The 112,634-nt window shown below is 73.9% G+C and carries 114 protein-coding genes (2 of these 114 cut by a window edge); 53 read left to right on the plus strand and 61 right to left on the minus strand.

Annotation, left to right across the window (positions count from 1 at the left end):
• From ASG36_RS17960 to ASG36_RS18000, 9 genes are all read left to right on the plus strand, one after another.
• On the plus strand, positions 1-500 hold the 3' portion of the coding sequence (locus ASG36_RS17960; protein WP_235495218.1) for an IclR family transcriptional regulator. Its footprint begins 181 nt before the window's first position; the window shows 500 of its 681 coding nt (coding positions 182-681); its start codon lies beyond the left edge, outside the window; the stop codon is at positions 498-500.
• Entirely contained in the window at positions 497-1,726 is a 1,230-nt protein-coding gene (locus tag ASG36_RS17965) for an MFS transporter (protein ID WP_055767110.1), read from the plus strand. Before ASG36_RS17960 ends, ASG36_RS17965 begins: the two co-directional genes overlap by 4 nt.
• 42 nt (positions 1,727-1,768) lie before the next feature.
• The gene (locus ASG36_RS17970; RefSeq protein WP_157498923.1) at positions 1,769-3,169 is read left to right on the plus strand and encodes a glutamine synthetase family protein; all 1,401 of its coding nucleotides are present in this window, start codon (positions 1,769-1,771) and stop codon (positions 3,167-3,169) included.
• A gap of 214 nt (positions 3,170-3,383) precedes the next feature.
• Entirely contained in the window at positions 3,384-4,253 is an 870-nt protein-coding gene (locus ASG36_RS17975; protein WP_235495220.1) for a hypothetical protein, read from the plus strand.
• Between the two features lie 195 nt (positions 4,254-4,448).
• Entirely contained in the window at positions 4,449-4,928 is a 480-nt protein-coding gene (locus ASG36_RS17980; RefSeq protein ID WP_055767115.1) for an Hsp20/alpha crystallin family protein, read from the plus strand.
• 67 nt (positions 4,929-4,995) lie between these two features.
• Positions 4,996-5,301 carry a MerR family transcriptional regulator gene (locus ASG36_RS17985; RefSeq protein WP_055767118.1) on the plus strand — a complete coding sequence of 102 codons (306 nt, stop codon included), beginning with the start codon at positions 4,996-4,998 and terminating at the stop codon, positions 5,299-5,301.
• 90 nt (positions 5,302-5,391) lie between these two features.
• Entirely contained in the window at positions 5,392-6,690 is a 1,299-nt protein-coding gene (locus ASG36_RS17990) for a sugar ABC transporter substrate-binding protein (protein WP_157498925.1), read from the plus strand.
• On the plus strand, positions 6,687-7,616 hold the full coding sequence (locus tag ASG36_RS17995; RefSeq protein ID WP_200944549.1) for a carbohydrate ABC transporter permease: 930 nt from the start codon (positions 6,687-6,689) through the stop codon (positions 7,614-7,616). Before ASG36_RS17990 ends, ASG36_RS17995 begins: the two co-directional genes overlap by 4 nt.
• The gene (locus ASG36_RS18000) at positions 7,613-8,473 is read left to right on the plus strand and encodes a carbohydrate ABC transporter permease (RefSeq protein WP_200944550.1); all 861 of its coding nucleotides are present in this window, start codon (positions 7,613-7,615) and stop codon (positions 8,471-8,473) included. The genes ASG36_RS17995 and ASG36_RS18000 overlap by 4 nt, the downstream gene beginning before the upstream one ends.
• Here ASG36_RS18000 and ASG36_RS18005 read toward each other — a convergent pair.
• Together ASG36_RS18005 and ASG36_RS18010 are read right to left on the minus strand one after the other, a co-directional pair.
• Positions 8,466-9,392 carry a M56 family metallopeptidase gene (locus ASG36_RS18005; RefSeq protein ID WP_055767121.1) on the minus strand — a complete coding sequence of 309 codons (927 nt, stop codon included), beginning with the start codon at positions 9,390-9,392 and terminating at the stop codon, positions 8,466-8,468. The two genes, ASG36_RS18000 and ASG36_RS18005, sit on opposite strands and share 8 nt — an antisense overlap.
• 8 nt (positions 9,393-9,400) lie before the next feature.
• Positions 9,401-9,757, minus strand: a complete 357-nt coding sequence (locus tag ASG36_RS18010) for a BlaI/MecI/CopY family transcriptional regulator (protein WP_055767124.1) — start codon at positions 9,755-9,757, stop codon at positions 9,401-9,403.
• Between the two features lie 119 nt (positions 9,758-9,876).
• Between ASG36_RS18010 and ASG36_RS18015 the strand changes: the two genes are divergently transcribed.
• Genes ASG36_RS18015 through cydC form a run of 3 tightly spaced genes read left to right on the plus strand, consistent with a single transcriptional unit; the run spans position 9,877 to position 15,766 of the window.
• The gene (locus ASG36_RS18015; RefSeq protein ID WP_235495222.1) at positions 9,877-11,427 is read left to right on the plus strand and encodes a cytochrome ubiquinol oxidase subunit I; all 1,551 of its coding nucleotides are present in this window, start codon (positions 9,877-9,879) and stop codon (positions 11,425-11,427) included.
• Positions 11,428-11,441: 14 nt separating this feature from the next.
• Entirely contained in the window at positions 11,442-12,449 is a 1,008-nt protein-coding gene (cydB, locus tag ASG36_RS18020; protein ID WP_055767131.1) for a cytochrome d ubiquinol oxidase subunit II, read from the plus strand.
• The gene (cydC, locus tag ASG36_RS18025) at positions 12,446-15,766 is read left to right on the plus strand and encodes a thiol reductant ABC exporter subunit CydC (protein WP_082523261.1); all 3,321 of its coding nucleotides are present in this window, start codon (positions 12,446-12,448) and stop codon (positions 15,764-15,766) included. The genes cydB and cydC overlap by 4 nt, the downstream gene beginning before the upstream one ends.
• A 16-nt stretch (positions 15,767-15,782) precedes the next feature.
• Here the strand turns inward: cydC and ASG36_RS18030 are convergent, their stop codons facing one another.
• Positions 15,783-17,606 (minus strand): HNH endonuclease signature motif containing protein, encoded by a 1,824-nt coding sequence (locus tag ASG36_RS18030; protein ID WP_082523305.1) that lies wholly within the window; start codon positions 17,604-17,606, stop codon positions 15,783-15,785.
• Positions 17,607-17,726: 120 nt separating this feature from the next.
• Between ASG36_RS18030 and ASG36_RS18035 the strand changes: the two genes are divergently transcribed.
• Positions 17,727-18,275 (plus strand): dihydrofolate reductase family protein, encoded by a 549-nt coding sequence (locus tag ASG36_RS18035; protein WP_055767137.1) that lies wholly within the window; start codon positions 17,727-17,729, stop codon positions 18,273-18,275.
• Between the two features lie 7 nt (positions 18,276-18,282).
• The gene (locus tag ASG36_RS18040) at positions 18,283-19,140 is read left to right on the plus strand and encodes an NAD-dependent epimerase/dehydratase family protein (RefSeq protein ID WP_055767140.1); all 858 of its coding nucleotides are present in this window, start codon (positions 18,283-18,285) and stop codon (positions 19,138-19,140) included.
• 15 nt (positions 19,141-19,155) lie between these two features.
• Here the strand turns inward: ASG36_RS18040 and ASG36_RS18045 are convergent, their stop codons facing one another.
• Positions 19,156-19,812 (minus strand): hypothetical protein, encoded by a 657-nt coding sequence (locus ASG36_RS18045; RefSeq protein WP_235495224.1) that lies wholly within the window; start codon positions 19,810-19,812, stop codon positions 19,156-19,158.
• A 36-nt stretch (positions 19,813-19,848) separates the two neighbouring features.
• On the opposite strand from ASG36_RS18045, the gene ASG36_RS18050 reads away from it, so the two are divergent.
• Entirely contained in the window at positions 19,849-20,082 is a 234-nt protein-coding gene (locus ASG36_RS18050) for a hypothetical protein (RefSeq protein ID WP_055767876.1), read from the plus strand.
• On the opposite strand, the gene ASG36_RS18055 is transcribed toward ASG36_RS18050, so the two are convergent.
• From ASG36_RS18055 to eat, 4 genes are read right to left on the minus strand one after another with little or no spacing between them, the layout of a single operon-like run.
• On the minus strand, positions 20,083-20,625 hold the full coding sequence (locus tag ASG36_RS18055; protein WP_055767143.1) for a dihydrofolate reductase family protein: 543 nt from the start codon (positions 20,623-20,625) through the stop codon (positions 20,083-20,085).
• Positions 20,625-21,356: an ethanolamine ammonia-lyase subunit EutC gene (gene eutC, locus ASG36_RS18060; protein ID WP_055767146.1), complete on the minus strand. Its 732-nt coding sequence runs from the start codon at positions 21,354-21,356 to the stop codon at positions 20,625-20,627. Before eutC ends, ASG36_RS18055 begins: the two co-directional genes overlap by 1 nt.
• Positions 21,353-22,765 carry an ethanolamine ammonia-lyase subunit EutB gene (locus tag ASG36_RS18065; RefSeq protein ID WP_055767149.1) on the minus strand — a complete coding sequence of 471 codons (1,413 nt, stop codon included), beginning with the start codon at positions 22,763-22,765 and terminating at the stop codon, positions 21,353-21,355. The genes eutC and ASG36_RS18065 overlap by 4 nt, the downstream gene beginning before the upstream one ends.
• Positions 22,762-24,186, minus strand: coding sequence for an ethanolamine permease (gene eat, locus ASG36_RS18070; RefSeq protein WP_055767152.1), 1,425 nt, complete (start codon positions 24,184-24,186; stop codon positions 22,762-22,764). The genes ASG36_RS18065 and eat overlap by 4 nt, the downstream gene beginning before the upstream one ends.
• Before the next feature lie 148 nt (positions 24,187-24,334).
• Between eat and ASG36_RS18075 the strand changes: the two genes are divergently transcribed.
• The 4 genes from ASG36_RS18075 to ASG36_RS18090 are packed head-to-tail and all read left to right on the plus strand — an operon-like array spanning position 24,335 to position 28,120.
• Positions 24,335-25,366 (plus strand): siderophore ABC transporter substrate-binding protein, encoded by a 1,032-nt coding sequence (locus tag ASG36_RS18075; protein WP_055767156.1) that lies wholly within the window; start codon positions 24,335-24,337, stop codon positions 25,364-25,366.
• A 54-nt stretch (positions 25,367-25,420) separates the two neighbouring features.
• The gene (locus tag ASG36_RS18080) at positions 25,421-26,413 is read left to right on the plus strand and encodes an iron chelate uptake ABC transporter family permease subunit (protein WP_200944551.1); all 993 of its coding nucleotides are present in this window, start codon (positions 25,421-25,423) and stop codon (positions 26,411-26,413) included.
• Positions 26,410-27,369 (plus strand): iron chelate uptake ABC transporter family permease subunit, encoded by a 960-nt coding sequence (locus tag ASG36_RS18085; RefSeq protein ID WP_055767162.1) that lies wholly within the window; start codon positions 26,410-26,412, stop codon positions 27,367-27,369. Before ASG36_RS18080 ends, ASG36_RS18085 begins: the two co-directional genes overlap by 4 nt.
• Position 27,370: 1 nt before the next feature.
• Positions 27,371-28,120, plus strand: a complete 750-nt coding sequence (locus ASG36_RS18090; protein ID WP_055767165.1) for an ABC transporter ATP-binding protein — start codon at positions 27,371-27,373, stop codon at positions 28,118-28,120.
• Between the two features lie 15 nt (positions 28,121-28,135).
• On the opposite strand, the gene ASG36_RS18095 is transcribed toward ASG36_RS18090, so the two are convergent.
• Entirely contained in the window at positions 28,136-29,239 is a 1,104-nt protein-coding gene (locus ASG36_RS18095) for a glutamate--cysteine ligase (protein ID WP_082523263.1), read from the minus strand.
• A gap of 65 nt (positions 29,240-29,304) precedes the next feature.
• Between ASG36_RS18095 and ASG36_RS18100 the strand changes: the two genes are divergently transcribed.
• Positions 29,305-30,567: a M18 family aminopeptidase gene (locus ASG36_RS18100; RefSeq protein WP_055767168.1), complete on the plus strand. Its 1,263-nt coding sequence runs from the start codon at positions 29,305-29,307 to the stop codon at positions 30,565-30,567.
• A 164-nt stretch (positions 30,568-30,731) separates the two neighbouring features.
• On the opposite strand, the gene ASG36_RS22760 is transcribed toward ASG36_RS18100, so the two are convergent.
• From ASG36_RS22760 to ASG36_RS18125, 5 genes are all read right to left on the minus strand, one after another.
• Complete coding sequence (locus ASG36_RS22760) at positions 30,732-31,886, minus strand: ImmA/IrrE family metallo-endopeptidase (RefSeq protein ID WP_055767173.1); 1,155 nt, start codon at positions 31,884-31,886, stop codon at positions 30,732-30,734.
• Positions 31,883-32,683: a hypothetical protein gene (locus ASG36_RS18110; RefSeq protein WP_055767177.1), complete on the minus strand. Its 801-nt coding sequence runs from the start codon at positions 32,681-32,683 to the stop codon at positions 31,883-31,885. Before ASG36_RS18110 ends, ASG36_RS22760 begins: the two co-directional genes overlap by 4 nt.
• A 353-nt stretch (positions 32,684-33,036) precedes the next feature.
• Positions 33,037-34,062, minus strand: coding sequence for an AAA family ATPase (locus ASG36_RS18115; RefSeq protein WP_055767180.1), 1,026 nt, complete (start codon positions 34,060-34,062; stop codon positions 33,037-33,039).
• On the minus strand, positions 34,062-36,431 hold the full coding sequence (gene uvrA, locus ASG36_RS18120) for an excinuclease ABC subunit UvrA (RefSeq protein WP_055767183.1): 2,370 nt from the start codon (positions 36,429-36,431) through the stop codon (positions 34,062-34,064). The genes ASG36_RS18115 and uvrA overlap by 1 nt, the downstream gene beginning before the upstream one ends.
• 43 nt (positions 36,432-36,474) lie before the next feature.
• Positions 36,475-37,815 (minus strand): MFS transporter, encoded by a 1,341-nt coding sequence (locus tag ASG36_RS18125; protein WP_082523265.1) that lies wholly within the window; start codon positions 37,813-37,815, stop codon positions 36,475-36,477.
• 188 nt (positions 37,816-38,003) lie between these two features.
• Between ASG36_RS18125 and ASG36_RS18130 the strand changes: the two genes are divergently transcribed.
• Positions 38,004-38,954, plus strand: a complete 951-nt coding sequence (locus ASG36_RS18130; RefSeq protein WP_055767186.1) for a hypothetical protein — start codon at positions 38,004-38,006, stop codon at positions 38,952-38,954.
• Here ASG36_RS18130 and ASG36_RS22765 read toward each other — a convergent pair.
• Together ASG36_RS22765 and ASG36_RS18140 are read right to left on the minus strand one after the other, a co-directional pair.
• Positions 38,951-39,163 (minus strand): hypothetical protein, encoded by a 213-nt coding sequence (locus tag ASG36_RS22765; protein WP_235495228.1) that lies wholly within the window; start codon positions 39,161-39,163, stop codon positions 38,951-38,953. The genes ASG36_RS18130 and ASG36_RS22765 overlap by 4 nt on opposite strands.
• 125 nt (positions 39,164-39,288) lie before the next feature.
• A complete protein-coding gene (locus ASG36_RS18140; RefSeq protein ID WP_055767193.1) occupies positions 39,289-40,227 on the minus strand; it encodes a siderophore-interacting protein in 939 nt (312 codons plus the stop codon).
• Positions 40,228-40,324: 97 nt separating this feature from the next.
• On the opposite strand from ASG36_RS18140, the gene ASG36_RS18145 reads away from it, so the two are divergent.
• Positions 40,325-41,323, plus strand: coding sequence for an ABC transporter substrate-binding protein (locus tag ASG36_RS18145; protein WP_055767196.1), 999 nt, complete (start codon positions 40,325-40,327; stop codon positions 41,321-41,323).
• Positions 41,324-41,370: 47 nt separating this feature from the next.
• A complete protein-coding gene (locus ASG36_RS18150) occupies positions 41,371-42,204 on the plus strand; it encodes a phytanoyl-CoA dioxygenase family protein (RefSeq protein WP_055767199.1) in 834 nt (277 codons plus the stop codon).
• A gap of 137 nt (positions 42,205-42,341) precedes the next feature.
• Here the strand turns inward: ASG36_RS18150 and ASG36_RS18155 are convergent, their stop codons facing one another.
• Together ASG36_RS18155 and ASG36_RS18160 are read right to left on the minus strand one after the other, a co-directional pair.
• Positions 42,342-42,533: a hypothetical protein gene (locus ASG36_RS18155; RefSeq protein WP_157498927.1), complete on the minus strand. Its 192-nt coding sequence runs from the start codon at positions 42,531-42,533 to the stop codon at positions 42,342-42,344.
• Positions 42,534-42,579: 46 nt separating this feature from the next.
• Positions 42,580-42,975 carry a very short patch repair endonuclease gene (locus ASG36_RS18160; protein WP_235495230.1) on the minus strand — a complete coding sequence of 132 codons (396 nt, stop codon included), beginning with the start codon at positions 42,973-42,975 and terminating at the stop codon, positions 42,580-42,582.
• Between the two features lie 100 nt (positions 42,976-43,075).
• Here ASG36_RS18160 and ASG36_RS18165 point away from each other — a divergent pair, with 100 nt between their 5' ends.
• Positions 43,076-44,083 (plus strand): LacI family DNA-binding transcriptional regulator, encoded by a 1,008-nt coding sequence (locus ASG36_RS18165; RefSeq protein WP_055767205.1) that lies wholly within the window; start codon positions 43,076-43,078, stop codon positions 44,081-44,083.
• Positions 44,084-44,086: 3 nt separating this feature from the next.
• Here the strand turns inward: ASG36_RS18165 and ASG36_RS18170 are convergent, their stop codons facing one another.
• A complete protein-coding gene (locus ASG36_RS18170) occupies positions 44,087-44,569 on the minus strand; it encodes a hypothetical protein (RefSeq protein ID WP_055767208.1) in 483 nt (160 codons plus the stop codon).
• Positions 44,570-44,756: 187 nt separating this feature from the next.
• On the opposite strand from ASG36_RS18170, the gene ASG36_RS18175 reads away from it, so the two are divergent.
• Genes ASG36_RS18175 through ASG36_RS18190 form a run of 4 tightly spaced genes read left to right on the plus strand, consistent with a single transcriptional unit; the run spans position 44,757 to position 50,173 of the window.
• A complete protein-coding gene (locus tag ASG36_RS18175) occupies positions 44,757-45,650 on the plus strand; it encodes an SDR family oxidoreductase (protein ID WP_055767211.1) in 894 nt (297 codons plus the stop codon).
• Positions 45,647-47,491: a glycoside hydrolase family 15 protein gene (locus tag ASG36_RS18180; RefSeq protein WP_082523268.1), complete on the plus strand. Its 1,845-nt coding sequence runs from the start codon at positions 45,647-45,649 to the stop codon at positions 47,489-47,491. The genes ASG36_RS18175 and ASG36_RS18180 overlap by 4 nt, the downstream gene beginning before the upstream one ends.
• 46 nt (positions 47,492-47,537) lie before the next feature.
• Positions 47,538-48,926, plus strand: coding sequence for an FAD-binding oxidoreductase (locus ASG36_RS18185; protein ID WP_055767214.1), 1,389 nt, complete (start codon positions 47,538-47,540; stop codon positions 48,924-48,926).
• 26 nt (positions 48,927-48,952) lie between these two features.
• On the plus strand, positions 48,953-50,173 hold the full coding sequence (locus ASG36_RS18190) for an NAD(P)/FAD-dependent oxidoreductase (protein ID WP_082523309.1): 1,221 nt from the start codon (positions 48,953-48,955) through the stop codon (positions 50,171-50,173).
• An 89-nt stretch (positions 50,174-50,262) separates the two neighbouring features.
• On the opposite strand, the gene ASG36_RS18195 is transcribed toward ASG36_RS18190, so the two are convergent.
• The gene (locus ASG36_RS18195) at positions 50,263-50,925 is read right to left on the minus strand and encodes a hypothetical protein (protein WP_055767216.1); all 663 of its coding nucleotides are present in this window, start codon (positions 50,923-50,925) and stop codon (positions 50,263-50,265) included.
• A 134-nt stretch (positions 50,926-51,059) separates the two neighbouring features.
• On the opposite strand from ASG36_RS18195, the gene ASG36_RS18200 reads away from it, so the two are divergent.
• Positions 51,060-51,491, plus strand: a complete 432-nt coding sequence (locus tag ASG36_RS18200) for a YccF domain-containing protein (protein WP_157498929.1) — start codon at positions 51,060-51,062, stop codon at positions 51,489-51,491.
• Here ASG36_RS18200 and map read toward each other — a convergent pair.
• Positions 51,488-52,258, minus strand: a complete 771-nt coding sequence (gene map, locus ASG36_RS18205) for a type I methionyl aminopeptidase (RefSeq protein WP_055767218.1) — start codon at positions 52,256-52,258, stop codon at positions 51,488-51,490. The two genes, ASG36_RS18200 and map, sit on opposite strands and share 4 nt — an antisense overlap.
• A 48-nt stretch (positions 52,259-52,306) precedes the next feature.
• Here map and ASG36_RS18210 point away from each other — a divergent pair, with 48 nt between their 5' ends.
• Genes ASG36_RS18210 through ASG36_RS18220 form a run of 3 tightly spaced genes read left to right on the plus strand, consistent with a single transcriptional unit; the run spans position 52,307 to position 53,096 of the window.
• The gene (locus ASG36_RS18210; protein ID WP_055767222.1) at positions 52,307-52,573 is read left to right on the plus strand and encodes a helix-turn-helix domain-containing protein; all 267 of its coding nucleotides are present in this window, start codon (positions 52,307-52,309) and stop codon (positions 52,571-52,573) included.
• Complete coding sequence (locus tag ASG36_RS18215; RefSeq protein ID WP_055767225.1) at positions 52,570-52,821, plus strand: hypothetical protein; 252 nt, start codon at positions 52,570-52,572, stop codon at positions 52,819-52,821. Before ASG36_RS18210 ends, ASG36_RS18215 begins: the two co-directional genes overlap by 4 nt.
• On the plus strand, positions 52,818-53,096 hold the full coding sequence (locus ASG36_RS18220; protein ID WP_055767228.1) for a hypothetical protein: 279 nt from the start codon (positions 52,818-52,820) through the stop codon (positions 53,094-53,096). Before ASG36_RS18215 ends, ASG36_RS18220 begins: the two co-directional genes overlap by 4 nt.
• A gap of 3 nt (positions 53,097-53,099) precedes the next feature.
• On the opposite strand, the gene ASG36_RS18225 is transcribed toward ASG36_RS18220, so the two are convergent.
• On the minus strand, positions 53,100-53,852 hold the full coding sequence (locus ASG36_RS18225) for a hypothetical protein (protein ID WP_157498931.1): 753 nt from the start codon (positions 53,850-53,852) through the stop codon (positions 53,100-53,102).
• 171 nt (positions 53,853-54,023) lie between these two features.
• Between ASG36_RS18225 and ASG36_RS18230 the strand changes: the two genes are divergently transcribed.
• A complete protein-coding gene (locus ASG36_RS18230) occupies positions 54,024-54,410 on the plus strand; it encodes a hypothetical protein (RefSeq protein ID WP_055767235.1) in 387 nt (128 codons plus the stop codon).
• 152 nt (positions 54,411-54,562) lie between these two features.
• Complete coding sequence (locus tag ASG36_RS18235) at positions 54,563-55,726, plus strand: RtcB family protein (RefSeq protein ID WP_055767238.1); 1,164 nt, start codon at positions 54,563-54,565, stop codon at positions 55,724-55,726.
• 60 nt (positions 55,727-55,786) lie between these two features.
• On the opposite strand, the gene ASG36_RS18240 is transcribed toward ASG36_RS18235, so the two are convergent.
• Entirely contained in the window at positions 55,787-56,755 is a 969-nt protein-coding gene (locus ASG36_RS18240; RefSeq protein WP_055767241.1) for a hypothetical protein, read from the minus strand.
• Between the two features lie 195 nt (positions 56,756-56,950).
• On the opposite strand from ASG36_RS18240, the gene ASG36_RS18245 reads away from it, so the two are divergent.
• Entirely contained in the window at positions 56,951-57,187 is a 237-nt protein-coding gene (locus tag ASG36_RS18245) for a hypothetical protein (protein WP_055767244.1), read from the plus strand.
• 6 nt (positions 57,188-57,193) lie between these two features.
• Here ASG36_RS18245 and ASG36_RS18250 read toward each other — a convergent pair whose 3' ends face one another.
• The 4 genes from ASG36_RS18250 to ASG36_RS22930 all read right to left on the minus strand — a co-directional run bounded on the left by ASG36_RS18250 (position 57,194) and on the right by ASG36_RS22930 (position 59,619).
• A complete protein-coding gene (locus ASG36_RS18250; RefSeq protein WP_055767247.1) occupies positions 57,194-58,183 on the minus strand; it encodes an LLM class flavin-dependent oxidoreductase in 990 nt (329 codons plus the stop codon).
• A 92-nt stretch (positions 58,184-58,275) separates the two neighbouring features.
• A complete protein-coding gene (locus tag ASG36_RS18255) occupies positions 58,276-58,977 on the minus strand; it encodes a maleylpyruvate isomerase family mycothiol-dependent enzyme (protein ID WP_055767250.1) in 702 nt (233 codons plus the stop codon).
• Positions 58,974-59,408: a hypothetical protein gene (locus ASG36_RS18260; protein WP_055767253.1), complete on the minus strand. Its 435-nt coding sequence runs from the start codon at positions 59,406-59,408 to the stop codon at positions 58,974-58,976. The genes ASG36_RS18255 and ASG36_RS18260 overlap by 4 nt, the downstream gene beginning before the upstream one ends.
• A 76-nt stretch (positions 59,409-59,484) precedes the next feature.
• Positions 59,485-59,619: a citrate/2-methylcitrate synthase gene (locus ASG36_RS22930; protein ID WP_162245209.1), complete on the minus strand. Its 135-nt coding sequence runs from the start codon at positions 59,617-59,619 to the stop codon at positions 59,485-59,487.
• Positions 59,620-59,714: 95 nt separating this feature from the next.
• Between ASG36_RS22930 and ASG36_RS18265 the strand changes: the two genes are divergently transcribed.
• Positions 59,715-60,152 (plus strand): SRPBCC family protein, encoded by a 438-nt coding sequence (locus ASG36_RS18265; protein WP_055767255.1) that lies wholly within the window; start codon positions 59,715-59,717, stop codon positions 60,150-60,152.
• Here the strand turns inward: ASG36_RS18265 and larA are convergent.
• Positions 60,142-61,416 carry a nickel-dependent lactate racemase gene (gene larA, locus ASG36_RS18270; RefSeq protein ID WP_055767257.1) on the minus strand — a complete coding sequence of 425 codons (1,275 nt, stop codon included), beginning with the start codon at positions 61,414-61,416 and terminating at the stop codon, positions 60,142-60,144. The genes ASG36_RS18265 and larA overlap by 11 nt on opposite strands.
• Positions 61,417-61,433: 17 nt before the next feature.
• On the opposite strand from larA, the gene ASG36_RS18275 reads away from it, so the two are divergent.
• A complete protein-coding gene (locus tag ASG36_RS18275) occupies positions 61,434-62,618 on the plus strand; it encodes a hypothetical protein (RefSeq protein WP_055767260.1) in 1,185 nt (394 codons plus the stop codon).
• Here the strand turns inward: ASG36_RS18275 and ASG36_RS18280 are convergent.
• On the minus strand, positions 62,605-63,534 hold the full coding sequence (locus ASG36_RS18280) for an alpha/beta hydrolase (protein WP_157498935.1): 930 nt from the start codon (positions 63,532-63,534) through the stop codon (positions 62,605-62,607). The genes ASG36_RS18275 and ASG36_RS18280 overlap by 14 nt on opposite strands.
• A gap of 27 nt (positions 63,535-63,561) precedes the next feature.
• Between ASG36_RS18280 and ASG36_RS18285 the strand changes: the two genes are divergently transcribed.
• From ASG36_RS18285 to ASG36_RS18295, 3 genes are all read left to right on the plus strand, one after another.
• Complete coding sequence (locus ASG36_RS18285) at positions 63,562-64,452, plus strand: SMP-30/gluconolactonase/LRE family protein (RefSeq protein ID WP_055767266.1); 891 nt, start codon at positions 63,562-63,564, stop codon at positions 64,450-64,452.
• Positions 64,453-64,597: 145 nt separating this feature from the next.
• Positions 64,598-64,954 carry a YciI family protein gene (locus ASG36_RS22770; protein WP_055767269.1) on the plus strand — a complete coding sequence of 119 codons (357 nt, stop codon included), beginning with the start codon at positions 64,598-64,600 and terminating at the stop codon, positions 64,952-64,954.
• Entirely contained in the window at positions 64,951-66,144 is a 1,194-nt protein-coding gene (locus ASG36_RS18295; protein ID WP_055767272.1) for an RNA polymerase sigma factor, read from the plus strand. Before ASG36_RS22770 ends, ASG36_RS18295 begins: the two co-directional genes overlap by 4 nt.
• On the opposite strand, the gene ASG36_RS18300 is transcribed toward ASG36_RS18295, so the two are convergent.
• Together ASG36_RS18300 and ASG36_RS18305 are read right to left on the minus strand one after the other, a co-directional pair.
• A complete protein-coding gene (locus ASG36_RS18300) occupies positions 66,134-67,255 on the minus strand; it encodes a serine hydrolase (protein WP_055767275.1) in 1,122 nt (373 codons plus the stop codon). The two genes, ASG36_RS18295 and ASG36_RS18300, sit on opposite strands and share 11 nt — an antisense overlap.
• A 29-nt stretch (positions 67,256-67,284) precedes the next feature.
• On the minus strand, positions 67,285-67,734 hold the full coding sequence (locus tag ASG36_RS18305) for an NUDIX domain-containing protein (protein ID WP_235495233.1): 450 nt from the start codon (positions 67,732-67,734) through the stop codon (positions 67,285-67,287).
• A gap of 1,589 nt (positions 67,735-69,323) precedes the next feature.
• On the opposite strand from ASG36_RS18305, the gene ASG36_RS18310 reads away from it, so the two are divergent.
• On the plus strand, positions 69,324-70,121 hold the full coding sequence (locus tag ASG36_RS18310; protein WP_055767281.1) for an alpha/beta fold hydrolase: 798 nt from the start codon (positions 69,324-69,326) through the stop codon (positions 70,119-70,121).
• Between the two features lie 3 nt (positions 70,122-70,124).
• Here the strand turns inward: ASG36_RS18310 and ASG36_RS18315 are convergent, their stop codons facing one another.
• The 18 genes from ASG36_RS18315 to ASG36_RS18400 form a co-directional block, all read right to left on the minus strand.
• Complete coding sequence (locus tag ASG36_RS18315) at positions 70,125-71,132, minus strand: LLM class flavin-dependent oxidoreductase (RefSeq protein WP_055767284.1); 1,008 nt, start codon at positions 71,130-71,132, stop codon at positions 70,125-70,127.
• Positions 71,133-71,188: 56 nt separating this feature from the next.
• Positions 71,189-72,370, minus strand: coding sequence for a dipeptidase (locus ASG36_RS18320; protein ID WP_055767287.1), 1,182 nt, complete (start codon positions 72,368-72,370; stop codon positions 71,189-71,191).
• Positions 72,367-73,704, minus strand: a complete 1,338-nt coding sequence (locus tag ASG36_RS18325; RefSeq protein WP_055767290.1) for a M20/M25/M40 family metallo-hydrolase — start codon at positions 73,702-73,704, stop codon at positions 72,367-72,369. The genes ASG36_RS18320 and ASG36_RS18325 overlap by 4 nt, the downstream gene beginning before the upstream one ends.
• Positions 73,701-74,915, minus strand: a complete 1,215-nt coding sequence (locus ASG36_RS18330; protein WP_055767293.1) for a methylaspartate ammonia-lyase — start codon at positions 74,913-74,915, stop codon at positions 73,701-73,703. Before ASG36_RS18330 ends, ASG36_RS18325 begins: the two co-directional genes overlap by 4 nt.
• Positions 74,912-75,955, minus strand: a complete 1,044-nt coding sequence (locus ASG36_RS18335) for an alcohol dehydrogenase catalytic domain-containing protein (protein WP_055767296.1) — start codon at positions 75,953-75,955, stop codon at positions 74,912-74,914. The genes ASG36_RS18330 and ASG36_RS18335 overlap by 4 nt, the downstream gene beginning before the upstream one ends.
• Positions 75,952-76,911: a ketopantoate reductase family protein gene (locus ASG36_RS18340; RefSeq protein ID WP_055767298.1), complete on the minus strand. Its 960-nt coding sequence runs from the start codon at positions 76,909-76,911 to the stop codon at positions 75,952-75,954. Before ASG36_RS18340 ends, ASG36_RS18335 begins: the two co-directional genes overlap by 4 nt.
• Complete coding sequence (locus tag ASG36_RS18345) at positions 76,908-77,747, minus strand: alpha/beta fold hydrolase (RefSeq protein WP_055767305.1); 840 nt, start codon at positions 77,745-77,747, stop codon at positions 76,908-76,910. Before ASG36_RS18345 ends, ASG36_RS18340 begins: the two co-directional genes overlap by 4 nt.
• A complete protein-coding gene (locus ASG36_RS18350; protein ID WP_055767308.1) occupies positions 77,738-79,423 on the minus strand; it encodes a DUF885 family protein in 1,686 nt (561 codons plus the stop codon). Before ASG36_RS18350 ends, ASG36_RS18345 begins: the two co-directional genes overlap by 10 nt.
• 8 nt (positions 79,424-79,431) lie before the next feature.
• Complete coding sequence (locus ASG36_RS18355; RefSeq protein WP_235495235.1) at positions 79,432-80,130, minus strand: SDR family NAD(P)-dependent oxidoreductase; 699 nt, start codon at positions 80,128-80,130, stop codon at positions 79,432-79,434.
• Complete coding sequence (locus ASG36_RS18360) at positions 80,127-81,002, minus strand: MurR/RpiR family transcriptional regulator (RefSeq protein WP_055767311.1); 876 nt, start codon at positions 81,000-81,002, stop codon at positions 80,127-80,129. The genes ASG36_RS18355 and ASG36_RS18360 overlap by 4 nt, the downstream gene beginning before the upstream one ends.
• Complete coding sequence (locus tag ASG36_RS18365; RefSeq protein WP_235495237.1) at positions 80,999-81,919, minus strand: isoaspartyl peptidase/L-asparaginase family protein; 921 nt, start codon at positions 81,917-81,919, stop codon at positions 80,999-81,001. Before ASG36_RS18365 ends, ASG36_RS18360 begins: the two co-directional genes overlap by 4 nt.
• Entirely contained in the window at positions 81,916-82,752 is an 837-nt protein-coding gene (locus ASG36_RS18370) for a M55 family metallopeptidase (protein ID WP_055767314.1), read from the minus strand. The genes ASG36_RS18365 and ASG36_RS18370 overlap by 4 nt, the downstream gene beginning before the upstream one ends.
• Positions 82,749-83,780 (minus strand): ABC transporter ATP-binding protein, encoded by a 1,032-nt coding sequence (locus tag ASG36_RS18375; protein WP_055767317.1) that lies wholly within the window; start codon positions 83,778-83,780, stop codon positions 82,749-82,751. Before ASG36_RS18375 ends, ASG36_RS18370 begins: the two co-directional genes overlap by 4 nt.
• Entirely contained in the window at positions 83,777-84,790 is a 1,014-nt protein-coding gene (locus tag ASG36_RS18380; protein WP_200944553.1) for an ABC transporter ATP-binding protein, read from the minus strand. The genes ASG36_RS18375 and ASG36_RS18380 overlap by 4 nt, the downstream gene beginning before the upstream one ends.
• Positions 84,787-85,707, minus strand: a complete 921-nt coding sequence (locus ASG36_RS18385; protein WP_082523270.1) for an ABC transporter permease — start codon at positions 85,705-85,707, stop codon at positions 84,787-84,789. The genes ASG36_RS18380 and ASG36_RS18385 overlap by 4 nt, the downstream gene beginning before the upstream one ends.
• A complete protein-coding gene (locus tag ASG36_RS18390; RefSeq protein ID WP_055767321.1) occupies positions 85,704-86,663 on the minus strand; it encodes an ABC transporter permease in 960 nt (319 codons plus the stop codon). The genes ASG36_RS18385 and ASG36_RS18390 overlap by 4 nt, the downstream gene beginning before the upstream one ends.
• Before the next feature lie 70 nt (positions 86,664-86,733).
• Positions 86,734-88,302: an ABC transporter substrate-binding protein gene (locus ASG36_RS18395; protein ID WP_055767324.1), complete on the minus strand. Its 1,569-nt coding sequence runs from the start codon at positions 88,300-88,302 to the stop codon at positions 86,734-86,736.
• Between the two features lie 353 nt (positions 88,303-88,655).
• The gene (locus ASG36_RS18400) at positions 88,656-89,219 is read right to left on the minus strand and encodes a TetR/AcrR family transcriptional regulator (RefSeq protein WP_055767327.1); all 564 of its coding nucleotides are present in this window, start codon (positions 89,217-89,219) and stop codon (positions 88,656-88,658) included.
• Positions 89,220-89,306: 87 nt separating this feature from the next.
• Between ASG36_RS18400 and ASG36_RS18405 the strand changes: the two genes are divergently transcribed.
• On the plus strand, positions 89,307-90,218 hold the full coding sequence (locus ASG36_RS18405; protein ID WP_055767330.1) for an SDR family oxidoreductase: 912 nt from the start codon (positions 89,307-89,309) through the stop codon (positions 90,216-90,218).
• 90 nt (positions 90,219-90,308) lie between these two features.
• Here ASG36_RS18405 and ASG36_RS18410 read toward each other — a convergent pair whose 3' ends face one another.
• Positions 90,309-90,617 carry a nuclear transport factor 2 family protein gene (locus tag ASG36_RS18410; protein ID WP_055767333.1) on the minus strand — a complete coding sequence of 103 codons (309 nt, stop codon included), beginning with the start codon at positions 90,615-90,617 and terminating at the stop codon, positions 90,309-90,311.
• An 83-nt stretch (positions 90,618-90,700) separates the two neighbouring features.
• Here ASG36_RS18410 and ASG36_RS18415 point away from each other — a divergent pair, with 83 nt between their 5' ends.
• Both ASG36_RS18415 and ASG36_RS18420 read left to right on the plus strand, forming a co-directional pair.
• Complete coding sequence (locus tag ASG36_RS18415) at positions 90,701-91,489, plus strand: MerR family transcriptional regulator (RefSeq protein WP_255354654.1); 789 nt, start codon at positions 90,701-90,703, stop codon at positions 91,487-91,489.
• Positions 91,490-91,505: 16 nt separating this feature from the next.
• Complete coding sequence (locus ASG36_RS18420) at positions 91,506-92,420, plus strand: DUF5996 family protein (RefSeq protein ID WP_055767338.1); 915 nt, start codon at positions 91,506-91,508, stop codon at positions 92,418-92,420.
• A 73-nt stretch (positions 92,421-92,493) separates the two neighbouring features.
• Here the strand turns inward: ASG36_RS18420 and ASG36_RS18425 are convergent, their stop codons facing one another.
• The 3 genes from ASG36_RS18425 to ASG36_RS18435 form a co-directional block, all read right to left on the minus strand.
• Positions 92,494-92,934 carry a GNAT family N-acetyltransferase gene (locus ASG36_RS18425; protein ID WP_157498938.1) on the minus strand — a complete coding sequence of 147 codons (441 nt, stop codon included), beginning with the start codon at positions 92,932-92,934 and terminating at the stop codon, positions 92,494-92,496.
• Between the two features lie 163 nt (positions 92,935-93,097).
• Entirely contained in the window at positions 93,098-94,522 is a 1,425-nt protein-coding gene (locus ASG36_RS22400) for a hypothetical protein (RefSeq protein WP_055767344.1), read from the minus strand.
• Positions 94,523-94,819: 297 nt separating this feature from the next.
• Positions 94,820-95,566, minus strand: coding sequence for a GntR family transcriptional regulator (locus ASG36_RS18435; protein WP_082523271.1), 747 nt, complete (start codon positions 95,564-95,566; stop codon positions 94,820-94,822).
• A gap of 60 nt (positions 95,567-95,626) precedes the next feature.
• Here ASG36_RS18435 and ASG36_RS18440 point away from each other — a divergent pair, with 60 nt between their 5' ends.
• From ASG36_RS18440 to ASG36_RS18460, 5 genes are read left to right on the plus strand one after another with little or no spacing between them, the layout of a single operon-like run.
• On the plus strand, positions 95,627-96,961 hold the full coding sequence (locus tag ASG36_RS18440; RefSeq protein WP_082523272.1) for a D-tagatose-bisphosphate aldolase, class II, non-catalytic subunit: 1,335 nt from the start codon (positions 95,627-95,629) through the stop codon (positions 96,959-96,961).
• Positions 96,958-98,121, plus strand: a complete 1,164-nt coding sequence (locus tag ASG36_RS18445) for an SIS domain-containing protein (RefSeq protein WP_055767347.1) — start codon at positions 96,958-96,960, stop codon at positions 98,119-98,121. Before ASG36_RS18440 ends, ASG36_RS18445 begins: the two co-directional genes overlap by 4 nt.
• Positions 98,122-98,177: 56 nt before the next feature.
• A complete protein-coding gene (locus tag ASG36_RS18450; protein ID WP_055767350.1) occupies positions 98,178-99,155 on the plus strand; it encodes an N-acetylglucosamine kinase in 978 nt (325 codons plus the stop codon).
• 10 nt (positions 99,156-99,165) lie between these two features.
• Complete coding sequence (locus tag ASG36_RS18455; RefSeq protein WP_055767353.1) at positions 99,166-100,113, plus strand: DMT family transporter; 948 nt, start codon at positions 99,166-99,168, stop codon at positions 100,111-100,113.
• A 5-nt stretch (positions 100,114-100,118) separates the two neighbouring features.
• Complete coding sequence (locus tag ASG36_RS18460) at positions 100,119-100,955, plus strand: class II fructose-bisphosphate aldolase (protein ID WP_055767356.1); 837 nt, start codon at positions 100,119-100,121, stop codon at positions 100,953-100,955.
• 10 nt (positions 100,956-100,965) lie between these two features.
• Here ASG36_RS18460 and ASG36_RS18465 read toward each other — a convergent pair whose 3' ends face one another.
• Positions 100,966-103,698, minus strand: a complete 2,733-nt coding sequence (locus ASG36_RS18465; protein WP_200944554.1) for a glucosidase — start codon at positions 103,696-103,698, stop codon at positions 100,966-100,968.
• A gap of 81 nt (positions 103,699-103,779) precedes the next feature.
• On the opposite strand from ASG36_RS18465, the gene ASG36_RS18470 reads away from it, so the two are divergent.
• Positions 103,780-104,307, plus strand: coding sequence for a hypothetical protein (locus tag ASG36_RS18470; protein ID WP_055767361.1), 528 nt, complete (start codon positions 103,780-103,782; stop codon positions 104,305-104,307).
• Between the two features lie 40 nt (positions 104,308-104,347).
• Here the strand turns inward: ASG36_RS18470 and ASG36_RS22060 are convergent, their stop codons facing one another.
• The 3 genes from ASG36_RS22060 to ASG36_RS18480 all read right to left on the minus strand — a co-directional run bounded on the left by ASG36_RS22060 (position 104,348) and on the right by ASG36_RS18480 (position 106,603).
• Positions 104,348-104,497, minus strand: coding sequence for a hypothetical protein (locus ASG36_RS22060; protein WP_157498940.1), 150 nt, complete (start codon positions 104,495-104,497; stop codon positions 104,348-104,350).
• Positions 104,498-104,688: 191 nt separating this feature from the next.
• A complete protein-coding gene (locus tag ASG36_RS18475) occupies positions 104,689-105,654 on the minus strand; it encodes a matrixin family metalloprotease (protein WP_055767364.1) in 966 nt (321 codons plus the stop codon).
• 58 nt (positions 105,655-105,712) lie between these two features.
• Positions 105,713-106,603: a DUF1524 domain-containing protein gene (locus ASG36_RS18480; protein WP_055767367.1), complete on the minus strand. Its 891-nt coding sequence runs from the start codon at positions 106,601-106,603 to the stop codon at positions 105,713-105,715.
• 113 nt (positions 106,604-106,716) lie between these two features.
• Here ASG36_RS18480 and ASG36_RS18485 point away from each other — a divergent pair, with 113 nt between their 5' ends.
• From ASG36_RS18485 to ASG36_RS18495, 3 genes are read left to right on the plus strand one after another with little or no spacing between them, the layout of a single operon-like run.
• Entirely contained in the window at positions 106,717-107,049 is a 333-nt protein-coding gene (locus tag ASG36_RS18485; RefSeq protein ID WP_055767370.1) for a VOC family protein, read from the plus strand.
• A gap of 25 nt (positions 107,050-107,074) precedes the next feature.
• Complete coding sequence (locus ASG36_RS18490) at positions 107,075-108,808, plus strand: DUF429 domain-containing protein (RefSeq protein WP_055767373.1); 1,734 nt, start codon at positions 107,075-107,077, stop codon at positions 108,806-108,808.
• A gap of 29 nt (positions 108,809-108,837) precedes the next feature.
• On the plus strand, positions 108,838-109,437 hold the full coding sequence (locus ASG36_RS18495; RefSeq protein WP_055767376.1) for a dihydrofolate reductase family protein: 600 nt from the start codon (positions 108,838-108,840) through the stop codon (positions 109,435-109,437).
• On the opposite strand, the gene ASG36_RS18500 is transcribed toward ASG36_RS18495, so the two are convergent.
• The 4 genes from ASG36_RS18500 to ASG36_RS18515 all read right to left on the minus strand — a co-directional run.
• Complete coding sequence (locus tag ASG36_RS18500) at positions 109,418-111,175, minus strand: bifunctional diguanylate cyclase/phosphodiesterase (protein WP_055767378.1); 1,758 nt, start codon at positions 111,173-111,175, stop codon at positions 109,418-109,420. The genes ASG36_RS18495 and ASG36_RS18500 overlap by 20 nt on opposite strands.
• Before the next feature lie 75 nt (positions 111,176-111,250).
• Positions 111,251-112,198, minus strand: coding sequence for a D-2-hydroxyacid dehydrogenase family protein (locus ASG36_RS18505; protein WP_055767383.1), 948 nt, complete (start codon positions 112,196-112,198; stop codon positions 111,251-111,253).
• Between the two features lie 20 nt (positions 112,199-112,218).
• Positions 112,219-112,515: a hypothetical protein gene (locus tag ASG36_RS18510; RefSeq protein ID WP_055767386.1), complete on the minus strand. Its 297-nt coding sequence runs from the start codon at positions 112,513-112,515 to the stop codon at positions 112,219-112,221.
• A gap of 66 nt (positions 112,516-112,581) precedes the next feature.
• A protein-coding gene (locus ASG36_RS18515; RefSeq protein WP_157498942.1) for a hypothetical protein crosses the window boundary here: on the minus strand, positions 112,582-112,634 show its 3' portion. 349 nt of this gene lie beyond the right edge of the window; only the last 53 of its 402 coding nucleotides appear in the window; the start codon falls outside the window, past its right edge — the gene reads right to left on this strand; its stop codon occupies positions 112,582-112,584.

The following is a 112,634-nucleotide window of genomic DNA, read 5'->3' on the forward strand; positions in this document are numbered from 1 at the left end:
CGGCCGGCCGGTTCGGGCTCGGGCTCACCGTGTCGGTGCTGGCCCGCGGGGTGCGGACCAGCCTGCAGTCCGCGGCCACCACGCGGCTGACCCCGCTGGTCGAGCGGCTGGGCTGCACCGGGTTCCTCGTCGTCCGGGCCGGCGCCGACGCGGTCACCCTCACCAGCGTCGAACCGCGCGACGTGCCCAGCCACGTCACCCGCCGCCCGGGCACGCGGCACCCGGTCGGGCTCGGCGCGCCGGGGCTCGCGCTCCTCATGGCCGACCCGCCCGCGGCCGACGACCGGCCCGAGCTCGTCACCGCGCGGGCCACCGGCTGGGCGGTCAGCGAGGGCGAGGTCATCCCCGGGGTGCGGTCGGTGTCCGCCCCCGTGCTGGCCCCCGACGGCACCGCCCGGGCGGCGGCCGCGGTGGTCTACACCGGCAATCGGGACGACGTGGCCGACATCGGCCGGGCCGTCGTCGCCACCGCGTCGGCGATCGCAGCCGACCTGCCGTGACCCGCGAGCCCCGCACCCCGGGGTTCGCGCTGTTCTGGACCGCCTCGACGGTCTCCACGTTCGGCTCCTACGTCACCACCGTCGCCGTCGGCGTGCTGGTCTCGGTGACCCTGGGCGGCTCGTCGCTGGACCAGGGGTGGGTCAACGCCGCCCGGTGGGCGCCGTACCTGCTGGTCGGGCTGCTGGCCGGGGTGGTCGCCGACCGGGTGCGCCGTCGGCCGCTGCTGGTGGGCACCGGGCTGGGCCGCGGCGTGGTCCTCGCGCTGGTCCCGGTGCTGTGGGCGACCGGCGAGTTGACCGTCGCCTCGGTGGCCGCGGTGCTGTTCGGGTTCGGGCTGCTCTCGGTGTTCGGGGACGCCGCCCAGCAGTCGCTGCTCCCCCGGCTGGTGCCCACCGCCGGCCTCGCGCGGGCGAACACCGCGCTGCACCAGTCCGAGGCGGTGGCCCAGGGCGGGGGCCCGTTGCTCGGGGGCGCGCTCGCCGGGGTGATCGGGGCGCCGCTGACGCTGGCGGTGGACGCGGTCGGTCAGGTGGTGGCCGCCGTGCTGGTCTGGCGCACGCCGCTGGCCGACCCCCGCCCACCCCGGGCGCCCCGCCGGGCGGTGCTCGGTGAGCTGCGGGAGGGCCTGGTCTGGTTGTACCGGCACCCAACTCTGCGCCCGCTGGCGCTGGCCACCCACGTCTGGTTCGTCGGCAACGCCGCGGTCGGCACCGTGGCGGTGGCCTACAGCCTGGACGTGCTCGACCTGGGCGCCTTCGGCTTCGGGGTGACGACGGCGGGGGCCGGTGTCGGGGCGCTGCTCGGCACCACCGTGGCCGGCGCGGTCGGCCGCCGCACCGGCGGACCGGGCACCGTCGTCCTGGGGCGGGCACTGGAGACCGCCGGCGTGCTCACGCTGGCCGGGCTGCCCCTGCTGGTCGGCCCCGCGCTGCCCGCCGCCGTCCTCGGGCAGGTGCTGTTCGGGTTCGGGATGGGCCTGGAGGGCCCGTTCGAGATGACCCACCGGCAGACCGTCACCCCCGACCACCTGCAGGGCCGGACCAACGCCACGATGCGCTCGCTGAACCGGGCCGCCGTCGTGCTCGGCGCGCCGCTGGGCGGGGCGCTCGCCGTCGCCACCTCCCCCCGGGTCGCGCTGACCGCCGGGGCGCTGCTGATCGCGGCCACCGCCGTCGGACTGGCGGTCTCCGGGTTCCGGCGGGCGGACGAGGTGCCGGCGGCCTGAGCCGGTGTGGTGGGCCGGCCCGGGCGGCGGCAGACTCCGCGCATGGACCAGCTGGATCAGCACACCCGGGACGAGCGCCGCGCCACCGCCGAGGGCCTGCTCCCCGACCTCGAGGACGCCGGCGTGGTCGGCGTCGCCCTGCCCTGGGTGGACACCTCGGGCATCACCCGGGTGAAGACGGTGCCCCTGGCGAAGCTGCCCTCGGCGGCCGCCTGGGGTGTGGGCATGAGCCCGGTCTTCGACGGCTTCCTGCTCGACGACTCGATCGTGGCCGGCCGGTTTGCCGGCTCCGCCATCGGTGACCTGCGGCTGCACCCCGACCTGTCCCGGCTGACCCTGCTCGCCGGTCAGCCGGGGTGGGCGTGGGCGCCGGTGGACCGCTACACCCAGGCCGGGACGCCGCACGTGCAGTGCTCACGCTCGCTGCTGCGGCGGCTGGTCGCCGAGCTCGCCGACGACGGCCTGACCGTGCGCGGCGCGTTCGAGATCGAGTGGGTCGTCGCCGACCCCGACGGCCTGCCGGAGGACCCCGACGCGTTCGTGCCCGCGCTGTCCGGGCCGGCCTACGGGATGACCCGGCTGGCCGAGGTCAGCGACTACGCCCGCGACCTGCTGGAGGCGCTGGCCGCCGAGGGTGTCCGGGTCGACCAGTTCCACCCCGAGTACGCCGGTGGTCAGCTCGAGGTCTCCGTCGGCCCCGAGGACCCGGTGGGCGCCGCCGACACCGCGCTGCTGGTCCGGAACACGATCACCGCCGTCTCGGCCCAGCACGGGCTGCGGGTCTCCTTCTCCCCCAAGGTCACCGCGGACGGGGTGGGCAACGGCGGGCACGTGCACCTGTCGCTGTGGCGCGACGGCGAGAACCTCATGTCCGGCGGCGACGGCACCTTCGGGCTCACCGCCGAGGGCGAGGCGTTCACCGCCGGGTTGCTCGGCCACCTGCCCGGGCTGCTCGCCGTCGGGGCGCCCTCGGTGGCCTCCTACCTGCGGCTGGTGCCCTCGCACTGGGCCGGCGCGTTCGCCGCCTGGGGGCTGGAGAACCGGGAGGCCGCCGTCCGCTTCGTCACCGGCCCGGACGGCAACCGGCAGTCCTCGGCCAACGTCGAGGTCAAGAGCTTCGACCTGGCCGCCAACCCCTACCTGCTGATGGCGGCCTGCCTGGCCGCCGGGCGCGCGGGCCTGCGGGCCGGCGGCACGCTGCCCGACCCGATCGGGGTCGACCCCGCGTCGCTGTCCGAGGAGGGCCGCCGCGAGGCCGGCATCCACCCGCTCCCGGCCACCCTGGAGGAGGCCGTCCGCGCCTTCGAGGCCGACACCGCCCTGGCCGAGGCCTTCGGCGAGGAGCTGCACGCGACGGTGGTCGACGTCCGCCGCGGGGAGATCGCCCTCTTCGAGAACACCTCCCCCGAGGGCGTCTGCCGAGCCACCCGCTGGAAGCACTGACCCCTTCCCTTCCCTCCCCCCTCCTCCTCCCCCCTCCGCGGTGATCATGGGGTTGTTGCCGGGGACTCGCCGGAGACCAGCGTGTCCCCTGGCAAGAAGGCCATGATCACCGTCGAGGGGGCGGGGTGCAGGTGGGTGTCCACAGGGTGGGGGGCTGTCCACAGACGTGCTCGTGGGAGCCCCATCGGCCGCCTTCCGCGGCACGGTGCCGGGCGTGGAGTTCGAGAGCACCTACACCTGGGCGGGGGCCCGCGCGGCGGGGATGACGCGGCGCCAGATCGGGGCGGACGGCGTCCGGCTGGGGCGTGGGGTCTACCTCTCCCGGGCGTCGGACGACGACCTGCTCACCCGCTGCCGGGCCTGGGCGCCCACCCTCCCGGCGGGCGCCGCGTTCGGGCTGCACACCGCCGCGGCCCTGATGGGGGCGTTCGTCGACCCGCCCGACGTGCTGCAGGCGGTGGTGACGCCCGACCGGCTGGTCCCGCACCGCAGCGGGCTGACCGTCGTGCACCGGCACCTGGAGCCGGCCGACGTGGTCCTGGTCGACGGCGTCCCGGTGACCTCGGGGGCCCAGACCTTCCTCGACCTGGCCCGCACCACCCGGCCCGACGAGCTGGTCGCGGTCGGTGACGCGCTCTTCCGCCTGGGCCACCTCGACGCGGCGTCGGTGGCGGAGCGACTCGTGCGGGCCGAGGGTCTGCGGGGCGTCGTCCGGGCCCGGCACTGTGCGCCGCGGCTGACCCCGCTCGCGCAGTCCCGACCGGAGAGCCTGGTCCGCTGCTGGATGCTGGACAGCCACCTGCCCGACCCCGAGCCCCAGGGCCCCCTCGAGAACCGGTGGGGCGTCGTCGTCACCCACGGGGACCTGGTCTGGACGAGGTACCGCCTGGTCCTGGAGTACGAGGGGGTCGGGCACGCCTCGGTGGAGAAGCTGCACACCGACGTCGACCGGCACTCCCTCGCCGCCGCCGACGGCTGGCTGGTCCAGCGCTTCACCAGCCGCCATCTGGCCCGACCTCACCTCCTCCTCGACCGCACGGAACGGGCCCTGATCAGCCGGGGTTGGCGCCCCACCCCGCGGTGATCACGGGGTTGTTGCCGGCGGACACGCGTTCCACCGGCGGGTCACCGGCAACAACCCCATGATCATCGGAAGAAGGGGGTGGACAGAGGGGGGGTTTGACTCATGGGATGCTCTAGGTAATCTGCAGGTGCCGCTGGAGATAGGGACCAGTGGACGCATGACGATCGACCAGCACTCACGGAGGTGTCTTCCCCGATGCTCACCGCGTACGACCCGTTCGGCTCCACCACCCCGCTGTCCTCCGCCTTCCGCGCGCTGGACCAGCTCACCGGCCGGTCGGGCACCACGACCGCCCGCGCCCTGGCCGGGATGCCGATGGACGCCTACCGGGTGGGCGACCAGTTCGTCGCCCACTTCGACCTGCCCGGCGTCGACCCCGGCTCCATCGACCTGTCCATCGAGGGCACCACGCTGACGATCAGCGCGGAGCGTTCGGTGCCCCAGCTCGAGGGGGCGGAGTGGGCGGTCGCCGAGCGGCCGTTCGGCAGCTACACCCGCCAGCTGGTGCTGGGCCGCAGCCTGGACACCGACCGGCTCGAGGCCGGCTACCACGACGGGGTGCTCACGGTGAGCATCCCGGTGGCCGAGAAGGCCAAGGCCCGCAAGATCACCGTCAGCCGCAGCGACACCCCGGCCACCATCGAGGCCGTGGAGCAGCAGGCAGTGCAGAGCTGACCCGTCATCCCGAGGGGCGGGGCCGGCCGACCGGCCCCGCCCCTCGTCGTCCAGGACCGGAGAGACCGTGACCGACCCCCTGCAGCGCCTGGACGACCCCGACCGCCCGACCTACACCATCGGTCAGGCCGCCGAGCTCCTCGGCGTCCAGGTCGCGTTCCTGCGCAGTCTGGACACCGCCGGGGTCGTGGAGCCGGCGCGGTCCAGCGGGGGGCACCGGCGGTGGTCGCGCACCCAGCTGCAGCTCGCGGTGCGGGTCCGCACGCTGCTCGACGACGGTCATCCACTGGCGTCGGCCGAGGTGATCATCGGCCTGCAGGACGACGTGACCGAGCTGCACGCCCGGCTGGACCGCGCCGCGCCGGGTCGGTAACCCCGGCTTCCTCGGGTCAAGGCCGGAGCTAGGGTGTTCCGGATCCGGCCGGGCTCCCTCCGGCGAGCACCCTCACCCCAGGAGTCCACCGTGGAGTTCTCCCGCCGTGCCTTCCTCGCCGGGACCAGCGCCCTGGCCGCCCCGCTGCTGCTCGCCAAGTGCGGGTTCGTCGGCGGCGGGGGCGGGTCGTCCTCCGACGACGCGGACACCCTGACCTTCACCACCTGGGGCACCGACGCCGAGCTGGCCGGCTTCCGGGCCGCGATCGCCGCGTTCGGCGAGGCCAACCCGGGGCAGACCGTCGAGCTCAACGCGGTGCCCTACGAGCAGATGTTCACCAACATCGACGCCCAGCTGCAGGCCGGGAACCCGCCGGACCTCTTTCGGGTGCCGTACTACACGTTCGGCGCCTACGCGGGCCAGGGCCAGCTCCTCGACCTGGGGCCGTACCTGTCCGCCGACACCCAGGACCGGTTCACCCCGGCCGCCTGGGCCGCGGTGCAGAACGAGGGCAGCCCGTTCGGGCTGCCGCACCACACCGACACCTCGGCGGTCCTCTACAACCGCGACCTGCTCACCTCCGCCGGCATCACCACCGTGCCGGAGACCGCGGAGGAGGCCTGGACCTGGGAGGAGCTCACCGGCGTCGCCCAACAGCTCCGCTCGGCACTGCCCGCCGACCGGTACCCCTTCGCCTACAACTGGCAGGGCAACGGCGTCACCCGCTGGCTCAGCCTGCTCTTCCAGGCCGACGGCGCGTTCCTGGACACCGACCAGCGCACCCCGCTGATCGACTCCGACGCCGGCCGGGCCGCGGTGGAGTTCAGCTCCAGCTTCTTCAGCAACGGCTTCGTGCCGGCCAACAACACGACCACCTCGGCCAGCTACGCAAGCGAGGCCTGGTTCGGCGGCACGGCAGCGATGGTGTGGTCGGGTGCCTTCCAGATCCCGGACGCCGAGACCACCGCCGACTTCGAGTGGGGCGCCACGTTCGCCCCGCGCAACGTGCGCGGTGGGAGCGACTTCGGCGGCAACGCCCTGGTGGCCACCGCGCAGACGGCCAAGCCCGAGCTGGCTGCGGCGTTCCTGGAGTTCGTCACCGAGCGCGACCTGATGGCCGACTTCTGCCGCTCCGCGTCGCTGCTGCCCACCCGCGCCGACCTGCAGGGCGACGCGCTGACCTTCGACGTCCGCCCCGAGCTGGCCCCGGTGTTCGCCGGGCAGGCCGCCACCGTGGAGCCCGAGGACGCCGCCCAGGTGGCCTCGCCGTTCATGTCCGGGATCATCCCGGTGCTGCAGGACCAGCTGGACCAGGCGTTCCTGGGCAGCCAGGACGCCGCGGCCGCGGTCACCGCGATGGCCGCGGGCATCGCGGACGCCACCCGGTGACCGACCTGCTCGAGGCACCGCCTCCCGTCGAGGCGGCCCCACCCCGGGCACCCCGCCGGTTCGGCCGGGAGACCTGGGCGGCTTACGGGTTCCTCTCCCCCACCGTCGTCCTGCTCGGGCTGTTCGTGATCGTCCCGCTCGTCGGGGCGCTGCTGCTGAGCTTCCAGCGCACCAACGGCTTCGGGGACGGCGAGTTCGTCGGCCTGGACAACTACGCCCGGATGGTCACCGACCCGGTCTTCTGGCGGTCGCTGGCCAACACCGTCGTCTTCACCGTCGTGGTCACCGTGGCCTCGATGGTGCTGGGCCTGGCGATGGCGGTGCTGCTGAACTCGGTGCTGCCCGCACGGGGGCTGTTCCGGTCGATCCTGATCATCCCGATGGCGGTCTCCGGGGTGGCCACGGCGCTGATCGGGGTGCTGGTCTTCGACCAGAACACCGGCATCCTGGACAAGCTGCTCGCCGCGTTCGGGCTGCCCACGCTCAACTGGCAGTCCGACGGCATCCCGGCGTTCGTGACGATCGTGCTGGTCACCATCTGGTGGCGCACCGGGTTCAACATGCTCATCTACCTGGCCGGCCTGCAGGGCATCGGCCCCGACCTCTACGAGGCGGCCCGGCTCGACGGCGCCGGCGCGTGGGCGCGGTTCCGCAACGTGACCCTGCCGCTGCTGGGGCCCTCGACGTTCTTCCTCGTCGTCCTCAACGTCATCTACTCGTTCCAGGTGTTCGACATCGTCTTCGTGCTCACCGGCGGAGGGCCGCAGAACGCCACCTCGGTGCTGGTCACCTACGCCTACGACACCGGCTTCGTCACCCGCGACCAGGGCTACGCCGCGGCGATCGGGATGGTGCTGATGCTCTTCGCGCTGGTCTTCGCCCTGCTGCAGTGGCGCAGCAGCCGGACCCGGGACCTGGTCGAGTGACCGCCCTCCCGACCCGGGTGCTGTCCCCGGCGGTCCGGCGCACCCGGCGCGTCTCCCTGGCCGTCCGGCTGACGCTGGCCACCGTCGCCGCGCTGGTGATCCTGGCGCCGCTGTACTGGATGCTCGTGGTGGCGTTCTCCAGCCGCGCCGAGCTGCTGGGCGGGCAGCTGCGGCTGTGGCCGCGGTCGTTCACGCTGGCCAACGTCGAGCGGGTGTTCGGCTCGTTCCCGGTGTTCACCTGGCTGGGCAACTCGGTGGCCATCTCGCTGGTCGTGGCCGTGCTGTCGGTGACGCTGAGCCTGATGGGCGGCTACGCGTTCGCGCACCTGCGCTTCCCCGGCTCCACCGCGCTGTTCTTCACCGCGATCGCCACGCTGGTGCTGCCCATCCAGGTGATCATGGTGTCGCTGTTCCGGATCGTCACCGGCCTGGGCCTCTACGGCACCTACTGGGCGGTCATCCTGCCCACCGCGGCCTCGGCCTTCGGGCTGTTCCTGGCCCGCCAGTCGATGCTCTCGGTGCCGCGCGAACTCATCGAGGCGGCCCGGATCGACGGCGCCGGGCACTGGCGGGTGTTCCGCAGCATCGTGCTGCCGCTGTCCAAGCCGCTGATCGCGGTGCTGTTCTTCATGAGCCTGCTGCAGACCTGGAACGACTTCGCCTGGCCGCTGATCGCGCTGCGGGAGAACCGGCTGTTCACCCTGCCGATCGGGCTGCTGTTCCTGCAGGGGCAGTTCAACTCCGACTACGGCGCCACGATGGCGTTCGCGCTGGTGAACGTCGTCCCGATCGTGGCGGTGTTCCTGGCGTTCCAGCGCTACTTCGTGGCCGGGTTCGTGCGCTCGGGCATCAAGTAGGCAGCAGCGCCGGCAGCACCAGCAGGACCGTGGGGACGGCGAGGAGCGCCAGCGCCGCGGCCAGCGCGACCGGTCGCCCCCAGGCCGGCAGCGGGTCGGCGGGCTCCACCAGCCGGGTGACCCGCGCCGCCAGCGGGCCCCCGTTCACCGCCAGCGCACCCTGCGGTGCCCCACCCGCGGCGGCGGCCACGATCGCCTGGGCCAGGGTGCGGCGCGGCGCGGGCCCGCTGAGCTCGGCCAGTGCCACGTCGTCCGCGCGCATCTCGACCAGGTCGCGGACGGCGTCGTGCGCCCGGTCGGCGGCCGGGAGCACCGGCAGCGCGGCCCGCCAGGCGACGAAGGGCAGCAGGAGCAGGTGGTGCCGCTCGCGCAGGTGGGCCCGCTCGTGCGCGACGACGGCGGCCAGCTGACCGGCGTCCAGTTCCTCGATCATCCCGGAGGACAGCACCAGCATCGGCCGGGCGCCGGGGATGCAGAAGGCCGCGGGCACCGGCGACTCCAGCACCCGGGCGTCCACGTCGGGGGCCGGGCTGACCAGCAGCTCGAGCAGGTCGCGGTGCCGGGCCCGGGTACGGGCGGTGCGCACCAGGCTCAGGGCCAGCACGCCCAGCAGCTCCAGGGCGAGGACGGCGGCGAGGGTCTGGGCCACCCAGTGGTCCCCGCGCACCGGCTCCTCGGCCGGGGTGCCGGTGACCCAGTGCCACCAGGCCTCGGGCAGCGAGTGGCCCCACGGGGACAACCCGTGCACCAGCAGCGCCCCGATGATGGACAGGCCCCCGGCCAGCCCCACGGCCTGCCAGCAGACCAGCGCGGCCAACGGGTCGCGCCGGGTCCAGCCGGCCCGGGCCAGCGCCGCCGGCACCGGCCACGCCAGGAGCGCGGCGAGCACCCCGAGCAGGACGGCGGACAGCGGGAGCACGGGGTCGGTCAGTCGGTGCCGGCGAGCAGGGCCCGGAGCATCTCGGCCTCGCCGGGGCTGGCCGAGCCGATGAAGCGGGCCAGCACGGCCTGCCGGTCACCGGCCTGACCGAGCACCTTGTGCATGAGGTCTGCCGCGTGGTCCTCGCGGGTGGAGCGGGCGGCGAACCGGCGTGGGCGGGCGTCGTCGTGCACCACGAAGCCCTTGGACTCCAGCCGGGTCAGCACCGTGTGCACGGTGGTCAGCGCGATGGAGCGCTCCCCCGAGGCGGCCAGCTCCTCCCGCAGCACGGTGGCGGCCACCGGCCCCTCGGCGGCCCACAACCGCTCCATCACGGCCCGCTCGAGCTCCCCCAGCGATGCCATCGGTCCTCCTGTCACACGGCTCACACAGCGGTTCTCTACGCGCCGTAGAAATACAGTTCTACTCGGCGTAGAAAGAAGTGGACCGATCGTACGACAGGCGAAGGGGCCACCCGGTGGACGTGCTCGAGATCGCACGCTGGCAGTTCGGCATCACGACCGTCTACCACTTCCTGATGGTCCCGCTGACCATCGGCCTGGGGCTCCTGGTCGCCGTCATGCACACCATGTGGGTGCGCACCGGCCGGGCCGAGTGGCTGCGGATGACCCGGTTCTGGGGCCGCATCTACCTGATCAACTTCGTGCTCGGCGTGGCCACCGGACTGGTCCAGGAGTTCCAGTTCGGACTCGCCTGGAGCGCCTACTCCCGCTTCGTCGGCGACGTGTTCGGCTCGGTGCTGGCCCTGGAGGCGCTGCTGGCGTTCTTCCTGGAGTCGACGTTCCTGGGGCTGTGGATCTTCGGCTGGGGCCGGATCCCCAAGAAGCTGCACCTGGCCACGCTGTGGGCCGCCGTCATCGGCTCGATCATCAGCGCGTACTTCATCATCGCGGCCAACTCCTGGATGCAGCACCCGGTGGGCGTCGTGCTGGACACCTCCAGCGGCGAGCCCCGGGCCCGCCAGGTCGACTTCTTCGCGGTGATGACCAACAACACCGCTCTCGCCGCCTTCAGCCACGCGATCGTCGCCTCGCTGATGGTCGCCGGCGGCCTGCTGGTCGGCGTCGGCCTGTGGCACCTGCGCAAGCGGGCGCTGGCCGACCGGCCGCGCGACGAGGTCGACCACCAGGTGTGGCGCCGGTCGGTGCGGGTCGGCGGCTACGTCTCGCTGGCCGCGTTCGCGCTCGTCGCCCTCACCGGTGACTGGCAGGGCAAGCTCATGTACCAGCAGCAGCCGCTGAAGATGAGCTCGGCCGAGGCGCTCTGCGAGACCGAGGCGCCGGCGTCGTTCTCGCTGTTCGCCTTCTCCAAGCTGGGCAGCAACGAGTGCGACGACGTGCACTCGATCACGATCCCGTACATCCTCTCGTTCCTGGCCCACAGCGACTTCTCCTCGCCGGTGCCCGGGGTCAACGAGCTGCAGGAGCAGTACGCCGACACCTACGGCGCGACCTACCCCGACGACCCGAGTTACGGCGACAAGGCCGGCGAGCCGATCGACTACACGCCGGTCCTGGCCGTCACCTACTGGGGCTTCCGGCTGATGATCGGGATGGGCGCGGTGTCCGCCGGTGTCGCTGCCTACGCGCTGTGGGCGACCCGGCGCGGCCGGGTGCCGACGTCCCGGATCGGGGTCTACGGCTCCCTCGCCGCGGTCGGCGCCCCGTTCGTGGGCAACGCCGCGGGCTGGATCTTCACCGAGATGGGCCGCCAGCCCTTCGTCGTCTACCCGAACCCCGACGTCCCGGTGTCCGAGCAGGTCTACTTCTTCACCGCCCAGGCGGTCTCCCCCGGCATCTCCGCGGCCGAGGTCTGGACGTCGCTCATCACCCTCGGCGTGCTCTACGGGGCGCTCGCGGTGATCGAGCTGGGGCTGATCACCAGGTTCGTCCGCAAGGGCGTGACGGACGGCGACACCACCCCCACTCCCGGCGTCGGCACCGGTGCCGCGCCGGACGACGCACCCCGCGCTGACGACGACGCCAGCGACGACGTCCTCCAGTTCGCCCACTGATCGGGAGTCCCGTCATGGACCTGCAGACCCTCTGGTTCGTCGCCGTCGCGGTGCTCTGGACCGGCTTCCTCCTCCTGGAGGGCTTCGACTTCGGCGTCGCGGCCCTGCTCCCGGTGCTCGGCCGCAAGCCCGCCGACCGGAACCTCATGCTGCGCACCATCGGCCCGCTCTGGGACGGCAACGAGGTGTGGCTGGTGACCGCGGTCGGGGCCGTGTTCGCCGCCTTCCCCGGCTGGTACGCCACCTGGCTGCCGGCGATGTACCTGCCGTTCGTCCTGGTGCTGGTCGGGCTGATCGTGCGGGCGGTGGCCTTCGAGTGGCGGCACTCCTCGCACGACCCGCGCTGGGACGCCGCCTGGACCCGGGTGATCGTCGGCGGCTCGCTCGTCGCAGCCGGCGGGATCGGCGCCGCGCTGGGCGCGACCACGCTGGGGCTGCCGATCGGTGAGGGCGGGATCCGGGTGGGCGGGCCGTTCGCCGGCTGGTCGTGGCCGGCGCTGCTGGGCGCGGTCGCGGTGCTGTCGTTCTCCCTCGTGCACGGGGCGCTGTTCCTGTCGCTGAAGACCGACGGCGAGCTGCGGGTGCGGGCCCGTTCCCTCGCACTCCGGCTGGCCCCGGTGGGTGCACTGCCCCTGCTGGCCTGGGCCGGGCTGGTGCAGCTGCGCTCGGGCTCGTTCGTCACCGGCCTGCTGTGGGTGGTCGCGGCGCTGGCCGTCGTCGTCACCTGGGCGCGGCTGAAGGTGGGCCGGGAGGGCCAGGCGTTCGCCGGCTGGGCGGTGCTGCTGCTGGCCTCCTCGGCCACGGTGTTCGCCGGGATGTTCCCGGTGGTGCTGCCCTCGACCATCGACCCGGCCTTCGACGTGCTGGTCTCCGATGCCTCGGTCAGCGACTACACGCTGACGGTGATGACCTGGGTCGCCGGGTTCGGGCTGCCGGTGGTGCTGGGCTACCAGGCCTGGACCTACTGGGTGTTCCGCAAGCGGCTGACGGCCGAGCCCGAGCACGAGACGGCCGCCGCGTGAGCCGGGGCCCGCTCGGCCCGCTGGAGGGCGTGCCGGGGGTGCGCGCGGCGCTGGTCCGGGCCGCGGTGGTGGCGGTGCTGCAGACCGGCGGGCTGGTGCTGCTCGCCGCGGGCCTGGCGCACGCGCTGGGCCGCATCGTCGCCGGGGGCTCCCCGCTGTCCATGCTCGCGCTGGCCGCCGTCGGTGCGCTGGTGCGGGCCGCGGCGGGTGCGCTGGGCGAGGTGCTGGCCGCCCGGGACGCCCGGCGCAGCGAGGACGCGCTCCGCTCCGCGTTGCTGGAGCGGTTGGCTTCCTCCCCGGCGGCGGTCGAGGCCGCCGGGGGGACCGGGCCGGCTGCGGTGCTGGCCACCACCCGGCTGCACGACCTGGGCCCGGCGCTGGCGACGTACCTGCCCGCGCTCGCGCAGACCCTCGTCGTGCCGCCCGTGCTGCTGCTCGTGCTGGCCGGCACCGACCTGCTCTCTGCGGTGCTGGTGGCGGTGACGCTGCCGCTGGTGCCGGTGTTCATGGTGCTGGTCGGGAAGTACACCGCCGACCAGACCTCGGCAGCCGCGCGGGCACTGGACCGGATCGCCGGGCACGTCGCCGAGCTGGTCCGCGGTCTGCCGGTGCTCACCGGTCTCGGCCGGGCCGCCGACCAGGCTGCCGCGCTGGAGGAGCTGGGTGCCCGGCACCGGACGACGACGACGGCGACGCTGCGGCTGGCGTTCCTGTCGGCGCTCGTGCTTGAGCTGATCGCCACCCTGTCCGTCGCGCTGGTCGCGGTGACCGTGGGCATCCGGCTGGTCGAGGGCGACGTCGGGCTGGCCGTCGGGCTCACCGCGCTGCTGCTGGCCCCGGAGGCGTTCGCCCCGCTGCGGGCGCTGGGCCAGGCCTTCCACGCCAACGCCGACGCGGGGCAGGCCGCCGGGGAGGCCCGCGCGGTACTCGCCGCTCCGGCCGCGGCCCCCCGGCCGGCCGTCGAGGCGGACGACCCCCGCGGTGCTGCCGTGACCGTCACCGACCTCGCGGTGACGCACCCCGGCCGCGCAGTGCCCGCCCTGCCGCCGACGTCGCTGACCGTCTCGCCGGGCGAGCTGGTCGCGCTGGCCGGGCCGTCGGGATCGGGCAAGTCGACCCTGCTGGCCGCGCTGGCGGGGTCGCTCGCCCCGTCGGCAGCGGTCGCCGGCTCGCTGGCCGGGGTGCCGGCATCGGTGGCGGTGGTCCCGCAGCACCCACGGACCGTGGGCGAGACGGTGGCCGACGAGCTGCGGCTGCACGCGCTGGTGTCCCGGGACGACCCGCTGGACGCCGTGGTCGCCGAGGCCTTCGTGGTCGAGGCGCTGGCCCGGGTCGGCGGCACCGAGCTGGCCGGCCGCCGCTGCACGACGCTGTCGCCCGGAGAGCTGCAGCGGGTGGCGGTCGCCCGCGCGCTGGTGCGGGTGCGCCGGGGGGCGTCGCTGCTGCTGCTCGACGAGCCGACCGCGCACCTGGACGGGGTGGCCACCGCCCTGGTCGCCGGGGTGCTCGCCGGACTGCGCGGCACGGTGACCACGGTGCTGGTCACCCACGACCCGGTGCTGGCGTCGCTGGCCGACCGGACGGTGCGGCTGGCCGGGACCGGAACCGCCGCCCGTCCCACCACTGCCCCTGCACCGTCCCCGGCGCCCGTCATGGCCGTACAGCAGGCCTCCCCCACGACGGCCGCCCCCGTCACCTCGGCCGGCTCGCTGTCCTGGCCCCGGGCCGCGCTGACCCGGGCTGTCGCGGCCGGCACCCTGACCGCACTGGCCGGGGTCGCCCTGACCGGGTTGTCGGGCTGGTTGATCCTCCGGGCGGCCGAGATGCCGCCGATCCTGACGCTGCTGGTCGCGACCGCCGGGGTGCGCGGCTTCGGGCTGGCCCGGGCGCTGCTGCGCTGGTGGGAGCGGCTGACCGCGCACGACGCCGCGCTCCGGCTGGCCGAGACCACCCGGGTGCGGGTCTGGGCCGCGCTGGCCCGGCAGGGCATCGCCGCCGAACGGACCCCCGGCAGCGCGCTGGGCCGGGTGGTCGGCGACGTCGGTCTGCTGCAGGACCTGTCGGTGCGGGTGCTGACCCCGCCGGCGGTGGCCGGCGCCGCCGTGCTGGTGACCACCGGGGCGCTCGCCCTGGTCGAGCCGACCGCCGCGGCCGGGGTATTGGCGGTCCTGGCCGTCGGGGTCGCTGTGGTGTGGGCGCTGCACCGCCGGGTCGATGCCGGCATCGCGCGGACCGAGGCCGAGCTGCGGGTGACCGCGTTGCGGGAGACCGCGACCCTGCTCGACGGTGCCGCCGATCTGCGGGTGCACGGCGCGCAGGGGGTCGTGGTGGCCGAGGTCGAGGCGCTGGCGGGCCGGCAGGCCGCGGCCGCCCGGGTCGGGGTGCGGGCCGGTGCGCTGTCGGGCGGGGTGGTGTCCCTGGCGAGCGGCCTGGCCGCCGTCGTGGGAGCCGGTCTGGGCTGGGCAGCGGGGATGACCGGCCCCGTGGTGGCGGTGCTCGCCCTGGCGCCACTGGCACTGGCCGAGCCGCTGGCCGGGCTGGTCGGTGCGCTCCAGCGCCGGGGCGCCTGGGCCGACGCCCGCGCCCGCGTCGAGTCGGTGCTGACCGCACCGGTCGCCGCCGACCAGGTGCACCCCGCCCCTGCGCCGACCCCGGTGACGGAGCTGGGCACCTCCGACCTGACCGCCGGTTGGCCCGGTGGACCCGACGTGCTGCGGGAGGTGTCGCTGGTGGCCGACCGGGAGGGCTGGCTGGTGGTGCGGGGTCCGTCGGGTGCCGGCAAGTCGACGCTGCTGGCCACGCTGCTGGCGGCGCTGCGTCCCCGGTCGGGCCGGTACGACCTGGCCGGGGTGGACACCGCGACGCTGACCGGCGACGACATCCGTGCCGCGATGGCGTGGCTGCCCCAGGAGGCGCACGTCTTCGCCTCCTCGATCCGGGCGAACCTGGCGGTGGCCGGCCCGCGCGGCACGGTGACCGAGCCGCAGATGCGGGGCGCCCTGGCCGCAGCCGGTCTCGGCCCGCTGGTCGACGGCCTCCCCGCCGGCCTGGACACCCCCGTCGGTGCCGGTGGGACGGCACTGTCCGGAGGAGAGCGCCGGCGCCTGGCCGCGGCCCGGGTGCTGCTGGCCGACCGGGACGTGGTGCTCCTCGACGAGCCGACGGCACACCTGGACCCGCCGACCGCCGCAGCCCTGGTCCGTGACCTGCGCACCGCGCTGGCCGGCCGGGTGGTCGTCTGCGTGACCCATGACGACTCGATCGCCGCCCCGGGCGACCGCGAGCTGCGGCTGGACCGGCAGCTGGCCCCAGTCTGAGGCGCGCGCCACCGGGTCAGAACGGTGGCCGGTCATGGTCACCTCCCGTCGGTGGGGCGGTGTGCGGCCAGGGCGGTGGTCCCGTCGTGGTCGTCAGCCCCGTCGGGGTGGTGACGGTGAGCCGCCCGTCCGGGTGCAGCTGGTGGTGCCACCCCGGCGCCTGGTGCTTGCCGCGGTGGTGACCGGTGCAGTAGCCGGTGAGGTTGTCCTGCGCCGTCGGCCCCTCCGGCCAGCGGCGGTCGTGGTCGAGCTCCCCGCCGCGGGGCACCCGGCGACGGCACCCCGGGAACCGGCATCGGCGGTCGCGGGCCCGGACGAACCGGTCGAGCGCCCGTCCCGGCCGGTACCCGTCAGTGGCGCCCGGTGGCGTGAGGCCGGGCCGGTCGACCAGGTCATGCGGGCAAAGCTCCGGGCGACGGACACAGCGCGGGCGGCCGCACGAGGACACCCGACGCAGCTCGGGGGCGCCGGTCAGCGCGAGCAGGGTCCCGTTCAGCGCGTCCACCACGGCAACCCGCGGCCGGTCGGCGAGCCCACCCCCTCCGGTCCGGCGGAGCAGGTCGCCGATCTCGTCCTGGAGCGCGGCCCGCGCTCCGGTCATCGCCTGCACGCTGGTCCGGGCCCGGCCCACCACACCTGCGGGCGACGACCGGTGCTGCTCCTCGGTCCGACGGGCAGCGCGTTCGGCCGCCACCACCGCGGCTCGGGCTCGGGACACCTGCCCCCGGGCGCGCTCGACCGCCTCCCCCGCCCGCTGTACCGCAGCATCAGCCGCTGCCCAGCCCGGAGGCCCCTCGCCCTCGGAGGCGGCGCTCGTCCTGAGCGGCGCCTGGTCCGGCGGCGACTCCGTGCCTGCGACCACGCCGGCACACTGCTCGTCGTCGACCGCGCGCTCCGCGGCCACGGGAGGCACCTCTTCGAGCAACCCCAGGGCGCGGGCCAGGTGCCGCACCATCTCGGCCGGCACCACCTGCCCGTCGACCTCGCCTGGCTCGTCGCCGCCGGCCAGGGTCTCTACCGGCGCCACGATCGTGAGCTGCGCGGTCACCACCGGGAGGCCGGTCTCGCCGGGCCGCAGGATCAGGTCGACCAGGCAGTCGGCCATCTTCTGAGACCGGGTGCGCGACTCTGGGTCGTCGTCGATCGAGTCGGCGTACCGCCCCAGCGCATCCAGGCAGGCCCGTGCCTCTGGGGTGGTCAGCACGGCGTTCAGCTGTTCCAGACCGTCCTCCCGGCCGGCCGAGCAGAACACACCCCGCCGACGGACCGCCGCCGCCAACCGCTGCGCCGCCCCCACGGCGTCGTGCCGCAGCACGAGCACCCGAGCCCGCTCGGTCAGCTGCGACGGTGTGGTCACCCGACCCGTCATCCAGGTGAGCAGCTCGCGCTCGACCCGGGCGCGCACACCGGGGTCCTCGATCGCCCCGACCCGCTCGGTGAACGCCCACAGGTGGCCCGGGTGGATGACCCCGCCCTCCAGGGCCTCCAGCGTGGCGGGCAGCCGGTGCACGAGGGTCAACGACCGGACCAGCAGGGCCTGCGCAGCGTGCTGGGTGATCTGCAGGGCGACCACCAGCTCCTGCGCCGCCCACTCACTGACCTCCGCGAGCACCCGCGGTCGAGCCGCCCGCGTCTCCGCCGAGGCACAGCCCGGCTCTCCCGGCTGGCGGTCGGCGGAGGCCGACCGCAGCGCTGCGAACTCGGCCACTGCCCGTGCCTGTGCTGCGGTCGCCCGACCGATGGCCGTGGCCTCCCGCTGCACCTCGCCCAGCGGCCCGCCCGAGGTGACGACAGGCGGGAACCAGGCCAGCTCCCGCACCGGGCTCTCCATCGTCGACATGTGTTCGATCATATGTTCGAGCACCGACAGTTCCTGCTGGTCAGCGCCCACCTGTGGACAGCGGACCGTTGTCCACAGGCGGCGCCCGGAACTGTCGGAGGCCCCTGCCAGAGTGCGGTCATGACCTTCACCGGACACGTCTTCCTCGGCATGAGCGTCGACGGCTTCATCGCCCGCGACGACGACTCGCTCGACTTCCTCTCCGGCAGCGGGGAGGACGCCGGCGACGCGGGGTTCACCCCCTTCGTCGACAGCATCGACGCCCTGCTGATGGGCCGCGGCACCTACGACGTCATCGCCGGCGAGCAGGAGTGGCCCTACCAGGGCAAGCCCCTGCACCTGCTGAGCACGACCGTGGCCGACGACGCCGATCCGCGACTGGCCGCCGTGCACCGCACCGTCGACGACGCGATCGACGCCCTGGACGCGGCGGGCGTCGGCCGGGTCTACGTCGACGGCGGGCGCACCGTGCGCGAGCTGCTGGCCCGGGGCCGGATCCAGACCCTGACGCTGTCCCGGGTACCGGTGCTGATCGGGTCCGGTGCCTCGCTGTTCGGTCCACTGCCCCGCGACGTGGAGCTCGAGCACGTCTCGACCGAGGTGCTGGGCGGCGGGATGGTGCAGACGACCTACCGCGTCCGGGAATCGTTGCAGGCCGAGAGCGATTGACCCGGCCATGGACGTCTTCCTCACCGGTGGAACCGGTCTCGTCGGATCCCACGTGCTCACCGCCCTCCTCGCGGACGGGCACACCGTCCGGGCGCTGGCCCGCAGTGACGCCTCCGCCGCCGCGGTCGAGGCCGCCGGCGCCACCGCCGTGCGCGGGGAGCTCACCGACACCGACCTCGTCGCCCGCGAGGCCGTCGACGCCGACGGCGTCATCCACACCGCCTCCCCCGGCGACGAGAGCAGCGCCGACGTGGACCAGGCGTTCCTGGACGCGGTGCTCGGCGCGATCGCCAACAGCGGCAAGCCCTACCTGCACACCGGCGGCTGCTGGGTGCACGGCTCGGGCCAGATCGACGAGGACACCCCGCGGGCCGCACCGCAGCTCACCGCCTGGCGGCAGCCGCTGGACGAGCGGGTCACCTCCGCCCGCGACGGCTTGCGCTCCGTGCTGATCGAGCCCGGCATCGTCTACGCCACCCAGGACGGGCAGGTCACCGGGATCACCGGCGTGGTGCTCGGCGGTCCGACCGATGACGACGGGGCCACCCAGCTGCCCGGCAGTGGAGACCAGCACTGGACCACCGTGCACGCCGCCGACCTGGGCCGGCTCTACTCCCTCGCGCTCACCCACGCCCCGGCCGGCAGCACCTACCTCGGGGTGAGCGGCCAGAACCCGACCGTCCGCGAGATCGGCGAGGCCGCCGGCCTGCGCGTGGTCGGCACCTCCGACGAGGCCACCAACGAGCGGCTGGGCCTGTTCGGCGAGGCGCTCCTGCTCGACCAGCAGGCCACCGGCGGGAAGGCCCGCACCGAGCTGGGCTGGACCCCCACCGAGGCCTCACTGCTGGAGACCGTCGCACGCTGACCGCGAGCCCGGGGGTCAGCCGGTCGGTACGTCGACCGTGACCTCCGGGCCCAGCGTCGCGTCGACCAGCTCGAGCCGGTCGCCGGACCAGAAGCTGCCCGGGTCGTAGGAGTTCAGCGGCTGGTCGCCGGGGAGCAGGCCCATCGCGGTGTAGGTGGCGGCGACCAGCTCGGCGCAGAACACCGTCTCGGCCGAGGTGTGCTTCTGCACCAGTCCCGACGCCCAGCCCCGGGCCAGCCGGAACGTGGTCGGGAACGGTCGGCCGTCGAGCCGGGCGATGGTCTGCAGCACCGCGTCCTCCATGGCCGGGGTGACCCCGCCGTCGTCGGCCGGGCCGACCAGCTGCCGCAGCCATGCCCGCTGGCCGTACTCCTGCCGCCACACGGTCACCGCGTCCCGCAGGTCGTGCAGCTGCACCCCCCGCTGGTGGGTGCCGGTCCACACGTCGGGCAGCGACTTGCCCAGCTCGGCGTGCCACAGCAGCGGCGGCAGGTCGTCGAGCACCACGGCCATGCCGACGTGGTTGACCGGCGCGTTGGTCAGCGTCTGGATCGCCCGATCGGCGACCGAGACCCCGCGGAACAGCCACACGTCGCCGGTGCGGGTCAGGTCGACCGCCGCGTCCAGCGTCAGCGGGGTGGGTCGGTTCGGGCGGCTCACCAGCGGGGACACGCGGCCACGCTAGGGGGCGCCGCTACCGTGCCGGGCATGCGCCGCGACACCCTGGGAAAGCTCATCGGACTGGCCGGCATCGCCGGGGTCGCCGCCACCGGGGTCGTGATCGCCCGCGACGAGCGGGAACGCCGCGCCTACTCCGCCGACGACGTCCGCTCCCGGCTGCACGAGCGCGCCGCGGCCGCGGCGGAGACCCCGGTGCCCGTGCCGGGACCCGAGCCGCGGGAGAACCCGATCCAGGCCCTGCGCCGACGCCTCCGCCGCTGATCAATCGGGGACCACGGCCCGGTAGTCCACGAGCAGGTGGCCGGTCGGGCTGGTGACGCTCCGGACGGTCTCCCACCGCAGGGCCGGGACGCCGTCGAACAGCCTTCGTCCGCGGCCGGCGACGGTCGGGGCGATCACGAGGGACAGCGTGTCCACCAGCCCGGCAGCGAGCAGCGTCTGCAGCACCGAGAGGCTGGCGTGCACGCCGATGTCGCCCCCGGGATGCTCACGCAGCTCCCGCACCGCCGCGACCAGATCGCCCTCGATCACCCAGCTGCCGGACCACTCCCGGTCCAGCGGGGTGCTCGTGGCGACATATTTGGGCACCCCGTTGACGAAGGACGCGAACGGCTCGATGTCGCTGTCGGGCCAGTAGGGCGCCCACTCGTCCCAGCTGCGCCGGCCGAGCAGCACGGCGTCCTGGGTGTCGATGACCCGGGCGAGGTTGGCGTCCATGACGTCGTCCCAGGTCGAGATGAACTCGTCCGGCGCCTCGGCGACGCCGTCCAGGGACACCAGCTCGTAGGCGACGACTCTGCGCATCAGCCCGCACCCACGGGCAGCGCGACCCCCTCGTCCTTGAGCACGACCCCCGAGGCACCGAGCTCCCGGGATGCCTGCAGCAGTGCGACCAAGGTGTCCGCCGCCTGCGCGTAGCCGAGCCCGTGCGGCGGCCGGACGTTGGAGATGCAGTTCCGCTCGCTGTCCGCCCGGCCGGTGCGAGGTCCGAAGGTCAGGTAGAGGCCGAGACTGTCGGCCGAGGAGAGTCCAGGCCGCTCCCCCACCAGGACGACGACGATCCGGGCTCCCAGCGCCTCGCCGATCGGGTCACCGAGGGCCACCCGGGCCTGGGTGGCGACCACCAGCGGGGCGATCGACCAGCCCGGGAGTCGTTCGAGCACCGCGGCGACGGTCCCCGCCGCGTGCTCGGAGACCGCCAGCGGGGACAGACCGTCGGCGATCACCAGCGCCAGGTCGTACTCCCCCGTGGGCAACGACGCCGAGGAGGAGAGCTGGCGGCCGAGATCGGGTCGCTGTAGGTAGGTCGCCCGGTCCGGTGCGGCCGACTCGACCTGGAGCACCTCGAGACCGGTGTCCGCCAGCGATGCGACCAGGGCCGGCACGTCCAGCGGGGAGTGCACGGCGTCCCGGGCAGCGGCGTGCGCGGCCCGGAACTCCAGCAGCCGCGCCGTCGGCAGCCCGTCGCCGGCCCGACCGAGAGCGACCCGGGCGCGGGTCGCCGAGCGCAGCAGGTCGAAGGCGTCCGAGCTCATCGTGCCGCCGCCAGCAGCGCCCGGGCGGCCGGTGCGTCCGCGGTCAGCTCGCGCACCCGACCGTCCGGGCCGAGCAGGTCCATCCGGCCCAGCCAGGCCTCGAACTCCGGCGCGGGCCGCAGGTCCAGCACCTGGCGGGCGGTGAGAACGTCCTGGAACGACAGCGACTGGTAGTGCAGCATCACGTCGTCCGAGCCCGGGACGGCGATGACGAACGAGCAGCCCGCCGCCCCCAGCAGCACGGTGAGGGTGTCGGTGTCGTCGGGGTCGACGTCGGTGTGGTTCGTGTAGCAGACGTCCACGCCCATCGGCAGGCCCAGCAGCTTGCCGCAGAAGTGGTCCTCCAGCCCGGCCCGGATCACCTGCTTGGCGTCGTAGAGGTACTCCGGGCCGATGAAGCCGACGACGGTGTTGACCAACAGCGGGTCGTAGTGCCGGGCCACCCCGTAGGCCCGGCACTCCAGGGTCTGCTGGTCGACCGGCGCCCCGCCGACGCCGAGGTGCGCGCCGGCCGACAGCGCCGACCCCTGCCCGGTCTCGAAGTACGTCACGTTCGTGCCCACGGTCCCCCGCTTGAGCTCGAGCGCCGCGGCATGGGCCTCCGACAGCAGGTCCAGCGTCACCCCGAACCCGTCGTTCCCGCCCTGCGTCCCGGCCACCGACTGGAAGACCAGGTCGACCGGGGCGCCCTTCTCCAGCGCCCGCAGCGTCGTCGTCACGTGGGCGAGCACGCAGGACTGCGTGGGGATCTCGTACCGGGTGATGACGGCGTCGATGAGCTCCAGCAGCGCGATGGTCTGGGCCGGGGAGTCCGTGGCCGGGTTGATGCCGATGACCGCGTCGCCCGAGCCGTGCAGCAGCCCGTCCAGCAGGGACGCCGTGACGCCCACGGCGTCGTCGGTGGGGTGGTTGGGCTGCAGCCGGGACGCCAGCCGGCCCGGCAGCCCGATGGTCGACCGCAGCCCGGTGACCACCCGGGCCCGCCGGCCGACGGCGATCAGGTCGGCGTTGCGCATCAGCTTGGACACCGCCGCGACCATCTCCGGGGTCAGCCCGCGGGCCAGCCCGGAGATCGCGGCCTCGTCCGCGGCAGCGGCCCGGGCCAGCAGCCACTCCCGGAACCCGCCGACGGTCAGCGACCGGACCGGGTCCAGGGCGCCGGCGTCCAGGGTGTCGAGCACCAGCCGGGTGACGTCGTCGTCCTCGTAGGACACCACCTGCTCGTCCAGGAACGTGGTGAGCGGCAGGTCGGCGAGCACCGTCTGGGCGGCGACCCGCTCGGCCTCCGACCCCGCCGCGCAGCCGGCCAGCACGTCCCCCGACCGGTGCGGCGTGGCCTTGGCCATCACCTCGACCAGCGAGGGGAACTCGTAGGTGTGCCCGCCCAGCGTGGCCCGCCGGGCCGTCATCGGACGTCGTCCGCAGCGGCGGCCAGGGCCGCGAACTCCTCCTCCGGGGCCGAGGCGACCAGGTGGTGCCGGCTGTAGAAGGCGAAGTAGGCGATGAAGAGGGCGAAGGCGACCAGGGTGAGCCCGGCGGCGAGCGGGTCGACCAGGAACGTGGCCAGCACCGCGAGGACGGCGAGGACCAGGGCGATCGAGGTCGTCGTCGTCCCGCCCGGGGTGCGGTAGGGCCGCTCGAGGTCGGGCTCGCGGCGGCGCAGCACGATGTGGCTGACCATCATCAGCACGTAGGAGACGGCCGCGCCGAACACCGCCATGTTGAGCAGCGTCGCGCCCTGGCCGGTGAGGGTGAGCAGGAAGCCGACGACGCCGGGCACGATCAGCGCGAGCACCGGGGCCTTGCGGCTGTTGGTCACCGACAGCGCGCGGGGCAGGTAGCCGGCCCGGGAGAGGGCGAAGGTCTGCCGGCTGTAGGCGTAGACGATGGAGAAGAAGCTGGCGACCAGGCCGACGAGGCCCATGTAGTTCACGACGGTCTGCAGGGTGCCCGGCTGGAGGGCGTCGACCGGCGGGTTCGCCGACTCGGAGATGACCTGCGCGCCGCCGGCGCCGGTGGTGAACACCAGCATCAGGATCGCCAGCGTGGCCAGCACCGCCATCGCGGCGAGGATGCCCTTGGGCATCGCGCGGGCCGGGTCCTTGGCCTCCTCCGAGGCCAGCGGCACGCACTCGACGGCGAGGAAGAACCAGATGCCGAACGGGAACGCGGCCCAGATGCCGAGCAGGCCGAAGGGCAACCAGTCCGAGGCGCCGGCGGCGTCGGTGGGCACGATGTCGGTGAGGTTGGCGGCGTCGAAGTCCGGGATGGCGCCGATGAGGAACAGCACCAGGCCGACGACGGCGACCGCTGCGATCGCGAGCATGACCTTGAGCGCCTCGCCGACGCCCATCAGGTGCACGCCGATGAACAGGGCGTAGACGGCGAGGTAGACCCACCAGCCGTCGGTGATGCCGAACAGCCCGAGCGACTCGACGTAGCCGCCGATGAAGGTGGCGATGGCGGCCGGCGCGATCGCGTACTCCAGCAGGACGGCGACGCCGGTGGCGTAGCCGCCCCAGGGGCCCAGCGCCCGGCGGGCGAAGGTGTAGCCACCGCCGGCGGTCGGCAGCGCCGAGCCCAGCTCGGCCAGGCCGAACACCATCGCCGTGTACATGATCCCCATCAGCACGGTGGCGATCAGCAGACCGCCGAACCCGCCCTCGGCCAGGCCGAAGTTCCAACCGGCGTAGTCCCCGGAGATGACGGCGGCGACACCGAGCCCGGCGAGCAGGGTCCACCCGGCGGTGCCGGTGCGCAGCTGTCGTTTCGCGAGGTACTCGCTGGTCCCTGGGGCGGTGCTGGGCGGGGCGGTGGGTTCAGCGGTCACGGCGGGCCTCCGGCTCTGCCGGCCCCACGGGCCGGATGCCGCTCACCTTGGCCCGGCTGCGTTCCGGGGGCAATGCCCGTGCGTTACGCCCCTGCGGCATCGCAGGCCCCACGACTTAGGTGGTCCTCACTGAGGTTAGCCTCACCTCATGACCACGCCTCGCCGATCCCTGACCGCCCTGGCTGCCTGCACCGGCGCCGCCGTGCTGCTCTCCGCCTGCGGGTCCTCCGTAGAGGAGGACACCGCCGGGGCGAGCCCCGCCGACACCGTGACCGTCGCGAACGCCCTGCCGACGCTGACCCTGGTGGAGGAGGACGGCGAGTCCAGCCTCCAGGAGGACCTGGACACCGAGCGGGGCTCGGTGGAGGTGCCGCTGGCCCCCGAGGCCGTGGTGACCTTCGACATCGCCACCCTGGACACCCTGGACAGCATCGGCGCCGGCGACTCCGTGGTGGGGATCCCCGACGTGACCCTGCCGGACTACCTCGCCGAGTACGCCTCGCTGCCCACCGTCGGCACCCTGTTCGAGCCGGACTTCGAGGCCGTCGCCGAACTGGACCCCGACCTGATCGTCACCGCCGGTCGCAGCACCGGTCAGTACGACGAGCTGGCCGAGATCGCCACCACGATCGACCTCACGGGCGGGTACGGCGGCACGTTCGACCCCGAGGCCGCGATGGCCCGCGCCGAGCAGCTGGGCGAGGTCTTCGGACGCGAGGACGAGGTCGCCGAGCAGGTGGCCGACCTCGAGGGGCAGGTCGAGGAGATCGCCGACAGCGTGTCCGGGACGGCGCTGGTTCTCTCGGTGTCCGGCGGGGAGTACAGCGCGTTCGGCGAGGGGTCCCGGTTCGGCTGGTTCTACGACACCCTCGGCTTCACCCCGGCCGTCGTCGCCGCCCAGCTGCCCGGCGAGCCCGGCTCGCCGCACGGCGAGAGCGTCAGCAACGAGTTCATCCTGAGCGCCGCCCCCGAGTGGATCATCGCCTTCGACCGCGGCGCGGCCACCGGGGACTCGGCGACGCTCGAGGCCACGCTGGACAACGAGCTGGTGGGCCAGACCGTGGCCGCCGAGCAGGACCAGGTGGTCTACCTGCCGGCCAGCGAGCTGTACATCGTGACCAACGGCCTCACCGCGATCGGCAACGTCCTCGACGTGGTCCAGGACGCGGTCCAGGCCTGACGTGCGGCCGCACCCGAGGAGCACGCGCTGAGGGGGCACACCGGGCGCTGGCTGGTGGCGGGGGTCGTCGTGGTGGTGGCCCTCGCCGCCGCCTCGCTGGCCATCGGCGTGGCCGAGACCGACTCGTTCGTCCTGCTGGCCAGCCGGGTGCCGCGGACGGCGGCCCTCGTGCTCGCCGGCGTCGCGCTGGCCGTCACCGGCCTGATCATGCAGCTGCTCACCCGCAACCGGCTCGTGGAGCCCTCCACCACCGGGGCGACCGAGGCGGCCGGGCTGGCGCTGGTGGCCGTGCTGGTGCTCACCCCCGCGCTCGGCCTGCAGCTGATGGCCCTGGTCGCCACCGGCGGTGCGCTCGTCGGGGTGCTGGGGTTCCTGGCCCTGGTCCGCCGGCTGCCCACCCGGTCGACCGTGCTGGTGCCGGTCGTCGGCATCCTCTACAGCGGTGTCATCGGGGCGGTGGCCACGTTCGTCGCCTACCGCCTGGACCTGTTGCAGCAGCTGCTGAGCTACGGCGTCGGGGACTTCTCCGGCATCCTGCGCGGGCGCTACGAAGTGCTCTGGCTGGCCGCTGCGGCCGCCGTGGTCGCGTGGGTCGCCGCCGACCGGTTCACCGTCGTCGGCCTGGGTGAGGACGCCGCCCGCGGGCTGGGGTCCGACACCCGGGTCACCTTCGCCCTGGGCGTCGGGATCGTCGCCGTCGTCACCGGGGTCATGACGGTGATCACCGGGACGATCCCCTTCCTGGGGCTCATCGCCCCCAACGTCGTCAGCCGCCTCATCGGGGACAACATGCGTCGCGCCGTCCCCCTCGTCGCGCTCCTGGGGGCTGCCCTGGTGCTGCTCAGCGACGTGGTCGGCCGGCTCGTGCGCTACCCCTTCGAGCTGCCCATCTCGGTGGTCATGGGCGTGCTCGGCGGGGTCGTCTTCCTCTGGCTGCTGCTGAGCACCTCGCGCAGCACCGACGCCCCGCCCACGGTGTCCCGCGCCCGCATCCGGGCCGCCGAACGCGCCCGACGCGCCTCGGACCTCGACCGGACGCCGTCGTGACCACGGCCCTGCGCAGCCCCCGGGTGCGCATCCCGCTGCTGGTGGCCCTGGCGGCGCTGGCCGTCGTCGGCTACCTGGCCACCGACCTGCCCCGGGCGTGGGAGTACGCGCTGGGCCTGCGGTGGCGCACGGTGGCCGGGATGGCGCTGGCCGCGACCGCGGTCGGGGTGTCCACCGTGCTGTTCCAGACGATCACGGCCAACCGCATCCTCACCCCCGGGATCATGGGGTTCGACGCGGTGTTCCTCGCCGTCCAGGTGGCTGTCGCCTTCCTGCTGGGACCGGCACTGCTGGTGGGTGCCCCGCCGCTGGCCTCCTGGGCGGTCGAGCTGGTGGTCGTGAGCGGCTCGGTGGTGCTGCTGTACTGGTGGCTGTTCCAGCGTCGGCGGCTGGACCTGCACGTCATCGTGCTGGCCGGCCTGGTGCTGGGGGTCCTGCTGCGGGCGGTGACCTCGTTCCTGCAGCGCCTGCTCGACCCCGACACCTTCGCGATCGTCGCCGACCTGACCTTCGCCAGCTTCACCTCGATCGACCGGGAGCTGCTGCTCCCCAGCGCGGTCGTGCTGGCCCTGGCGCTGGCCTCGCTCTGGCCGGTCCGCCGGGCGCTGGACGTGCTGGCCCTGGGCGAGGCCGCGTCGATCTCCCTGGGCGTGGACCACCGCCGGGTGGTGATGCACACCGTCCTGGTGATCGCCGTCCTCGTCGGGGTCTCCACCGCACTGGTCGGGCCGGTCACGTTCTTCGGCCTGCTGGTGGCCAACGTCGCCTACGCGGCCGTGGGGCACCGGCACTCCCGCAGCATCCCCGCCGCCGTCGCCATCGGCGTCACCACCCTCGTCGGCGGACAACTCGTCCTGGACCGGCTGCTGGGCTTCAGCACCGAGCTGCCGGTGGTCGTGGAGTTCGCCGGCGGGTTGTTCTTCGTCGTCCTCGTGCTGACCGGAAGGGCCCGCTGACATGATCACCACCACCGGGGTGAGCAAGCGCCACGGCCAGCTGCTCGCCGTCGACGACGTCACCGTCGACATCTCCCCGGGCCTGACCGCCATCATCGGGCCCAACGGCGCGGGCAAGTCGACGCTGCTGGCCGCGATCGGGCGGCTGGCCAGGATCGAGGGCGCGATCACCGTCGGCGGGTTGGACATCGCGGCCACCCGCTCGAAGGAGCTGGCGCGCCGCCTGGCGATCCTGCGGCAGGACAACAGCACCGTGATCCGGCTCAGCGTCGCCGAGCTCGTCGCCTTCGGCCGGTTCCCGCACGGGGGTGGCGGCCGCTCCCCCGAGGACGCCGACCACGTGGCCCGGGCGCTGGACCTGCTGGGGCTCACCGACGTCGCCGACCGGTTCCTCGACGAGCTCTCCGGCGGTCAGCGCCAGCGCGCGCACGTGGCGATGGCCCTGGCGCAGGACACCGACCACCTGCTGCTCGACGAGCCGCTGAACAACCTGGACCCGCGGCACGCGGTGGGCCTGATGAAGCTGCTGACCCGGCTGGTGGCCGACCGCAGGCTCACCGTCGTCGTCGTGCTGCACGACCTGAACGTCGCCGCCCGCTTCGCCGACTCCGTGATCGCGATGCGCGAGGGCCGCGTCGTCCACCACGGCCCTGCGGCCGAGGTGCTGACCGGCCCGCACCTGAGCGAGCTGTACGAGACACCCGCGCGGATCGAGTCCGTGGCCGGGCAGCCGGTGGTGGTCTGGGAGTGACGGACGCCGGACGGGTCACCCCGCTGCGGTGCCCCCGACGGCCAGCAGGTCGCGGACGACGGCGCCGGGGTCGCCGGTGCGGGCCAGCACGTCGCGCTGCCGGACGGCGGAGGTGCCCCGCGCCAGCAGCTGCTCGGCCAGCCCGGTGACCTCGGCCAGCTCCCCGCGGGAGTCCAGGTCCGAGCCGAGCTCACGGAGCAGCCCGGTCACCGCGGCGGCGGCGTCCCCCAGCTCACCGGTCACCGGGTCGAGCAGCTGCCCGGAGAGTCCGCTGCGGGCGGCCCGCCAGCGCGAGGCCCGCAGCACCTCGGGCCGGACGACGGGTGCCGGGTCGCCGTCCCCGGCGCGGGCGGCGAGCACCGTGACCAGCGAGCGGCAGAGCGCGGCGTGCAGGACGACGTCGTCCAGGTCGGTGCACACGTCGCCCATCCGGAACTCGACGGTGGGCACGTGGGTGGAGGGCCGCAGGTCCCAGTAGAGCTGGGAGCCGTCGGGCACCATCCCGCTGCCCACCAGGGCGGCGACGACGGCGCGGTAGCCGGCGGCGTCCCCCAGTGCCTCGGGCGGGCCTGAGACCGGCCAGCGCGACCACCAGACGGTGCGCCAGGAGTCGTAGCCGGTGGTGACGCCGTCGTGGAACGGGGAGCTGCCGGTCATCGCCAGCAACAGCGGGAGGTACGGGCGGGCGCGGTCCATCACGGCGACGGCGGTGTCGAGGTCGGGGACGCCGACGTGCACGTGGGTGCCGCAGATGTCCTGGCCGGTGGCCAGGCCCGCCCAGCGCTCGACCATCGACCGGTAGCGCGGGGCGTCGGTGAGCACCAGGTCATGCGGGGACGCGGTGGGGTGGGTGGAGGCGGCGAGGACGGTGAGCCCGTCGGTCTGCGCGGCGGCGACGGCCTCGGCGCGGGTCTGTACGAGCTCGGCGCGGACCTGGTCCAGGGTGGTGCAGACGCCGGTCGCCGTCTCCAGCTGGGTCGTGGAGATCTCGGGCTGCACGTGCGGCCCGGCCTCACCGCGGACGGCGGCGTCGGCGACGAGGGAGCTGGCGGCCAGCGCGCCGGTGGCGGGGTCGACGAGGTGGAACTCCTCCTCGACGCCCAAGGTCGAACCGGTCATGCCGTACTCCAGGTGATCACGCAGGGTGCGGCGGCGAACGGTACGGGGTGCGCGAGGATGGAGACGTGGACCTCACCCTCGGCGACGACCTCCGTTCCTTCGTCGACGCCTCCCCCTCCCCCGGGCACGCTGCCGCCGAGATCGCCCGCCGCCTGATCGAGGGCGGGTTCCGGGAGCTGACCGAGACCGACCTGTGGGAGCTGTCCCCCGGCGACGCGGTGTTCACCGTGCGCGGGGCCAGCGTGGTCGCGGTGCGGGTGGGCACGGAGCCCGCCCACGAGGCGGGGCTGCGGATCATCGGCGCGCACACCGACTCCCCCACCTTCCGGGTGCGCCCGCGGCACGACGTGCGGCAGGCCGGGTACCGGCTGGTCGGGGTGGAGCCCTACGGCGGCGGCCTGTGGCACACCTGGCTCGACCGCGAGCTCACCGTGGCCGGGCGCCTGGCGCTCCGCGGGGGGACGACGACGCTGGTCACGCTCCCCGGTGCGCCGCTACGGCTCCCCTCGCTGGCGATCCACCTGGACCGCTCGGTGCGCGAGGGCCTGACCCTGGACCCGCAGCGCCACCTGCAGCCGGTGTGGGGCTCGGACCTGGACACCGAGCCCGGCCTGCTGGAGGCCCTGGCCGCCGCCGCGGGCGTCGCGGCCGGCGACATCGTGGGCCACGACCTGGTGCTCGCCGACACCCAGCCGGCCGCCCGCGCAGGTGCCGACGGCAGCTGGATCGCCGCGCCCCGGCTGGACGACCTGGCCTGCTGCCACTCGGGGCTGCTGGCGCTGCTCGGTGTTTCCGCGGAAACACGGCACACCCAGGTGCTGGTGTGCAACGACCACGAGGAGGTGGGCTCGGGGTCGGCCTCCGGCGCCCGCGGCTCGTTCCTGGAGGACGTGATCAGCCGGCTGGCGGGCTCGCAGCCCCAGGCGTTCGCCCGCACCATCGCCGCCTCAAAGCTGGTCAGCGCCGACATGGCCCACGCGGTGCACCCCACCCGCTCCGAGCGGCACGAGCCTTCCCACCAGCCGGTGCTCGGTGGTGGACCGGTGTTGAAGCTGAACGCGAACCAGGCCTACGCCACAGATGCGGTGTCGGGTGGCTGGTTCACGGAGCGTTGCGAGGCGGCTGGGGTGCCGGTGCAGCACTTCGTGTCCCGGGCGGACCTGCCGTGTGGGTCGACCATCGGGCCGCTCACGGCCACTCGCCTCGGCTTGTCCACAGTCGACGTCGGGGCGCCGCAGCTGGCGATGCACTCGGTGCGGGAGCTGGCATCGGCTGCGGACGTACCTCTGATGGTGGCTGCGTTCCGTAACTGCCTGCAGATTTCCTGAGCTCCCAGCAAACCGTCTACATAAAGGATCCGACGCTCGCCTAGGGCATCCACCATTTTCGCGGTTCAGGTGAATGGGCTGAAACTCAAGTCTTGGTCGTGGAGCGAAACCGTCCGGTGGTCCAGCCGCTTGTACGGTGACCACCGGACGGCTAGTCGACCGCCCTACTTACCGCCTTCAGCGCGCAGCAAGCTCAGTGGCCGCCGCTCCCCCGACTCCGATTCCACAGCGGCCTGCGCCTGCGGAGTTCGAGAGGTGATGCAGTTGAACAGGACCATTGGCGCCCGAGCCTCGGCAGCCAAGGCGCTGGCCTCGACCCCGTGGGCGCCAAGCAGCTCGACCGTCGCTGGTAAGAGCGACGGCTGCTCGACCGCGACACGTGGGCCCGGCTCCCGGCGACGCCAACCGCGTGCGGAGACTGAGGTCATCGCGTTCTTGTAAGTCGCTTCCGACATGACGCCCAGGCGTCGAGACCGGAACAGGAGCGACTGCATGCTCACACCCCACTGCTCCTTGAGCAGTGCGAACTTCGTCCAGTCAGCTCGGGCGGGAAGCAGGCCCGCGATCTCGCCAGCAGGCATAAGCAGCTCGGCCGCGAAGCGGTGAGCTTGCTCCTCGACAATTCTGCTCCCCGGTTCGGCTTCTGCGTGCATCACGAGGTGACCGAGCTCGTGAGCAACATCGAAGCGTTGCCGAAAGTAGTCGTCCTTGAGTGGGTTCAGGACAATAAGCGGCCTAGCAGAGCTCTCGAAGGAGTAGGCGTCAACCGACGAGGACTCCTGCGTCCCGAATACCACGATGATGCCGTGATTCTCGGTCGCTCGAACCGCATGCCCGAATGGGCCCGCCGGAACGGACCACTCGCGCCGCAGACACCGCGCGGCCTCCTCGGGCTGGGTCCCACAGTCGCCGTCCTCAGCGACCGGCCACCGCGGAAGCTCGAGCGGAGGGAACTCCACGTGCCGCTGCAGCGCCGTAGCGACTCCAGCAGCAAGACGCCCATAGGCCCCAGCCTGGTCTCGAACCACCTGGGATGTAGATCGCAGGGACCGGAAGTGGGGAGTCGTCGGCGGTGCCTCAAGACCGGGTAGGAAGAACTCCGCTGGGACGCCCAGCGCCAGTGCCAACTGCGCGACCGTCGCCGGGGCGGGCCTCTTCGCCCCTGTCTCGTAGGCGGCGACCGAGGTTGGCGTCTTCCCGATCGCTTCAGCCAACCCGTTCTTGCGGTAGCCGGCCAAGTGCCGGGCGAGCGTCAGACGTCTCCCGTCAAACAGCTGAGCTACGTCACTAAAGCGCTCGCCGGAATGGGTGCCACTCACGCCTGCGGTCCACCGTGCGCACTGGCTCCGTCACCGCCATCGGACTGCTTTTTCCGCCGCAGAGTCACGGGAGCATCTTCCACCTGAACAACAGGGTCAGGCCCAGGGCCAGCCGCGCCGGAGTCAGCACCACGGGCACCAGCAGACCCCGGAGTCAGAGCAACCAGGTCGGTCGTCCACCACCACGACTCACCCGAGTCGTCGTCCAGGCGGGGATGGCCGATCACCAGCTCCCCTTCGCCAGTCTCGGAGCTCAAGGCATGGGCCAGGACGAGAGTCGGGGTCCGCACCACCTGGCTCCTCAGCAAGTCCGAGACCCCGGCCAGAGGCAGCATCAGCTGGCCGGGCCCGGGCTGACGTGCCACCTGACGCTTTGTCGGGCTCTTCTGGTTCCACACGATCTTCTGGACCTCGCCTTGCTGCGCCGCTGCGAGGAGGAAGCGCCACTGGCCCGCACGCCAACCCGGCGACCCGTTGAGGTCATCGCGGCGCACCAGCCCCGCCTGGATCGAGGGCATCGACTGCAGTTCCCCCGACATCAGCCCGGCTTGGAGAACGTCTAGATCGCTCCCGACAGTGGCGTGCTCTCCCAGGCTGTGTCTTCCAGTCGAGAAGCACCGGTCCAGGCGGTCCACCATCAGCTTGTACCGGGTCATCCCGAACCAGGCCTGGTCGTATCCAGTCTCGAAGTCGAAGTCCTGCATCGAACGTCGCCGGGCGGACCCGAATGACCACGTCATGGCGGCGAAGACCCCGTTGGTGCCGAGCTCCTCCTGGACATCTCCCTGCTCGCTCATGCTACAACTCTAACCCCTAGTCCAAGATTGTGTCCAGAACTGAACCGCACGGCGGTTCACCGGTCGTAGCCTGAACCGTCTCGTCTTTCAGCGGAGTGCTCTACGTCGTTCAGCATTCGGCACACCGATTGTGAGTACGCCGCGCGGTTGTGAGTACGTCGCGCAGTGTCCTCACCGCCCGCCACACAGGGGATGACAAGACCTGACAAGGATGGTCAACATGGCCTCGGACACGACTCTGATGCCAAGCCCCGGCAAGGTCCTTCTTACGTACTCCGCTCATCTGCTGAGCACTCCCGGCACCGGCGCAATGCCGGCCCACACCGCCACTGTCCACCTCTTGAAGGACTGAGCTACCCGAGCCAGCGCTGCCAGCGCGAGAGCTCGGTGGCCGACCCCGGATCCCCACCCAACGCCCGAGCAGCCTCAGCAACATCGTCCGCCGTCAACGTCGTCACATCGGCCCGGTCCAGCGACTCCATGTCCCGGCTCTCGTCCCGCGTCAGCCGCAACGCCTGCCGGTTCAGGGCCTGTTCGAACAATGTCCGAGCGAACCGCGCATTGCCCGTGTCCTCACCAGCACGCAAGCCAGCAAGGGTCCGGCGGAGGGTCTCCAGGGCACCCGGCTCCAGCACGTACTCGTGCTGGGCCACGATGCTGACGAAGATCGCCTCCAGCTCGGCCGTCGAGTAGTCGGGGAACCGGACCTCACGCGCGAAGCGGGAGCGCAGGCCGGGGTTCGAGAGGAGGAACGACTCCATGAGCCGCGGGTAGCCGGCGACGATGACCACCAGGCGGTGGCGGTGGTCCTCCATCCGCTTGAGCAGCACCTCGATCGCCTCGGGCCCGAAGTCCTGTCGGCCGTCGCCCTCGGGGGCCAGCGAGTAGGCCTCGTCGATGAACAGCACGCCGTCGAGGGCCGACTTGACCACCCGGTCTGTCTTGATCGCCGTCGAGCCGACGTGCTGACCGACCAGCGCGGCACGGTCGACCTCGACCAGGTGGCCCTTCTGCAGCAGGCCGACCGCCCGGTACATCTCGGCCAACAGGCGGGCCACCGTGGTCTTGCCGGTGCCCGGGTTGCCCATGAACACCAGGTGCTGGGACGTCGCCGCCTCCGGCAGACCGTGCGCCTTCCGGCGCGCCTGCACCTGCAGGAACGCCACCAGCGCCTGCACCTGCTCCTTCACCTCGGCCAGGCCGACGAGCGCGTCGAGGTCGGCCTGGATCACCGCGAGGGGACGGGCCGGCGCCGGCTTGGCACCGAACAGGTCGCTCACCAGGTCGTCGACACCACGCCCGCCGGGCCGCGGGAGCTGCTCGCCCAGGCGGACCACGGTCTCGCGGAGTTCATCGAGTGGCTTACGGCCGGAGGGCATCAGCCGAATGTAGGCGCGCGGGGCGCGAGGAACCGGGCGGTGACGCTGCCCGAGGCGGCCACCTGCTCTGGCGTCCCGGCAGCAACGATCTGGCCGCCGGCGTCGCCTCCACCAGGCCCCAGGTCGAGCACCCAGTCGGCGTCGGCGACGACGTCCATGTCGTGCTCGACCAGCACCACCGTGTTGCCCGCGTCCACCAGCGACTGCAGCTGGCGCATCAGCACCTCGACGTCCGCCGGGTGCAGCCCGCTGGTCGGCTCGTCCAGCAGGTAGACCGTGTGCCCGCGACGGGCCCGCTGCAGCTCGCTGGCCAGCTTCACCCGCTGGGCCTCACCACCCGACAGCTCCGTCGCCGGCTGCCCCAGGCGCAGGTAGCCCAGGCCGACCTCCTGCAGCGCACGCAGGCTGCGGGCGGCGGCGGGCACGCCGGCGAAGAACTCCTGCGCCGCCTCGACGGTCAGGTCGAGGACCTCGGCGATGGTCTTGCCGTCGACGGTCACCTCGAGGGTCTCGGCGTTGTACCGGGCCCCGTGGCAGGTCGGGCAGGGCGCGTAGGTGCCGGGCAGGAACAGCAGCTCGACGGTCACCGCGCCCTCCCCCTGGCACGTCGGGCAGCGGCCCTCGGCGACGTTGAAGGAAAACCGGCCCGCGGTCCAGCCGCGGGCCCGCGCCTCGTCGGTGCCGGCGAACAGCGTCCGGACGGCGTCGAACAGGCCCGTGTAGGTGGCCAGGTTCGACCGCGGCGTCCGGCCGATCGGCTTCTGGTCCACCCGCACCAGGCGGTCGACGGCGTCGACGCCCTCGGCCCGGACGTCGGACTCCCCCGACAGGACCTCGGCCAGCACCTGGCTCACCAGCGTCGACTTCCCCGACCCGGACACCCCGGTGACCGCCGTCAGCACCCCCAGCGGGAACCGCACCTCGACGTCCCGCAGGTTGTGCCGGCTGACGCCGGACAGGGTCAGCCACCGGACCGGCTCGCGCCGCGGCCGAGCGACGGGCGCGCGGGGAGCCAGGAAGAGACGCGTCACCGACTCCTCGACGTCCGACAGCCCGGCGACCGGACCGCTGTACAGCACCCGGCCGCCGTGCACGCCGGCGTGCGGGCCGACGTCGACGATCCAGTCGGCCCTCCTCGCCAGCGCCATGTCGTGCTCGATCACGAACAGCGAGTTGCCCGCGGCGGTGAGCTGGTCGAGCACGGTGAGCAGCTGCTCGGTGTCCGCCGGGTGCAGCCCGGCCGAGGGCTCGTCGAGCACGTAGACGACGCCGAACAACCCCGAGCGCAGCTGCGTGGCGATCCGCAGCCGCTGCAGCTCCCCCGGCGACAGCGTCGGCGTCGTCCGGTTCAGCCCCAGGTAGCCCAGGCCGAGGTCGACGAGCACCTGGATGCGGCCGACCAGGTCGGCGACGATGCCCGCGCCCACCTCAGGGAGGGAGACCGACAGCAGCACCGGGACCAGGTCGGTCATCGGCAGCGCGGTCAACTCGGCGATGCTCCGCCCGGCCACCGTGACGGCCAGGGACTCCGGGCGCAGCCGGCTGCCACCGCACACCGGGCACGGATTGGTCTGCACGTACTGCAGCACCCGGCGGCGCAGCGTCGGGCTCTTGGTGTTCGCCAGCGTGTGCATCACGTAGGCCCGGGCGCCCTGGAAGCGGCCGGTGTAGTCGCGCTGGATCTGCCCGGGCCCGCGCACCGGGTGCACGGTCACCTCGGGCGTCTCGTCGGTGAACAGGATCCAGTCCCGCTCGTCGGCCGGCAGCTCCCGCCAGGGCCGGTCGATGTCGTGGCCGAGCTCGGTGAGGATGTCGCGCAGGTTCTTGCCGTGCCAGGCACCGGGCCACGCAGCGACCGCGCCGTCCCGGATGCTCAGCGACGGGTCGGGCACCAGGGTCTGCTCGGTGACCTCGTAGACCGTGCCCAGCCCCGAGCACTCCGGGCAGGCGCCCGCGGCGGTGTTCGGCGAGAACGCGTCGGAGTCCAGCCGCCCCGCACCCGTTGGGTACTCACCGGCGCGGGAGAACAGCATCCGCAACGAGTTCGACAGCGTCGTCACCGTGCCGACGGTCGACCGGCTGCTCGGGGTCCCCCGGCTCTGCTGCAGCGCCACCGCCGGCGGCAGCCCGGTGATCTCCTCGACCGTCGGAGCACCCACCTGCTGGATCAGCCGGCGGGCGTACGGGGCCACCGACTCGAAGTACCGGCGCTGCGCCTCGGCGTAGATCGTGCCGAACGCCAGCGACGACTTCCCCGACCCCGACACCCCGGTGAACACCACCAGGGAGTCCCGGGGGACGGCGACGTCCACGTTCTGCAGGTTGTGCTCCCGGGCTCCCCGGACGCGCACGTACGGGTCGTCGGTCACCCGGCCAGCCTCCCCTGCGCGGCGGTCCGACGCCGACCGGGGCTCAGCTGACCGCGAGCAGCCGCAGGTCGCGGGCGTACACGCCGGCGCCGCGGCGCACCGGGACGACGACCGGCAGGACGTCGGTCCACGCCGGACGACGCAGCGCCGGCATCCGCACCGTCGCGCCGTCCAGCGTCAGGGTCAGCACGGCGGCCACCACCGCGAGCAGTGCCACCGTGCCCAGCGCGACGGGCAGCCCGGCGGTCGAGGCCAGGAAGCCGATCGCCGGCGGCCCGCCCAGCAGGCCGGTGTAGCCCACCGTCGTGGCCAGCGCGATGCCCGAGGCGCCACCGAGCGCACCGGCCCGGGCGATGGCCAGCGGGAACACGTTGGCCAGGCCCAGCCCGACCAGGCCGAAGCCGGCCAGGGCCACCGGCAGCGACGACGGCACGACCACCAGCAGCGCACCCACCGCGGCCAGCAGCGAGCCACCGACCAGCAGCCGGCGCTCCCCGAACCGGGTCACCAGCTGCCCGCCGGCCAGCCGCCCGCAGGCCATGGTCAGCGCGAAGCCGGCGTACCCGGCGGCGCCCAGCAGGGAGGAGGCGCCGAGGTCCTCGCGCAGGTGCAGCGCACCCCAGTCGGTCAGTGCGCCCTCGCCGTAGGCGGTCGCCCCGGCGATGGCGCCCAGGACGACGAGCGCTGCGGTGGGGCGGTCCATCGGCGCACGGTCGGCCCGGGGCAGCACGGGCTCCCGGGCGACGGCCGGGTCGCCGTCCGCACCGACCAGCACCGGCACCACCCAGGCGGTGACCAGCAGACCCAGCCCGGCGACGACGACGAAGTGCGGCAGCACGTCCAGGTGGGCCGCGGCGAGGCCGCCGACCAGGGCGCCGCCGAGGCCGCCGAAGCTGAACGCGGCGTGCATCCCGGACAGCAGCGGGCGCCGGGCCCGGCCCTCGACCTGCACGCCGACGGAGTTGGCGGCCACGTTGACCATGCCGGTCACCGCGCCGAACGCCAGCAGCGCCGCGCACAGCTGGGGCACCGAGGTGGCCAGGCCGGGCAGCACCGCACCGACGCAGAGCGCGACGGCGGCCAGTGAGGCGACGAGGCCGGCGCCCAGCCGGGCGGCCAGTGCGCCGGTCACCGCCATCACGGCCAGCGCACCGAGGGACAGGCACAACAGGGCCAGGCCCAGCGTGCTGTGGTCGGCGCCGACCTGCGCGCTGACCCCGGGCACCCGGGCGGCCCAGGAGCCGAAGACGAATCCGTCGAGGGCGAACAGCGCGCAGACGGCGGTGCGCAGCCGGCCCAGGGAGGGCAACGGCGCGCGGCTGGCAGCGGTGCGGACGAGACCGGCGACCGGCTCGCGGGCACGCAGGAAGAAGGGTGCAGACATGGGGGGACCTCGCTGGAGAGTGGGGGCGCGGGTGGCGGAAGGTGGGCACACGACCTCGGGCGCAGATCCCCACGGTGCCAGCCGAGACCGGCGAAAGCTCCTGAAACGCCCAGGTGGGAGCCGTGATGGTCCGCACGTGAGCCGGGCCACCGGTTGCCGCCCCCACCCGGGGGCCGCAGGGTCGGGCCATGACCGGGTCCTTCTCACGGGGGTTGGCTGCTGGCGCGGCCGGCACCACCGTCCTCAATGCCGTCACCTACCTCGACATGGCCGTCCGCGGCCGCGATGCCAGCTCCACGCCCGACAAGACCGTCGACGCGATCGCCGACGCCGCCGGGACGAAGGTCCCCGGCAGGCGGGGCGAGCGGGACAACCGCCGCACCGCCCTCGGCGCCCTCAGCGGCATCGGCAACGGCGTCGCCGTGGGCGTGCTCGCCAGCCTGGCCCGCGCCGCGGGCGTCCGGCTGCCCAGCGCCGTCGGCGCCGTGGCCACCGGGGCCGCCGCGATGGCGCTCACCGACGGCGCCACCGCCGCCCTCGGCGTCGACGACCCCCGCCAGTGGTCCTCCCGCGACTGGGTCTCCGACGCCCTCCCCCACCTGGCCTACGGCGCTGCCGTGCAGGCCGTGGTCGAGGCGATCCCGACCCCGAAGGAGTTCCCGAAGAAGGCGGCCGGTGCCGGGCTCACCGTCCGGTCGGCGCTGCTCGGCGTCGCCACCGGCTGCCGCAGCTCGCTCGGGCTGTCAGCCCCCGCGCTGACCAACCCCGAGGGTGGCGCACTGCGCAAGGTCGGCGCGCTGGGCGCGATCGGCGCCGAGGTCTACGCCGACAAGCTCGAGGGCACCCCGGCGCGCACCAGCGCCCAGGGCCTGCCGCTGCGCTTCGCCTCGGCCGCCGGTGGCGCCGGTGCGCTGGCAGCCCGCGAGGACGCCAACGCCGCGCTGCCGATCCTGGCCGGCATGGCCGGGGCGGCCGCCGGTTCCTGGGGCGGGCTGGGCTGGCGCACCTGGGCCTCGAAGCGGGTGCCGGACTGGCAGGCCGCGGTGATCGAGGACGGCGTCGCCCTCGTCCTCGCCCTCGTCGCGACCCTGCCCAACCGGAAGCCCGCCCCGCAGCGGATCACGCTCACCGCGGTCTAGTCCGGCAGCTCCCCGAGCAGCCAGCCGGGCCCGGCCACCCGCACCCCCGCGGGCAGCCGGGCCCGGAGACCGCGATCGGCGGTCACCACCAGCACGTCGTCACCCAGCCCACCGCACGCGGCCACCAGGGCGTCGTCCCCACTGCCGGGTGCGCGCACCAGCCGCACCCCGTCGACGTCGGGCACGTCCCGCGCAGCCCCCTCGACCACCGCCACGACCGTGCACGGCAGGGCGGCCAGCCGGGTCAGCAGCCGCGACGTCGCACCGGCGCGGTCCCGCCACCAGCCGTCCGGCCGGGAGCCGACGACGTTGGCGACGTCGACCAGCAGGACGGTCAGCCGCGGGACCCCTCGCGCCAGTAGCCCATGAACGCCACCGCCTCGCGGGGGACGTTGAGGTCGCGGACCAGGTGCCGGCGCAGCTTCTTGACCACCCCGGCCTCACCGGCCAGCCACGCGTAGCAGCGGGTGTGGGCGCCGGCCTCGGGCACCTCCCAGAGGATGCCGTCGGTCAGGTCGACGTCGTCGGGGTCGACCCCGGGCGTCGAGCGGGCGATGCCCAGCTCGCAGAGCGCGGTGTGCACCGCGATGCCGAGCTGCTCGCCGCGCGGGCGAGAACCCCGGGCCAGCCAGCGCACGTCGGCCCCCGCCGGCAGGTGCAGCGGCAGGAAGTCCCCCGCCTCGGGCACCTCGAGCACGGCGACGACCCGCGGCCCGGGCTCCAGCGACTCCAGGATGCCGGCGATGGCAGGCACCGCGGTCTCGTCGCCGGCCAGGAAGAGGGTGTCGGCCTCGATCGGCGGGGTCCACTCCACACCCCAGCCGCGGCCGGTGCCCGGGCGGTCGGGGCCCAACAGCACGATCTCCGAGCCGGGGACGGCGCTCGCGGCCCAGGTGGCGGCCGGGCCGGCGTGCGCGTCGGGGGTGCCGTCCTCGGCGATGCCGTGCAGGACGACGTCGACGTCGAGCTCGGCGACGTCGGGCCGGAACGCCCGCGCGGTGTAGGTGCGCAGGTGCGGCCGGGTGTCCTCGGGCATCGCGCAGTACCGGACGTACCAGTCGGGCCCGGCGGCAGCGAGCAGGTCGCCGACCGACTCCCCGCCGTTGGGCAGGATCAGCTTGAAGCGCTGGTCGTCGCCGGCGAAGCCGAAGTCGGCCATCTCCGGACCGGTCAGGGTCACCCGCAGGAAGCTCGGGGACAGCCGTTCGGTGCGCGCCACGGAGGCGGTGAAGAACCGGTAGACCGGCTGCAGGGTCTCGACGGTGCTGGTCACGCGGGCTCCCCGGGTCGGTGGTGTGATCGGCGTACGAGGTGAGGCTAGCCTAACCAGCCATCGCGGGGAACCACCCCGTTCCACCTCGGGAGCTCCTGTGCACAGCACCCCCCGCCGCCTGCTCGGCGGCATCCTGGCCACCGGCCTCGCCCTCACCGCCGCCGGTTGCGGCAGCAACGACGACAGCTCGCCGGCAGCAGCAGCCGACGCGGGCTGGGAGTTCACCGACGACCGCGGCGTCACCGTCACCCTCGACGAGGCCCCCGACCGGGTCGCCGGCATCAACGACGTCGTCAGCTCGCTGTGGAACTACGGCATCGCGCCGGTCGCCACCTTCGGCCAGACCTCGGCCGCCGACGACGTCTCCTTCGCCGACCGCGACCTGTCCGACGTGGAGATCGCCGGCACCACCTACGGCGAGATCGACCTCGAGGCCCTGGCCGCCGCCGACCCCGACGTCATCGTCACCTCGGTCTACCCGACCGACACCGAGGGCACCCTGGACCTCGAGCAGCCGCTGTACGGCATCGCCTCGATGGAGCAGCAGGAGCAGCTCGAGGCCATCGCCCCGATCGTGGCCATCGCCTGGTCCGGCTCGGCCGCCGACGTCATCGAGCGCACCGCCGACCTGGCTGTCTCCCTGGGCGCCGACGAGGGCGAGATCGCCGACCTGCGCGCCGACTACGACGACGCCGCCGCGGCCCTGACCGAGGCCGCGGCCGGCGGGGTCACCGTGCTGCCGGTCGCCGCCTACGCCGGGGAGGGCTTCTACATGGCCAAGGCCGCCGACGACCCCTCGCTGCGGCTCTACTCCGACCTGGGCGTGCAGTTCGTCGACCCGGGCGGCTCGGACTACTACTGGCAGACCGCCGGCTGGGAGTCCATCACCGACTACCCGAGTGACGTGCTGCTCTACAGCCTGCGCGGCGCGATGACCCCGGAGGAGATGTCCACCCAGCCCACCTACGGGCTGCTGCCCGCGGTGCAGGCCGACCAGGTGCACCCGTGGGAGTACCAGGGCATGGACTACCCGGCCCAGGCCGGCTACATGGAGCGCCTCGCCGGCTGGCTGACCGACAGCCAGAAGGTCACCTGACCCGCGGGGGTGAGGCACGCCGGTCGAGCACGCGGGACCATCGCGGCATGGACGACGGCCTCACCCCCGACCAGGTCGCCACCTTCGAACGCGACGGCGCCGTGCTGGTGAAGGGCGCCTTCCCGGCCGTCCTCGCCGAGCGCGGACGACGGCTGCTGTGGCGCGACCTGCAGGCCCGCCACCCCGGCCTGGACCCCGCCGACCGCAGCACCTGGACCGACCCGGTGCTGCGGCTGGACTGGTCCGCCGAGCCCCCCTTCGTCGCCGCGGGCAACACCACCCGGCTGCACACCGCCTACGACCAGCTCGCCGGCGAGGGCCGCTGGAGCGCGCCGTTCGGCCTGGGCTCCTGGCCGGTGCGCTTCCCGCAGCCCGACCGCGACCGCGATCCCGGCGACGCCGGCTGGCACATCGAGGGCGGCTTCGCCCCGGACGACCCGGCCCGGGCCGCCGAGGGCTGGTGGACCAACCTGGCCTGCCGCGGCCGGGCGCTGCTGATGCTCTTCCTGTTCTCCGACGTCGGGCCGGACGACGCCCCCACCCGGGTGCGGTTGGGCTCGCACCGCGACGTGCCGCCCCTGCTGGTCGACGCCGGGGACGACGGCCGCTCGGTGATGGACGTGTCGCCGGACGCCGAGGCCGCCAGCCGACACCGGGAGGTGGCCCTGGCGACCGGTCGCGCCGGCGACGTCTGGCTCGTCCACCCGTTCCTGGTGCACGCCGCCCAGCCGCACCGCGGCGGGCCCGACGCCCCGGCCCGGTTCATGGCCCAGCCGCCACTGTCGGCCACCGGGCTGCTCGACCTCTCCCCCGCTGCCGGCCGAGCCACCCCGCCCACGCCGGTCGAGCGACCGGTGCTGGAGGCCCTCGGCCGCGGGTGAACCGATCCGGCGCCCGGGCCCGAACCCCGGGCAGCCGTGGGCCTGGCTCACGGTGGGACCTCTGTGGGGGGTCCGACGTCGACGGCCGGGAGGTCTCTCCCCCGGCCGTCGACGTCCCACCGCTCAGGTGCGGTGGATCAGCCGTTCCCGTGCCGGGCCAGTGCCGCCCGGCGACCGGCCGTCTCGGCCCGGCCGCGCGCCGACTGCGGGCGACGGTCGGAGCGGTCGCGCTCGGACCGGGAGTGCCGGCCCTCGTACGCCTCGGCGGCGAGCTGGCGCGCGGCGACGACCGAGGCCGGCTCGTCCCGGCCCACCATCCGTCCGCTCACGTGCCACCCCCACCCGTCCGGTTCCACCCGCTGCAGTTCCGTGACGTCACGGTATCGCCTGATCACCTCTGGTCACCAGTCCCCGTCCGAGTGCACGACACACGGCGTCGGCCACCTCGTCGGGGTCCTGGTGCTCCCAGAACCGCAGCACCCGCCAGCCGGCGTTCTGCTTGGGCAGGTGCCCGCAGGTCGGACAGCCGTGCCAGAAGCAGCCGTCGACGAACACCACCAGCCGCCGCCCCTTCCACACCAGGTCGCCGCGGGCCCGGGTGCCCCGGCCCGGCCGGACGTCGACCCGGAACCGCACGCCGCGGGCGTGCAGCCGGCGCCGCAGCGCGAGCTCGGGGGCGGTGTCCCGCCGTCCCTGCCGGCGGAAACGGTCGCGCACGGCGGCCGAGCTGGCCGCCGGGGCGCGGGCCAGGTCGACCGGTGCGGGTTCCACGGGCGGACCGTAGGACGGGGGTCCGACAGTCCCGACCGCCTTACGGCGTACGGCCGGGAGTTTGGGAGTCCACCGGGGCCGGTAAGCACCGGGAGTGCCCGTGACCCTCGCTGCCGTGGCTGCCCGGGCCGGGGTCAGCACCAGCACCGCCAGCCGCGCCCTGTCCGGGCACCCCTCGGTGCTGCCGGTCACCCGGGAGCGGGTCGCCGCCGCTGCCTCGGACCTGCGCTACCAGCCCGACCGGATGGCCAGTGCGCTGCGCACCCGGCGCACCCGGCTGATCGGGCTGGTGGTCAACAACCTCCGCAACGCCACCTTCCACGTCATCGCCGAGACGCTGCAGGCCTGGGGTGCCGAGCACGACCACCAGGTGCTCATCTGCACGACGGGGGGCGACGCCGCCCGGGAGGCGGCCTTCCTGGAGACCGTGCGGGCGCACCGGCTCGACGGCGTCGTCGTCGCCGGCTCCGGGGCCAACGGCGACCTGGTGAACGCCCTGGTCGACGAGGGCCGCGCGGTCGTGACGATGAACCGGCAGGTGCCCGGTGCCCGGGCACCCTCGGTCATGAGCGACTACGAGACCGCCGCCCGGATGGCCACCGAGCACCTGCTGTCCCTGGGCCACACCCGGATCGCCGCGATCGAGGGCCCGCCGGACGTCACCTCCGGCCGTCTGCACCACGCGGGGTTCGTCTCGGCGATGGCCGCCGCGGGCGTGCCGGTCGACGAGGAGCTGGTCCACCGCGGGGCCTTCGACGCCCGCTTCGGCATCGACGCCACCGGCGTCCTGCTGGCCCGGGACGAGCCCCCGACGGCGCTGCTGGTCACCAACCACGAGGCGTCCTTCGGCGTGCTGCCGGTGCTCGGCCGCAGCGCTGTCGACGTCCCCGGCGACCTGTCGGTCATCTGCACCGAGGACGAGCCGTTCTGGGACTTCTGGTCCCCGCCGCTGACCATCGTGGACAACCAGGCCGAGCTGCTGGCCACCCGGGCCGCCGAGCTGCTGCTCGCCCAGCTCACCGGGGACGACGGCCCGCCCGAGCCCACGGAGGAGCGCACCGCGCCCCGGCTGGTGGAACGCGGGTCGACCGCTCCCCCGCGGGCCTGAGGCTCAGACCCCGGTGAGGCAGAGGACGGTGCCGCGCTCGCCGGTGCTGCCCTCGAAGTAGGAGGCGGTGCTCTCCGGCACGGCGCGCAGGCAGGCGTCCTGGGCCTCGGTGGAGAGGTAGCCCTCGAGCACGCTGGCGACCCGGTAGTCGGCGTCCGCGGAGTCGCAGGAGACCGTCTCGATGCCGTCGTCGGCGCCGCGGGCCACGCAGTCCCCGACCTCGGTCGAGGAGCCCTGGCTGATCAGGAACAGCCCGACGACGCTCAGCGCCGCCACGACCAGCGCGATCGGGATCAGCAGCTTGGCGAACCCGGACTGCGGGGGCCGCGGAGCGCCCTGCGGACCGACCGGCCCCTGACCGCGGGCGACCTGCCCGGCCCACGGCGGCGGGCCCTGCGGCGGTCCCTGCTGTGGGTTCTGAGGGCCCTGCGGGTCCCGGGGATCCCACGGTCCCTGCGGCGGCTGGCCTCCGGTCGGCGTGCTCACGTGTGTCCTCCGTCGTCCCCCGGTGCCCGGACGGGCCCTGCTGGGGACGGCGACGAGGGTAGTGGCCCCGTGTGGGGGACCACGTGGGTCCGTCGGTGTGAGCCCACCCCCCGGGGGGAAGGGAGGAAGGACCGTTCAGCCACCAGCGGCCAGCCCCAGTCAGACCACCGCTCCGGAGGCTCGCCCCGTGTCCGACCAGTACACCTTCACCAACCCCGTCGACCAGTACCGCACCGACGGGTACCCCGAGAAGGGCATCGACGCCCCCGGTCTGGAGACCGAGCTCGACGTCCGCGCCGACCACGGCGACAGCAGCTACCGCGGGTCCGGCCGGCTCGAGGGCCGCAAGGCGCTCATCACCGGCGCCGACTCCGGCATCGGCCGGGCCGCCGCGATCGCCTACGCCCGCGAGGGTGCCGACGTCGTCCTGAACTACCTGCCCACCGAGCAGTCCGACGCCGAGGACGTGGCGAAGCTCGTCGAGGAGGCCGGCCGGAAGGCCGTGCTCGCCCCCGCCGACCTGTCGGTCGAGTCCGAGGCCCGCCAGCTCGTGGCCACCGCCGTCGAGGCGCTCGGCGGGCTGGACGCCCTCGTGCTCGTCGCCGGCAAGCAGACCTGGGTCGACGACCTGGCCGACCTGACCAGCGAGCAGTTCGACCAGACCTTCAAGACCAACGTCTACTCGGTCTTCTGGGTCGTGCAGGAGGCCGTGCCGCACCTGCCGGCCGGCTCCACGATCATCACCACCAGCTCGATCCAGGCCTACTCCCCCGCCCCCGGCCTGGTCGACTACGCCACCACCAAGGCCGCGATCAACACGATCAGCAAGGCGCTGGCCCAGCAGCTGGCCCCGAAGGGGATCCGGGTCAACATCGTGGCGCCCGGCCCGTTCTGGACCCCGCTGCAGGCCTCCGGCGGCCAGCCCCCGGAGAACCTGCCGGAGTTCGGCAAGGAGACCCCGATCGGGCGCGCCGGGCAGCCGGCCGAGCTCGCCGGTGCCTACGTGTACCTGGCCTCGGCCGAGTCCGGCTACGTCATCGGGGAGACCCTGAACGTCAACGGCGGGATGCCCACTCCGTGACACCTGCTCCCTCCGCTGCCCCCACCGCCCTGCGGTGGGGGCACGCGGGCCCCGCCCCGGTCACCGAGCGCGACACCCAGGGCTACGCCGACCTGCGCACGTACGGCGCCATCGGTGACGGCCGCACCATCGCGCTGGTCGCCCGGGACGGCTCGATCGACTGGCTGCCGCTGCCCTCCTTCGACTCCCCGCCGGTCTTCGCCGCGGTCCTGGACGCCGAGCACGGCGGGTGCATCGAGCTGCGCCCCACCACCGAGTTCACCGTCGAGCGCAGCTACGTCCCGCGCACCAACGTGCTGACCACGACGTTCCACACCGCCACCGGCAGCGCCCGGGTCACCGACGCGATGAACACCGGGGTCGCCGGCCGGCTGCCCTGGGCCGAGCTCGCCCGCCGCGTGGAGGGCCTGACCGGTGAGGTCACGCTGCACGCCGCCGTCCGGCCCGGCACCGCGCTGAACACCGTCTCCCCCTGGGTGCACGACACCCAGCACGGCGCCGTCCTGCGCGTCGACGGCCTGACCATGGCCGTGCGCACCGCCGGCTCCACCCTCGTCGAGGTCGGCGAGCAGCGGATCGACGTGGACTACACGACCTCCCCGGGGTCGCGGCACCTGCTCGGCCTCGTGGCCACCGAACGCGAACCGCTGTTCCTGGCCCGCCCCGAGGACGTCGACGCCGGCATCGACCGCACGATCGCCAACTGGGAGGCCTGGAGCGAGGCGTTCCGCTGGGAGGGCCGCTACGACCAGGAGGTCCGGCGCGGCGCGCTGGCGCTCAAGCTGCTCATCCACTCCCCCAGCGGCTCCATGGTCGCGGCCGGGACGACGTCCCTGCCCGAGGACCTGACCGGCGGGAAGAACTGGGACTACCGCTTCGCCTGGGTGCGCGACTCCGCCTACGCCCTCACCGCGCTGTTCCGGTTCGGGCTGCGCGAGGAGACCCACGGCGCGATGAGCTGGCTGCTGGACACCATCCGCCGGCACGGTCCCGAGCCCCGGGTCTGCTACACCCTCGACGGCGAGCTGCCCACCGGCGTCACCGAGCCCGACGTGCCCGGCTGGCGCGGCGTCACCCCGGTCCAGGTCGGCAACGCCGCAGCCGACCAGCTGCAGCTCGGGGTCTACGGCGACCTGTTCTCCATCGTCGGGCTGTACGTGGAGAACGGGAACGTGCTCGACGCCGAGACCGGCCGGATGCTCGCCGAGGTCGCCGACACCGCCTGCGACCGGTGGCAGCAGAAGGACGCCGGCATGTGGGAGCTGCACGACCCGCAGCACTACACGACGTCCAAGCTGGGCTGCTGGCAGGCGCTGACCAAGGCCGTCGAGCTCGCCGAGGCCGGGCAGATCCCCGGCGACCCGGCGCGCTGGAAGGCCGAGGCCCGGCGCATCCGCGACTGGGTCGACGAGCACGCCTGGGACGACGACCGGCGGGCCTACCGGATGCACCCGGAGACCGACGCGCTGGACTGCTCGATCCTGCTGCACGCGATCAGCGGCTTCGACCGCGGCGAGCGGATGAGCAACACCCTTGACGCGCTCCGGGCCGAGCTCGGCGCCGGCCCGCACCTGTACCGGTACACCGGGATGGCCGCGGAGGAGGGCGTGTTCCTGGCCTGCTCCTACTGGATGGTCTCCGCGCTGCAGCTGTGCGGTCGCGGCGACGAGGCGCACGCCCTCATGGCGGACCTCGCCGACACCGCCAACGACGTCGGCGTGCTGGCCGAGATGCTCGACCCGGCCGACGGCGCCTTCCTGGGGAACCTCCCGCAGGCGCTGAGCCACCTGGCGCTGGTCAACGCGGCGATCACCCTGGAGGAGCACACGCCCGACGCGTGAGACGTACGGTCGGGGCTGCTGGCGCGGCCGACCCACGGAGGACCACATGGCAGTCGACACCGACCTCGGGACGGTGGTGGAGGCGCTCCGTGCTGCCCTCCCCGCCGAGCGGTTGATCACCGACCCCGACGTGCTCGTCACCTACGCCTCCGACGAGGCGGAGTGGGCGCCCTGGGAGCTGCCGCTGGCCGCCGTCCGGCCGCGCACGGCAGAGGAGGTGCAGGCCGTCGTCCGGGCCTGCATCGCCCACCGGGTGCCGGTCGTCCCCCGGGGCGCGGGCACCGGGCTGTCCGGGGGCGCGAACGCGACGGCCGGCTCGGTCGTCGTCTCGCTCGAGGCGATGGACGCCGTCCTGGAGGTCGACGCGCTGGAGCGGTTCGCCGTCGTCCAGCCCGGCGTGGTGAACGACGACCTGCGCGCCCACGTCGCCGGGCACGGCCTCTGGTACCCGCCGGACCCGGCCAGCTCCCCCTGGTCGACGATCGGCGGCAACGTCGCCACCAACGCCGGCGGGCTGTGCTGCGTGAAGTACGGCGTCACTCGGGACTACGTGATCGGCCTGCAGGTCGTCACCGGCACCGGTGACCTCGTCCGGCTGGGCCGGCGCACCGCGAAGGGGGTGGCCGGGTACGACCTGACCGGGCTGATGGTCGGCAGCGAGGGCACCCTCGGGATCGTCACCGAGGTCACCGTCAAGCTGCGGCCGCTGCGCGACCCCGAGCGCACCGTGGCCGGCTACTTCGACTCCGTGGTCGCCGCCGGCGAGGCGGTCACCGCCGTCGCCGCCGCCGGGCTCACCCCGTCGGCGCTCGAGCTGGTCGACCGGCACTGCCTGGCCGCCGTGGACGCCTGGAAGAACATGGGCCTCACCGCCGACGCCGAGGTCGTGCTGCTGGGCCGGGTGGACACCCCCGGTGCCGCCGGCGACGTCGAGGCCGAGCAGATGCTGGCCGCCTTCTCCTCCGCCGGTGCGTCCTGGGCCGCGGTGTCCACCGACGCCGAGGAGGCCGACGCCCTGTTCAGCGCCCGCCGGCTGGCCTACCCCGCGCTGGAGCGGCTGGGCCCGCTGCTCACCGAGGACGTCTGCGTGCCCAAGGCCGCCGTCCCGGCGATGCTCGGCCGGATCGAGGCCATCGGGAAGGCCCACGACGTGCTCATCGCCAACATCGCGCACGCCGGAGACGGCAACCTGCACCCGCTGCTGAGCACCCCGCCCGGCGACGACGCCGCCCGCGACCGCGCCCAGCTGGCCTTCCACGAGATCATCGCCGCCGCGCTGGAGATGGGCGGCACCGTCACCGGGGAGCACGGCGTCGGCCTGCTCAAGCGCGACGGGCTCGCCGCCGAGGTGTCCCCCGCCGTGCTGGACATGCACCGCGCGGTGAAGGCCGCGCTCGACCCGCACGGGATCCTCAACCCGGGCAAGGTGTTCTGAGCCCTCCGGCGGGGCACGACCGGGTGGTGCAACGTGACTACGACTACCTGGTGATCGGCGCCGGCATGGCCGCCGACAGCGCCGCCCGCGGCATCCGCGAGCTCGACCCCGACGGCAGCATCGGCATCGTCGGCGAGGAGGTCGACCCCCCGGTCGCCCGCCCGTCGCTGTCCAAGAAGCTGTGGACCGACCCCGAGTTCACCCTCGAGCAGTCCTGGCTGGGCACCGAGGAGACCGGGGCGGCCCTCCACACGGCCACCCGGATCCGCTCGGTCGACCGCGCCGCCCGCACCGCCACCACCGAGGACGGCGACGTCTTCGGCTACCGGCGGCTGCTGCTGGCCACCGGCGGACACCCCAAGCAGCTCGACCTGCCTGACGACAGCCGGATCGTGCACTTCCGCACGATGGAGGACTTCCGCCGGCTGCAGGGCCTGGCCGGGGAGCAGCGGCACGTCGCCGTCGTCGGCGGTGGCTACATCGGCACCGAGCTGGCCGCGGCCCTGGTGCAGAACGACACCCGGGTCACCTTCGTCTTCCCGCAGGAGTTCGTCGGCGGCGCGTCCTACCCGCACGCGCTGGCCGAGCAGCTCAGCGAGACCTACGCCGCCCGCGGCGTGCAGCTGCGCCCGGGCACCCGGGTCACCGGCGGCACCGCGGACGCGCACGGCGTGCACCTGACCCTGGACGACGGCAGCACCCTGGACGTCGACGGCGTCGCGGTGGGCCTGGGCATCTCCCCGGCCACCACCCTGGCCGAGGACGCCGGGCTGACCGTGACCGACGGGGTCGAGGTCGACGCGTTCGGCCGCACCGAGGACCCCGACGTCTACGCCGCCGGCGACGTGGCCAACTGGCCGGACCCGATCCTGGGCCGCACCCGGGTGGAGCACGTGGAGAACGCCACCGACATGGGCACCGCGGTCGGGAAGGTGATGGCCGCGGACACCCTGGGCCGCGACGCCGAGCCCTACACGCACACGCCGTCTTTCTACTCCGACCTGTTCGACGCCGGGTACGAGGCGGTGGGCACGCTGGACGCCTCGCTGGACCTGGTGACCGACTGGGCCACCCCGCCCGGCACCGGCGAGGAGGCGGCCGGCGTCGTCTACTACCTCGAGGGCGACCGGCTGCGCGGCGTGCTCCTGTGGAACGTGTGGGACAGCACCGACGCCGCCCGCGAGCTGCTGGCCGCCGAGCGCGGGTACACCGCCGACGACCTGGTCGGGGCCATCCCCACCTCCTGACCCCAGGACGACGACAGCCCCCGCGGACCGTGGTCTGCGGGGGCTGTCGTCATGTCGCCGAGTCGACTCGGCGACACGGGGGTGCCGGGTCAGATGGCCTCGGCGCAGTAGACGCTGCCGTCCTCGTCGGGGTCGCTGCCCGACCACAGCGCGACACCGGAGGCGGCGTCGGACTCCGCGGCCACCGCGGCACAGGTGTCCGGGTCGTCGTAGAACTCGGCCTGGGTCATGTCCTCGTCGGTGCCGATCACCCGGTACTGGGCCTCGGCGTCGTCACAGTCCACGGTCTCGTAGCTGGAGCCGTCCTGGGTGATGCAGTCACCGATCTCGGGCTCGCCGCCGCCACCGAGGGCGTTGCGGCCGAACGCGACGGCCAGGGCGACGACCACGGCGCCGATGACCAGCGGCAGGCGCTTCTTCCAGCTCGGCTTCTCCGGCTGCACCGGGCCCTGGCCGGAGGCACCGGCGCCGGCCCAGGGCTGACCCTGCTGGTCCTGGCCGAAGCCACCCTGCTGGCCCGGCTGACCGAACTGGCCGGGCTGACCCTGCTGGGGCCCCTGCTGGCCGAACTGGCCGGGCTGGCCCTGCTGACCGAACTGCGGCGGGCCCTGCTGGCCGATCTGCTGGGGGGCCTGGCCGGGCTGCGGCGGGCCGGACGGCGGGGGCTGCTGACCCCAGCCCTGGCCGGACTGGCCGGCGTTCGGGTCCTGGGGACCGGAGCCGGTCGGGTCGTTCGGGCCGGGCGTCGTCATCAGGTGGAGCCTTCCAGTCGGACCGGTGAGTCCGGGACATCATGCCGGTCACCTGACACAGCGACGACACGACGTGCGCACAGAGTCACCCTCCCGGGGCGGAACTCCCGCGCCACGCCGGACGTGAGCCCTGCATGGACGGTCTGCGGCTCGTGCTCAACCTGGTGTGGCTGGTCCTCCAGGGGTGGGTGCTCGCGCTCGCCTACCTGCTGGCCGGGGTCATCGCGTGCCTGTTCATCGTGACCATCCCGTTCGGCATCGCCTCGTTCCGGCTGGCCTTCTTCGTGGTCTTCCCCTTCGGGCGCACCACGGTGCGCGACCAGCGCGCCGGGCTGGCCTCCGCGGTGGGCAACGTGGTCTGGTTCGTCGTCGCCGGCTGGTGGCTCGCGCTCATCCACGTCATCTCGGGCATCGGCTTCTGTCTGACGGTCATCGGCATCCCGTTCGGCATCGCCTCGTTCAAGCTCGCCGCGGTGGGCCTGGCCCCGCTCGGCAAGCGGGTCGTCGAGACCGCTCCCCCGCAGAGCTGGTTCGGCGCCGGCCAGGCCGTCACCGCCGCCCGTTAGGGCAGCGTCAGGATCCGGGGCCCGTCCTCGGTGATCGCCACGGTGTGCTCGGCGTGCGCCCCGGAGCTGCCGTCCACGCTGCGCAGCGTCCAGCCGTCGTCGTCCACGGTGTAGCCGTCGACCCCGCCGGCGGTGAACCACGGCTCGATGGCGATCACCAGCCCGGCCCGCAGCCGCAGGCCGCGGCCGCCCCGCCCCTCGTTGGGCACCGAGGGCGCCTCGTGCATGGTGCGGCCCACCCCGTGCCCACCGAAGTCGGTGTCGATGCCCACGCCGGCCGCCCGGCCCACCGCACCGATCGCGGCCGACACGTCGCCGAGCCGCCCGCCGGGCACCGCGGCGGCGATGCCCGCGGCCAGTGCCCGCTCGGTGGTCGCGATCAGCGCCAGGTCGGCCGGGTCGGCGGTCGGCCCGACCACGAAGGAGACGGCGGCGTCGCCGGTCCACCCGTCCAGCGTCGCCCCGCAGTCCACCGACAGCAGGTCGCCGTCGGCCAGCCGCTGGTCGGTCGGGATGCCGTGCAGCACCGCGTCCCCGACCGACAGGCAGAGCACGCCGGGGAACGGCGGGGTCTCCGGGAAGGGCGCGTAGCCCAGGAACGGCGAGGTGGCCCCGGCCTCGGCCAGCACCGTGCGGGCCAGCTCGTCCAGGTCGCGCAGCGTGCTGCCGACCGCGGCGTGCTCCCGGACGGCGGCCAGCGCGCGGCCGACCACCCGACCGGCCTCCCGCATCGCGTCGACCTCTCCGGGGGTGCGCAGCTCGATCATCGGGTCTCCTCCGTGCGGGACAACTATCCCGGTATTACTATCACGGCCATGGTCCGTCCCCCGCTCACCCCCGACGAACGAGCCCGCGGCCACCGCCTCGGTGCCCACCTGCGGGCCGCCCGCGGCGAGCGCTCGCTGCCCGAGGTCGCCGCGGCCTCCGGCATCGGCGTGGAGACCCTGCGCAAGATCGAGAGCGGCCGGGTGCCGACCCCGGCGTTCTTCACCGTCGCCGCCCTCGCCCGGGCCCTCGACCTGGACCTCGACCAGCTCGCGGCCGCACTCGACCCAGCCCCCGTCGGGGCGCTCTCCGCGTGAGCCGGACCGTGGACGACAGCGTGCTGTGCTCGGCCAAGGGGTGCCGCGCACCCGCCGTCTGGTCGCTGGTCTGGAACAACCCGAAGGTGCACACCCCCGACCGGGAGAAGGTCTGGACCGCCTGCGACGAGCACCGCGAGTCGTTGTCCCACCACCTCGCGATCCGCTCGTTCCTGCGCCGCATCGACCCGCTCGACGGCGCCCCCGCGGGTCACGATCCGACCCCGGGGACTGCCCCGGACGCGTGAAGACGGCTAGCGTCGACCCCGACACCTGGAGGTTCACCATCGCCGTACGTCTCGGACGCTGCGCTGACGACCACCTCGGCTGCCCCTGCAAGGGCGACGAGACCATCCACCGAGCACGCACCGCCGAGGTGCGCCACGCCCAGGAGACCAACTCCGAGGCGGCCGCCTGCCCCGAGTGCGGGGTGCAGACCTCCCCCGTTGCGTTGGTGACCTGGGGGCACTGCCGAGCCTGCCGGACGGCGGACTCCCGGGCGATGCGCCCGCTGCGCTGGTAGCTCTCAGCCCGACGCGCGGCGCGACGTCACCAGCAACGGGCCGTCGGGCGTGAGCCCGGCGAGCTCGGCGTCGGTGGGCACGTCGTCGACGTCGGAGACGGGGCCCTCCCACGGGGAGGGCTGATCGAGCAGCACCTGCGCGTGCTGGGCCGGTGCCAGGCTGGGGGCGGCGTCGGCGAGCAGGGCCAGGTCGGTCTGCAACCGGCGGTGCACGGCGCCGATCCGGCGCAGGGCGGCCCGGCAGGACGCCCGGTCACCGGTGGTGTCGAAGACCAGCTGGTCGACCAGCGACCGCTGCTCGGCGGCCGCAGCGGTCGGGTCGGCGCCGGCGGCGATCCGCTGGAGCAGGTCGAGGTGGGCGTGGTGCCGGAAGGCCGGGGGCTCCCGGCCCGGGTCGCGCGTGGTGCCCACCCAGGCCCGGTGCGCGAGCAGGCCGTGCTGGGCGAACCGGCGCTCGGCCCGGCCGGCGAAGCGGTGGTCGCGCAGCTCCCAGGTGGCGTGGCTGTCGTCGATCCGGAAGAACAGCAGCGCCAGACCGCGCTGGGAGAGCTCGCGCATCCGGGCGAAGGGCAGCGGGACGACGTCGGCGTCCCCGATGCTGCAGTACAGCGACCGGTCGGTGAGCACGGCGGTCCGGACGGTCGCCTCGACCGGCTCCTCGGCCAGGTCGCCCAGCGGCACGCAGTCGGAGACGGCGACGACGGTCTCCCCGTCGGCCAGCACGGCAGCCAGCCGCCCCGGCGCTCGTCTCGTCACCCAGCTCACGTTCCCGTCATCGACCGGGCAGCACGATCCTGAACCCGGGGTCCTCCGCACGGGTGACGTGGCGCGCACCCAGAGCCACCTCGACCGGGGTGTCGCGCCCCCGAACGGTTGAACTCTGGAGCACGACGAGCGACGTCCGGCGTGTCTGGGGACTCTGGGCAGGTGACCATCACCCCCGACGTGCTCGACGGCGAGCTCTCCCTGAGCGCCGCGGCCAACCGGTTGTCCTACCTCACGCGCAAGGACAGCGAGAACTCCGCCCGGGCGACCGCCCCGGCGCCGGCGAACACCGCCTCCGAGGTCTGGCAGGAGTTCCACGCCACCTCCACCGCGCTGGACACCGAGGAGGCCCTGGAGCTCCTCGCCCTCGGTGAGGTCATCTCCCGCAAGGCCCACGAGAGCGACACCGCAGCCGTCACCGCCGCCCGCCTCGCCGGCGCCGACTGGGCCGACATCGGCGCCGCCGTCGGCCTCAGCGGCCCCCAGGCCTGGGACGCCCACCGTGGCGACCTCGCCCCCGACCTCCTCGGCGAGCGCCCCACCTCCTGACCCCGGAGCACCACGAGCGCCCTTTTCGTCATCGACGAGAAGGGCGCTTCTCGTCGTCGGGGGCGGAAAAGCAGGGGCGCCGAGGGCGGACGACGGGTTCACTCACTCCTCGGCCGGCCGGCTGCCCATCTGCTCGACGACGAGGAAGGACCATGGAGACGATCAACGGACGCCTGCTGAACTGGGCGTCGATCCTGGAGGAGAACACCCGGGAGCAGGCCGAGCGCACCGCGTCCATGCCGTTCGTGTTCCCGCACGTGGCACTGATGCCCGACGCCCACCTGGGCCGGGGCGCGACCGTGGGCTCGGTGCTGCCCACCGACGGCGCGATCATCCCGGCAGCGGTCGGGGTGGACATCGGCTGCGGGATGGCCGCCGTCCGGACGCAGCTCACCGCTGCCGACCTGATCGGGCAGGACCTCGCTGTCCTGCACGAGCAGATCAGCCGCTCGGTGCCGCTGTCGGCCGGTCGGCAGAACAAGACCGTGCGGGAGACCGCGGCGCCGCGGGTCGCCGAGCTGCGCGCGATGGCCGGGGTCGACCAGGCCGACGCGGTGGCCCGGCACTGGCCGCTGCAGTTGGGCTCGCTCGGCTCGGGGAACCACTTCATCGAGGTGTCCCTGGACGAGCAGAACCGGGTGTGGGCGTTCCTGCACTCGGGCTCCCGCGGGGTGGGCAACAAGCTGGCCGCCCGGCACATCGCGGTCGCCCAGGAGCAGTGCCGCCGGCGGTTCATCGACCTGCCCGACCGTGACCTCGCCTACCTGGTGGAGGGCGAGCCGGAGTTCGACGCCTACCTGGAGGCGCTGTTCTGGGCGCAGCGGTTCGCGTTCCTCAACCGGGACGAGATGATGGACCGGGTGCTCGACCAGCTGGGTCGCTTCCTGGGTGTCGACGTCGTCCGGGAGGAGTCGGTCGGCTGCCACCACAACTACACCGCCCCCGAACGGCACTTCGGCCGGGAGGTGTGGCTGTCCCGCAAGGGCGCCATCTCCGCGCGGGAGGGTGAGCTCGGGCTCATCCCCGGGTCGATGGGGGCGGCGTCCTACGTCGTCACCGGCCTGGGGAACGTGCGGGCGCTGCACTCCTCGCCGCACGGCGCGGGCCGCAGCCACTCGCGGTCGGCGGCCCGGAAGCTGTTCGACCGGGCCGACCTGGACCAGCGGATGGCCGGGGTGGCGTGGGGGCACTCGGACGCGTTCCTCGACGAGCACCCCGACGCCTACAAGCCGATCGACCAGGTGATGGCCGACGCGGCGGACCTGGTCGAGGTGCGCCACACCCTGCGCCAGGTGGTGAACGTCAAGGGCGACTGACGCAGGAGCGCCCTCCTCGTCGATGACGAGGAGGGCGCTCCGTGTCGGCGCTGGGTGGGGTCAGCTGATGCCGACGGCCTGCTTCGCGAGGGCGGCGAGGGTCGTCTGCGCGGCGCTGACGACCGAGGCGCGGTCCTTGTGGGTCTCCTCGTAGCGGATGACGGCCTCGAGGTCACCGGCGTCGGTCAGGCCCTTCACGGCCTCGACGGTCTTGCTGACGCTGAGGGTGTCGTAGTCCTTCACCGGCAGCTCGGCCGCGTCGAGGGCACCGAGCTCGGTGCGCACCTCGTGGATCGCCTCGGCGGTCTCGGGGGCGTCCTCGCGGACGGCCTGGCCCTCGGCCTCCTTGAGGGAGGCGTTGCGGCCCACAGCCAGGGACTCGCGGACGGCGCCGGCGAACGTGGTCGCGCGGGCGGCGGCGGCGTTGACCTTCTCCTGCGCGGCGTCGGAGGCCTGGGTGGTGGTGTCGATGACCTTGTTGACCGAGTCGGCCACGTAGCGGGCCGGGAAGGCGGCCAGGCGGGTGGCACCACCGGCGACGCGCTGCAGCGGGGTGGCCTTCAGCGCAGCCGGGCCACCGAGGGCGGTCTCGGCGACGACGACGGTCAGCCACTCCACGGTGGCGGTGTGGGCGGTGATCAGCCGCTCGGCAAGCCGGACGACCTTGGGCAGCTCGGCGGTCTGGGCGAGCACCTTGAGGTAGGTGGCGCGGTCCAGCAGCTGGTGCTCCAGGGAGAGGTCGGACAGCAGGGCCTCGTCGAGCGGGCCGGCCTGCTCGACGGTGGCCTTGAGCACGGCGCCGAGGCGGCCGAGGGCGGGGGTGACGACGTCCGGCACGCCACCGAGGGAGCGCAGCTGGGCGGCGATGGCCTCGGTGCGCTGGGCGGCGTTGTCGGCGTTCTGGAGGAGCTCGCGGCGGACGGCCTCGGTACGGGCCTGGGCGACGCGGGTGCGGGCGACCTGCTCCTCGGTCTGCGTGAGCAGCAGGAGGGCGCGCAGCTGGGCGGTCAGGATCGTGGTGTCGGCCATGGGGACTCCAAGGGGTCTGTGGGTGGGACGGTCCTGCTGTCCCCACTGTGCACCAGTGCTAACCACAGCAAGCACCCTGCTAGCGGTGTGATGGCTCACGTGACCCGGCCCACCTCTGAGGCGGGTGGGGCTGCTGGGGCGGGACACGCCCCGACCTCCGCCGTCGACCGCGTCCTGCGGGTCAGGCTGCCGGACATGGGTTTCCGCTACCGGACGGCGCGCGCCGAGATGATGGTCGGCTCGCTCGTCGGCGGCGGCACCCGGCCCACGCTGATCGGCCCGGCGCACGCCACGATCGGCAGCGCGGCCGGGGGACGACGCAACGCCCTGTGCGGCGCCTACGTCACCCACGACGACGACGCCGCGTGGCCGCCGGACCCGGCGCAGATCGGACACCTCTGCCCGACCTGCGCCGAACTGGCGACCTGGTGAGACCGCTCAGGCGCTGACGGTCTCCATCGCCTCGGCCAGCAGGGTGGTCGAGCGCAGCCGGCCCTCCAGCGTGGAGGAGGCGTGCCCGACGATGACCTCGTCGGCGTCGGCGAAGCGACGGAACTCGGTGAGCTGCTCGCGCACCTCCGACGGCGTGCCGACCGCGGAGTGGGTGAGCATCGAGTCGATCTGCCGGCCGGCACCGGAGTCCAGCAGCAGCTGCGCCTCCTCGTCGGTGAAGGTCTTGCCCCGGCCGAACAGCGAGGTGGCCCGGATCCGGCGCATGCCCTCGAACTCGGCGCGGGCGGCCTCGGTGGTGTCGGCGGCGACCACGTTGGCCCCGGCGATCACGTGCGGGGCCTGCAGCTGCAGCGAGGGCTGGAAGTCCCGGCGGTAGATCTCCACGGCCGCGCGCAGCGCCTGCGGGGCGAAGTGCGAGGCGTGCGCGTAGGGCAGGCCCAGGGCCGCGGCGAGCTGGGCGCCGAAGGTCGAGGAGCCCAGGATGTACAGCGGGACGTGCGAGCCGCGCCCGGGGATGGCGTCGACCCCGGGCACCCGGGTGTCACCGGCGAAGTAGGCCTGCAGCTCCAGCACGTCCTGCGGGAAGCGGTCCGAGGAGCGCGGGTCGGTGCGCATCGCGTACATCGTGTTCTGGTCCGAGCCGGGCGCGCGGCCCAGGCCCAGGTCGATGCGGCCGGGGTACATCGCGTCGAGGGTGCCGAACTGCTCGGCGATCACCAGCGGCGAGTGGTTGGGCAGCATGACCCCGCCCGCGCCCAGGCGGATCGTCTTGGTGTGCGCCCCGACGTGGGAGATCACCACGCTGGTGGCCGAGGAGGCGATGCTCGGCATGTTGTGGTGCTCGGCGTACCAGACCCGGGTGTAGCCCTGCTCCTCCGCGCGCTGGGCGAGAGCGACGCTGGCGGCGATGCTGTCGGTGACCGTCTGGCCGGGGGCGACGGGCGCCAGGTCGAGGACGGAGAGCGGGAACGACATGGGGGTGGGGCCTTCCTGGTCGGAGCGGAGGACCTCGCGGCCCTCCTCCGGTCGAACACCTCTCCCCCGGTGGCATTCCCGGGCGGCGCGGCCTAGAGCCAGGCGGGCAGGACCGGGAGGGGCCCGTCGGCGGTGAGGTCGGCGCCGTCGGAGCGGCCGGTCGCCCAGGCCAGGACGGCGGGCAGCTCGCCGGAGACGGCCAGCGCTCCGGTGCCCCAGGTGCGGTCCCCGGCGAACAGGACGACGTCGGGCACCTCGTCGCGGCGGTCCCACATCCGGAACACGTCGTCCACCAGTGCGGCGGCGAGCTCGTCGGGCACCTCGTCGAAGCCGACGCCGGCGTCGAGGTCGACCGCGTGCACCCACACCTCGCGGCAGCGCATCCACGGCACCTCCGTCGCCGGCACGGCTCGGCCCTGGGCGGTGCGCACCTGCGCGGACCAGGCGTCGTCCGGGAGGGCGTCGACGGCGGCGGCCAGCCGGACCACCGAACCGAGCACCTCGCTGCGGAGGTCGGCCGGGGACAGGGCGGCGGCGCTGTCGATGCCGGCCGCCCGGGCGTCGGCGGAGGCGTACATCGGGGTCTCCACCCCGGTGCGGGCCCAGGTCAGCAGGTTGACCAGGGCGTCGGCGTTGCGGGCCACGTGGGCCAGCAGCCGGTGCCGGGTCCAGCCGGGCAACAGCGACGGGGTGTCCAGCTCCTCGTCGGTGAGCCGGCCCAGCGCGGTGGCCAGGTGCTCCTCCCCCGCCGCCCACCAGGCCAGCACCTCGGTCGGGGCGCCCGGGGCGGTCACGGGCGGGGCCCGGCCAACGTCCGGGCGGTGGCGGCCGCGCCGTCGTCCAGGCCACCGGTGCCCGAGCGCAGGTGCAGCGCGGTCTGGTCGGCGATCCAGCGCTGGTGGGCGTCCCAGGCCTGCCCGGCGTCGCCGTCCAGCGCGGTGGCCACGTCGGCCCAGGTGGCGCCCTCGCGGAGTGCCGCGTGCATGCCCAGGTGCCGGCTGTCGTGCGCCTTGCGGAACACGACCTCGCCCAGGGCGAGCAGCTCCAGGGCCTCGTGCCGGTCCAGCGTGGTGCCGGTGTTGCGCAGGTCGGCCAGGAAGTCGTCGGCGTCGGCCGGGGCGGTGCTCTCCACGACGCCGGCGTCCCGCCGGGACAGGAAGTCGATGCGGTTGGCTGCGGTCACCAGGGTGACCTCGGACTCGAGTTCGCGGGGGGTGACGGTCATGCCCCCACCCTCCCGCACACGGCCGACGGCCGCCGCCCCCGGGAGGGGACGACGGCCGTCGGTCACGCGCGTCGGGTCAGACCCGGCCGCCGCCCTTGTTCCGGCGGTCGGCCACGAACTTCTTGACCTTGGCCTGGTTCTCCGGCTTCTGCGCCATCTGGATGGCCTTCTGGGCCGCCTTGCCCTTGAGCAGTCCGCTGAACAGCCCCATGAGGACCTCCTCGATCGATGTCTGAACCGCTGGTCCCTGCCCGCGGTGGCGCAGGTGCACACACCAACGACCTGCGGGCTCGTAGCGTCGGTGGCATGGCCCCCCGTTCCGTCTCCGGCACCGCCGTCGTCCCCGCTCCCCCGTCGGTGGTCTTCGACCTGCTGGCCGACCCGCGCCGGCACGCCGAGATCGACGGCTCGGGCACCGTGCAGGAGGTGACGTCGGGGCCCGACCGGCTGTCGCTGGGCGCCCGCTTCGGGATGGGCATGCGGATGGGTGCGGGCTACCGGGTGACCAACCGGGTGGTCGAGTTCGAGGCGGACCGGCTGATCGCCTGGCGGCACGTCGGTCTGCACCGCTGGCGCTACGAGCTGGCGCCGGTCGAGGGCGGCACCCGGGTCACCGAGACCTGGGACGCGACCCGCTACCCGGCGCCGGTGTTCTGGGTGCTCGACCGGCTGGGCTTCCCGGCACGGAGCCGGGAGGGCATCGCCGGCACCCTGCCGAAGCTGGCCGCGGCGGTCAGCTCCTGACGTAGGGGATGGTCTGCGGACCCTCGGGCAGCACGCACACCGTGGCCGGCCGGCCCAACCGCGCCGACTCCGCCTCGATCGCCGCGGCGATGTCCGGGGCGTGCCCGAGGTGGGCCTCGGCGAGATCGGCCGCACTCAGCCCGTCGGTGTGCACCGCGACCCGGTGCGCGGCCTGGATCCGGGCCTGCACCTGCACCTGCCACTGGTCGGGCACCGTCTCCGGCCGCGCGGCGATCATCGCCAGCAGCTCCTCCGGACTGCCGGCGCTGGTCAGCACCTCCCGGTACGAGCCGTGGTCGGGGAAGCCGTCCTCGCAGGCCGCCGCACAGACGATCAGCCCACCCGGCCGGCACACCTGCGCCGCGGCGGACATGCCCTTGACGGCCTGGTAGAGGTTCTGGTCCAGCGGGAAGCCCGACCCGGTCGTGACGACGACGTCGAACGGCGCGTCCACCGGGGCCATCGCCACGTCCCGGGCCCGCTCGACCGCCGCGGCGTGCATGGCCAGCAGGTCCCCGCCGAAGGCCGCGATCACCTGCTGGTCGGCGTTGAGGATGACGTCGAAGCCGAACGTGGTGCCGGTGGCCGCGGCGATCGCCCGGACGTCGTCGTGCACCGGGTTGCCCTCCACCACGCCCCAGGTGGCCCGGTCGCTGCCGATCCGGGCCGCGTCGTGCAGCACGAGCACGGTGTCCAGGCCGGCCAGCCCGGGGGCGACCATCTTCGGGCCGCCGGAGAACCCGGCGAAGAAGTGCGGCTCGACGAACCCGGTGGTGATCCGCACGTCGGCCTCGACCCACAGCGAGTTCAGCGTCACCGGGACGCCGTCCCCGTGGGTGCCGACGTCGGTGTGCGTGCCGGTGGCCCGGGCGTCGTGGTCGACCACCCGCACCCGGTCGAGCACCGCCCGGCCGAACATCGCCTCCAGCTCGGCCGGGGTCGACGCGCGGTGGGTGCCGGTGGCGACCAGCACGACCACGTCGGCGTCGTCGACGATGCCGGCCAGTTCGTCGAGCACGGCCGGGACCATCAGGTGCCGCGGCTGGGCCCGGGTGACGTCGCAGGCCGAGATCGCCACCGTCTGCCCGGGCCGCACGCGCTCGCGCAGCGGCGGCCCGGCGACCGGTGCGCGCAGTGCCCGGCGCAGCTCGGCGGCCACGTCGGGAGCGGCGTCGTGGTGCACCGGGGTGACCACGACGGCGTCGTCGGGGACCTCCACGGTCAGTCCGGTCCGGCCGTAGGCGAGTCGCACGGTCTGGGTCACGCTGCGAGCATGCACCGGTGCGCTCCCGTCTCGCGGTCCTGGTCTGCCTGCTCACCCTGACCGCCTGCGGCGGCGGTGGGGACGACGACGCGGCGTCCGGGCCGCCCCCGGCGGACGCGCTGCTGACCCTGGACGCCTCGACCGACCTGGGGTTCGCCGAGACCGGGGGCACCCTCGCCGTCCAGCTCGCCGCGGTGGACAGCACGGGCACCCCGGTGCTGGTCGGCCGGCAGACCGGCGCGTCGGCGTCCTTGTCCCGGGGCCCCGACCTCGCCGGGGCACCGCCCCTGGTCTCGCTCGGGGAGTACGGCACGCTCAGCGCGCTGGCCGTGGCCCCCGACGACACCGCGGTGCTGCTCGGACTGGCGGCCCCGGGCTCGGACAACCCGGTGCCCTCGGTGGTCCGGGTGGCCCCCGACGGCACCGAGCAGGCGCTGCCGATCACCGGGCCGGCGCCCACCGAGGGCCTGTCGTCCTCCGACGTCGGCTTCAGCGCCGACGCGAGCCGGGCCGCGCTGGCACTCGCCCCGCGGGACAGCAGCCAGGGCTTCCCGCAGTCCACCGGGGCCCTGCAGCTCACCCTGCTCGACACCACCACCGGCGCCCAGGTCGCCTCCCTCGCCGTCCCGCTGACCGACCCGGCGGCGATCGTGCCGGGGCAGCCCGACCCGGTGCGGGTGGACGACGTGGCGATCGGCCCCGACGGCGGGGTGACCGTCGCGGTGACCGTCGCCGGGGCCTCCCAGCTGCTGCGCTACGACGCCGCACTGTCCCCGGTCGGCGCACCGGTCGAGCTGCCCCGGCTCGAGGAGTTCGGCGGGTTCCTCGGCATCGGCCCCGACGGCACCGCCTACGTCACCACCACCGGGTCGGCGGTCGAGCTGGTGCGGGTGCCGACCGGGGCGACCGCAGCCGAGACCGTGGCCACCGTCGCCGAGGGTCCCGGCGGGGTGACCGGCATGGTGCTCGGTCCGACCGGGGACTACGCCTACCTGGCCGGGGTCACCGACATCGACCTCGGGGTGACGGTGCGGGCGGTCGACCTGGCCACCGGGGAGACGACGCCGGCCACCCAGCTGTGCGCCGAGGGCGGCACCCGCTCGCCCACCCTGGACCCGACCGGCACGTACCTGCTGGTGGACGGCACCTGCAACGAGCCCACGCTGCTCGAGTCCTTCGTGTGGACGCTCACCGCGGCCTGACGGCCCGGTCGAACGCCGCGCACATCAGGTCGTAGGCCGTGCGCGTGGACTGCGACTCCGGCGCGATCCCGTCGAAGGCGTGCGGGATGCCCGGCAGCAGGTGCAGCTCGACCGGCACGTCGGCGGCCACCAGTCGCCGGGCGTAGGCCAGCGCCTCGTCACGCAACGGGTCGTTGCCGGCCACCAGCAGGAACGCCGGGGCCAGCCCGCTGAGGTCGGTGGTCCGGTTCGGGAAGACGTACGCGGGGGTGTCCGCCCGGCCCTGCCGGACGTTGGCGACCACCTGGGCGACCTGCTGGCCGTCGATCACGGGGAACGCCGGCGACAACCGCGAGGGGTGCACCCGGTCGTCGGTGTTGGGGTAGAACGCCAGCTGCAGCGCCGGGGGCACCGCGCCCCGGTCCCGGGCGATCTGGGCCATGGACAGCGCGAGCGCCCCGCCCGCGCTGCTGCCGGTGACCACCACCCGGGCCGCGTCGACGTCGTCCCGCTCGGCGGTCCAGCGCACCGCCGCCCAGCAGTCGGCCAGCATCGTCTCGGCCGGCACGTCCGGTGCCATCCGGAAGTCCACGCTCACCCCGACCGCGCCGCAGCGGCGGGTCAGCTCCACGCAGCGCGGGTGCTCGGTGTCCAGCGACCCGAACGACCAGCCGCCGCCGTGGAACAGCACGTAGGCCGGGCGGCCGGGGGCCGGCGTCGTGGGCCGGTAGACCCGCACCGGGACGGCGTGACCGTCCTCCCCGGGCAGCGTCGTCTCGGTGATCTCCACGCCCTCGACCGACTCCGGCAGCGGCCCGCGGGCCCGGGCGGCGGCGATGAACTCCGGGTCGGTCATGTCCACCGCAGCCCGGCCCAGGAACGGGCTGGCGTCCATCACCGCGCGGACGTCGGGCTGCCAGGTCTCTGAGGCGCGCATCACACCCCCGACCCTAAGGTCGGCCCCATGACGCTCACGACCCTGCTCACCGGTGGTTCGTTCTTCGAGGGCCCGCGCTGGCACCAGGGGCACTGGTGGGTGTCGGACTTCTACCGCGGCCAGGTCCTCCAGGTGTCCACCGCCGGGGAGGAGACCGTCGTCCTCGAGGTGCCCACCCAGCCCTCGGGCTCGGGCCGGCTGCCCGACGGGTCGCTGGTGCTGGTGTCGATGACCGACCAGCGGCTGCTGCGCTGGGACGGCAGCGAGCTCGCCACCTACGCCGCGCTCGCGCCGTACTGCGGAGGGCTGCTCAACGACCTGGTCGTGGATGCCGCCGGGCACGTGTTCGTCGGCGACTTCGGCTTCGACCTGATGGCCGGTGGCGCCCCCGGCCCGGCCAGCCTCAAGCGGGTCGACCCGGACGGCACCATCACCGTCGTCGCCGAGGACCTGCTCTTCCCCAACGGCATGGTGATCACCGCCGACGGCGGCACGCTGCTCGTCGGGGAGACCCTGGGCAACCGGTACACCGCCTTCGACCTGGCCCCCGACGGCGCACTGTCGAACCGCCGGGTGTGGGCGCAGTTCGGGCCCGAGCCGACCGGCACGACGACCGAGGAGGTGCTCGGTCAGCTGGTGATCGCCCCCGACGGCTGCACCGGGGACGCCGAGGGCCACGTGTGGGCCGCCGACGCGGTGGGCGGTCGCGCCGTCCGGATCGCCCCGGGCGGGGAGGTCGTCGACGAGGTGCGGGCCCCCGAGGGCCTCGGTGTCTTCGCCTGCGCCCTCGGCGGGGACGACGGCCGCACCCTGCTGCTGTGCTGCGCCCCGGACTTCCTGGAGCACGCCCGCCGCCCGGTCCGCGAGGCCGTGCTGCTGACGACCACCGTCGCCGTCCCCCACGCCGGCCGCCCCTGACCCCGCCCCCGACGACAAGCGCCCTTCTCGTCAGCCGTCCTGACGAGAAGGGCGCTTCTCGTCGGGGTGGGGGTGTCGATGGACGGGGGCGCCGTTCGTGTGGAGGGTGTCGGCAGCACGGCCGACCACGTCCCCGGAGGTCCGCATGACCCAGTACCTGCTCAGCGTCGTCACCCCCAGCGCCGGCACCGACGAGCACCAGGTGCCCACCCCCGAGCAGCTCGCGCCGATCATGGCCCGGGTCGCCGCGCTGCAGACCGACATGAAGGAGGCCGGTGCGTGGGTGTTCGCCGGCGGGCTGGAGGCGCCGTCGACGGCGACCGTGCTGCGCCCGGACGGGGACGACGTCCTGCTGGTGGACGGGCCGTTCGCCGAGGGCAAGGAGTACCTCGGCGGGTTCACCGTGATCGAGGCACCCGACCTGGACGCCGCGCTGGACTGGGGACGGCGCACGGTGGCCGCGATCGGGCTGCCGATCGAGGTCCGGCCCTTCGCCTGGTGAGCGCACTGGAGGAGGTCTTCCGCGCCGAGCACGGCCGGGCGGTCGCGGTGCTCACCCGGCAGCTGGGTTCCCTGGACCTCGCCGAGGAGGCGGTCGCGGAGGCCTTCGCGGTGGCCGCGGCGACCTGGCCGACCCGCGGGGTGCCGCCGTCCCCGGCCGGGTGGGTGGTCACGACGGCCCGGAACAGGGCGATCGACCGGCTCCGCCGAGACGCCGTGGGGACGGCGAAGACCGCTCAGCTGGCGCTGCTGCAGGCGCAACCGGAGCTGGTGGACGTGGGCGCGGTGCGCGACGACCAGTTCCGGCTGCTGTTCACCTGCTGCCACCCGGCGCTGGCCCCGGAGGCACGGGTGGCGCTGACCCTGCGGATGGTCGCCGGGCTGTCGACCGCGGCGATCGCCCGGGCGTTCCTGGTGCCCGAGGCGACGATGGCGGCCCGGATCACCCGGGCGAAGAAGAAGATCGCCGCCGCCCGGATCCCCTACCGGGTGCCCGAGGCCGTCGACCTGCCCGCCCGGCTGGGATCGGTGCTGGCGGTCGTCGCCCTCGTCGGCACCGAGGCGCACTCCCCCGCCGGCGGTGACGAGCCGACCCGGGACGACCTGCTGGAGGAGGCCGTCCGGCTGGCCCGGCTGCTGGTCGAGCTGCTGCCCGACGAGCCGGAGACGCGGGGCCTGCTGGCGCTGCTGCTGCTCACCGCGTCGCGCCGTCCGGCCCGGGTGGTGGACGGCGTGCTGGTGCCGCTGGACGCCCAGGACCGCACCCGCTGGTCGCGGGTGCACCGCGAGGAGGGCCAGGAGCTGGTGCGGACGTGCCTGCGGACCGGCCGTCCGGGGCCGTTCCAGGTGCAGGCGGCGATCGCGGCGGTGCACGCCGATGCACCGACCTGGGCCGACACCGACTGGGCGCAGGTGGTCGCGCTGTACGACCAGCTGCCGGCGACGCCGGTCGTGGCGCTGAACCGGGCGGTCGCCGTCGCCGAGCTGGACGGGCCGTCGGTCGGCCTGGCGCTGGTGGACCGGATCGGGCTGGACCGCTCCCCGGTCTTCCACGCCGTCCGCGCGGACCTGCTGCGCCGGCTGGACCGCCCGGCCGAGGCGGCAGCCGCCTACGCAGCCGCGCTGGACCGGACGTCGAACGCCGCCGAACGCGCCGACCTCGAGTGGCGGAGGAGCAGGCTCAGCGGCTGACCGCGTCGTGCGCGGCCTGCCAGAACTCCTCGGGGCCGTCGTGCGGGCCGGTCATCATCCGCTGGGTGAGCAGCACGGCGACCAGGTCGAGGGTGGGGTCGCCGTAGCCGGTGGTGCCGGTGCCGCCGGTCCAGCCGAACCGGCCCGGCGTGGTCCAGGGGTCGCTGACCTCCAGCGTCAGCTCCAGGTTGCCGGCGGCCCAGGTGCGGCCCGGGCCGAGGAAGGTCTGCGCCGAGGCGCGCTGGCGGTCGGTCAGCGGGTCGCGGAGCACATCGGCCGCGGCCACCCCGAGCAGGGCGTCGTCGGCGATCGCACCCAGCAGGCCGGCGACGTCGGCGGCGGTGCTGAGCAGCCCGCCGCCGAGGGACTCGAAGACGGGCGGGCGGGACCAGACGCCGTCGGGTGGGTCGAGCACCTCGAGCCCGTCCTCCCCGGGGGCGTAGGCGGTCGGGAGCGGATCCGCCGTCCAGAAGCGGGTGTCGGTGAGGCCCAGGGGCCCGGTGACCCGCTCGGCCAACAGTTCCGCGACGCTGCGGCCGGTCACCCGGGCGAGCAGCACGCCCAGCGCGTCGCTGCCGGAGTGGTACTGCCACCCCTCCCCCGGCTGGTCGGCCAGGGGCAGCGCGCCGAGCCGGGTGAGCCAGGTGTCCGGGTCCAGCGCCGGCGGCAACGGGCCGGGGGCGACCTGCTGCTCCCACATGGCGTGCGCCAGTGGGGAGGCGTCCATCCGCAGGCCGAACCCGGCCGTCATCTGCAGCAGGTCGGCGACCGTCACCGGGCCGCGGGCCGGCACCCGGACGTCGAGCGCGGCGGTGGGGTGCACCAGCACGTGCAGGTCGGCGAGCTCGGGCAGCCAGCGGGTCACGTCGGCGGCCGGGTCGAGCGTGCCGTCGGCGATCAGCGACTGCGCCAGCACCCCGCCGAACGGCTTGGTCAGGGAGGCGATCCGGAACGGGGTGTCGGGCGTCATCGGGATCGCCGACCCCAGGTGCTGCACCCCGGTGGCGTGCACGTGGGTCGTCCCGGCGTGCCGGACGGCGGCGACCGCACCGGGGAACCGGCCCTCCGCGACGTGGGTGTCGACCAGGGCGAACAGCTCGGTGAACGTCATGTCCCACCGACTCGCCCCGGGCGCCGGACTCATCGGCCCAGCAGCTCGGCGAGCCGGTCGAGGAAGGGCAGCTGGCCCTTGACGAGCTTGATGGCGGCAGTCTCGAGGTCCAGCCAGGCGGTGCGGTCGATCTCGGGGAACTCCTGCACGTTGCCCGACCGGGGCGGCCACTCCAGGGAGAACGTGTTGCTTACCGTGGCCTCGGCGTCCAGGTCGCCCTCGGCGGCCCAGACGGTGAGCGTCTTGCTGCCCCGCACCACCCCGAGCGGGACGACGGCCTCCGGCGCGGGTGAGCCGATCTCCTCGGCGAACTCCCGGCGGGCCGCGGCCAGCGGGTCCTCCTCCTCGGTGTGCTCGCCCTTGGGGATCGACCAGGCGTGCTCGTCCTTCCGCGCCCAGAACGGCCCGCCCATGTGGCCCAGCAGCACCTGGAGCTCGGGGGTGCGGCGGTAGAGCAGGATCCCGGCGCTGCGCTTCACCCGCCCATACTGCAACTCCATTGAGGGTGGACCCGCAGCCCCACCCTGCCGGAGGCTCACGCCGAGTCGCCACGCTCAGAGAGCAAGAGCACGGGACCTTGTGTGAGGTCCCATACTGCATCCATGCCGTTCTCACTCGATCCAGATCGAGTGCCCCACCGCAAGCACATGGGCGCCATCCTCGGGTTGTTCGATAGCCCCCCACACCGCGACTGGCTTGTATGGTGGACAGGTTTTTGGTTCTTGATAAGCATCCTGGCCATAGGGTTCCCCTCACCCGACAGTGTTCGTACCAGCGATCTACCCCGGTGGCTGGATGCCACGTTGGCAGCCATCTTCTTCACGGCGGTGTTTGGCGTTCTGCCCGCATACATCCGGGTACGCATCCGCCGTCGGCTCTTGGCCCGCAAGAGTCGAGCCAGAGGCGGGGAACATCAGAACGTCCCGCCTGCAGCCGAGGCCGTTCCCCCACAGCCCGAAAGGCAGCATGCGGGGACGCCTGGCGCACCAGCCGCCAAATCTCGACCCCGCGCGAGCCAACCGCAGCCTCCCGTGACGTCTCAGAAGGCGGAATCAGAGGTACTTCCGGACCTGCGGACGGACGCGGTGCTGGCTCGCGCAGCAGAAGGCCTGCCGTATCCCGTCGCGAGAGCCGTACGACGCCTCCAGCAGGCGAACACCCCGAGGGACACCTATGAAGCCACCCTTCGGGCGGGAGAGATGTTGAGCATCGTGATAGGCATCTCGGCGGTCGCCTGGGCCGTTTCCTGCGGTCGCCAGATTCCAGGTATCGACACCCTCCTCGCTGCGTTCAGCAAGGGAGTCGCGCAAGGGGCTTGGCTTCAGGCTGCTCAGTCGGTCGAACGTCCATTGGCTGAAGACGGAGGCTTTCCCGGCCTCGCCGCGACCCTCGGAAGAACCAAGGGCAGCACGGCCGTCCTTGACGATCTAAAGCTAATCACGGAAGAACGAAATGCCTGGGCTCATGGTGCGAGTCCGCGCTCGCAGCCTGAGGCCGCTGACCGGACAGCAACCATCTTGCCGGCTCTGCTTCGTGCCCTTGAGCGTGCCCAGCCGCTTGCCGCGCATGACTGGCTTATGGTGGAAGGGGTCCGGTTGATCCGTCAGACAGGGCGGTTCGAGTTGTCCGCAGCGCGAGCTATGGGCGCCCATCCGGATTGGCATCGTTGCTATGTCGATTCAGAATCCGCTACTCCTGACGACTGCTTTTATATACAAACGCCCGATGGCCTCATCGATCTGTTACCATTTGTAGTGATGCGAAAGTGCCCGAGGTGCAATCAGCCCGAACTAGCATATGCGGATCGGATCGATCGAAAGCGCGGTGTTGCCCTGAAGTCATTCGACTCAGGTCACCCATTCTTCGACAATTCACTAACGCCTGATCTACTCGTTCTTCTCGGCCCCACCGCGGGGTCTCCGCCACCAAAAGCCTAAAAGTCTGAGGATCTGTCCCCTCGCAGGGACTGCGCACCGAGATTTACCCGGACTGAGCGGGCTGCATCAGGTCGGCAGACTCTCTCATCCATGCCCGATGAGTCCGGCCCGGTGCGGCAGTCTCCCCGGGCATGACGCAGACCCTGGACGCCCCCGGCGCGACGCTCTCCTACGAGGTGCTGGGCTCGGGCCCCGTGCTGGTGCTGATCGGGCACCCGATGACCGGCGACGGGTTCCGTGCGCTGGCCGCGCAGTTCCCCGACCGCACCGTCGTCCTGCACGACCCGCGCGGCACCGGCGCCAGCCCGATGACCGACCCGACCGAGCCGCCGGACGCCGACGTGCTGGCCGAGGACCTCTCCCGGGTGGTCGCCGCCGTCGGCGACGGCCCGGTGGACGTGTTCGGGTCCAGCGGCGGCGCGATCACCGCGATGGCCCTGGCCGCAGCCCACCCCGACCGGGTGCGCACCGTGGTCGCGCACGAGCCGCCGCTGACGGAGTACCTCCCCGACGCCGCGCACGCGCGGGAGCAGCTGGCCGGGGTCGCGGCCACCTACCGGGAGCAGGGTCTCTTCCCGGCGATGGGCGCGTTCGGCGTCGTCGCCGGGTTCTCCATGCCCGAGCCCCCGGCCGACGCGCCCCCGCCGCCGATGCCGTCGGAGGACGACCAGCGCTCGATGACCCGGATGGTGCTCGGCATCCAGAGCATCTGCACCTACCGGGTGCCACCGCTCCCCGCCGGCCGGGTGCGCATCGGGGTGGGCGCGTGGTCCGGGGACGCCGAGCTCACCGGCCGGACCTCGCGCGCGGTCGCCGCCGAGCTCGGGCTGCCGCTGGACGTCTTCCCCGGCGGGCACGGTGGCTTCGTGCCCGAGCAGGGCGGGGACGTCGAGGCGTTCGCCGCCGTCCTCCGGACACTGCTGGGCTGACCCTCAGGCCGCGGGCGACCAGCCCAGCGCCGGGCCGAGCTCCTGGGCCGTGTCGGTGAGGATCTGCACGTAGTCCTCGTGGTCGAAGCTGAACGGGAGCGCGAAGGCGACCTCGGTGACCTGCTGGAACCCGGCGTGTGCGTACAGCTGCTCGGCGATCTGCTCGGACGTCCCGACGACGTCCGGGGCGAAGAGCAGCTTGCCCGGCCCCTGCGGCTCGCGGGTGCGGGGCAGCCGGGCTGCGGCGTAGGCCTCGTACTTCTCCCGCTGCGCGGGGGTGGCCGAGTCGGTGGGGATGACGACGAGGCCCTGGGAGACCCGGCCCTCGGGGAACGCCTCCCGGTAGGCGGCGATCTGGGCGCCCTGGGTGCCGGCGAAGTCGCCGTCGGTGGCGCCGGTGAGCACGCTGGAGGTGAGCAGGTTCAGCCGCTGGGACGCCGCCCACGCCGCCGAGCGGTGGCTGCCCGCGCCGTACCAGACCCGGTCGCGCAGGCCCGGGGAGTGCGGCTGGATCCTGTCGGAGTACACCTCGATGCCCTGCGTGGTCGCGGTGGTCACCGGCTCCCCGCCGACCATGGCCAGGAACCGGCTGACCCGCTCGTAGCTGAAGTCCTCGACGTCCTGGGTGTCCGGGTAAAGCGCGTCCTTGACGTCGTCCCAGCGCATCGGCTGGCTGGTGCTCACGCCCGGGTTGATGCGCCCGCCGGACAGCAGGTCGACCGTGGCCAGGTCCTCGGCCAGCCGCAGCGGGTTCTCCCACGCCAGCGGGGTCACCGCCGTCCCCAGCTCGATGCGCGAGGTGCGCTGCGAGGCAGCGGCCATGATCGCGACCGGGCTCGAGACGCCGAACTGCAGGTGCCGGTGCCGCAGCCACGCCGAGTCGAAGCCGAGCTCCTCGCCCAGCTGGATCTGGGTCAGCAGCGCCTCCATCCCCGGGCGGGGGTCGGCGCCGTCGAAGACGCCGATGGTGAGGAAGCCGAGCTTCTGCAGGGGCACGTCGGGCGTGGGCACGCCCGGGCAAACCCCTGCCGGCCCCGACTGCTTCCCGGAAACCGCGGTTTCTGGGGTCAGGGCCAGATGTCGCGGAGGGCGCGCAGGACGTTGCCGCCCAGGACGGCGCGGACGTCGGCGTCGGCGAACCCGCGGTCGAGCAGGAACGCCGCGACGTTGGGGAAGCACTCGGCCGGGTTCTCCAGGCCGTCGACCCACGGGACCCGGACGGGCTCGGGGGCGCCGGGGCGGGGCTCGGTCTGCAGCAGCCCGGCGAAGGCGGTGTGCAGCCCGACGTGGTCGCCGAACAGGGTGTCCGGGCCCAGCCCGACGTGCTCGATGCCCACCAGGTCGATGCAGTACAGGAGGTGGTCCATCACGGAGGCCAGGCTGTGCGCGGGGTGCGCGTGCGACACGGTGGTGTGCGGGGCGGCCGAGATGCCGATGACCCCGCCGGTGTCGGCCACGGCCCGGATGAGGTCGTCGCCCTTGAGCCGTGGGACGTCCCAGACCGCCCGGGCGCCGGCGTGCGTGCAGAACACCGGCGCGTCCGAGACCGCGCACGCGTCGATGCCGGTCCGGTCGGAGGAGTGCGAGACGTCGACGGCCAGGCCGAGCTGGTTCATCCGCCGGACGGCGCGCCGCCCCAGCGCGGTGAGCCCGCCGTCGACCGCCTCGTTGCAGCCCGAGCCGAGCGCGTTGGCGTCGGAGTAGGCGATCCCGCACTGCCGGATGCCCAGCCCGAACAGCACGTCCAGCTTGTCCAGGTCGTTGCCGATCGGGGTGGCGGCCTCCAGCCCGAACACCAGCCCGACGGTGCCCGCGGCGTGCGCGGCCTCGATGTCGGCCACGGTGCGGACGACGACCACGTCGGACTGGTGCGCCAGGTCGGCCAGCCGCATCCCCAGGTCGAGCACCACGTCGTCCCACTGCCAGGGGGCGTTGCCGGTGACGCAGGCGGTGCCGTCCATCATGTTGTCGAACACCACGGTCAGCCCGGACGCCGCGAGCCCGGCGAACGCGGTGTGCTGCCGGCCGGTGCGGTTGTACCGCGGGGTGTCGGCCATGTCGGCCGGGAAGAGCACCGGGTGGTCGTGCAGGCTGATCGTCAGCGACCCGTCCACCAGCCGGCGCGCCCGGGCGACGACGTCGGGCGCCGGCGGCGTCGACCACGGCGCGACCCGCGGGCCGTCCGGGGCGAGCGGGACGACGGGCAGGCCCAGGTCGCCGGCCAGGTAGTCGTAGGAGGAGTAGGTCACGACGCCGCCAACCGGTCCCAGAGCCCGGCCCAGGCCCGCATGCCGGCCTCGATCCGGGCGACCCGGAAGAACTCGTCCGGGGCGTGGTGCTGCTCGTCGGCGGTGGCGAAGGAGAAGAACAGCGTCTTGACCCCCAGCACGTCCTCGAACAGCGCGGTGCACGGCAGGGTGCCGGCGATGACGGCCAGCAGCACCTCCTCGCCGGGGTGCACCTCGGCGAGCGCGGCCCGGCCGGCGACGACCGCGGGGTGGTCGGGCTCGATCCGGTAGGCCGGCACCCGCACGCCGTCGTCGTGCACCTCGACCCGCACACCGGGCAGCCGCTGGCCGAGCACGTGCGCGGTCACCGCGGCCACCACCGCGTCCGGGTCCTGCTCCCCCACCAGCCGGCAGGTCACGTGGGCGGTGGCGGTGTGCGGGACGACCGAGTACTTCCCGCCGCCGGTGACCCCGTTGACCTCCAGCGTGGGCCGCTCCCAGAGCCGGGTCAGCGTGTCGAACCCGGGTTCCCCGGCGAGCTCAGGCACCCCGAGGAAGTCCCGGTAGGCGTCCTCGTCGAAGGCGATCGCGGCGAGCTCGGCGCGCCGTTCCTCGGTCAGCGCCGGCACGCCGTCGTAGAAGCCGGGGACGGCGACGGTGCCGTCCTCGTCGTGCAGCGAGGTGAGCAGCCGGGCCAGGGCGTGCACCGGGTTGGCCACGGTGCCGCCGTACCGCCCGGAGTGCAGGTCGGTCGAGGCCCCGGTGACGACCACGTCGAGGGAGACCAGGCCCTTGGAGGCGATCGAGATCGAGGGCTCGGTGGGCCGCCACATCGCGCCGTCGGCGGAGACGACGAGGTCGCAGGCCAGCTCGGCGGCGTGCGCGCGCACGTAGTCGCCCAGGTGCGGGCTGCCGATCTCCTCCTCGCCCTCGATCAGGAACCGCAGGTTGACCGGGAGGGTGCCGCGTTCGGCGAGCAGCCGGCGGGCCAGGTGCAGCACCAGCAGCACCGGGCCCTTGTCGTCGGTGGCGCCCCGGCCGCGGACGACGTCCGCACCGCGCACCGTGGTGCGGGTCAGCTCGTAGGGCGGGGTGGTCCACGCGGTCAGGTCACCGGTGGGCTGCACGTCGTAGTGCCCGTAGACCAGCACGGTGGGCGCGCCCGGTGCGCCGAGCCACTCGCCGCGGACGACGGGGTGGCCGGCGGTCTCCTCGACCCGGCCGCCGGCGAACGCCAGCTGCCCGGTGAGCCACTCGGCAGCGGCCCGCATCGTCTCCGGGGTGGCGCTGCGGCTGTCGCTGGGGATCGCCACGTACTCAGCGAGGTCGGCCAGCACCTCCTCGGTGGCGCTCACCGGGTGCCCGCCAGCGCCAGCGTCCGGGCCATCTCGTTGCCCACGACCATCAACCCCTCGTCCAGTCCCATGCCCGGTTTGGCCAGCACCTGCGACGCCCCGCACGCCATCGCCACGTGCGCGGTGACCTGCGCCGACCGCTCGGTCTCGGCGCAGGTGCCGCCGCAGAACGCCTCGACCCCGGCCGCCCGGACGGCGAGCAGCGCCTCGACGGTGTGCGTCAGCGAGCCCAGGTCCGGGGTCTTGACCTGCACCACGTCGGCGGCGTCCGCGGCGAGGAAGGCCCGGACGTCGTCGGCGGTGTTGCACCACTCGTCCACCACCACCCGCACGCCGCTGCCCCGCCGGGCCAGCTCGGTGCGCAGCGCGGCCGACACCGCGATCTGGCCGGCCCGGTCCCCGCCGTCCACCGGGTGCTCGACGGCCAGCTCGAACGGCGCGCACGCCTCGCCGAGCGCGGCCAGGTACGCAGCGACCGCGCCGACGTCCCCGCCGAAGGCCAGCCCGAGGGTGCCGTAGACGTCCACGTGCAGCCGGGGCCGGTGCCCGGGGGCCAGTTCGCCGGCCCGGGCCACCAGCCAGCGCAGGTAGTCGGCCAGCCGCTCCCCCTGCGTCCCGATCAGCGCGAGGGAGTTGAACAGCCCGTGCGGCAGCACGTCGACCCGGTGCAGCAGCATCTTCTCGGCGTTCGCGTACCGGTCGTCGCCGGTCTGCCCGTACAGCGGCACGGCGGCCAGCTCGACGCCGGTGGCGTACTCGTCGCGGACCACCTCGGCCATCGTGCGGCGCTGGTGCCGGGCGGCGACGGCGAGCAGCGCCTGGCTCACCCCGTAGCCGATCGCGGTGTGCACCGGCAGCTGCGCGAGCTCCTCGGCGACCGGCCGGAACCCCGACACGTCCCGGCCCCGGAGGAGCGGAGCGACCTGACGCAGCACCACGTCCCGGGCCGCGACCGCGTCGAAGACCGGGTCCCGCCCGCCGACCCCGCTGTACTGCACCGCGGCGCAGTCGCCGTGCTCGACCGAGCCGTCCTCGAGCACCAGCAGCACGCTCAGCGCCTGGGCGGGCTGCCGGATCGCGGTGAAGCCGGGGGTGACCGGGGCCCCGGCATAGCCGAAGCCGTCGTGCTCGGCCCCGGCCAGGATCGCGGCCTGGTCGTCGGTGAAGAACCCGCCCCGCACCGGGACGGCGAGGACGTCGGCGATCCTCACCCGGCCAGCACGGTCTTGATCGAGCGGCGCTCGTCCATCGCTGCGTAGCCCTCGGCCACCCGCTCCAGCGGCAGGGTCAGGTCGAACACCGGGCCGGGGTCCAGCGTGCCGGCCAGCACCCGGTCGACCAGGTCGGGCAGGTAGCGGCGCACCGGGGCGATGCCCGCGGACACGGTCAGGTGCTGGCGGACGATCGGGAACAGCGCGATCTCCGGCGAGGTGTGCGGCACCCCCACCGCGCCGATCCGGCCACCCACCCGGGCCATGCCCAGGGCCATCTCCCAGGACTGCGGGGTGCCCACGGCCTCCACGACGTGCGGCGCCCCGCGGCCGGTGAGCTCGCGGACGGCGGCGATGCCCTCCTCGCCACGCTCGGCGATCACGTCGGTGGCCCCGAACGAGCGGCCGACGGCGGCCCGGTCGGCGTGCCGGCTCATCAGCACGACCCGCTCGGCACCCAGCACCGCGCGGGCACCGAGGACGGCGCAGAGCCCGACGGCGCCGTCCCCGATCACGACCACGGTGGAGCCCTCGCCGACCCCGGCGAGCACCGCGCCGTGCAGGCCGGTGGCCATCACGTCCGACAGCGCCAGCAGCGCGGGCAGCTGGACGTCGTCGATCCCGGCCCGTCCACCGGGCACGGCGACCAGGGTGCCGTCGGCCTGGGGCACCCGGACGGCCTCGCCCTGACCGCCGTCCGAGCCGGGGGCACCGAACCCGCCGCCGGCGTCGCAACGGGTGTGCACGCCGTCCAGGCAGGCCGGGCAGGTGTTGTCCGACCAGGTGAACGGGGAGACCACGAGGTCCCCCGGCCGGACGGTGGACACGGCGGAGCCCACGTCGGTGACCTCGCCGAGGAACTCGTGCCCGCAGCGCGAGCCGGTCGCCCGCTGGGTGATCCCGCGGTACGACCACAGGTCCGAGCCGCAGATGCAGGAGCGCAGCACCCGGACGACGGCGTCGGTGGGCTCGACCAGCGCGGCGTCCGGCACGTCCTCGACGGTGACGACGCCGGCGGCCTGGTGCACGGCGGCCCTCATGCCGGGCGCCCGGCGACGAAGGCGGCCAGCTCGTCGAGGTTGGCCACGCAGTTGACGCGCGTCCCGTCCTCGATGTCGTGGATGATCCGGCCGATCTCGGCGAAGACCGGCCCGTCCAGGTCGCGCAGCATGCTGTCGATCTCCGTCTTCCGCTTGCGCACCGCGAGGTCGCGGTAGATGCCGCTGTGGGTCTTGGCGCTGCGCCGGTTGAACGCGGCGAGCCGGTCGAGGGACCCCTCGAGGTCGTCGGGCACGAACCCGTCGAAGCTCTCCACCGGCACCGGTGCCTGAGCGAGCACCTCGCGCGCGACGGCGAGCATGAGCGGCCGGTACTCCGGGCGCTCCAGGGTCTCGGCGATGGACAGGTCGCTGACCGCTCCGGCCCAGAGCATCGCGCCGTAGGCCTCCTTGCCCCACAGGTAGCCCAGCACGTTGTCGGTGGCCTGGGCGTAGGGCAGCACGGCCACGAAGGCGCGCACCCGGTCGGTGATCTCACCGCCGTCGAGCTCGCCGACGTGGAAGGCGGCGACGTTGCCCTGCATGACCCGGCCCGGGCCCATCACGTCGGCGCCGATGTTGACGAAGGAGGACAGCACCCGCTCCTTCCCGACGGCGGCGACCAGCACGTCGGCGGTGAGCCCGTTCTGCACGGTGAGCACCACGCCGTCCGGGGCCAGCCGGGTGCGCAGCAGCTCGGCGGCGGCCGGGGTGTGGTGGCTCTTCACCGCGACGATCGCGCGGTCGATCCGGTCGGGCAGCTCCTCGGGGGTCACGATCGGCACCCGCACGGTGAACTCGTCGACCGGGCCCTCGATGCGGAACCCGTGCTCCCGGACGGCGGCGACGTGCTCGACGTCGGCGTCGCAGAGCAGCACGTCGACCCCGTCACGGGCCATCCGGGCACCCAACGTGCCGCCGATGGCCCCGGCGCCGATGACGACGACCGGCCCGGTCACGCCGGCACGACCCGGTCCAGGAAGCCGCGCAACGTCGACTGGAACAGCTCGCGCTCCTCGTTCTGCGGCGAGTGCCCGGACTCCTCGAACACCACGAGCTCGGCGTTGGGCAGCAGCGAGGCGATGGTCTCCGAGGAGCTGACCGGGGTGACCCAGTCGTGCCGGCCGACGGTGACCAGGGTGGGCGCGGTGACCGCGGGCAGGTCGGCCGTGAGGTCGTAGGAGCCCCAGTTGTGCTGGAAGCACCAGTTGTGCGCCTCGTGCCGGTAGATCCCGGCCTCCACCGCGGCCGCGGACTTCTCCGGGTCGTAGTGCTTGTCGTAGAGCGGGATGAGCTCGCTCCACAGCTGCTTGAGGTCGGCGTCCGACGTGGTCTCGCCGTGCCAGTAGCGGTTGAACCGCTCCCAGTCGATCTCCACCCGGTCCTGGGTGCGGGCGTTCTCGAACGCCAACTCCAGGTTCGACCCGTCGGCGGAGGTGTCGCGCAGGACGATCGCCTGCACCCGGCCGGGGTACCGGACGGCGTACTCCAGGGCGATGAACCCGCCGTAGGAGCCACCGGCGACGACGACCTGATCGGCACCGGTCCACTCGCGCAGGCCCTCGACGTCGGCGGCCCACTGCTCGTGGCTGTAGGGCGGCACGCCCTCGGAGAGCCCGCAGCCGCGGGCGTCGAAGACGACGACCCGGAACCGGTCGGCGAGCGGGCCGAAGGTGGCCTTCGGCTCGGCGAGGGAGCCGATGCCGCCGCCGCCGTGGTGGGCGATGAGCACCGGCCCGTCCTCGGGGCCGTGGACCTCGACGTTCAGCCGGGCGCCGTTGATGGTCAGGTCCACGCGGGGGTCTCCTCTGCAGGGGTGGTTCCGAGGACGCCCGCGGTCCAGCGGGCGACGGTCTGGTCCAGCACGGCCAGCGGCAGCGCGCCCTGGCCCAGCACCGTGCCGTGGAAGGCGCGGAGGTCGAAGCGGGCGCCGAGCTCGGTCTCCGCGCGGGTGCGCAGCCGGCCGATCTCCCGTCGTCCGACGGTGTAGGCCAGCGCCTGGCCGGGCCAGCACACGTACCGGTCGACCTCGCTGGTGACGTGCTCGCGGGTGGTCGCGGTGTGGTCGAGCATGAAGTCGATCGCCCGCGCCCGGGACCAGCCCAGCGCGTGCATCCCGGTGTCCACGACCAGCCGGCAGGCCCGCAGCGCGGCGAAGGACAGCATCCCGAACAGCGCGGTGTCGCCGGAGTACAGCCCCATCTCCTCGGCGAGGGCCTCGGAGTACAGCCCCCAGCCCTCGTTGAAGCTGCACGCCTCGACGTCGAGGTGCCGGCGGTAGCGGGGCAGGTCGAGGGTCTGGGCACTGGCCAGCTGCAGGTGGTGCCCGGGCACCGACTCGTGGAAGGCCAGCGCCTCGTACTCGAAGCGGAACCGCTCGGTGGGGTGGGTGGTGAGCAGGCAGTGCGCCCCCGGCCGCGAGCCGTCAGCGGCCGGGGGGCGGTAGTAGGCCATCGCCGCGCCCTCGGCGTCGACCGGGTTGATCTCCTCCAGCACGCAGGGGGCGATGTCGTAGTGCGGGAACCAGTCGTCTTGGGCGGCCTGGGCGCGCTCCAGCGCGGCCTGGGCGACGGCGACGATCTGGTCGCTGGTCTGGAACCGCAGCGCCGGGTCGGTGCGCAGCCGCGACACGATCGCCGGGAAGTCGGACTCCCCCAGCACCCGCTGCCCGACCTCGCTCCAGCGCGGGGCGAGCTCGGCCAGGGTGTCCAGGCCGATCTGGTGCACCTGCGCCGGGGTCAGGTCGGTGGTGGTGTGCCGGGCGACGGCGTCGACGTAGGCCTCCTCGCCCCCGGGCACGTTCGCGATGCCGACCCGGTCGTCGGGCCGGGCGACCGGCAGCAGCCCGCGCAGGGTGTCGGCGAGCGCGGCCATCGCCGGGCGGATCCGGTCGGCGACGACGTCCCGGTGGCCCTCGGTGCGCCCGCGCACCGGGGTGAGCAGCACGTCGTCGTCCAGGTCGGCGCGCAGGTGGCCCTCCAGCTGGCCGATCGCGTGCCGCACCCCGAGCTCGGTGGGCACCCGCCCGCGGGCGGCCTCGAGCTCGTAGCGCTCCCCCAGTGCGGTGAGGAAGCCGCCGATGCCGGCCAGCCGCGAGGCGTACCGGTCGGTCGAGTCGGCGTCGGTGACGGTCATCGCCGGGACGGCCTGGAACACCAGCCCCTGCCGGCTGACGTAGCCCTTGGCCGAGGCGTTCGCCGCCCAGAGCGCGTGGTGGGCATCGCGCGAGGCGCCGTGCGCGAGGACGGTCAGCACCCCGTGGTCGACCTGCTCGTCGGTGGTCGTGGGCACCACGTCGGCGAGCTCGGTGCCGATCGCGGCGAGGTCCGCGGCCGCGGCGTCACTGGCCTCGACCGACGGGTCGCCGACCAGGCCGTCGAACTCGGCGATGCCGAGCAGGGTGGCGTTGTAGGGGTCGTAGGTGTGCTGGAGGCGGAAGTACCGCTCGCCCAGCTCGTCGAGCCTGGTCATGGGACTCCTCAGAAGAGCGAGTGGCCGCCGTCGATGGACAGCGTCTGACCGCTGACCCACCCGGCGGCCGGGGAGGCGAAGAAGAGGACGCCGCGGGCGATGTCGGCCGGCGTCCCGGTGGCGCGGACGGCGATCTTGTCCAGCAGCGCCTGCTGCCCGGCCTCGCCGTAGGACTCCCACTGCGCCTGGGTGGTGGGGTTGGACAGCACGAAGCCCGGTGCGACCCCGTTGACGGTGATGCCGTGCGGGCCGAGCTCGTGGGCGAGCTGGCGGGTGAGGCCGATCTGGGCGGCCTTGGCCGAGGCGTAGGCCTGGATGCCGGTGAGGCTCACGCTGCGCCCGGCGCCGGAGGAGATGACCACGACCCGGCCGAACCGGCGTTCCTTCATGCCGCCCACGACGGCCCGGGTGCAGTTCAGCGTCGTCCGCAGGTTGGCGTCGTAGACGGCGTCCCAGGCCTCGTCGGTGAGCTCCTCCAGCGGGGTGTGGGTCTGCCCGACGACGCCGCCGGCGTTGTTGACCAGCACGTCGACCCGGCCGATGCCGGCCATGAAGGCCTCCACCTCCGCGCGCACCGACAGGTCCACGGTGTCCCTGTCGACCCCGTGCACGGTGGCCCCGGCGTCGCCGAGCGCGGCGGCGATGGCCGACCCGATGCCCTGCCCGGTCCCGGTGACGACGGCGGTCAGGCCGTCGAGCTCGGTCACTCGGACTCCACCGGCGGAGGCCCGGCCCGGAAGGCGCGGTGGATCTGCACCGACTCCTCCCAGGCGCGCATCCGGGCGAGCCCGGCCTCCCCGACCCGCTGGAAGACGCCCTCGACGAGGGCCTCCACCAGCACGACGAGCGCGGCGAAGGAGTCGAACGGGACGCCGTCGACGGCGATCGGCAGCACCACGTCGGCGTCGTCGGCGGCCGGCGACAGCCCCTCGTCGGTGATCACCAGCACCGCGGCGCCGCGCTCCCTCGCCAGGGCGGCGACCTGCTTGGCGGGCAGCTCGTAGCGGCGCAGGTCGAACACCACGGCGACGGAGTCCTTGCCCATCCCGAGGTAGAGGCCGATGTCGCGGCCCAGCGGCTCGGTGGCCAGCACGACGCCGTCCACCAGCTGGTCCAGCTGCATGACCAGGATCTGCCCGACGTAGCGGGAGAAGTAGCCGCCGTTGACCACGATGGAGCCCGCGGCGGTGGCGAGCAGCTCGACGGCGGCCTCGAACTCGCTCGGCGGCACGGTGGCCGACAGCCGGTCGACCAGACCCAGTCGCTGGCCCACCGAGCGGGAGAACAGCGTGCCGTCGCCCTCGCCGGTGAGGCGGTCGGCGGCCCGGCTGACCGGGGAGTTGAGCTGCTGGCTGACCTCCTCGCGCAGCCGCTGCTGGAACTCCGGGTAGGAGCCGATGTCCAGCCGGCTGACCAGCCGCAGCACCGTGGGGGTGCTGGTGCCGGCGCTCTTGGCCAGCTGGGCGGCGCTGGCCAGCCCGGCGCTGGGGTAGTCGGCCAGCAGCGAGCGGGCCACCTTCTTCTCCGCCGGGGACAGCTCGTCCATCCGGGCGAAGACCTCGTCGCGCAACGGGGTCACGTGTGCGTCACCAGCCGGGTGCCGTCGGAGTAGGCGGCGAACATCGCCGGGCTGTTGTGGCCCACGACGATCCGGCCGTCGGCGCCGACCGCGATCAGCCCGCCGATCGCGTCCCGGGTGTCCAGCTCGGCGGCGACGGTGTCGACCAGCGCCTGGTCCAGCGGGGTGCCCAGGTAGCGCACCCGGGCGGCGACGTCGTACGCGACGACGCCCTGCATGAAGGCCTCGCCGTGCCCGGTGCAGGAGATCGCGCCGACGCCGTCCCGGGCGTAGGTGCCCGCCCCGACGATCGGGGTGTCACCCACCCGGCCCTCGCTCTGGTCGACCATGCCGCCGGTGGAGGTGGCGGCCGCGACCCGGCCGGCGGTGTCCCGGGCGACGGCGCCGACGGTGCCGTGCCGGGAACCGGCCAGCACCTTGTCCTGCACGTTGCGCAGCTGCTGCACCCGGGCCGGGGTGAGGAAGTAGTCGCGCTCGACGGTGGTCAGCGCCCAGTCCTCGAGCAGCTGCCGGGGCGGGTCGACCAGGAGCACCGCGGCGCTGTCCTCGAGCACGCGGCGGGCGGCGTGCACCGGGTTGCGGGCGTGCAGGCAGGCCGCGACCGCACCGGCCCGGCCGTCACCGGTCATCACGCAGGCATCGAGCTCGGCGGTGCCGGCCGAGGTCAGCGCGGCACCGCGGCCGGCGTTGAACAGCGGGTCGTCCTCCAGCGCCTCGACGGTGGCGCAGACGGCGTCCAGCGCGCTGCCGCCGGCGGCCAGCACCGCCTCACCGGCCCGGTAGGCGGTGGTGAGCCCGGCGCTGTAGTCCGCGGCGACCTCCAGGGAGAGCTCCTCGACCCGGCCGCCGGCGCCGCCGTGCAGCACCAGCGACCAGCCCTGGGGCGAGGGCGGGGCGGTGAACAGCTGGGTGGTCACCGGCCACCGGCCTGACGGGTGATGTAGTTCGTGGCCACGAAGGCGGTGAAGACGCCGAGCAGGTCGTCCCCGGTGATCGCGATGGTCCGCTCCGCCGTCCGCTCGACGCCGCGCGCCCAGGTGGCGACCTCGGCCATGTCGCCGGTCTGCACGTCCAGCTCCAGGGTGGCCGGGCGGCTGATGCCCGGGGTCTGCACGGTGCCCGCGGCGACCCGGCGCATGGCCTCCTCGGCACCGGCCCGGATCAGCCGGCAGGACTCGTCGGGGTGCAGCGCGTCGGCGGAGAACCGGGTGAGCGAGGTCTTGGTGACCACGTTGACCCCGCCCTCGGCGTAGGGCGCGGTCTCCTCCCAGGTGACGGCGTCGCCGGAGACGAACGCGATCGGCACGCCGTAGTGCTCGGCCACGAGGGCGTTGATCCCGCTCTCCCCGACCAGCCGGCCGTTGACCCGGGCGGCGGCGAAGACCTCGGGGTTGTAGGTGTGGCTCAGCGTGGAGGGTGCCCCGGAGATGGAGCCGTGGTACCCGACGAAGAAGACGGCGTCGAAGGTCTCGTCCAGCCCCTGCATCATGTAGCGCGGCTTGTGCCGGCCACCGATGTAGCGGGCGTTGCCGGCCACCGCGCGCGGGTCGAGGTTGGCCATCGTGCCGTGGCTGTCGTTGAGCACGACCTCGGTCGCACCCCCGGCGATCGCGCCCTCGATGGCGGCGTTGACCTCGGCGAGCATCAGCTGGCAGCCGAGCTCGTAGCGGGCCCCGCCGCTGGGACGGCACTGGTCCCAGTCGACGATGCCGGCCACGCCCTCCATGTCGAAGGAGATCCAGGTCTTCATCGCGGCAGCTCCGTTGCAGTCGTGTCGGGTAGCGGGATGGTGGCCAGCTCGTCGGCCTTGAGGCAGGCGGACAGCCGGGCGGGGCCGATGGTCAGCAGGGCCGGGTCGGTGGCCCGGCAGCCGTCGTCGGCCAGGGGGCAGCGGGGGTGGAACCGGCACCCGCTGGGGACGTCGTAGGGCGAGGGCGGTTCGCCGTCCAGCTCGAACTCGTCGTTCACGCTGCCGGCGGTCATCCGCGGGATGGAGTCGATCAGCGCCCGGGTGTAGGGGTGCCGGGGCGAGCTGAACAGCTCCGCGGTGGGGGCCACCTCGACGATCCGGCCCAGGTACATGACCGCGACCCGGTCGGCCAGGTGCTGGACGACGGCCAGGTTGTGCGCGATGAACAGCACCGAGAGGCCGAGCTCGGCACGCAGCCGGGCGAACAGCTCGAGGATGGTGGCCTGCACCGAGACGTCGAGGGCGGACACCGGCTCGTCGGCGATGAGCACGTCGGGCCGCACCGCCAGCGCCCGGGCGATCGCCAGCCGCTGCCGCTGCCCGCCGGAGAACTGGCTGGGGTAGGCGTCGAGCACGTCGGCCTCCATGCCGACCAGGCCGAGCAGCCGGATGCTCTCCGCGCGCACCTCCGACCGCGGGACGACGTCGTGCAGCCGCAGCAGCTCGGCGAGCACGGCGCCGACGGTGAGCCGGGGGTTGAGCGAGGAGTAGGGGTCCTGGAAGACCATCTGCACCCGCCGGGAGGACTCCCGGTCGCGCTTGCCGGCCACGACGCCGTCGTGCTGCACGGTGCCCGAGGTGGGTCCGGTGCTGCCGACCAGGATCTTGGCCAGCGTCGACTTGCCCGACCCGGACTCCCCGACCAGCGCCAGCACCTCCCCGCGGCGCAGCTCCAGGTCCACGCCGTCCAGCGCGGTGAGGGTGCTGGACCCACGGCGCAGCACCTTGGACAGCCACGACGTCCCGAGGCTGTAGCTCTTGGTCAGGCCCTCGACCTGCAGCGCGGGCGCCTTCTCCGTGGTGGTCACAGCACGTCCCCCAGCCGGTCGGTCTCGAAGCAGGCGGCCAGCCGACCCGGGGCGACGGTGGCCAGCGGGGGCATCGCCGTCCGGCAGTGGTCGGTGACGTAGCCGCAGCGCGGGGCGAAGGGACAACCCGGGCCGCGGTCGGCGACGTTGGGCGGGAAGCCCGGGATGGGCACCAGTTCGCGGTCGGGCCGGTCGAAGTCCGGCGCGCTCTCCAGCAGACCCCGGGTGTAGGGGTGCTTGGGGGCGGCGAACACCTCGGCGACCGGACCGGCCTCCACGATGTGCCCGGCGTACATGACGTCGACGTCGGAGCAGGTCTGGTTGACCACCGCGAGGTCGTGGGTGACGAACACCAGCGCCGTCCCGGTGTCGGTGCAGAGCTTCTCCAGCAGCTTGAGCACCTGCAGCTGCACGGTGACGTCCAGGGCGGTGGTGGGCTCGTCGCAGAGCAGCAGCCGCGGCCCGCAGGAGACCGCCATCGCGATCATGATCCGCTGGCGGAGACCCCCGGAGAGCTCGTGCGGGTAGGCGCGGGCCCGGCGGGCGGGGTCGGGGATGCCGGTGCGGGCCATCATCTGCACCGCGAGGTCGGCGGCCTCCTTCTTGCCCAGCCCGAGGTGCCGGCGGGGGCCCTCGGCGATCTGGTCGCCGACCCGCATGACCGGGTTGAGCGCGGTCATCGGCTCCTGGAAGACCATTGCGATCTCCGGGCCCATCAGCGCGCGGCGCCGGCGGGCGGACATGGTGAGCAGGTCGCTGCCGCCGTACTCGATCCGGCCGCCCTGCACCGCGACCCCGCGCGGCAGCAGCCCGGCGATCGCCCGCAGGGTCAGCGACTTGCCCGACCCGGACTCCCCGACGATGCCCGACCGCTCGCCGGCGGCGACGTCGAAGGAGACGCCCTCGACGATCGCGGCCGACCGGGTGCCGATCGACAGGTCCTGCACGCTCAGCAGCGGGACCGACGGGTCGAGGGTCACGCGCTGCTGGTCGGTCTCGATGACGGTCACTTCCGGCGCTCCGGGGAGAGGTGGTCGGAGAGGCCGTCGCCGAGCAGCGAGAGGCCCAGGCTGGTGACCACGACGGCCAGGCCGGGGATGGTCGCCTGCAGCCACTGGGTGGTGATGAACTCCTGGCCGTCGAGGATCATCGAGCCCCACTCGGCGGTCGGCGGGGCGATGCCCAGGCCCAGGTAGCCCAGCGTGACGATGGCCATGATGTCCATGACGATGTCGCTCATCGCGTAGATCAGCGCCTGGCTCATCACGTTGGGGGCGATGTGCTTGAGCAGGATCCGGCCGTGGCTCATCCCGCCCAGCCGCGCCGCGATGACGTAGTCCTGCTTCTTCGCGACCAGCAGCTCCCCGCGCATGATCTTGGCGTAGGCGACCCAGGAGACCGCGGCGATCGCCAGGTAGATGCTGCTCTCCCCCGCGCCCAGGACGAACACCAGCACGATGACCAGCACGTAGAACGGGAAGGCGAAGAACACGTCGACCACGCGCATGACGACGGTGTCGAACCAGCCGCCGAAGTAGCCGGCGAGCGCCCCGACCACGGTGCCGACGACGAACGGGATGAGGACGGCGAGGAAGCCGATGCGCAGGTCGACCCGGGCGCCCCAGATCAGCCGGGACAGCACGTCGCGGCCGTACTTGTCGGTGCCCAGCCAGTGCGCGGAGCTCGGGTCCTGCAGGGCGTCCTGCAGGTTCTGCTTGACCGGGTCGTAGGGCGCCAGCAGCGGCGCGAAGACCGCCGTCAGCACCAGCAGGCCGGTGATGACCAGGCCCACCACGAGGGTGCCGTTGCGGTACCAGGGCTTGAGCTTGCGGGAGCGGACCGGGCGGCCGGCGTCGGCCGGGGTGACCTCGGCCGTGGCCTCGGCCTCGACCGCGTCCACCGCCGGCGGGGCGGGTGTCGTCGTCATGCGCGCTCCTTGGAGGCGAGGTCCACGCGGGGGTCGATGGCGGTGTAGACGACGTCGGTGAGGATGCCGACGACGACGACGAACAGCGCGACCACCAGCGCGACGGCCTGGATGGTCGGGAAGTCGCGGGCGAAGATCGCGTTCACCATCAGCGAGCCCAGGCCCGGGACGGCGAAGACCTTCTCGATCACCAGGGAGCCACCGACGAGGTAGCCCAGGTTGACCCCGATGATCGACACGGTCGGGATGGCCGCGTTGCGCAGCACGTGCTGGCGGAACAGCGGGACGCCGGCGGCGCCCTTGCTCCGCGCCGTCCCCACGTGGTCCGAGCCCAGCACCGCGATGGTGGAGGCCCGCAGGCTGCGGATGGTCGTCGGCGACATGGCGATCGCCAGCGTCAGCGCCGGCAGGAACAGGTAGTAGAGGTGCTCGCCGGGGGTCTTGCCGTACCCGCCGACCGGGAAGGCCTGGGCCTTCACGCCCAGCAGCAGGATGAGCATGATGCCGACCCAGAACTGCGGCATGCCCTGCCCGAGCAGGGTGAACGCCCGGACGGCGGCGTCCCGGACCCGGCCGGGGGCGCTGGCGGCGACGGCGGCCAGCGGGATGCTGATCACCAGCGAGAGCACCAGCGCGTAGGCCAGCAGCGACAGCGTGATGGGGACGGCGTCGGCGACCAGCTCGGTCACCGGGCGCTGGTAGGTGATGCTCTGGCCGAGGTCGAGCTGGACCAGGTTGCCCAGGAAGCGCAGGTACTGGTCGAACAGCGGCTCGTTGAGCCCGAGCTGCTCGTTGAGCGCCGCGACCCGCTCGGGGGTGGCGGACTGGCCCAGCAGCACCAGGGCGGGGTTGCCCGGGAGCAGGTGGACCATGAAGAAGACGACGATCGTCACCCCGAACACCACCGGGATGGACTGCAGCAGCCTGATCGGGACGAACCGGAGCCGGTCGAACACGTGCCCACCTCCTCGGTGAGGCCGGGGGGTGCCCCGGGGGCGGCGCGCAGGCCGCCCCCGGGGCAGGGACTCACTCGGTCTTGTAGACCTCGGCGAGCGGGTAGTTGCCCAGCGGCGTGACCTGGAAGCCCTGGACGGCGTCGGTCATCGCGTAGGCGTAGGGCGAGTAGTAGAGGTAGGCGAGGAAGGCGCTCTCGCCGGCCTGCTCCTGGATCTGGGTGTACAGGTCCTGGCGGGTGCCCTCGTCGATCTCGCGCTGCGCCTGCTGGTTGAGCTCGATCACGGCCGGGTCGTCCCAGTAGGTGAAGGCGGAGTGCGAGCCGCCCTCGGGGTCCACCGCGAAGGAGGTCCACTGGTCGGGGTCCGGGATGTCCATGGTCCAGGCGGAGATCGTCATGTCGAAGTCCGAGGCCAGCCGGGCCTGCTTGTTGGCGGTCGGCTCGAGCTGGCGGATCTCCATGTCGATCCCGAGCTCGGCGAGCTGGGACTGCATGATCTGGGCGACCGAGGCCTGGTTGGGGTCACCGGAGGCGATGAGCAGGCTGGTGGAGAAGCCGTCCGGGACGCTGGACTGCGCCATCTCGTCGCGGGCTGCGTCCAGGTCGAAGGTCGGGCCCTCGACGCTCTCGTCGTAGTACGGGGTGCCCGGGCTCAGCAGGGAGTTGGCCGGCTCGCCGTTGCCGTACAGGACGGCGTCGACCATCGACTCGCGGTCGATGGCGAAGGCGATCGCCCGGCGCACGTGGACGTCCTGGAAGGGCTCCACCTGCTGGTTGAAGGCGATGTAGTCCATCCGGGTGGACGGGAAGGCGGTCGCGGTGACGCCCGGGGTGGTGGACAGCGACTCGAAGCTGGACCAGTCCGGGGTGTCGTCGATGTCGATCTGGCCGCCCTGCAGCTGCAGCTTGCGGGTGTTGGCGTCGGGGACGACGGTCCAGGTCACGCTGTCCAGGTAGGGGCCGTTCTCGCCCCAGTAGGAGTCGTTGGCGGTGAGCGTCAGGTACTGCCCGCGCTGCCACTCGTCCCAGACGAAGGGGCCGGTGCCGACCGGGGCCTCGTAGAACTGCTCGGCGGTCTGGCCGTCGTAGTCGGCCGGGATGATCGCGTTGGCGAAGATCGACAGGTCGGCGATCAGCGGGGCCCAGGGGTACTTCACGGTGATCGAGACGGTCTGGTCGTCCACGGCCTCGACGGTGTCGATGGCGGCGTTGACGAAGCCCCAGCCGTCGGCGCCGGTGGCGGTGTTCTCGTCGAGGGAGAACTTCACGTCCTCGGCGGTCAGCGGGTCGCCGTTGGAGAAGGTGACGTCGTCGCGCAGCGTGATCGTGTAGGTCAGCTGGTCCTCGCTGACCTCGTAGCCGGTGGCCAGCAGCGGCTCGACGGTCGAGCCGTCCTCGCTGACGGTGAACAGCGGCTGCATCATCTGCTGCATCACGTAGATCGAGTTGTTGTCGAACGTCGTCGTCTTGTCCATCGAGATGGCGTCCGCGGCACGGGCGATGGTCAGGTCACCCCCCATGACCGGCTCGGAGCTGCCGCCGCCGGCGCTGGAGCTGTCGCTCCCGCCCCCGCAGGCGGTGAGCGCGACGGCCGCGACGACGGCGATCGCGGCGGACCTGGTTCGGGTTCTGCGTGTCATGACTGTCCTCGTCGATCTGCCCGCGACGCGGGTGGGTGGGAGGTGTGCCGAGAGACGTGCTGGGGGGTGCGCCGGGCCCTCCGGACGAGCTGCGGAGGGATCACCTCGGCCATCGCTCGTTCGGGTGAGGGGACCGTAGCGTTCATTACAAGGACAGCCAAGAGGCTGCTGCTCGTTACGTTTGTAACGTCTTGGTTGCGTCGGCCATCCGGATCGCTGACCTGCGCCTCAGCCCCCGAACGCCCCTGGAACCGATCCCACCCGCCCCACGAGCCCCACCCCGCTGACGACAGACGCCCTTCTCGTCAGCCCGGGCCCGGATCCCGGAAACCGCGGTTTCTGGGATCCGGGGGTCAGTCGGTGGCGACGGCGCGCAGCTGGGCGAGAAGCTCGGTGATGACCCGGGGCAGGTCGGGGCCGGCCGGGTCGCCCGCCCACCGGTCGAAGGCCAGCCGGAAGACCGTCACGCCGGTCTCGGCGGCCAGCGTGGCAGCCGGTTCGGCGACACCGCGCTCCCCCAGCGCCCCGGCGACGGCACGGGCCAGCGCCGCCATCTTCTGCAGCTCGCGCTCGCGCAGCTCGGGGTGGGAGGTGACGACGGCGGCGCGCCGGCGGGCGTCCGCGCCGAAGGAGTCCAGCAGCAGCCCCCCGGCGTGCAGCCCGGCGGCGACCGCCGGCAACGGCGCCTCGTCCGCGGGTGCGGCGACCACCGCGGCGACCACCAGGGCCTCGAGCTCGCCGGTGCTGTCGAAGAGCACCTCGCGCTTGTCGGCGAAGTGACGGAAGTAGGTCCGCTCGGTCAACCCGGCCCGCTCGGCGATGTCGGCCGTCGTCGTCCGGTCGTAGCCGTGCTCGACGTAGAGCTCCATCGCGGCCTGCATGAGCCGCCCGCGCGCGTCCGGTGCCCAGCGACCCATGGGGGCGAGGCTACCGATGACAGTGACTGACATCTGGTGCTAGCGTCCATGTCAGTCACTGTCATCCCTCGTCCGGAGGTACCTCCCATGCACGTCCTCGTCACCGGCGCGTCCGGCTGGATCGGCTCCGCCGTCGTCCCCGAGCTCCTCGCCGCCGGCCACCGGGTCACCGGCCTGGCCCGCTCCGAGGCCTCCGCCCAGGCCCTCACCGCAGCCGGCGCCGCCGTGCTGACCGGGTCGCTGGACGACCTCGACGTGCTGCGGTCCGGCGCCGAGCAGGCCGACGCCGTCGTCCACCTGGCGTTCAAGCACGACCTGACGTTCAGCGGGCAGGGCGCCGCGGCCGCGGACGCCGACCGTGCGGCGGTCCAGGTGTTCATCGACGCACTGGCCGGGTCGGACCGCCCGCTGGTCATCGCCTCCGGGGTGCTCGGGCTGACCCCGGGGCGCCTGGCCACCGAGGAGGACGGTCGGGTCGTCGAGGGCGACCCGCAGGGCGTGCTGGCCCGGCACCACACCGCCCAGCTGACCCTGGAGGCCGCCGACCGCGGGGTGCGCTCGGTGGTCGTGCGGCTCTCCCCGTCGGTGCACGCGGAGGGGGACAACGGGTTCCTACCCGCCCTGGTCACCGCCGCCCGGCAGAGCGGCAGCTCGGCCTACGTGGAGGACGGCGCCGCGCGCTGGCCCGCGGTGCACCGGGCCGACGCCGCCCGGCTGTTCCGGCTGGCCCTGGAGCAGGCGCCGGCCGGCTCGGTGCTGCACGCGGTCGCCGAGGAGGGCGTGCCCGTCCGCGACATCGCCGAGGCCATCGGGCGCGCCACCGGGCTGCCGGTCACCTCGATCCCGGCGGCGGACGCCGACGCCCGGTTCGGGTTCCTCGGCGGTCTGCTGTCCCTGGACAGCCCGACGTCCTCGGCCCGGACGCAGGAGCTGCTCGGCTGGACGCCGACCCACTCCACGATCGTCGAGGACCTGGACGCCGGCCGCTACACCCGCTGACCCCGGCCCCCGTCGACGAGAGTGCGGGTGCGGTCGTCGACACGGTGCGACGCGCCGTCGCGGACGCCCGGAACTGCACTATCGAGGTGATCACGGGGCGATGTGGAGCCCCGCGATCAGCTCGCCGCGCAGCGTGAAGCGGTAGGCCAGGTCGACCACGCCGCCGGGGAAGTCGCCCTCCAGGTGCTGGGTGACGGTCACGTGGTCGTCGTCGTCCCGGGTGGCGCCGGTGAACGTGGTGGTGAACGTCCACTCCGAGGCCGAGCGGGCCAGCCAGGCGGCGACGGCGTCCCGGCCGACGTGGGTGCGTCCCTCGTCGGTGACCACGGCGTCGTCGGTGAACTGGTCGATCGCGGGCTGGTCGAGGTAGCGGGTGACGGGGGTGGGGAGTTCGGTCATACGGCCACCGTGCGGCCTCCCCCGACGACCGGGTCAACACACTGGAGTCTCCCCCGGGGAGAGGGTGCAGAGTCGGCGGTGTGATGGGCATCGGGGAGTTCGCGGGCGTGACCCACCTGAGCATCCGGACGCTGCGCCGCTACCACGACGCGGGCCTGCTCGAGCCCGCCCGCGTCGACCCCGTGACGGGCTACCGCTCCTATGCCCCCGAGCAGGTCCCCACCGCGCAGGTCATCCACCAGCTGCGCGCACTGGACCTGCCGCTGGACGACGTCCGGGCCGTGCTCACCTCACCCGACCCGGCCGTGCGGGCCGCCCGGGTGGCCGAGCACCTGGACCGGCTGCAGGCCCAGCTCGCCCGGACGACGGCCGCGGTCGCCTCGCTGCAGCGCCTGCTGGACCCGGGCCCGGTGGAGGTGGAGCTGCGCTCGGTGCCGGCGACGACGGTGGCCGCGGTCGCCGCCGACGTCGACCTGGCCGACGTGCTGGTCTTCTACGCCGGGGCGATGGCGGAGTTGGACGCCGCCGTCCCCGCACCCGCCGGACCTCCCGGCGTGCTGGTGGACGACGCGCTGTTCACCGTCGGACGCGGGCAGCTCGTGGTGCACGTGCCCGCCGACCGCGCGCCGACGACCGGTCGGGTGCGGCCCCGGGAGGTGCCGGCGGCCGACCTCGCCGTCCGCACGCACGTCGGTGACCACGACACCATCGACGTCACCTACGGCGAACTGGGCCGCTGGGTGGCCGAGCACGCGCTCGCCGTCGACGGCCCGGTGCGCGAGACCCACCTGGTGGGCCCACGGGACACCCCGGACACCGCCGCCTGGCGGACCGAGATCGCCCGACCCGTCTTCCGGGTCTCGGCCGGTTAGGCCAGGGTGGGGCCGCATGGAGCTGTTCCCCCCGATCCCCTACGCCGGCTGGTCGGACACGCTGGCCACCGTGCACCGCGTCGCCCAGGTCGTCGGCCGCGTGCGGCTGCTGGCCAGCCCGCGCCGCAACCACTGGTGGAACGTGCCCTTCCACCTCTCCGGCCGCGGGATCACCACCCGCCCGATGGGCCTGGACCCGACGTTCACCGTCGACCTGGACCTGCTCGACCACCGGCTGGACGTCAGCACGACCGAGGGACGACGGGTCTCCTCCTCCCTGCTGGGCCGCTCGGTCGCCGACGTGCACGCGGGTCTGGTCGCCGCGCTAACCGAGCTGGGCATCGACGTCGACATCGCCGACGCGCACCCCTTCGACCTGCCCGACGCCGACCGGCCCTTCTCCGCCGACACCGAGCACGCGAGCTGGGACGCCGCCGCCGTCACCCGGTACTTCCAGGTGCTCAGCCAGGTCAACCTGGTGCTGGAGGAGTTCGCCGGCGGGTTCAGCGGCAAGACCAGCCCGGTGCACCACTTCTGGCACACCTTCGACATCGCGGTCACCCGCTTCTCCGACCGGGTGGTCGACCTGCCGGCCGCCGACCCGGTCACCCGGGAGGCCTACTCCCGCGAGGTCGTCAGCTCGGGCTTCTGGTTCGGCGACGCCTCCTACCCCGACCCGGCCTTCTACTCCTACACCGCGCCCGAGCCCGCCGGCCTGGAGACCGAGCCGCTGCCGGAGGGCGCGTCCTGGCTGGCCCGCGGCGGCAGCCACCTCGCCGTCCTGCCCTACGACGTCGCCCGGACCGCACCCGACCCCCGCGCCGCCGTCCTGGCCTTCTACGAGGCTGCCTACACCGCCGGCGCCACCCGGGCCGGCTGGGACGTCGCCGGCCTGGCCTGCACCGACGGCGTCACCGACCCCCTCCGTTGACGAGGAGCGCCCTTCTCGTCAGGAGGTCTGACGAGAAGGGCGCTTGGTGTGGTCCCTGGGTCGGACGGGCTGGTCAGGTACCCGGTGTCATGGGGGCGGCGCGCTCGGTCCAGGGCGCGAAGTAGTGCCGAACGGCGGGGTGCAGACGCTCCCGCCAGGCCTCCCCCATCTCGGTACGCCGGCCGTTGCCGTGCAGGTCCGGCCCGCCGCGGACGGCCTGCAGCGCGAAGGCGCCGACGCCGAGGGCCGCGCCGATGCCGCGCCGTCGGTGCTGCGGGGCGACGTAGAGCTGGTGCACCACCCCGGTCGCCGTCCACCAGCGCAGTGCGCCCACCTGGGCGTCACCGTCCACTCCTGCGTGCTGCGCCTCCTCGGGGTCGAGGACCGAACCACCGGGGAAACGCGGGTCGCTGAAGGCGATGAGGGTGGCGGCGGGCTCGGGCTGGGCGGGTTCCGCGACCTCCACGAACCAGAGCAGCGGGAGTCCGGGCCGGGCGAGGTCCAGACCGCGCACGCACCCGGACCGGACCGTCGCGGAGACCATCCACCCCGGTGGTCGGCCGGCATCGGGCTGGTCGACCACGCTGCCCGCCGGGAAGGCGTCGGAGACGACGGCGGTCAGGACCTCCGTGCCCGGTTCCTCCGAAGAGCGGAACCGGGCCCACCACAACCGGGGTTCAGGAGTGCTGTCGGGCACGGCGCCGCAGGACGGTCCCGGTCGCCGTGGCGGCACCACCCAGGGCGAGCATGCCCAGCCCGAGCAGCGTCATGGTCTCCACCGGGGAGCCGGTGGTGGCCAGGGCCGCGTTGCCGGTACCGGGGCGTGGCACACCACCGGGGACGACGGGGGCGGCCGACGTGGTCGGCGCCGCCGACGTGCTCGGCGCGGCAGCGGTCGGCACCAGCGCGCGGCTCACCGGGAACGCCTCGCCGGCCGCGGCCTGGGCCGACGTGGTCTCCACGGCGAAGGCGAAGACGGTGTCGGCGCGGTACCCGTCGACCCCGGTGACCGGGGTCAGCGTGTAGCCGGTCCCGGGCAGGAAGAAGCCGTCGAAGGTGAGGCTGCCCGCGGCATCGCTGACCTGCGTGCCGAAGGAGACGGTGTCCCCGAAGGCCCGCAGGATCGACCCGGAGCCGGCGAAGGGCAGTGGCGCCTCGATCGTCGACACGTCCTCGGTGCTGGTGGAGGACGTCGTGGTGCTCTCCGTCGTCGTGACGGGCGCCTCGGTCGTGGTGGGGGCCGTCGTGACCGGCGCCTCGGTCGTCGTGGGCGCCGTCGTCGACTCCGTGGTCGTCGACTCCGTGGCCGTCGACTCCGTGGTCGTCGTCGAGGGCGCGGTCGTCGACTCGGTGGTCGGCGTGGTGGGCAGCGGGGCCGGGGGCGTCACGTCGGGCGTCACTGCGTCCTGGTGCGGGTAGTCGGGACCGGTCAGCTCGTAGGAGGCGCCGGCCAGCGGAGCGCCGCTCACCTGGTCGGTCACCACCGTGGTGATCGAGGTGCGGAACAGCGAGGCGTTCTCGACGTCGGCGTCGGCGCCGTCGAAGCACCCGAGGCCGGGGCTGCAGATCTCGAAGCTCGCCGAGCCACCGATCGGGTCCAGGCCCGGCGTGGACGAGACCTGGACCAGGGAGTAGAGGCCCGCGGGGAGTGCGTCGTCCGTACCCGGGAACCGGGCGGACTGCGGGATCTCCGGGCCGTCCTCGTAGGTGAAGGAGCAGCTGCCGAACTGGTCGGTGACGCAGGTGCCGGTCGCGGGCGTCACGCCCGGGGAGGCATCGGTCTGCGTGGCGAGGAACTCGGCGCCGGACAGGTCGAGGTCCTCCGGCACCGGGCCGGTCGGCAGGACCTGCACGTCCAGCTCCTTCCCGAGGCCGAAGTCCGCCGTCAGGGCGCCGGTGACCGCCCGCTGCGCGGGAGCGTCGTTCAGCGGCGCGGCTCCTGCCCCGGTCGCCGCGGTGAGGCCCGCCTTCGCGTCGATGTCGAGCGTGCCGTCGCCCATCGCCAGGGCCGGGGAAACCGTCGCCCCGGCGACGACGATCAGGCCGAGGCCCAGGGTGGAACCGCGCAGGACGCGGGTGGTTCGGGGACGCGACAGCGCCACGTGGTCTCTCCTTCGCCGGCCGCCGAGGACCGGCGGAACCCGCGCATCATGTGCGACAGCGGGCGTCGTTGCGGAGATGGTGGCTGCGACGCGCCCGGATCCGGCTCTGCCCGGTCCCACGTGACCCTCGGACCACCCGCCTGGGGGAACGCACGTTCCGGGCCCTACGCGCTGTGTCTGGCACCGAGCCCCACGACGCGCGCCCTTCTCGTCAGCCCGGCTGACGAGAACGGCGCTTCTTGCACAGCCATGAACGGCGGGGGTCGAGGATCCTGGTCCGACCCCTTCGCTGAGGGGTCAGTCGGTGATGGAGGCGCGGAAGCGGTAGCGGTCGCCGCGGAAGACCTGGGTGGTCCACTCCAGGGCGCGGCCCTGCTGGTTGTAGGTGAGCTGGTCGGCGACCAGCATCGGCACCTCGCCCTCGATCTCGAGCAGGGCGCGTTCCTCGGCGTCGGCGTACCGGGCCTCCACCGAGTAGTCGGCCACCCGGGGCAGCTGGGGCGGGTCGTTGCGGCGCAGCGTGGCGTACAGCGACGCGTGGTGGAAGTCGGTGGTGGCCAGCGCCGGGCACAGCGCGAGCGGGAGCCGGTTGACCTCCAGGGCGACGACGACGTCGTCCAGGAACCGCAGCCGGCGCATGGCGAAGAGCCGGGAGCCCGGCGCGACCTGCAACCGCTCGGCCTCGACCACCGTGGCGGCCCGGGTGCCCTGGGCGAGCACGGCGCTGCGGGCGGCCAGACCCCGCTCGGCCGCGTAGTCGGCGAACCCCTGCACGGTGTGCCCGACGTCGTCGGCCACCGGTCCGGTGTCGACCTCGACGGTCCACCCACGGGCCGGGGAGACCGACACCAGACCACGCCCGGCGAGGTCGCCCAGCGCACTGCGCACGGTCACCCGGCTGACCCCGTAGCGCTCGGCCAACGCCCGCTCGCTGGGCAGCCGATCGCCTGACCTGGCCCGCCCGGCGACGACGTCGGACCACAACCGGTCGGCCGTCCAGGCCGGCAGCGACTGACCCTCGGCGAGCAGGCTCCCACGCGGCATACCAGTTTCATACCAGTAAGACCGTCAACGGTCCAGTGGACTCGACCTAGCGTCGCTGCCGTGACACAGACCACCACCCGCCCGACGGCCGCCGTCCTCGACGACCTGGTGGCCGCCCAGCACGACGGCACCGCCCGGGGCATCACCTCGGTGTGCTCCTCGCACCCGTGGGTGCTGGAGGCCGCGCTGCGCCAGGCCGCGGACGACGACACCGTCGTCCTGGTCGAGGCGACCTCGAACCAGGTCGACCAGCACGGCGGCTACACCGGCATGCGCCCGGCCGACTTCCGCGACGCCGTGCACTCCCTCGCCGACCGGTGCGGCCTGCCCCGCGAGCGGGTGCTGCTGGGCGGGGACCACCTGGGCACCAACCGGTGGCGCTCGCTGCCGGCCGCCGAGGCGATGGCGCAGGCCCGCGACCTGGTCGCCGCCTACGTGCGTGCCGGGTTCACCAAGATCCACCTGGACTGCTCTTACCCCTGCGCCGGCGACCCGACCCCGCTGACCGACGAGCTGGTGTCCGAGCGGGCCGCCGACCTGCTGGCCGTGGCCGAGGCGACGGCTGCCGAGGTCGGCGCCACCGGCGCGCTGCGCTACGTCATCGGCACCGAGGTGCCGGTGCCCGGCGGCGCCGACCACGCCCTGCACGACCTGGTGCCCACCGACGCCGACGCCGCCCGCGCGACCCTGGCCGCCCACCGGGCCGCCTTCGACGCCCGCGGACTGGCCGACGTCTGGCCCCAGGTGATGGGGCTGGTCGTCCAGCCCGGGGTCGAGTTCGACGCCCTGCAGGTCGTGGACTACCGCAGCGACCGCACCGCCGCCCTGCGCGAGGTGCTCGTCGACGAGCCCGGGATGGTCTTCGAGGCCCACTCCACCGACTACCAGACGGTCGAGGCGCTCACCGAGCTCGTCGCCGACCACTGGGCGGTGCTCAAGGTCGGGCCGTGGCTGACCTTCGCCATGCGCGAGGCCCTGTTCGCCCTGTCCGAGGTCGAGCGCGAGCTCGTCCCGGCCGACGAGCAGGCCCGGCTGCCCGAGGTGCTCGAGCAGGTGATGCTCGACCAGCCCGACCACTGGCGCGGCTACTACGACGGGGACGCCGCCGCCCAGCAGCTGGCCCGCCGGTACTCCTACAGCGACCGGGCCCGCTACTACTGGCCCGACCCCCGCGTCGAGGCCGCCGCCGACGCACTGCTGGCCAACCTGCGCCGCCACGACGTCCCGCTGCCGCTGCTGTCGGCGCACCTGCCCGTGCAGCACGCCCGCGTCCGTGCCGGCGTCCTGGACGCCGACCCGCTCGCCCTCGTCGTCGACGCCGTCCGCGACGTGCTGCGCGGCTACGCCACCGCCTGCGGCACCGCCCCCTCCACCGCCACCCGGGAGACCCGATGACCACCGTGCTCGACACCCTGCCCGACCTCGAGCTGGCCGGCGCCGGCGCCACCTCCCGGGAGATCGCCCAGCAGCCCGACCTGTGGCGCGACGTGGCCGAGATCGTGGCCGGCCGCCGGGCCGACGTCGACGCCTTCCTGACCCCGCTGCTGGCCCAGCCCCGGCTGCGGGTCGTGCTCACCGGGGCCGGCACGTCGGCCTTCGCCGGTCAGGTGCTCGCCCCGGCGCTGTCCCGTCAGCTGGGCCGGGTGGTCGAGGCGGTGCCCACCACCGACCTGGTCTCCGCGCCGCGGGAGTCCTTCCCGGTCGACGTCCCCACCCTGCTGGTGTCCTTCGCCCGCTCCGGGGACAGCCCGGAGTCCGTGGCCGCCACCCGGCTGGCCGAGCAGTGCCTCACCGAGGTGCACCACCTCGTGGTCACCTGCAACGCCGACGGCCGGCTGGCCCGCGACCACACCGGCGCCCCCCGCTCGCTGGTGCTGCAGATGCCCGCCGCGTCCAACGACCGCGGGTTCGCGATGACCTCCAGCTTCACCTGCATGGTGCTGGGGACGGCGCTGGCCCTGGGCGGTGAACTGCCCGGCGACGGCGTCGACCGCCTCGTGGCCGCCGGGCGGGCGGTGGTCGCCGAGGCCGGACCGGTCGTGGACGCCCTCGCCGCGACCAGGCCCCGGTCGGTGGTCTACCTCGGCAGCGGCTCGCTCAAGGGCCTGGCCGAGGAGTCCGCGCTGAAGCTGCTGGAGCTCACCACCGGTGCCATCACGGTCACCGCGGACAGCCCGCTGGCGTTCCGGCACGGCCCGAAGGCGGTGCTGGACGACGCCACCGTGGTCGTGGTCTACCTGTCCACCGACCGCTACACCCGCGCCTACGACCTGGACCTGGTGCGCGAGCTGCGTGCCCAGCTCGGCGCCGGGCAGGTCTACGTGGTCGACGGCGACGCCCAGGCCGACCCCGCACTGGGCGACGGGCCGCGCATCGCCGTCCCCGGGCTGGCCGGGCTCGGAGACGTCGTCCTGGCCGTCGCCGCCGCCCCGGTCCCCCAGCTGATGGGCCTGGCCAGCTCGCTGGCGATCGGCCGGACGCCGGACAACCCCTTCCCCGACGGCGAGGTCAACCGCGTCGTGCAGGGCGTGACCGTCCACCCGCTCGCCGACTGACCCGCACCACCCCTACTCACCCCGGGCGACGACGACGTCGCCGGAGAGGACCCCTCGTGTACCTCGGCGTCGACGGCGGCGGGACCAAGACCGCGCTGTGCCTGGTGGACGGCACCGGCCGGGTGCTGGCTCGCCGGACCGCACCCTCCATCTACTACTTCGCCTCCGGCATCGAGCTGGTCGCCGAGGTGCTCACCCCGGCCGTGCGCGAGGTCTGCGCCGACGCCGGCGGCACCCCCGCCGACGTCGCGTACGCCTTCTTCGGGATGCCCGGCTACGGCGAGGCCAGCGGCGACGTGCCGCTGCTGGACGCCGTCCCCTCCCGCGTGCTCGGCCACGACCGGTACCGCTGCGACAACGACATGGTCGCCGGCTGGGCCGGGTCGCTGGGTGCCGTCGACGGGGTCAACGTGATCAGCGGGACCGGCTCGATGACCTACGGCGAACGGGCCGGCCAGGGCGCGCGGGTCGGCGGGTGGGGCGAGCTGTTCGGCGACGAGGGCTCGGCCTACTGGATCGCCCGTGAGGGCCTGGCCGCCTTCTCCCGGATGGCCGACGGCCGCGAGGAGGCCGGCCCGTTGCTCAGCGTGCTGCGCGAGCACCTGGAGCTGTCGGCCGACCTCGACCTCGTCGACGTCGTCCTCAACCGGTGGCACGGCGACCGCGGCCGGATCGCCGCGCTGTGCCGCCCGGTCGTGGCCGCCGCCGAGGCCGGTGACCGGGTGTGCGCGGCGATCGTCGAGCGGGCCGGTGCCGAGCTGGCGCTGCTGGTGTCGGCCACCCGCTTCCGGCTGGGCTGGCCGGCCGGGGAGCCGATGCCGGTCTCCTACTCCGGCGGCGCGCTGAACGCCGAGCCGCTGCTGGCCGCGTTCTCCCGCCGGCTGCACGACCTGGGCGACCCGGTCGACCTGCGCCGCCCCCTGCTCGCCCCCGATCTCGGCGCGGCCCTGCACGCCGCCCGGCTGGCCGGACACCCGGTCGACCAGGACGCCGTCGCCCGGCTGTCCGCCCACCCCACCCCCGCAGTTGCCTGAGGAGACACCGATGTCGACCACCACTGCCCGCACCGGGACCAACCGGAGCTGGATCACCTACGCCGGACTGCTCGTGCTGTCCTGGGGGGTGTGGGGGGCGTTCTCCAGCCTGCCCACTGCCACCTACGGCTACCCCGACGAGATGGTCTACGTCATCTGGGCGTTCACCATGCTCATCCCGGCGTTCTTCGCCCTGCGCGGCAGCACCTGGGACAAGCGGCCGGTCGCGATGAGGTACGGCCTGCTCGTGGGGCTCACCGGCGCCGGCGGCCAGCTGCTGCTGTTCAAGGCCCTCACCCTCGGCCCGGCCTACATCATCTTCCCGGTCATCGCGCTGTCCCCGGCGATCACCGTGCTCATGGCCGTCGTCCTGCTGCGCGAGCGGCTGAGCCGGCTGCCGATGATCGGCGTCGGGCTGGCCCTGGTCGCCGTCGTCATGTTCAGCATCAGCTCCGGTGACGGCACCGAGGGCCGGGGCGCCTGGCTGCTCATGGCCGTCGGCGTCTGCGCCGCCTGGGGTGTGCAGGCCTACTTCATGCGCAAGGCCGCCACCGTCGGGGTCAACGACGGCACCACCTTCGGCTGGATGACCATCAGCGGCCTGGTCCTGGTGCCCGTCGCGATCGTGATGATGGGCGGGCTGCCCTCCGGCGCCCCGTGGCAGGCCCCGACCCTGGCCGCCGGCACCCAGCTGCTCAACGCCGTCGGCGCGCTGTTCCTGGTGATGGCGCTGTCCCGCGGCAAGGCCTCGATCGTGGCGCCGACGACCAACGCGCTGGCCCCGGTGCTGACCATCCTGCTGTCGCTGGTGATCTACCAGACGCTGCCCTCGCCGACCGCCGCGATCGGCATCGTGCTGGCCCTCCTGGGCTCCACATTGATGGTCTACAGCGACGAGAAGCGCGGGGAGGCGGTCACCGACGGGGCCGTCGTCCAGGACCAGGGCCTGAGGGTCTGACCTCCGTGCCCCAGGTCTCCACCGCCGCCCTCGCCCGCGACGCACGTCGTCGCGGGCGGGGGCTCGGCGCGTTCAACGTCGTCCACCTCGAGCAGGCCCGGGCCTACGAGTCCGCCGCCCGCGAGGCCGGCGTCGGCGTCGTCCTGCAGCTGTCGGAGAACGCGGTCGCCCACCACGGTGGGCTCACCGCCTACGCCGCCGGGGTGCTGGCGCTGGCCCGCGGCTCGGACGTGCCGGTCGCGGTGCACCTGGACCACGCCGAGGACGTCGACCTGGTCTCGGCCGCGGTCGACCTGGGGTTCAGCTCGGTGATGTACGACGGCTCGCGGCTGCCCTACGAGCAGAACCTGGCCGCCACCGCCGGGGTCGTCCGTGCGTGCCGGTCGGCGGGGGTCGACGTGGAGGCCGAGCTCGGCGAGGTCGGCGGCAAGGACGGCGCCCACCACCCCACAGCGCGCACCGACCCCGCCGAGGCGGCCGCGTTCGTCGCCGCGACCGGGGTGGACCTGCTCGCCGTCGCCGTGGGCTCCTCGCACGCGATGACCGACCGGGACGCCCGCCTGGACGTCGAGCTCGTCGCCCGGCTGGCCGCCGCCGTCCCGGTGCCGCTGGTGCTGCACGGCTCGTCCGGGGTGTCCGACGCCGGGCTCGTCGCCGCCGTCGCGGCCGGGATCGTGAAGGTCAACGTGGCCACCCACCTCAACCGGGTCTTCACCGCCGAGGTCCGCCGGGTGCTCGCCGCCGAGCCCACCCTGGTCGACACCCGCCGCTGGACCACCGCCGGCGCCCGCGCCGCCGGCGCCGAGGCCCAGCGCCTCCTCGAGCTCTACCGCACCGCCTGAGCCGCCTCGGTCAGGACCAGCGGGGGTCGGGGGGCAGGCGGGGGTTGAGCAGGTGCGCGACGAGCGCCGTCCAGCCGGTCTGGTGGGTGGCGCCCAGGCCCTCACCGGTGTCGCCGTCGAAGAACTCGCTGAAGGTGGGGTGCACCGACCACAGCGGGGAGTCCGAGGACTCGATCCGGTCGCCGTCGGCCGGGCGCTTGCCGTCGACGGGGCGGAACAGCGCGGTCAACCCGTTGTCGATGAGGTCCGCGGCGTCGACCAGGGTGCAGTGGTTCCCCGAGCCGGTGGGCAGCTCGATGGTGAAGGAGTCGCCGTAGTGCCGGCCCAGGGTGCGCAGCTTGTCCGCCAGCAGCACGTTCACCGGGAACCACACCGGCCCGCGCCAGTTGGAGTTGCCGCCGAACAGCGCGGTGCGCGACTCCCCCGGCTCGTACTCGATGCGGGCGTCCCGGCCGCCGACCTTGGCGATCACCTCACCGGTGGACTTGGACAGCGAGCGGATGCCGAACGGGGAGAGGAACTCCTCGGTGTCGAACATCCGGGTGAGGATGCGCTCGAGCCGGTCCTTGTCCACCAGCGAGAGCAGCATCTTGCGGCCCTCGGGGGCCGACCGGCTGCGCAACGGCGTCACCAGCTCGGGACGACGACGCTGCAGCCAGCGCAGCCGTTCGGTGACGTCGGGGACCTCCTGGGTGATCCAGTGCGGCACGTCGGTCACGCCGAGGATGGGCAGCAGGCCGACCATCGAGCGCACCCGCATCGGCTGCGGGGTGCCGTCGGGGGCGACGAGGACGTCGTAGAAGAAGCCGTCCTCCTCGTCCCACAGCGACACCTCGTGCGAGCCGAAGGCGTTCATCGCCTCGGCGATGGACAGGAAGTGCTCGAGGAACTTGGTGGCGGTGCCGTCCCAGGCCTTGTCGTACCGGGAGAGCTCCAGGGCGATCTTGAACATCTGCTGGCAGTAGAACGCCATCCAGCTCGTCGCGTCGGACTGCTCCAGCCGGTAGCCCGGGGGCAGCGGCGCGGAGCGGTCGAACAGCGCGATGTTGTCCATCCCGAGGAAGCCGCCCTCGAAGACGTTGGACCCGTCGGCGTCCTTGCGGTTGACCCACCAGGAGAAGTTCAGCAGCAGCTTGGTGAACACCCGGATGAGGAACTCGCGGTCGCGATAGCCGTCGATCCGGTAGACGTGCCAGGCAGCCCAGGCGTGCACCGGCGGGTTGACGTCGCCGAAGGCCCACTCGTAGGCCGGCAGCTGGCCGTTGGGGTGCATCGCCCACTCGCGGCACATCAGCACGAGCTGTTCCTTGGCGAAGTCGGGGTCGACGTGGGCCAGCGGGATGGTGTGGAAGGCGGTGTCCCAGGCGGCGAACCAGGGGTACTCCCACTCGTCGGGCATGGAGATGACGTCGGCGAGGGCGACGTGCCGCCAGGTGGTGTTGCGTCGTCCCTTCTCCGCCCGGTCGGCCGGGGCGGGGACGTCGGGGTCGCCGTCGAGCCACTGGCTGACGTCGAAGCGGTACAGCTGCTTGGTCCACAGCAGGCCGGCGTAGGCGCGGCGGGCCACGTGCCGGTCGTCGGCGGACAGGCCGGGGTGGATGACGGTGTCGTAGAAGTCGTCGGCCTCGGCCTTGCGCTGGGTGAAGACCTGGTCGAACTCCGGCCCGAACATCCCGTCGACCGGCTCGGCCTGGGTCAGCCGGAGCTTGACGGTGACGGTCTCACCCGGCTGGACGGCGTCCCACTGGTACCAGAACGCGGCCTTCGTGCCGGAGTCGGCGGGGTTGATCGCGGACTTGTCGCCGTGGACGACCCGGCGGTTGATCCCGTCCTTGGGGTACTTCGAGGCATTGCGGCGGTCGCCGAACAGCCGGACGGAGTCGGTCTCGTTGTCGCAGCACAGCACCTGCGGGTCGCCCTCGGCGGCGAGCACGTAGCGGCCGAGGAAGCCGTGCTCGGCCTCGACGGCCTCCAGCCCGGACGCCGTCAGCGTGGGGGCGAGCAGCTGGGTGAGGTGGCCCTGGCGCTTGTCCCCGCCCCAGGACCAGGTGTTGCGGAACCAGACCTGCGGCAGCAGGTGCAGCGGGGCGGCGTCGGGTCCGTGGTTGGTGGCGCTGACGGTGATGCAGACGTCGTCCGGTGAGGCCTTGGCGTAGCTGACCTGGACGTCGAAGAACCGGTCCTCGTCGAGCACGCCGGTGTCGGAGAGCTCGTACTCGCGCTCCATGCGCGAGCGCTTGCGGTTCTCCTCGCGGAGCTTCGCGTAGGGGTACTCGGCCTGCGGGTAGCGGTAGAGCCACTGCACCCAGGAGTGCGTGGGGGTGCCGTCGACGGCCCACCAGTGCTCCTTGGCGTCCTCGCCGTGGTTGCCCTCGTCGTTGGTCAGCCCGAACAGCCGCTCCTTGAGGATCGGGTCCTTGCCGTTCCACAGCGCGACGGAGAAGTTGAGGAACCCGTAGCGGTCGCAGAACCCGCCCAGCCCGTCCTCGCCCCAGCGGTAGGCGCGGGCCACGGCGTGGTCGAAGGGGAACCCGGCCCAGGCGTCGCCGTCCGCGGAGTAGTCCTCGCGGACGGTGCCCCACTGGCGGCCGGCGAGGTAGGGGCCCCAGTGCCGCCAGGGCGCGTTCATGTCGGCGGACTCGGCCAGCCGGGCGTGCTCGGCGCTGCGCGGCGCGACGGCGTCCTGCGGGCCCGGTGGCGGGGCCACGGGGACGTCGGCGGGCTTCGGGGTTCGGGCAGACACGCCGACACGGTGTCACGCCGGTGTGTCGGTCTCGTAGACGCCGGGCGGGAAGCGGGCGACGTCACGCCTAGGGTCGGCGTCGTGCGCGCACCCCTGACCCACGAGGACGTCGAAGAGCTCGAGGGGCACCGCTCCCCCGACGAGCACCGGGTGCTGGCCGAGAAGCTGCTGGCCTGGGCCGAGGAGGTGCACCCCGACGACGAGCCGACGACGGCCGAGCTGCTCTCGGCGGCGGGCTGGCAGCACGACCTCGCCGGGGACACCGACGGCGCGCTGGCGGTGTTCCGGCGGGTGCTGGCCGCCGACGGGGTGACGTACCCCGACGTCCGGGTGCCGATGGTCGCGGTGCTGCTGGCCGCCGGGCGGACCGAGGAGGCGGCGGGCGCCGCGGACGAGCTGCGCCGCAGCAGCCCCGGCGTCGGGGACTGCGCGATGGCGGCGGAGGTCTACGAGCTGGCCGGGGACCTGCCCCAGGCGCACCGCTGGACGGCGATCGGGATGACCCGCGCGGCGCTGCTGGCCGACGACGAGCTGGACGAGCAGGAGCTGGCCCGGCTCACGAGCGTGCGCAGCCGGGTGCGGCTGGCGCTGGGGATGCCGACCGACTGAGCGGTGTGCGGCCCCGCACGGGGCGGGGCCGCGACGGCCACTACTTCTTCTTGGCCTTCGCCTTGGCCTTTTTGCCCTTGGCCTTCACCTTGAGCTGCTTGGCCTTCGCCTTGAGCTTGTCGGTGGCCTTGTCGACCTTCTTGCCCGCCTTCTTGCCGGCCTTGCTCTTGTCCTTCTTGTCCTTGGCCATGCCGGGGTCCTCTCCCTGGATCGCGCTCCGGTGCGGAGCTCACCAGGAGTTCTACCAAACGGCCTTACACCGTCAGCCCGGCGATCGAGCCCACCTCCGCCTCTGTTGGTGATCATGGGGTTGTTGCCAGGGACGCGCCGACCGACCGCGTGTCCACCGGCGAGGACCCCATGATCAACGCCCAGGGGGCGTCAGAGCTGGGGCACGCACTCCCCTGCGCCCAGGCGGGCGAGGCCGGCGAGGTCGCCGTCGGCGAAGTCGAGCAGGCCGCCCCGGGTGGTGGCGTACATGAGCTGCTCGGTGTCCCAGACGTGCTGCAGGCCGACGACGTGGCCCAGCTCGTGCAGCAGGATCGAGCGGGCGATCGCCGCGCCCCGGTCGGTCTCGACGAGCGAGGCGAACTCGGGGCCGTCGAGGGTGACGTTGCCGCTGACGTAGACCCGGGTGCCGTCGGCCGGCGCCGCCCAGGCGCTGCCGCCCAGGCCGGCGACATCCCCGGCCAGCGCCGGCAGCTGCTCGGGGGTGCGCCAGCCGACCAGCACCGGCGCCCAGCGGTCGCCGTACCGGTCGGGCTGGAAGACCGGGCGGGCATCGCTGGGCAGCTCGTCGGTGACGCCCTCGAAGCGGAACTGCAGCCCGGTGGTGTCCTGCATCCGCACCAGCGCGTCCTGCACCATCGCCTCCGCGCCGACCGGGGCGCCGTCCAGGTTGACCACCACGTCGACCGGCCGGCAGGGGTCGTAGGCGACCGGGGTGGTGTCGTCGGCCTGCAGGGTGACGAAGGCGAAGGAGTCGCTGTCGGGCGCCTCGGGCGGGACGCCGAGCGGCTCGTCCGAGGCGCCGACGCCGGCGGTCGGGAAGTCGCTGGGGGCCGCCGGCTGCTCGGTGACGGCCTCGGGGGTGACGGTCGGCGGGGCCGTGACCGTCGACCGGTCGTAGAGCACCACCCCGGTGACGACGGCGACGAGCACCAGCAGCGCGAGCACCGTCCGGCCGCGGCGGCGGTTCCTCGGCGCGGGTGGGAGGGGCTCGTCTGCGAACCAGTCGCGGCCGGTGACCCCCATCGGGACCCGGCCCTCGGCCTCGTCGAGCACCCACTGCGGCACGCGCCCGGACGCCGAGACACGCAGCGGCTGCGTGCTGTCGTGCTCGGTCACTGCTGCTCCCGTCCCCGTTGCTGCGTCGAGTGTCCCTGACGGTGCACGGGAACCATCGTCACTCGCAGGCGACGCCGTCCCCGTCGCCGTCGAGGCCCTCGCGGTAGCCGGGGTCGCCGATCCGCACCGGGGCGGCGCCGGCCGCGCGGGCGTCGGCACAGCTGGCGAAGCCCTCGGTGGCCGGGGCCTCGGGTGCGGACTCGGGCTCAGGCTCAGGCTCAGGCTCGGGCTGGGCACCGGTGGGCAGCGGCTGGTCCGGGCAGGTCGAGAGGACCGTGGCCATCGCGTCGTGCTCGGCCTGCGTCGTCCACAGGCCGTAGGTCGACTTCACCGCCACCTGCCGGGCCACGTACTCGCAGCGGAACCCACGGTTGGGCGGCAGCCAGGTGGCGGTGTCCCCGGCGCCCTTCTGCTGGTTGAGCGGGCCGTCCACGGCGAGCAGGTTGAGCGGGTCGTTGGCGAACCGGGCGCGGGTGTCGGCGTCCCAGCCCTGCGCGCCGGTCTGCCAGCTGTTCGAGAGCGCGACGACGTGGTCGATCTGGACGAGCTCGCTGGTGCCCTGGCCGCGGGTGAAGGTGATCGTCGTCCCGGAGTAGGGGTCGGCCAGCGTGCCGGTGACGACGACGCAGTCCCGGGTGCCGGGCTTGAACTGCTCGTCGACCAGGTCGCGGGCCAGCACGTCGTTGCGGGTGTCGCAGCCGTTGCGGTCGGTGTCGACCCAGCCGGCGCCGAACTGGTCGCGGTCGTAGCCGGTCTGGGGCGCACGGCCCTGGACGGGGAGCGCGGCGAGCGCCGCGAGCGCACTCCCGGGCTCGACCGCGGGGACGACGGTCGCGGACACGGTGGCCTCGGACGTCGGGGCCGCGCTCTCGGCGGTGACCTCGGGGGTGCAGCCGGTGGCGAGGGCCAGGACGGCGACGGCGCCGAACAGTCCCCCTGGTCGACGCACCCGTCGATCCTGCGGGCCGGGGCCCGCGCCGCCGGCTCCCGACACGCGGGACCGATGAGTCGCGCCCGACCACGGGGTCCTCACCAGGACACTCCCACCGACAGGAGAGCCCGATGACCGTCACGAACGCCCTGGCCAGCCTCGCCGTCTCCGACCTGGACCGCGCCGAGCGCTGGTACGCCACCCTGTTCGACCGCGCCCCCGACGCCCGCCCGATGGACGGCCTGCTGGAGTGGCACCTGCCCGACGGCGGCGTCCAGGTGTTCCTCGAGGCCGACCGGGCCGGGCGGTCCGGCGTCACGCTGGCCACCGACGACCTGGACGCGGTGGTCGCGGCGCTGACCGCGGCCGGGGTCGACCACGACGGTCCGCAGCAGGCGACGGCGTCCCGGCTGCTGCAGCTGACCGACCCGGACGGCAACCGGGTCGTGCTGACCGGAGCCTGACCGCCGACAAGGCAGGCTGTCCCCCGTGCAGCACATCGGGATCGACCTCGCCTGGGGGTTCAAGTCGCCCACCGGGCTCGCGGTGCTCGACGACGACGGGCGGCTGGTGCACGTCTCCGCCGTCCGCACCGACGAGCAGATCGAGGCCGCGCTCGCCCCGTTCGTCGCCGGGCCCTGCATCGTGGCCATCGACGCGCCGCTGCTGGTCACCAACGCGACCGGCAACCGGGACGCCGAGAAGGAGCTCAACGCCGACTTCGCGAAGTTCCAGGCCGGGGCGCACCCGACCAACCAGGGCAAGCCCGAGTTCACCGACGGCGACACCCGCGGCGGTCGGCTGGCCCGTCGGCTCGGACTGGACCTGAACCCCCGCTCGGGCCGGGAAAGGCGCGGCATCGAGGTCTACCCGCACGCCGCCACCGTCTCGCTGTTCCGGCTGGGCAAGACGCTCAAGTACAAGAACAAGCCGGGCCGGGAGTTCCCCCAGCTGCAGGCCGAGCTGCTGGTGCTCATGGACCACCTGGCCGCGGTGTCGGAGCTGCAGCTGGGCTCGCTGTTCGCCGACCTGCGCGACCAGGTGGTCGCGGCGACGAAGAAGTCTCAGCTGCGGGTGGTCGAGGACCAGGTCGACGCGGTCGTCTGCGCCTACGTGGGGTGGATCGCCGTCCGCCGTCCGGACGACGTGACCACCTACGGCGACGCGACGTCGGGCGCGATCGTGACCCCCACCCTGCCCTCGGACCTGCTGCCGCTGAAGGCCACGCCCCCGCCCGACCTGGACCCGGTGCCGCGCGCCATCCAGGCCTACGCCGACACCTACCCGGAGACCGTCACCGCTGCGGAGTCGGCGTTGGCCCTGGTCAGCGGTCTGCTGAACGAGGCCGGGATCAACTACCTGTCGGTGACCGGGCGGGCAAAGACGATCGCCTCCTACGCGGAGAAGGCGACGCGGGAGATGGACGGCGTCCGGCTGTACGCCGACCCGGCCACCGAGATCGGCGACGTGATCGGCGTCCGGGTGATCACCTACGTGCAGAGCGACGTCGTCGTGGTGGCCGAGCTGCTCGCCGAGCAGGTGGTGGTGCTCGACGACCGCGACCTGGCCTCGCAGACCGCGCGCGAGGGTCGGTTCGGCTACGCCAGCCGGCACCTGCAGATCGCCGTCGACCCCGCCCGCGCCGACGAGTGGCCGGCGCTGCGCGACCGCCGGGTGCAGGTCCAGGTGCGCACCGTGCTGCAGCACGCGTGGGCCGAGTTCGAGCACGACATCCGTTACAAGGGCACGGTGCCCGCCGAGCACGCCTCGGAGTTCGACCGGCGGTTCACCCTGGCCGCGGGCCTGCTGGAACTCGCCGACCAGGAGTTCACCGCGATCCGCGAGCGGCTGCGGGCCCCGGCGATCGAGGCCACCGAGGACGAGGACCCCGACGACCCGCGCATCGCCCCCCGCGAGCTCGCCGCGTTCCTGGCCGGCCAGTACGCCGACGCCGACTGGTCCCGCCCGGACCACTACGACTGGATCTCCGGCCTGCTCCTCGAGCTGGGCGTGACCTCGCTGGTGGAGCTGGGCGACGTGCTGCGGACGGCGGACGACGCCGCGATCGCCGAGAAGATGGGCTACCGGTACCCGCCGGGTGCGGTCCGCCGGCTGGACGACGCGCTGCTGTCGGCGTTCGGGGAGCGGTACGTGGAGCTGCACGGCAACGCGCACCGAGCGCCGGCGCTGCGGGCGAGGCTGGAGAAGCTCACCGGGCGATGAGTCCCGGGCCGCGGCCCGGTCCTCCTCGCATGGGAATCGTGACGACGTCGGCATCGGTGTCCGTGGACGGCTTCATCGCCCACGATGACGACACCCCCGAGCACCTGTTCGACTGGTACGGCAGCGGGGACGTGGAGGTGCCCAACGCCGGGGACTTGCCGCCGTTCCGGCTGAGCCGGGCGAGCGCCGACCACTGGACGGCGTGGCGGGCGTCGCTGGGCGCACTCGTCGTCGGGCGTCGGCTGTTCGACCTGACCGACGGCTGGCACGGCGTGCACCCGCTGGGTGTCCCGGTCGTCGTCCTGACCCACGAGCCGCCGCGCGACTGGCAGTGGGCCGGCCCGTCGACGACGTTCATGACCACCCTGGGGGACGCAGTCGCGACGGCCCAGGAGCTCGCCGGGGACGCCGTCGTCGGCCTGGCCGCCGGGACGGTCGCCGGTCAGGCGCTGGCCGCGGGCCTGCTGGACCGGGTCGACATGGACCTGGTGCCCGTCGTCCTCGGGTCGGGACGCCGGTACTTCGGCGACGTCCCGCTGGACACGGTGCTGCTGGGTGACCCGACGGTGTACGTGCAGGGTGACCGGGTCACCCACCTGTCGTTCCCGGTCAGGGTTGCGGGGCGCTGACCTGCGCGTCGTCGGACCAGCCGAGGCCGGCGACCACCTCGGCCAGCGGCGCCGGCGGGCCGTACAGCCAGCCCTGGCCGTAGGTGCAGCCCAGGGTGTCCAGCAGCGCTGCCTGCTCGGCGCTCTCCACGCCCTCGGCGACGACGTCCAGACCCAGCCCGGTGGCCAGCCCGACGATGCTGCGCAGCAGCTGGGCCCGGCGCGGTGAGGTGGTGATGGTGGCGATGAAGGAGGAGTCGACCTTCAGGACGTCGGCCGGGAGGGTGTCCAGGCGACTCAGCGAGGAGTAGCCGGTGCCGAAGTCGTCGATCGCGACGACGATGCCCTGGGCGCGCAGGGTGTCCAGCGCGCAGACGGCCTCGGTGGACTCGGCGTCCAGCAGGCTCTCGGTCACCTCGAGCACGGTCTCGGCCGCCGGCCACCCGGTCTCGGCGAGGATCGCGCGCACGCGCTCGGGGTAGCCGGGGTCACACAGCTCCAGGCCGGAGACGTTGACGCCCAGGCGCAGCCGCCGGCCGGTGCGGGCGTACAGGTCGGCGAGCTGCCCGGTGGCGCTGCGCAGCACGTGCTCGCCGAGCGCGCCGATGAGGTGGTGCCGCTCGGCGAGGGCGATGAACTCCTCCGGCGGCACCGGGCCCACCCCGGGCCGGTTCCACCGGGCCAGGGCCTCGACGCCCAGGACAGAGTCGGTGGCCAGCTGCTGGATGGGCTGGAAGTACACGTGCACGTCCCCGGCGCGGACGGCGGCGGCCAGATCGCTCACCAGCTGGGGGACGTCGCCGCCCTCCAGCTCGCAGCGGCCGCGCCCGGCCGCCTTGGCCGCGTAGAGCGCCTGGTCGGCGCGACGCATCAGCTGGGCCGCGCTCTCCCCCGGCACGTGCTGGGCCACCCCCACCGAGAGCCGCAGGTCGGGGTGCCGGGCGCAGACGCCGCGCACCAGGGCGAGGGCCTCGGTGCCGGCCAGGCCCGGGAGCAGCAGCGCGAACTCGTCGCCGCCGTGCCGGGCCAGCACCGCTCCCGCCGGCAGTGCTGCGCTCCACGCCTCGGCGACCTGGCGGAGCACCTGGTCCCCGGCCTCGTGGCCCTGGGTGTCGTTGACCGCCTTGAACCCGTCCAGGTCCAGCAGCGCGGCCGACATCCGGACGTCGCCCCCCGCGTTCGTCAGCAGTTCCTGCATCGCCTGGTCGAAGCCGCGGCGGTTCCTCAGGTCGGTGAGTGGGTCACGACTGGCCCCCGAGGCGCGCAGCACCAGGCTGCGGGTGACCGTGCCCAGCGCGACGACCACCGCCTGGAGGGCCAACGCGGTGGGCAGGGCGACGTCGCCCTGCACGTGGAGGGAGAGTGTCGCGGCCACCAGGGCGCCCACCAGGTAGGCGGTGCCGACGACGAGGCTGAAGAACAGGTAGCCGACCACGACCACGAACGACATCAACGCGGCGACCACCAGCGCACTGGCCGCGTCCGGCGCCAGCACGACGGCGACGGCGATCAGGACCACCGCGGAGCTGATCGCGACGTGGAAGGCCCAGCGCGGCCAGCCCCGCGCCCACCGGTGGACGACGACCGCGCAGGCGAAGGCCGTGGCGGACAGCGTCAGGAGTGCGACCTCCTGGGCGCCGCGGGTGTCCGCGCCCCAGGTGATGAGCAGTCCGGCCAGCCCGCCGACGACGTAGAAGACGGCGATGGTGCCCGCCATCGCCCGGGGCGTGGCGACCTCGGGCGTGCGGAGCAGCTTCACCGACCCATTTCAGCACCGATCCGGTTCCGCGCCGGGGATGTCAGCGCGGTTCCCCCGGCAGGGTGACGACTGTCGCTACAGCACCCGCACGGGCGCGCCCGACAGCCAGGCCGCGACGTCGGCGACGGCGTCGCGCCAGAAGACCTCGTAGGTGCGCTCGGTGACGTAGCCCAGGTGCGGGGTGAGGACGGCGCGGCGCAGCTCGCGCAGCGGGGAGTCCACCGGCAGCGGCTCGGTGTCGTAGACGTCGAGACCGGCGCCGTGGATCGACCCGTCCCGGAGTGCCGCGACGAGGGCGGCCTCGTCGACGATCGGCCCGCGGCTGGTGTTGACCAGGATCGCGGTCGGCTTCATCAGCGCCAGCTCGGGTGCACCGAGGAGCCCACGGGTGCGGTCGGAGAGCTTGAGGTGGATCGAGACGACGTCCGCCGTGCGCAGCAGCTCGTCCCGCTCGACCCGGCGGACGCCGACCTCGGCGGCGCGATCGTCGGTGAGGTTCTGGCTCCACGCGACGACGTTCATGCCGAAGGCCTGCCCGACCCGGGCGACCGCCGAGCCGAGGTTGCCCAGCCCGATGACGCCGAGGGTGGCGCCGGCGAGGTCGCGGCCGACGGTGTGCTGCCAGCCGCCGGCCCGCATCGAGGCGTCCTCGACCGGGACGTTGCGGGCGACGGCGAGGATCAGCGCCCAGGTCATCTCGGCAGTGGCCGGCCCGTGCGCGCCGGTGCCGGTCACCGCGACGCCGAGATCTCTCGCCGCGTCGAGGTCGATGGCGGCGTTGGCCGCGCCGGTGGTGACCAGCAGGCGGAGGTCGGTGAGCCGCTCGAGCACCTCGCGGGGGAAGGCGGTGCGCTCACGCATGGCGACGACGACGTCGAAGCCGCGGAGCCTCGCCACGAGGGCGTCGGGATCAGCGACGTGGTCGGCGAACGCGACCACCTCTGCCTCGACTGGCAGCGTCGACCAGTCGGCGAAGCGGGCGGCGGCGGACTGGTGGTCGTCGAGGAGCGCGATGCGGTGCACGTGCTCCGGTCTACTCCCGGTCAGCCCCAGCTGCCTGCCCGGGCCGCCGCGGTGTTGGGGTCCTCGTCGACCAGCCGCCACCAGTGACCCCCGACCACGGACTCCTCGTCGCCGTCCTCCCCCGGGTCACCCCGGCGGACGGCGACGCCCATCGACGTGACCACCAGTGCCGCGAGCCCGCAGAACAGCCAGACCGTCGCGATCCCGGCCAGCGCGGGCACGAAGCCGCCGACCAGCAGCGGCGTGAGCACGCCGAAGAGCAGCAGGCGGGGCGAGACGGGGTCGTCTGAGGTGCGGTCGTCGGCGGTGCGGTCCACGGGGTCGGCTCCTGTCGGGGTGGTTCCGCTCGCATCGGCTCGTGGCCGGTGGTTGTTGAGGCGGTCTCACCCGTCGGCGGGAGAGCAGGGGCTGGCTCCCTCACCCGGGAGCCGCACGG

It is taken from the genome of Geodermatophilus sp. Leaf369 (assembly GCF_001424455.1).
Classification (GTDB): domain Bacteria; phylum Actinomycetota; class Actinomycetes; order Mycobacteriales; family Geodermatophilaceae; genus Klenkia.

Bases quoted from the DNA above. Each gene is read 5' to 3' on its own strand.
- ASG36_RS17970 (WP_157498923.1), top strand. From the start codon at position 1,769: ATGGACCAGCTGGATCAGCACACCCGGGACGAGCGCCGCGCCACCGCC.
- ASG36_RS17980 (WP_055767115.1), top strand. From the start codon at position 4,449: ATGCTCACCGCGTACGACCCGTTCGGCTCCACCACCCCGCTGTCCTCC.
- ASG36_RS18010 (WP_055767124.1), bottom strand. From the start codon at position 9,757: ATGGCATCGCTGGGGGAGCTCGAGCGGGCCGTGATGGAGCGGTTGTGG.
- cydB (WP_055767131.1), top strand. From the start codon at position 11,442: ATGGACCTGCAGACCCTCTGGTTCGTCGCCGTCGCGGTGCTCTGGACC.
- ASG36_RS18030 (WP_082523305.1), bottom strand. From the start codon at position 17,606: ATGTCGACGATGGAGAGCCCGGTGCGGGAGCTGGCCTGGTTCCCGCCT.
- ASG36_RS18035 (WP_055767137.1), top strand. From the start codon at position 17,727: ATGACCTTCACCGGACACGTCTTCCTCGGCATGAGCGTCGACGGCTTC.
- ASG36_RS18040 (WP_055767140.1), top strand. From the start codon at position 18,283: ATGGACGTCTTCCTCACCGGTGGAACCGGTCTCGTCGGATCCCACGTG.
- ASG36_RS18050 (WP_055767876.1), top strand. From the start codon at position 19,849: ATGCGCCGCGACACCCTGGGAAAGCTCATCGGACTGGCCGGCATCGCC.
- ASG36_RS18055 (WP_055767143.1), bottom strand. From the start codon at position 20,625: ATGCGCAGAGTCGTCGCCTACGAGCTGGTGTCCCTGGACGGCGTCGCC.
- eutC (WP_055767146.1), bottom strand. From the start codon at position 21,356: ATGAGCTCGGACGCCTTCGACCTGCTGCGCTCGGCGACCCGCGCCCGG.
- ASG36_RS18065 (WP_055767149.1), bottom strand. From the start codon at position 22,765: ATGACGGCCCGGCGGGCCACGCTGGGCGGGCACACCTACGAGTTCCCC.
- ASG36_RS18075 (WP_055767156.1), top strand. From the start codon at position 24,335: ATGACCACGCCTCGCCGATCCCTGACCGCCCTGGCTGCCTGCACCGGC.
- ASG36_RS18090 (WP_055767165.1), top strand. From the start codon at position 27,371: ATGATCACCACCACCGGGGTGAGCAAGCGCCACGGCCAGCTGCTCGCC.
- ASG36_RS18095 (WP_082523263.1), bottom strand. From the start codon at position 29,239: ATGACCGGTTCGACCTTGGGCGTCGAGGAGGAGTTCCACCTCGTCGAC.
- ASG36_RS18110 (WP_055767177.1), bottom strand. From the start codon at position 32,683: ATGAGCGAGCAGGGAGATGTCCAGGAGGAGCTCGGCACCAACGGGGTC.
- ASG36_RS18115 (WP_055767180.1), bottom strand. From the start codon at position 34,062: ATGCCCTCCGGCCGTAAGCCACTCGATGAACTCCGCGAGACCGTGGTC.
- ASG36_RS18125 (WP_082523265.1), bottom strand. From the start codon at position 37,815: ATGTCTGCACCCTTCTTCCTGCGTGCCCGCGAGCCGGTCGCCGGTCTC.
- ASG36_RS18130 (WP_055767186.1), top strand. From the start codon at position 38,004: ATGACCGGGTCCTTCTCACGGGGGTTGGCTGCTGGCGCGGCCGGCACC.
- ASG36_RS18150 (WP_055767199.1), top strand. From the start codon at position 41,371: ATGGACGACGGCCTCACCCCCGACCAGGTCGCCACCTTCGAACGCGAC.
- ASG36_RS18185 (WP_055767214.1), top strand. From the start codon at position 47,538: ATGGCAGTCGACACCGACCTCGGGACGGTGGTGGAGGCGCTCCGTGCT.
- ASG36_RS18195 (WP_055767216.1), bottom strand. From the start codon at position 50,925: ATGACGACGCCCGGCCCGAACGACCCGACCGGCTCCGGTCCCCAGGAC.
- ASG36_RS18200 (WP_157498929.1), top strand. From the start codon at position 51,060: ATGGACGGTCTGCGGCTCGTGCTCAACCTGGTGTGGCTGGTCCTCCAG.
- map (WP_055767218.1), bottom strand. From the start codon at position 52,258: ATGATCGAGCTGCGCACCCCCGGAGAGGTCGACGCGATGCGGGAGGCC.
- ASG36_RS18210 (WP_055767222.1), top strand. From the start codon at position 52,307: ATGGTCCGTCCCCCGCTCACCCCCGACGAACGAGCCCGCGGCCACCGC.
- ASG36_RS18235 (WP_055767238.1), top strand. From the start codon at position 54,563: ATGGAGACGATCAACGGACGCCTGCTGAACTGGGCGTCGATCCTGGAG.
- ASG36_RS18240 (WP_055767241.1), bottom strand. From the start codon at position 56,755: ATGGCCGACACCACGATCCTGACCGCCCAGCTGCGCGCCCTCCTGCTG.
- ASG36_RS18245 (WP_055767244.1), top strand. From the start codon at position 56,951: ATGGGTTTCCGCTACCGGACGGCGCGCGCCGAGATGATGGTCGGCTCG.
- ASG36_RS18250 (WP_055767247.1), bottom strand. From the start codon at position 58,183: ATGTCGTTCCCGCTCTCCGTCCTCGACCTGGCGCCCGTCGCCCCCGGC.
- ASG36_RS18260 (WP_055767253.1), bottom strand. From the start codon at position 59,408: ATGACCGTCACCCCCCGCGAACTCGAGTCCGAGGTCACCCTGGTGACC.
- ASG36_RS22930 (WP_162245209.1), bottom strand. From the start codon at position 59,619: ATGGGGCTGTTCAGCGGACTGCTCAAGGGCAAGGCGGCCCAGAAGGCC.
- ASG36_RS18265 (WP_055767255.1), top strand. From the start codon at position 59,715: ATGGCCCCCCGTTCCGTCTCCGGCACCGCCGTCGTCCCCGCTCCCCCG.
- ASG36_RS18280 (WP_157498935.1), bottom strand. From the start codon at position 63,534: ATGCGCGCCTCAGAGACCTGGCAGCCCGACGTCCGCGCGGTGATGGAC.
- ASG36_RS18285 (WP_055767266.1), top strand. From the start codon at position 63,562: ATGACGCTCACGACCCTGCTCACCGGTGGTTCGTTCTTCGAGGGCCCG.
- ASG36_RS22770 (WP_055767269.1), top strand. From the start codon at position 64,598: ATGACCCAGTACCTGCTCAGCGTCGTCACCCCCAGCGCCGGCACCGAC.
- ASG36_RS18300 (WP_055767275.1), bottom strand. From the start codon at position 67,255: ATGACGTTCACCGAGCTGTTCGCCCTGGTCGACACCCACGTCGCGGAG.
- ASG36_RS18310 (WP_055767281.1), top strand. From the start codon at position 69,324: ATGACGCAGACCCTGGACGCCCCCGGCGCGACGCTCTCCTACGAGGTG.
- ASG36_RS18335 (WP_055767296.1), bottom strand. From the start codon at position 75,955: ATGAGGGCCGCCGTGCACCAGGCCGCCGGCGTCGTCACCGTCGAGGAC.
- ASG36_RS18350 (WP_055767308.1), bottom strand. From the start codon at position 79,423: ATGACCAGGCTCGACGAGCTGGGCGAGCGGTACTTCCGCCTCCAGCAC.
- ASG36_RS18370 (WP_055767314.1), bottom strand. From the start codon at position 82,752: ATGAAGACCTGGATCTCCTTCGACATGGAGGGCGTGGCCGGCATCGTC.
- ASG36_RS18385 (WP_082523270.1), bottom strand. From the start codon at position 85,707: ATGACGACGACACCCGCCCCGCCGGCGGTGGACGCGGTCGAGGCCGAG.
- ASG36_RS18395 (WP_055767324.1), bottom strand. From the start codon at position 88,302: ATGACACGCAGAACCCGAACCAGGTCCGCCGCGATCGCCGTCGTCGCG.
- ASG36_RS18400 (WP_055767327.1), bottom strand. From the start codon at position 89,219: ATGGGTCGCTGGGCACCGGACGCGCGCGGGCGGCTCATGCAGGCCGCG.
- ASG36_RS18405 (WP_055767330.1), top strand. From the start codon at position 89,307: ATGCACGTCCTCGTCACCGGCGCGTCCGGCTGGATCGGCTCCGCCGTC.
- ASG36_RS18410 (WP_055767333.1), bottom strand. From the start codon at position 90,617: ATGACCGAACTCCCCACCCCCGTCACCCGCTACCTCGACCAGCCCGCG.
- ASG36_RS18415 (WP_255354654.1), top strand. From the start codon at position 90,701: ATGGGCATCGGGGAGTTCGCGGGCGTGACCCACCTGAGCATCCGGACG.
- ASG36_RS18420 (WP_055767338.1), top strand. From the start codon at position 91,506: ATGGAGCTGTTCCCCCCGATCCCCTACGCCGGCTGGTCGGACACGCTG.
- ASG36_RS18435 (WP_082523271.1), bottom strand. From the start codon at position 95,566: ATGCCGCGTGGGAGCCTGCTCGCCGAGGGTCAGTCGCTGCCGGCCTGG.
- ASG36_RS18445 (WP_055767347.1), top strand. From the start codon at position 96,958: ATGACCACCGTGCTCGACACCCTGCCCGACCTCGAGCTGGCCGGCGCC.
- ASG36_RS18455 (WP_055767353.1), top strand. From the start codon at position 99,166: ATGTCGACCACCACTGCCCGCACCGGGACCAACCGGAGCTGGATCACC.
- ASG36_RS22060 (WP_157498940.1), bottom strand. From the start codon at position 104,497: ATGGCCAAGGACAAGAAGGACAAGAGCAAGGCCGGCAAGAAGGCGGGC.
- ASG36_RS18485 (WP_055767370.1), top strand. From the start codon at position 106,717: ATGACCGTCACGAACGCCCTGGCCAGCCTCGCCGTCTCCGACCTGGAC.
- ASG36_RS18495 (WP_055767376.1), top strand. From the start codon at position 108,838: ATGGGAATCGTGACGACGTCGGCATCGGTGTCCGTGGACGGCTTCATC.